This window comes from Achromobacter sp. UBA4530, from assembly GCF_002388205.1.
Classification (GTDB): Bacteria; Pseudomonadota; Gammaproteobacteria; order Burkholderiales; family Burkholderiaceae_B; genus Achromobacter; species Achromobacter animicus.
In genome coordinates, this window is record NZ_DGMA01000013.1 from 1 (window position 1) to 98766 (window position 98766).

94 protein-coding genes and 1 riboswitch are annotated in these 98766 nt (G+C 65.6%); of the genes, 58 read left to right on the forward strand and 36 right to left on the reverse strand.

All coding sequences use genetic code 11. The features are described from left to right. Positions 1-411: contractile injection system protein, VgrG/Pvc8 family (locus B2W22_RS12845; protein WP_286937994.1), on the reverse strand; the 411-nt coding region annotated here is incomplete at its 3' end. A 179-nt stretch (positions 412-590) separates the two neighbouring features. Beyond that, entirely contained in the window at positions 591-1943 is a 1353-nt protein-coding gene (gene mnmE, locus B2W22_RS12850; protein WP_175136949.1) for a tRNA uridine-5-carboxymethylaminomethyl(34) synthesis GTPase MnmE, read from the reverse strand. 115 nt (positions 1944-2058) lie between these two features. Here mnmE and B2W22_RS12855 point away from each other — a divergent pair, with 115 nt between their 5' ends. From B2W22_RS12855 to B2W22_RS12900, 10 genes are all read left to right on the forward strand, one after another. Then, on the forward strand, positions 2059-3645 hold the full coding sequence (locus B2W22_RS12855; RefSeq protein WP_286937997.1) for an ABC transporter substrate-binding protein: 1587 nt from the start codon (positions 2059-2061) through the stop codon (positions 3643-3645). A 19-nt stretch (positions 3646-3664) separates the two neighbouring features. Further along, complete coding sequence (locus B2W22_RS12860) at positions 3665-4639, forward strand: ABC transporter permease (protein ID WP_076518271.1); 975 nt, start codon at positions 3665-3667, stop codon at positions 4637-4639. Then, entirely contained in the window at positions 4636-5556 is a 921-nt protein-coding gene (locus tag B2W22_RS12865; protein ID WP_286937999.1) for an ABC transporter permease, read from the forward strand. The genes B2W22_RS12860 and B2W22_RS12865 overlap by 4 nt, the downstream gene beginning before the upstream one ends. Positions 5557-5567: 11 nt before the next feature. Next, positions 5568-6578, forward strand: coding sequence for an ABC transporter ATP-binding protein (locus B2W22_RS12870; RefSeq protein WP_286938001.1), 1011 nt, complete (start codon positions 5568-5570; stop codon positions 6576-6578). Then, positions 6575-7591, forward strand: coding sequence for an ABC transporter ATP-binding protein (locus B2W22_RS12875; RefSeq protein WP_286938002.1), 1017 nt, complete (start codon positions 6575-6577; stop codon positions 7589-7591). Before B2W22_RS12870 ends, B2W22_RS12875 begins: the two co-directional genes overlap by 4 nt. A gap of 111 nt (positions 7592-7702) precedes the next feature. Next, positions 7703-8902 carry a M20 aminoacylase family protein gene (locus tag B2W22_RS12880; RefSeq protein WP_175124826.1) on the forward strand — a complete coding sequence of 400 codons (1200 nt, stop codon included), beginning with the start codon at positions 7703-7705 and terminating at the stop codon, positions 8900-8902. A gap of 178 nt (positions 8903-9080) precedes the next feature. Further along, positions 9081-9983: a TauD/TfdA dioxygenase family protein gene (locus B2W22_RS12885; protein ID WP_175124827.1), complete on the forward strand. Its 903-nt coding sequence runs from the start codon at positions 9081-9083 to the stop codon at positions 9981-9983. 43 nt (positions 9984-10026) lie between these two features. Continuing rightward, a complete protein-coding gene (locus B2W22_RS12890; protein WP_056566039.1) occupies positions 10027-11070 on the forward strand; it encodes an ABC transporter substrate-binding protein in 1044 nt (347 codons plus the stop codon). A 1-nt stretch (position 11071) separates the two neighbouring features. Then, the gene (locus B2W22_RS12895) at positions 11072-11902 is read left to right on the forward strand and encodes an ABC transporter ATP-binding protein (RefSeq protein ID WP_175124828.1); all 831 of its coding nucleotides are present in this window, start codon (positions 11072-11074) and stop codon (positions 11900-11902) included. An 8-nt stretch (positions 11903-11910) separates the two neighbouring features. After that, on the forward strand, positions 11911-12789 hold the full coding sequence (locus B2W22_RS12900; protein ID WP_175124829.1) for an ABC transporter permease: 879 nt from the start codon (positions 11911-11913) through the stop codon (positions 12787-12789). A 138-nt stretch (positions 12790-12927) separates the two neighbouring features. On the opposite strand, the gene B2W22_RS12905 is transcribed toward B2W22_RS12900, so the two are convergent. The 5 genes from B2W22_RS12905 to rpmH form a co-directional block, all read right to left on the reverse strand. Next, positions 12928-14373, reverse strand: coding sequence for a catalase (locus B2W22_RS12905; RefSeq protein ID WP_175124830.1), 1446 nt, complete (start codon positions 14371-14373; stop codon positions 12928-12930). Between the two features lie 283 nt (positions 14374-14656). Then, positions 14657-16333 carry a membrane protein insertase YidC gene (gene yidC, locus B2W22_RS12910; RefSeq protein WP_175124831.1) on the reverse strand — a complete coding sequence of 559 codons (1677 nt, stop codon included), beginning with the start codon at positions 16331-16333 and terminating at the stop codon, positions 14657-14659. A gap of 48 nt (positions 16334-16381) precedes the next feature. Beyond that, on the reverse strand, positions 16382-16654 hold the full coding sequence (gene yidD, locus B2W22_RS12915) for a membrane protein insertion efficiency factor YidD (RefSeq protein ID WP_175124832.1): 273 nt from the start codon (positions 16652-16654) through the stop codon (positions 16382-16384). Next, positions 16651-17022, reverse strand: a complete 372-nt coding sequence (locus B2W22_RS12920; protein WP_175124833.1) for a ribonuclease P protein component — start codon at positions 17020-17022, stop codon at positions 16651-16653. The genes yidD and B2W22_RS12920 overlap by 4 nt, the downstream gene beginning before the upstream one ends. A 107-nt stretch (positions 17023-17129) precedes the next feature. Beyond that, positions 17130-17264 (reverse strand): 50S ribosomal protein L34, encoded by a 135-nt coding sequence (gene rpmH / locus B2W22_RS12925; protein WP_006228069.1) that lies wholly within the window; start codon positions 17262-17264, stop codon positions 17130-17132. Positions 17265-17701: 437 nt separating this feature from the next. Between rpmH and dnaA the strand changes: the two genes are divergently transcribed. From dnaA to B2W22_RS12970, 9 genes are all read left to right on the forward strand, one after another. Further along, positions 17702-19162, forward strand: coding sequence for a chromosomal replication initiator protein DnaA (gene dnaA / locus B2W22_RS12930; protein ID WP_175124834.1), 1461 nt, complete (start codon positions 17702-17704; stop codon positions 19160-19162). 2 nt (positions 19163-19164) lie between these two features. Next, the gene (gene dnaN / locus B2W22_RS12935; RefSeq protein ID WP_175124835.1) at positions 19165-20274 is read left to right on the forward strand and encodes a DNA polymerase III subunit beta; all 1110 of its coding nucleotides are present in this window, start codon (positions 19165-19167) and stop codon (positions 20272-20274) included. 96 nt (positions 20275-20370) lie between these two features. After that, entirely contained in the window at positions 20371-22818 is a 2448-nt protein-coding gene (gene gyrB, locus B2W22_RS12940) for a DNA topoisomerase (ATP-hydrolyzing) subunit B (RefSeq protein WP_175136957.1), read from the forward strand. Positions 22819-23214: 396 nt separating this feature from the next. Next, positions 23215-23964 carry an SDR family NAD(P)-dependent oxidoreductase gene (locus tag B2W22_RS12945; protein WP_175124837.1) on the forward strand — a complete coding sequence of 250 codons (750 nt, stop codon included), beginning with the start codon at positions 23215-23217 and terminating at the stop codon, positions 23962-23964. A 32-nt stretch (positions 23965-23996) separates the two neighbouring features. Next, complete coding sequence (locus tag B2W22_RS12950; protein ID WP_286938006.1) at positions 23997-24452, forward strand: nuclear transport factor 2 family protein; 456 nt, start codon at positions 23997-23999, stop codon at positions 24450-24452. 14 nt (positions 24453-24466) lie between these two features. Then, positions 24467-25054: a VOC family protein gene (locus B2W22_RS12955; RefSeq protein ID WP_175136958.1), complete on the forward strand. Its 588-nt coding sequence runs from the start codon at positions 24467-24469 to the stop codon at positions 25052-25054. A gap of 30 nt (positions 25055-25084) precedes the next feature. After that, positions 25085-25504 (forward strand): putative quinol monooxygenase, encoded by a 420-nt coding sequence (locus B2W22_RS12960; RefSeq protein ID WP_286938010.1) that lies wholly within the window; start codon positions 25085-25087, stop codon positions 25502-25504. 204 nt (positions 25505-25708) lie between these two features. Next, positions 25709-26098: a hypothetical protein gene (locus B2W22_RS12965; protein WP_175124841.1), complete on the forward strand. Its 390-nt coding sequence runs from the start codon at positions 25709-25711 to the stop codon at positions 26096-26098. A gap of 199 nt (positions 26099-26297) precedes the next feature. Next, on the forward strand, positions 26298-28250 hold the full coding sequence (locus tag B2W22_RS12970; protein ID WP_286938013.1) for a WG repeat-containing protein: 1953 nt from the start codon (positions 26298-26300) through the stop codon (positions 28248-28250). 108 nt (positions 28251-28358) lie between these two features. Here the strand turns inward: B2W22_RS12970 and B2W22_RS12975 are convergent, their stop codons facing one another. Further along, the gene (locus tag B2W22_RS12975; protein WP_175136960.1) at positions 28359-29291 is read right to left on the reverse strand and encodes a LysR substrate-binding domain-containing protein; all 933 of its coding nucleotides are present in this window, start codon (positions 29289-29291) and stop codon (positions 28359-28361) included. Between the two features lie 171 nt (positions 29292-29462). Here B2W22_RS12975 and B2W22_RS12980 point away from each other — a divergent pair, with 171 nt between their 5' ends. From B2W22_RS12980 to B2W22_RS13005, 6 genes are all read left to right on the forward strand, one after another. Beyond that, positions 29463-30374, forward strand: coding sequence for an amino acid ABC transporter substrate-binding protein (locus B2W22_RS12980; RefSeq protein ID WP_175124844.1), 912 nt, complete (start codon positions 29463-29465; stop codon positions 30372-30374). Between the two features lie 87 nt (positions 30375-30461). After that, positions 30462-31226, forward strand: a complete 765-nt coding sequence (locus tag B2W22_RS12985; RefSeq protein ID WP_175124845.1) for an amino acid ABC transporter permease — start codon at positions 30462-30464, stop codon at positions 31224-31226. A gap of 1 nt (position 31227) precedes the next feature. After that, positions 31228-31917: an amino acid ABC transporter permease gene (locus B2W22_RS12990; RefSeq protein WP_056565990.1), complete on the forward strand. Its 690-nt coding sequence runs from the start codon at positions 31228-31230 to the stop codon at positions 31915-31917. 64 nt (positions 31918-31981) lie between these two features. Further along, on the forward strand, positions 31982-32716 hold the full coding sequence (locus tag B2W22_RS12995) for an amino acid ABC transporter ATP-binding protein (protein ID WP_056565987.1): 735 nt from the start codon (positions 31982-31984) through the stop codon (positions 32714-32716). A 5-nt stretch (positions 32717-32721) separates the two neighbouring features. Further along, positions 32722-33780 carry a threonine aldolase family protein gene (locus B2W22_RS13000; protein WP_175136961.1) on the forward strand — a complete coding sequence of 353 codons (1059 nt, stop codon included), beginning with the start codon at positions 32722-32724 and terminating at the stop codon, positions 33778-33780. A 40-nt stretch (positions 33781-33820) separates the two neighbouring features. Then, positions 33821-34729 (forward strand): EamA family transporter, encoded by a 909-nt coding sequence (locus B2W22_RS13005; protein WP_175136962.1) that lies wholly within the window; start codon positions 33821-33823, stop codon positions 34727-34729. A 72-nt stretch (positions 34730-34801) separates the two neighbouring features. Here the strand turns inward: B2W22_RS13005 and B2W22_RS13010 are convergent, their stop codons facing one another. Continuing rightward, positions 34802-35098: an acylphosphatase gene (locus tag B2W22_RS13010; RefSeq protein WP_056565981.1), complete on the reverse strand. Its 297-nt coding sequence runs from the start codon at positions 35096-35098 to the stop codon at positions 34802-34804. Between the two features lie 164 nt (positions 35099-35262). On the opposite strand from B2W22_RS13010, the gene B2W22_RS13015 reads away from it, so the two are divergent. Both B2W22_RS13015 and B2W22_RS13020 read left to right on the forward strand, forming a co-directional pair. Beyond that, positions 35263-36159, forward strand: a complete 897-nt coding sequence (locus B2W22_RS13015) for a phytanoyl-CoA dioxygenase family protein (protein WP_175124848.1) — start codon at positions 35263-35265, stop codon at positions 36157-36159. A gap of 206 nt (positions 36160-36365) precedes the next feature. Then, positions 36366-37529, forward strand: coding sequence for an alpha-hydroxy acid oxidase (locus tag B2W22_RS13020; protein ID WP_105236807.1), 1164 nt, complete (start codon positions 36366-36368; stop codon positions 37527-37529). An 80-nt stretch (positions 37530-37609) separates the two neighbouring features. Here the strand turns inward: B2W22_RS13020 and B2W22_RS13025 are convergent, their stop codons facing one another. Continuing rightward, a complete protein-coding gene (locus B2W22_RS13025; RefSeq protein ID WP_175136963.1) occupies positions 37610-38452 on the reverse strand; it encodes an IclR family transcriptional regulator in 843 nt (280 codons plus the stop codon). Between the two features lie 210 nt (positions 38453-38662). Between B2W22_RS13025 and B2W22_RS13030 the strand changes: the two genes are divergently transcribed. The 9 genes from B2W22_RS13030 (at position 38663) to B2W22_RS13070 (ending at position 47794) form a co-directional block, all read left to right on the forward strand. Further along, on the forward strand, positions 38663-39733 hold the full coding sequence (locus B2W22_RS13030) for an ABC transporter ATP-binding protein (protein ID WP_105236809.1): 1071 nt from the start codon (positions 38663-38665) through the stop codon (positions 39731-39733). Position 39734: 1 nt separating this feature from the next. Then, complete coding sequence (locus tag B2W22_RS13035; RefSeq protein WP_175136964.1) at positions 39735-40625, forward strand: ABC transporter permease; 891 nt, start codon at positions 39735-39737, stop codon at positions 40623-40625. Between the two features lie 19 nt (positions 40626-40644). Further along, a complete protein-coding gene (locus B2W22_RS13040) occupies positions 40645-41439 on the forward strand; it encodes an ABC transporter permease (RefSeq protein WP_062839314.1) in 795 nt (264 codons plus the stop codon). A gap of 37 nt (positions 41440-41476) precedes the next feature. Then, the gene (locus B2W22_RS13045; RefSeq protein WP_175136965.1) at positions 41477-41845 is read left to right on the forward strand and encodes a (2Fe-2S)-binding protein; all 369 of its coding nucleotides are present in this window, start codon (positions 41477-41479) and stop codon (positions 41843-41845) included. Beyond that, complete coding sequence (locus B2W22_RS13050) at positions 41842-43227, forward strand: NAD(P)/FAD-dependent oxidoreductase (RefSeq protein ID WP_175124853.1); 1386 nt, start codon at positions 41842-41844, stop codon at positions 43225-43227. Before B2W22_RS13045 ends, B2W22_RS13050 begins: the two co-directional genes overlap by 4 nt. Beyond that, positions 43224-44396 (forward strand): NAD(P)/FAD-dependent oxidoreductase, encoded by a 1173-nt coding sequence (locus B2W22_RS13055; RefSeq protein WP_175185913.1) that lies wholly within the window; start codon positions 43224-43226, stop codon positions 44394-44396. Before B2W22_RS13050 ends, B2W22_RS13055 begins: the two co-directional genes overlap by 4 nt. After that, positions 44393-45463, forward strand: a complete 1071-nt coding sequence (locus B2W22_RS13060) for an ABC transporter substrate-binding protein (protein ID WP_175136967.1) — start codon at positions 44393-44395, stop codon at positions 45461-45463. Before B2W22_RS13055 ends, B2W22_RS13060 begins: the two co-directional genes overlap by 4 nt. A 121-nt stretch (positions 45464-45584) precedes the next feature. Next, entirely contained in the window at positions 45585-46520 is a 936-nt protein-coding gene (locus B2W22_RS13065; RefSeq protein WP_286938020.1) for a 2-hydroxyacid dehydrogenase, read from the forward strand. Between the two features lie 440 nt (positions 46521-46960). Continuing rightward, positions 46961-47794 carry an AraC family transcriptional regulator gene (locus tag B2W22_RS13070; RefSeq protein WP_286938022.1) on the forward strand — a complete coding sequence of 278 codons (834 nt, stop codon included), beginning with the start codon at positions 46961-46963 and terminating at the stop codon, positions 47792-47794. 10 nt (positions 47795-47804) lie between these two features. On the opposite strand, the gene B2W22_RS13075 is transcribed toward B2W22_RS13070, so the two are convergent. Beyond that, positions 47805-48701, reverse strand: a complete 897-nt coding sequence (locus B2W22_RS13075; protein WP_175125851.1) for a LysR family transcriptional regulator — start codon at positions 48699-48701, stop codon at positions 47805-47807. Positions 48702-48860: 159 nt separating this feature from the next. On the opposite strand from B2W22_RS13075, the gene B2W22_RS13080 reads away from it, so the two are divergent. From B2W22_RS13080 to B2W22_RS13090, 3 genes are read left to right on the forward strand one after another with little or no spacing between them, the layout of a single operon-like run. Next, complete coding sequence (locus B2W22_RS13080) at positions 48861-49841, forward strand: Bug family tripartite tricarboxylate transporter substrate binding protein (RefSeq protein WP_286938024.1); 981 nt, start codon at positions 48861-48863, stop codon at positions 49839-49841. Positions 49842-49865: 24 nt separating this feature from the next. Beyond that, on the forward strand, positions 49866-51929 hold the full coding sequence (locus B2W22_RS13085; RefSeq protein ID WP_286938027.1) for a hydantoinase/oxoprolinase family protein: 2064 nt from the start codon (positions 49866-49868) through the stop codon (positions 51927-51929). Further along, complete coding sequence (locus tag B2W22_RS13090) at positions 51916-53640, forward strand: hydantoinase B/oxoprolinase family protein (RefSeq protein ID WP_286938028.1); 1725 nt, start codon at positions 51916-51918, stop codon at positions 53638-53640. The genes B2W22_RS13085 and B2W22_RS13090 overlap by 14 nt, the downstream gene beginning before the upstream one ends. Positions 53641-53653: 13 nt before the next feature. On the opposite strand, the gene B2W22_RS13095 is transcribed toward B2W22_RS13090, so the two are convergent. After that, a complete protein-coding gene (locus B2W22_RS13095; protein WP_175125847.1) occupies positions 53654-54457 on the reverse strand; it encodes a GntR family transcriptional regulator in 804 nt (267 codons plus the stop codon). 185 nt (positions 54458-54642) lie between these two features. Between B2W22_RS13095 and B2W22_RS13100 the strand changes: the two genes are divergently transcribed. The 9 genes from B2W22_RS13100 to B2W22_RS13140 are packed head-to-tail and all read left to right on the forward strand — an operon-like array spanning position 54643 to position 62901. Next, complete coding sequence (locus B2W22_RS13100; RefSeq protein ID WP_286938029.1) at positions 54643-55674, forward strand: ABC transporter substrate-binding protein; 1032 nt, start codon at positions 54643-54645, stop codon at positions 55672-55674. Between the two features lie 47 nt (positions 55675-55721). Continuing rightward, on the forward strand, positions 55722-56789 hold the full coding sequence (locus tag B2W22_RS13105; RefSeq protein ID WP_175125846.1) for an ABC transporter ATP-binding protein: 1068 nt from the start codon (positions 55722-55724) through the stop codon (positions 56787-56789). Beyond that, the gene (locus B2W22_RS13110) at positions 56786-57652 is read left to right on the forward strand and encodes an ABC transporter permease (RefSeq protein WP_175125845.1); all 867 of its coding nucleotides are present in this window, start codon (positions 56786-56788) and stop codon (positions 57650-57652) included. The genes B2W22_RS13105 and B2W22_RS13110 overlap by 4 nt, the downstream gene beginning before the upstream one ends. Before the next feature lies 1 nt (position 57653). After that, entirely contained in the window at positions 57654-58454 is an 801-nt protein-coding gene (locus tag B2W22_RS13115; RefSeq protein ID WP_105236818.1) for an ABC transporter permease, read from the forward strand. Continuing rightward, positions 58454-59611: an NAD(P)/FAD-dependent oxidoreductase gene (locus tag B2W22_RS13120; RefSeq protein WP_218342445.1), complete on the forward strand. Its 1158-nt coding sequence runs from the start codon at positions 58454-58456 to the stop codon at positions 59609-59611. The genes B2W22_RS13115 and B2W22_RS13120 overlap by 1 nt, the downstream gene beginning before the upstream one ends. Next, positions 59595-59903, forward strand: coding sequence for a (2Fe-2S)-binding protein (locus tag B2W22_RS13125; protein ID WP_056327675.1), 309 nt, complete (start codon positions 59595-59597; stop codon positions 59901-59903). The genes B2W22_RS13120 and B2W22_RS13125 overlap by 17 nt, the downstream gene beginning before the upstream one ends. Further along, positions 59900-61342 (forward strand): NAD(P)/FAD-dependent oxidoreductase, encoded by a 1443-nt coding sequence (locus tag B2W22_RS13130; RefSeq protein ID WP_286938033.1) that lies wholly within the window; start codon positions 59900-59902, stop codon positions 61340-61342. The genes B2W22_RS13125 and B2W22_RS13130 overlap by 4 nt, the downstream gene beginning before the upstream one ends. A 12-nt stretch (positions 61343-61354) precedes the next feature. Beyond that, a complete protein-coding gene (locus tag B2W22_RS13135) occupies positions 61355-62518 on the forward strand; it encodes an NAD(P)/FAD-dependent oxidoreductase (protein WP_286938035.1) in 1164 nt (387 codons plus the stop codon). Further along, positions 62515-62901: a RidA family protein gene (locus B2W22_RS13140; RefSeq protein WP_056565915.1), complete on the forward strand. Its 387-nt coding sequence runs from the start codon at positions 62515-62517 to the stop codon at positions 62899-62901. The genes B2W22_RS13135 and B2W22_RS13140 overlap by 4 nt, the downstream gene beginning before the upstream one ends. Here the strand turns inward: B2W22_RS13140 and B2W22_RS13145 are convergent. The 5 genes from B2W22_RS13145 to B2W22_RS13165 form a co-directional block, all read right to left on the reverse strand. Next, positions 62876-64156 carry an amidohydrolase family protein gene (locus B2W22_RS13145; RefSeq protein WP_286938037.1) on the reverse strand — a complete coding sequence of 427 codons (1281 nt, stop codon included), beginning with the start codon at positions 64154-64156 and terminating at the stop codon, positions 62876-62878. The genes B2W22_RS13140 and B2W22_RS13145 overlap by 26 nt on opposite strands. Positions 64157-64217: 61 nt before the next feature. Further along, entirely contained in the window at positions 64218-65168 is a 951-nt protein-coding gene (locus tag B2W22_RS13150; protein WP_056565907.1) for an ABC transporter permease, read from the reverse strand. Between the two features lie 10 nt (positions 65169-65178). Further along, on the reverse strand, positions 65179-66252 hold the full coding sequence (locus tag B2W22_RS13155) for an ABC transporter permease (RefSeq protein ID WP_286938039.1): 1074 nt from the start codon (positions 66250-66252) through the stop codon (positions 65179-65181). A gap of 45 nt (positions 66253-66297) precedes the next feature. After that, on the reverse strand, positions 66298-67827 hold the full coding sequence (locus B2W22_RS13160) for an ABC transporter ATP-binding protein (protein ID WP_286938041.1): 1530 nt from the start codon (positions 67825-67827) through the stop codon (positions 66298-66300). Further along, a complete protein-coding gene (locus tag B2W22_RS13165) occupies positions 67824-68855 on the reverse strand; it encodes a BMP family protein (RefSeq protein ID WP_175125838.1) in 1032 nt (343 codons plus the stop codon). The genes B2W22_RS13160 and B2W22_RS13165 overlap by 4 nt, the downstream gene beginning before the upstream one ends. Positions 68856-69317: 462 nt before the next feature. On the opposite strand from B2W22_RS13165, the gene B2W22_RS13170 reads away from it, so the two are divergent. The 6 genes from B2W22_RS13170 (at position 69318) to B2W22_RS13195 (ending at position 73807) form a co-directional block, all read left to right on the forward strand. Then, positions 69318-70232 carry a DedA family protein/thiosulfate sulfurtransferase GlpE gene (locus B2W22_RS13170; protein WP_286938043.1) on the forward strand — a complete coding sequence of 305 codons (915 nt, stop codon included), beginning with the start codon at positions 69318-69320 and terminating at the stop codon, positions 70230-70232. 174 nt (positions 70233-70406) lie between these two features. Beyond that, a complete protein-coding gene (gene panE / locus B2W22_RS13175; RefSeq protein WP_175136980.1) occupies positions 70407-71333 on the forward strand; it encodes a 2-dehydropantoate 2-reductase in 927 nt (308 codons plus the stop codon). Between the two features lie 261 nt (positions 71334-71594). Continuing rightward, entirely contained in the window at positions 71595-72206 is a 612-nt protein-coding gene (locus tag B2W22_RS13180) for an NAD(P)-dependent oxidoreductase (RefSeq protein WP_286938044.1), read from the forward strand. A gap of 63 nt (positions 72207-72269) precedes the next feature. Continuing rightward, positions 72270-72728: a nuclear transport factor 2 family protein gene (locus B2W22_RS13185; RefSeq protein ID WP_286938047.1), complete on the forward strand. Its 459-nt coding sequence runs from the start codon at positions 72270-72272 to the stop codon at positions 72726-72728. Continuing rightward, a complete protein-coding gene (locus tag B2W22_RS13190; protein WP_175125833.1) occupies positions 72729-73298 on the forward strand; it encodes a flavin reductase family protein in 570 nt (189 codons plus the stop codon). A 5-nt stretch (positions 73299-73303) separates the two neighbouring features. Beyond that, positions 73304-73807, forward strand: a complete 504-nt coding sequence (locus B2W22_RS13195) for a nucleoside 2-deoxyribosyltransferase (protein ID WP_175125832.1) — start codon at positions 73304-73306, stop codon at positions 73805-73807. A 22-nt stretch (positions 73808-73829) separates the two neighbouring features. Here the strand turns inward: B2W22_RS13195 and B2W22_RS13200 are convergent, their stop codons facing one another. From B2W22_RS13200 to B2W22_RS13210, 3 genes are all read right to left on the reverse strand, one after another. Further along, on the reverse strand, positions 73830-74579 hold the full coding sequence (locus B2W22_RS13200) for a TetR/AcrR family transcriptional regulator (RefSeq protein ID WP_414631960.1): 750 nt from the start codon (positions 74577-74579) through the stop codon (positions 73830-73832). Between the two features lie 256 nt (positions 74580-74835). Beyond that, positions 74836-75555: a 3,4-dihydroxy-2-butanone-4-phosphate synthase gene (ribB, locus tag B2W22_RS13205; protein ID WP_056565879.1), complete on the reverse strand. Its 720-nt coding sequence runs from the start codon at positions 75553-75555 to the stop codon at positions 74836-74838. Positions 75556-75668: 113 nt separating this feature from the next. Next, positions 75669-75819: riboswitch (FMN riboswitch) on the reverse strand. A gap of 110 nt (positions 75820-75929) precedes the next feature. Continuing rightward, complete coding sequence (locus B2W22_RS13210) at positions 75930-76520, reverse strand: SET domain-containing protein (RefSeq protein ID WP_286938050.1); 591 nt, start codon at positions 76518-76520, stop codon at positions 75930-75932. Between the two features lie 107 nt (positions 76521-76627). On the opposite strand from B2W22_RS13210, the gene B2W22_RS13215 reads away from it, so the two are divergent. Further along, a complete protein-coding gene (locus B2W22_RS13215; protein WP_286938053.1) occupies positions 76628-77548 on the forward strand; it encodes a bestrophin family protein in 921 nt (306 codons plus the stop codon). A 113-nt stretch (positions 77549-77661) separates the two neighbouring features. Here B2W22_RS13215 and B2W22_RS13220 read toward each other — a convergent pair whose 3' ends face one another. Next, positions 77662-78144 (reverse strand): Lrp/AsnC family transcriptional regulator, encoded by a 483-nt coding sequence (locus tag B2W22_RS13220; protein WP_175125828.1) that lies wholly within the window; start codon positions 78142-78144, stop codon positions 77662-77664. Between the two features lie 93 nt (positions 78145-78237). On the opposite strand from B2W22_RS13220, the gene ilvB reads away from it, so the two are divergent. After that, a complete protein-coding gene (gene ilvB / locus B2W22_RS13225; protein WP_286938056.1) occupies positions 78238-80070 on the forward strand; it encodes a biosynthetic-type acetolactate synthase large subunit in 1833 nt (610 codons plus the stop codon). 55 nt (positions 80071-80125) lie between these two features. On the opposite strand, the gene B2W22_RS13230 is transcribed toward ilvB, so the two are convergent. The 5 genes from B2W22_RS13230 to B2W22_RS13250 form a co-directional block, all read right to left on the reverse strand. Continuing rightward, complete coding sequence (locus B2W22_RS13230) at positions 80126-80905, reverse strand: SDR family oxidoreductase (RefSeq protein WP_175136986.1); 780 nt, start codon at positions 80903-80905, stop codon at positions 80126-80128. Positions 80906-80919: 14 nt separating this feature from the next. Then, complete coding sequence (locus B2W22_RS13235; protein ID WP_105236835.1) at positions 80920-81774, reverse strand: ABC transporter permease; 855 nt, start codon at positions 81772-81774, stop codon at positions 80920-80922. 13 nt (positions 81775-81787) lie between these two features. Beyond that, positions 81788-82558, reverse strand: a complete 771-nt coding sequence (locus tag B2W22_RS13240; protein WP_175185505.1) for an ABC transporter ATP-binding protein — start codon at positions 82556-82558, stop codon at positions 81788-81790. Beyond that, entirely contained in the window at positions 82558-83616 is a 1059-nt protein-coding gene (locus tag B2W22_RS13245) for an ABC transporter substrate-binding protein (protein ID WP_056565859.1), read from the reverse strand. Before B2W22_RS13245 ends, B2W22_RS13240 begins: the two co-directional genes overlap by 1 nt. 118 nt (positions 83617-83734) lie before the next feature. After that, a complete protein-coding gene (locus B2W22_RS13250) occupies positions 83735-86374 on the reverse strand; it encodes a DNA topoisomerase III (protein WP_286938063.1) in 2640 nt (879 codons plus the stop codon). Between the two features lie 62 nt (positions 86375-86436). Between B2W22_RS13250 and B2W22_RS13255 the strand changes: the two genes are divergently transcribed. After that, positions 86437-89061, forward strand: coding sequence for a GDYXXLXY domain-containing protein (locus B2W22_RS13255; RefSeq protein ID WP_286938065.1), 2625 nt, complete (start codon positions 86437-86439; stop codon positions 89059-89061). A gap of 92 nt (positions 89062-89153) precedes the next feature. Here B2W22_RS13255 and gluQRS read toward each other — a convergent pair whose 3' ends face one another. The 4 genes from gluQRS to B2W22_RS13275 form a co-directional block, all read right to left on the reverse strand. Continuing rightward, positions 89154-90032 carry a tRNA glutamyl-Q(34) synthetase GluQRS gene (gene gluQRS / locus B2W22_RS13260; protein ID WP_286938067.1) on the reverse strand — a complete coding sequence of 293 codons (879 nt, stop codon included), beginning with the start codon at positions 90030-90032 and terminating at the stop codon, positions 89154-89156. Between the two features lie 76 nt (positions 90033-90108). Next, positions 90109-90567: a DUF494 family protein gene (locus B2W22_RS13265; RefSeq protein WP_056565848.1), complete on the reverse strand. Its 459-nt coding sequence runs from the start codon at positions 90565-90567 to the stop codon at positions 90109-90111. Between the two features lie 238 nt (positions 90568-90805). Then, positions 90806-92830 carry a TRAP transporter permease gene (locus tag B2W22_RS13270; protein WP_286938069.1) on the reverse strand — a complete coding sequence of 675 codons (2025 nt, stop codon included), beginning with the start codon at positions 92828-92830 and terminating at the stop codon, positions 90806-90808. Positions 92831-93064: 234 nt separating this feature from the next. Next, positions 93065-94024: a TAXI family TRAP transporter solute-binding subunit gene (locus B2W22_RS13275; RefSeq protein WP_175125813.1), complete on the reverse strand. Its 960-nt coding sequence runs from the start codon at positions 94022-94024 to the stop codon at positions 93065-93067. A gap of 265 nt (positions 94025-94289) precedes the next feature. On the opposite strand from B2W22_RS13275, the gene B2W22_RS13280 reads away from it, so the two are divergent. Further along, positions 94290-95429, forward strand: a complete 1140-nt coding sequence (locus tag B2W22_RS13280; protein WP_286938071.1) for a DSD1 family PLP-dependent enzyme — start codon at positions 94290-94292, stop codon at positions 95427-95429. Positions 95430-95486: 57 nt separating this feature from the next. Here B2W22_RS13280 and B2W22_RS13285 read toward each other — a convergent pair whose 3' ends face one another. From B2W22_RS13285 to B2W22_RS13310, 6 genes are all read right to left on the reverse strand, one after another. Next, a complete protein-coding gene (locus tag B2W22_RS13285; protein ID WP_056565839.1) occupies positions 95487-95615 on the reverse strand; it encodes an entericidin A/B family lipoprotein in 129 nt (42 codons plus the stop codon). Between the two features lie 59 nt (positions 95616-95674). Next, complete coding sequence (locus B2W22_RS13290; protein ID WP_056565837.1) at positions 95675-95857, reverse strand: CsbD family protein; 183 nt, start codon at positions 95855-95857, stop codon at positions 95675-95677. Positions 95858-95992: 135 nt separating this feature from the next. Next, the gene (locus tag B2W22_RS13295) at positions 95993-96736 is read right to left on the reverse strand and encodes an amino acid ABC transporter ATP-binding protein (protein ID WP_286938073.1); all 744 of its coding nucleotides are present in this window, start codon (positions 96734-96736) and stop codon (positions 95993-95995) included. Further along, on the reverse strand, positions 96717-97373 hold the full coding sequence (locus B2W22_RS13300) for an amino acid ABC transporter permease (RefSeq protein WP_286938075.1): 657 nt from the start codon (positions 97371-97373) through the stop codon (positions 96717-96719). The genes B2W22_RS13295 and B2W22_RS13300 overlap by 20 nt, the downstream gene beginning before the upstream one ends. Further along, entirely contained in the window at positions 97370-98038 is a 669-nt protein-coding gene (locus tag B2W22_RS13305; RefSeq protein ID WP_286938077.1) for an amino acid ABC transporter permease, read from the reverse strand. The genes B2W22_RS13300 and B2W22_RS13305 overlap by 4 nt, the downstream gene beginning before the upstream one ends. A 17-nt stretch (positions 98039-98055) precedes the next feature. Next, the coding region (locus B2W22_RS13310) for a transporter substrate-binding domain-containing protein (protein WP_286938079.1) at positions 98056-98766 on the reverse strand (711 nt) is incomplete at its 5' end.

A 98766-nucleotide genomic window follows, 5' to 3' on the forward strand; every position in this document is an offset into this window, starting at 1 on the left:
GGTGGTGCCGCGCAGCTCGTAGTCCTGCGTAAGACCATGCGCCTTGAGCACCGCCTCGGTGATTTGCGGCACGCTCTGGCGTTGGAAGATACGCCAGTCGGAGCTGAGCTTTAGCCGCGCCAGGCGCGGCTCGACAATCGCCGAGTAGCGCGTACGCCGAAAGCCCGTGTCGCCCTGAACGAACGACGAGACTGCGCCGTGCACGTAGCGCACGGGCGTGACGCCGTGCCAGATCGTAAGCAACGCGGCGCGGTCCAGGACTACGCCGAAATCGATGGCGGGGTTGCCGCTGGTTAGGTCCACCTCCAGCAGAAAGGTCTCGGACAACCCTTCTTGCAGTGTAAATTTGATGACCTCAAACGATTCGTCGCCGACAGCGAACGTGAAACGCAGATCGGATTGGGTGGGCATGGCGAGCTTCCGGTTGCGACAGACCGCACGGGTCGTCCTTGGTGCCAAAGGGCACCACCGGTTTTAAAAGCCGCCGATATTTCGTGTAAATCAGAGGAGTCTTATTAATAAAGAAAACTGATCTGTTCACGCATGTTGAAGCAGTTCCGCAATGCCGGACTGCGGGCTGAAATGCCCCCTCACTTACCGATGCAGAAACTCGAAAAAATCTCCCCCAGCAGATCATCGCTGGTGAACTTGCCGGTGATGCTCGATAAGCTGTCATGCGCCAACCGCAGTTCCTCGGCAAACAAGTCCAACACCCGATCATCCTGGCTGGCATGCGCGGCAGCCAGTTCCAGATGCTCTGCCGCCTCCTGCAACGCATGCAAATGACGTTCGCGCGCCAACCAAGGCGATTCCGCACCCGGATTCCAGCCCGCAATTTGCAGCAGCTCCGCGCGAAGCAAATCCAGCCCCGCGCCGCGTTTGGCCGAGATGCCCAGTTCGCCGGGGCCGGCGACGAAAGGCTCGGGCAACAGATCCACCTTGTTGAACACCTTCAGCACCGGCGTGTGCGGCGGCAGCCGTGCGGTGATCTGCGCGTCCAGCTCGTCGCCTGGCTGGGTGGCATCCTGCAAATGGAGGATGACGTCGGCGCGCTCGATCTCTTGCCAGGTGCGAGCAATGCCGATGCTTTCCACCGTGTCTTCGGTTTCCCGCAGGCCGGCCGTGTCGACAATGTGCAGCGGCACGCCATCAATATGGATTTCCTGCACCACTTTGTCGCGCGTGGTGCCGGCGATGGGCGTGACGATGGCGATGTCGTCGCCGGCCAGCGCGTTGAGCAGGCTCGACTTGCCTACGTTGGGCTGGCCGGCCAACACCACATGCAGGCCTTCGCGCAGGATGACGCCCTGCCGCGCTTGGGCAATCAATGCGGAAAGATCGCCCGCCAGCGCGTCCAACGTCGGACGGGCTTGATACTTTTCCAGGAAGTCGATTTCTTCTTCGGGAAAATCCAGGGTCGCCTCGACCAGCATGCGCAGATGGATGATGCGATCGGACAGGTCGTTCACACGCGCCGAGAATTCGCCTGACAGCGACGCCATGGCGCCGCGCGCGGCCGCCACGGACGAGGCTTCGATCAGGTCGGCAACCGCCTCGGCCTGCGCCAGATCCATGCGGTCGTTCAGAAACGCGCGGCGCGTGAATTCGCCGGGTTCGGCCAATCGCACGCCCAGATCTCGGCCGGCGACCAGACAGCTATCCAGCACACGTCGCAGCACGGCCGGGCCGCCGTGGCCCTGCAGTTCCAGCACGTCTTCGCCGGTGTAGGAATGCGGCCCACGAAAGTAGATGGCAATGCCCTCGTCCAGCAGTTCGCCGTCTACCGTTTTGAAGGGAAGATAGTGCGCATGGCGCGGTGTGAGATCGCGCTGGAACAGGCGCCGCACCAATCCGGACAGGTCCGCACCAGAAATGCGCACGACGCCGATGCCGCCTCTTCCGGGGGCGGTGGCGATGGCGGCGATGGGGGCGTAGGCGGACATATCAGGGTAGAAGGCAGGGCTAAACAATAGGGGAATATAACTGTTGCGCGGCGCGTTGTTTGCTGGTTACTGTGGCCCCGAGGTTCAAAACCCGAAACAACTCTGGGAGATCACGATGGCATCTCGGTTTTCGCGTGTCTTGGCCTGCGGCGCTGCCGCGGTGGTGATGGCCTGTGGCACATACAGTTCGGCCATGGCTCGCGACCTGGTGATCGGGTTGAAGACCGAGCCCTCGTCGATGGATCCGCAATACCACGCGTTGACCCCGAACACGCAGATCTCCCAAACCATTTTCGATACGCTCGTTGCCACGGACGCGCAACTCAAGCCGCAGCCTTCGCTGGCGGAATCGTGGACCGTGGATGGCAAGGTCTGGACTTTCAAGCTGCGGCCGAACGTGAAATTCTCGGATGGCACGCCGTTCACCGCCGAGGATGTCGTGTTCACGTATGACCGCGTCCCGAAGGTGCCGAACAGCCCGTCGCCGTTCACGCTGTATCTGGGGTCCGTCGCCAAGACCGAAGCGGTGGATCCGATGACGATCCGCATCACCACCAAGGAAGTCGCGCCTAACCTGCTGGTCAATCTGGCGCAGTTGCCGATCATGTCGAAGAAGGCCGCATCAGGGCCGGCTGCGGAAGGCAAGACGACAACCGAACTGAATAGCGGCGATGGCCTGATCGGCACCGGTCCCTACAAGTTCGTGTCCTGGAAGCGCGGCGCTGAATTCGTGCTGGCGCGCAACGACAACTACTGGGGCAAGAAACCCGAGTGGGATCGCGTGGTCTACCGCCCCATCAGCAACGCGGCAGCGCGCGTGGCCGCATTGCTGGCCGGCGACGTGGACATGATTGAAGATCCCCCCACTGACGACCTGCCGAAGCTGAAATCCGACAAGAAGCTCTTTGTCGAGGAAACGCCGTCGGTGCGCGTGGTGTACGTGGCGCTGGACCAGTATGCGGAGCCGTCGCCCGGCGTGCAGGGCACCGAAAAGAATCCGATGAAGGACAAGCGCGTGCGCGAGGCCTTGTCGCTGGCGATCAACCGCGATGCGCTGGTCGAACGCGTGATGGGCGGCGTCGCCCTGCCCGCGGGCAACCTGCTGCCGTATCCGATGTTTGGCGCCAGCAAGGAACACTCGAAGGCGCCCAAGGCCGATGTGGAAAAGGCCAAGGCGCTACTCAAGGAAGCGGGCTATCCGAACGGGTTTTCGATCACGCTGGGCTCGCCGTCCGGCCGGTATGTCAACGATTCGAAGGTGGCGCAGGCCATTGCATCGATGTGGACGCGCATCGGCGTGAAGACCAGCGTGGACGCGATGGCGCCCCCGGTGTTCTTCAAGAACCGCGACAGCTATTCGTTCTCGGCGTACCTCGCGGGATGGTCGGTGACGAGCGGTGAAATGTCCAACGCGCTGACGTCGCTGCTGATGACGCGCAATCCGGAAGCCGGCCAGGGCACGACGAACCGCAGCCGCTATTCCAATCCCAAGATGGACGAGCTGGTGAAGCAGGCCTCGTCCACGATGGACGACGCCAAGCGGGCGGAACTGCTGTCGACGGCCAGCAATATCGCGATGGATGACTTCGCCATGCTGCCCGTGCATTTCGAGCTGTCGGTCTGGGCCATGAAGAACGACATACGCTACCAGGGCCGTCCGGACCAGGTCACGCTGGCGCAGAACGCAACGCTGAAAAAGTAAGCGCGCCGGGCGATCTCTCGTGCTTGCAACCATTGTCAGAAGGCTGCTGCAGACCATCGTCGTCATGCTCGTCATGTCGGCGTTGGTCTTTGCCGGCATTTACATGGTCGGCGATCCCGTCTCGATGCTGGCCAGTCCCGAAGCGACCGAGGCGCAACGCGCCGCGATCAGCGCGTCGCTGGGACTGGACCAGCCGTTGTGGCGGCAGTACCTGATCTTCATGAGCCAGGCCGTGCGCGGCGATTTCGGGAACAGTTTCCTGACCGGCGAGCCGGCCATGCACCTGATCCTGGAGCGCATGCCCGCCACGGTGGAATTGGCCTGTGTGGCGATGCTGCTGTCGGTGCTGATCGGCGTGCCGCTCGGCATTCTGGCTGGCTTGAAGCCTGCGGCGGTGGGTTCGCGAGCGATCATGACGGGCTCGGTGCTGGGATTTTCGCTGCCGAATTTCTGGGTGGGCCTGATGCTCATCATGGTGTTCGCCGTAATGCTGGGCTGGGTGCCGGCCGGCGGCCGTGGCGACACGGTCAGCATCGGCTCGCTGCAGTTGAGTGTGCTGACGTTCGATGGCTGGCTCAGCTTGGCATTGCCCGCGGCGACGATCGCCTTTGCCAAGTGCGCGATGATCATTCGCGTGACGCGGGCCGCCACGCGAGAGGCGCTGCCGATGGACTACATCAAGTTCGCGCGCGCCAAGGGCTTGTCGGAAAAGCGCGTGCTGGGCGTGCATCTGCTCAAGAACATCCTGATTCCGGTGGTGACGGTGGCGGGCCTGGAGTTCGGCCAGGTGATGGCGTTTGCCGTCGTGACCGAGACCGTGTTTTCGTGGCCGGGCATGGGCAAGCTGCTGATCGATTCCATCATCAACCTGGATCGTCCGGTGGTGGTCGCGTATCTGCTGCTGATCGTGTTCTTCCTGGTCATGTTGAATCTGGTGGTGGACATCATCTACACGGTGCTGGACCCCCGCGTACGCCTGGATAGCCGCCGATGAACACGCCCGCCACCGTTGCCTCGCCCCCGACTCCGACGAAGGAGCAGACGCCCTGGCGCCGCTTCGTGTCGGATTTCTTCGCCAGCAAGCTCGCCACGCTGGGGCTGGTGATGTTGATCGTGATCGTGGGGGCGGCGTTGCTGGCGCCCTGGATCGCGCCGCAGAATCCGTACGATCTGGCCAGCCTGGACATCATGGATTCAAAGCTCAAGCCTGGCAGCGAAAGTGGGGATGGTTCGATGCGCCATTTGCTAGGCACCGACGGCCAGGCGCGCGATCTCTTTTCCGCCATTCTGTACGGCATGCGCACCAGTCTGATGGTGGCCACGGTGTCGGTGCTGGCCGCCTTTGGCATTGGCGCGACGGTCGGGCTGATTGCCGCCTATTTCGGCGGACGCATCGATGCCCTGCTGATGCGGGTTGTGGATATCCAGTTGTCGTTCCCGGCGATCCTGGTGGCGCTGATGTTGCTGGCGATTCTGGGCAAGGGTGTGGATAAGGTGATCATCGCGCTCATCGTCGTGCAGTGGGCGTATTTTGCGCGGGCGGCGCGCGGCGCGGCGCTGGTCGAGCGCGGCAAGGAATATGTGGAGGCGGCGCGCTGCATGTCGCTGTCGTGGTCGCGCGTGCTGTTCCGGCACGTGCTGCCGAACTGCATGCCGCCGCTCATCGTGATCGCCACGATCGACCTGGCGCACGCGATCGCGCTGGAAGCCACGCTGTCGTTCCTGGGTGTCGGCGTGCCGGTGACGGAACCGTCGCTGGGCATGCTGATCTACAACGGCTTTGAATACCTGCTGTCGGGCCAATATTGGATTTCATTCTTTCCCGGCATTGCGCTGGCGCTGGCCATCATCGCGATCAATCTGGTGGGCGACCACCTGCGCGATGTGCTCAACCCGCGGCATGCGAATTGAGGACAGGAGCGATGCAGATACTTGCGGCGCAACGCCCCCTGCCTGACCGTTCCCCGGTGCTTGATGTGCATGGGCTGAAGACGCATTTCTTCACGCGCAACGGCGTGGTCAAGGCCGTGGACGGCGTGGACCTGACGCTGGCCGAGGGCGAAATCCTGGGCCTAGTCGGCGAGTCCGGATCGGGCAAGAGCATCACGGGTTTTTCCTTGATGGGCCTGTTAGATGAACCCGGCCGCATCGTCGAAGGCCAGGTGCTGCTCAACGGTGAAGACCTGCGCGCGGCCACGCCCGCGCGGTGGCGGCAGTTGCGGGGACAGGAGATCGCGATGATCTTCCAGGACCCGATGATGACGCTTAACCCGGTGCTGCGCGTAGATACGCAGATGATCGAAGCGGTGCAAGCGCACGCCAAAGTGTCTCGCGAGGCGGCGCGCCAGCGCGCGCTGCAGACGCTTGCCATGGTGGGCATTCCGTCGCCGGAAGAGCGCCTTCGAACCTATCCGCATCAGTTGTCGGGCGGCATGCGCCAACGCGTGGCCATCGCCATTGCGCTGTTGAATTCTCCGCGCCTCATCATTGCGGACGAGCCCACGACGGCGCTGGATGTCACGATTCAAGGCCAGATCCTGTTCGAGGTGCAGAAACTCTGCCGCGAAACGGGGACCGGTCTCATCTGGATCACGCATGACCTGGCCGTGGTGGCGGGTCTGGCCGATCGCGTGTCGGTGATGTATGCGGGGCGCGTCGTGGAAACCGGCAGCACCGAGGCGGTCATCCGCCACCCGATGCATCCCTACACGCACGGGTTGATCGCGTCCATTCCGACGCCGCAGTCGCGCGGCAAGCCACTGGTGCCGATTCCCGGGATGACGCCGTCGCTGCTCAACCTGCCGCAGGGCTGTGCATTCCGAGGGCGGTGTCCGCGCGCGACGGACGCCTGTCTGGTCGAACCGCCGCCTGTTGAAGTCCGCCCGGCGCAATGGGTGCGCTGCTGGCATGCTGGAGCGCCGGCCGCGATATGAACGACGCCCTGAACAATCCCACGCCGATCCTCGCCCTGCGCGACGTCGAACTACGCTTCGTGCAGCCGGTGGACCTGGCCGGCCGCATCGCCAACCTGCTGGGCGCGGGACTGAAGACGCAGGTGGTGCATGCCGTGGCCGGCGTGGACTTGGCGGTCCGGCCGGGCGAAGTGATCGGCATCGTCGGTGAATCAGGCTGTGGAAAATCCACGCTGGGCCGCATCGTGTCGGGCATCCTGCCGCCGACCGCCGGGCAGGTGGATTATCAGGGCAAGCCCGTGCAAGCCATGAAGGGCCCGGAGCGGCGCGCTTACGAGCTGGGCGTGCAGATGATCTTCCAGGATCCGTACGCGTCCCTGAATCCGCGCATGCGTGTGCGCGAGATCATCGGCGAGGCGCCCGCGGCGCATGGCCTGATCCGGTCGCGGGACAAGCAGGAGTACGTGGCCGGTTTGATGCGCCAGGTGGGGCTTGATCCGAGCTTTGCACAGCGTTATCCCCATCAGTTTTCGGGCGGCCAGCGTCAGCGCATCGGCATTGCGCGGGCATTGGCGCTGAAGCCTTCGGTCATCGTCTGCGACGAGGCCGTGGCCGCGCTGGACGTGTCGATCCAGGCGCAGGTGCTGAATCTGTTCGAACGGCTGCGCGATGAGCTGGACCTGACGTATCTGTTCATCAGCCATAACCTCAGCGTGGTCAGCCATATCTCGGACCGCGTGGCGATCATGTATCTGGGACGCATCGTCGAGCTGGCCGATACCGATACGGTGTTCGCGCGCGCCAATCATCCGTACACGCAGGCGCTGCTCAAGGAGCTGCCGACGCTGACGCCGGGGCGGCGTGCGTATCAGCCCATCCGGGGCGAGCTGCCCTCGCCCCTGGATCCGCCCACGGGGTGCGCGTTTCACCCGCGGTGTCCCCATGCGATGCCGCGCTGCAAGGCCGAGCGCCCGCTCCTGCGCGAAATCGCGCCAGGCCAGTTCAGCGCCTGCCATTTGAACGATGCCGCCTGACCTGCGCCGAGAAAGGGCTGGACGCGGCACGCGGGGCGGCGCGAGAATTCCCCGACCAGCAGGCCATTTGCGCGTGCGCCCTCCTTCAATCCAGACAGCTTATCCACAGCCATGAAAACCATTGCCGAAATCGAACGCGTACACGGGGATCTGACGGCCCTGCGACGCGACATCCATGCGCATCCGGAACTGGCGTTCCAGGAAACGCGCACATCCAACCTGGTGGCCGAACGCCTGCGCGGCTGGGGACTCGAAGTTCACACGGGGCTGGGGAAAACCGGTGTGGTGGGCATTTTGCGCGCCGGCAGCGGCGGCAAGACCATCGGCCTGCGCGCCGATATGGATGCTTTGCCGATGCCGGAACACAACCGGTTTTCCCACAAGTCCACGATCAGCGGGCGCATGCACGGCTGCGGCCATGACGGGCACACGACGATGCTGCTGGGCGCCGCGCAGTATCTGTCCACGCATCGCAATTTCGACGGCACAGTCGTGTTCATCTTCCAGCCGGCCGAGGAAGGCGGCAATGCCGGCGCGCGCGCCATGATGCAGGACGGGCTGTTCGACAAGTTTCCCTGCGATGCGGTGTTCGGCATCCACAACATGCCGGGCATGCCGGTCAATCAGTTCGGCTTCCGGTCGGGGCCGACGATGGCGTCAAGTAATCGCTGGGACATCGTGATCAAGGGTGTCGGCGGGCATGCGGCGCAGCCGCATTCGTCTGTTGACCCCATCATCGTGGCCGCCGACATGGTGCACGCGCTGCAGACGGTCATCTCGCGAAGCAAGAATCCGCTGGATCAGGCGGTGCTGTCGATCACGCAGATTCACGCGGGCGATGCCTACAACGTGATTCCCGGCGAGGCCGTGCTGCGCGGCACGGTGCGCACGTATTCCGTGGAGACGCTGGACAAGATCGAAGCCGACATGCGCCGCATCGCCACCACCCTGCCGCAGGTCTATGGCGGCACGGGCGAGCTGGATTTTGTGCGCGCGTATCCGCCGCTGGTGAACTGGGAAAACGAAACCGCGTTTGCGGCCAAGGTTGCCGAAGACACCTTTGGCGCGGAAAACGTGCTGCGCGACATGCCGCCCTTCATGGGCGCGGAGGATTTTTCGTTCTTCCTGGAATCCGTGCCGGGCTCGTATCTGTTCCTGGGCAACGGCGACGGCGATCACCGCATGGAGTCGTATCACGGCATGGGTCCGTGCCAGCTGCACAACCCCAACTACGACTTCAATGACGCGCTGCTGCCGGTGGGCGCGACGTACTGGGTGAAGCTGGTCGAGGCCTTCATGCCGGCCAGGTAAGGACCAATACGCTATTTGCTTATATGCGGATGGCCATGAAGCCGCGGGGGCGCCCCGCGGCTTTTTGCTATATGACGTAAAGCTTTGATCAAACGCCGATATCTTCGTTTGAGATACATGGCGCGGTTTCCATAATCGGTCGTTCCAGCCATGCCGCAAGGCGAATACGGAGCGATCGATGTCCCAGAGCAATGCCTTGCGGCGCGAAGCGCACGCCGCCCCCCAGCCGCAGTCCTTTGACGTGCGCCCCCTGCCCGGTCCCCTGGGCGCGGAAATCATCGGCCTGGACCTGTCGCAGGAACTGGCGACCGCCGATTTTGCGCGCGTGCACAAGGCGCATCTGGACCACCACCTGCTCGTGTTCCGCGACCAGCGCATCACGCCCCAGCAGCACATCGATTTCAGCCGCCGCTTCGGCCGCCTGATGATCCACGTGCTGCACCAATTCCACCTGCCGGGCCATCCCGAGATTCTGACCGTCTCGAACATTCTGGAAGACGGCAAGCCTATCGGGCTGGGCGACGCGGGCAAGTACTGGCACTCGGACATCTCGTACAAGGAACTGCCCAGCCTGGGGTCGCTGCTGCATGCGCAGGAATTGCCTGCCGAAGGCGGCGACACCCTGTTCGCGAACATGCACCTGGCCTACGACACCTTGCCGCAGGCACTGAAGGACGCGATCGACGGCAAGCGCGGCGTGCATTCCTACCTGGCCCAATACGGGCAACTGCAGAAGGAAGGCAACTGGCGCCCGAATCTGAGCGCGCAACAGATTGCGCAGGTGCAGGAGGTGGTGCATCCGGTGGTGCGCACGCATCCGGAGAACGGCCGCCGCGCGCTGTTCGTGAGCGAAGGCTTCACGACTCGCATCGAAGGATTGCCCGAAGACGAGAGCCGCGCGCTCCTCGCCGAGCTGTTCGCCCACAGCGTGCGGCCGGAACACATCTACCGTCACAAATGGCAGCCGCATGACCTGGTGTTCTGGGACAACCGCTCGCTGATCCACCTGGCGGGCGGCACGCCGGATCACCTGCGCCGCAAGCTCTACCGCACCACGATCGAAGGCGATGTGCCGTTCTGACGCGCGCATGTCGGCCTTAAACCACTTATCCACAAGGAACGCCATGCGTTTGACCTCCACGCTACGGGATCGACTGGTCCAGACCGCCACGGGCGCGGGCCTCGCGCTGATACTTGCCGTGCTGGCGCTGGCTTCGCCGACGCCGGCCATGGCCGAAGGGCGCATCCGCATTGCCGAACAGTACGGCATCGTCTATCTGCTGCTGAACGTGGCGCGAGACCAGCAGCTCATCGAAAAGCACGGCAAGGCCGAAGGTGTGGATATCTCGGTCGAGTGGGCCAAGCTGTCCGGGGGCTCGGCGGTGAATGACGCGCTGCTGTCGGGGGCTGTGGACATCGCGGGGGCGGGCGTGGGACCGCTCTTGACGATCTGGGATCGCACGCACGGCAAGCAGAACGTGAAGGGCGTGGCGTCGCTGGGCAACTTTCCGTACTACCTGGTCACCAACAACCCGAACGTGAAGACGATCGCCGACTTTACGGACAAGGACCGCATCGCCGTGCCCGCCGTGGGCGTGTCTGTGCAATCGCGCGTGCTGCAACTGGCGTCGGCCAAGCTGTGGGGCGACGCGCAGTACAACAAGCTGGACAAGATCTCGGTGGCGCTGCCGCACCCGGACGCCGCGGCGGCCATCATTGCCGGCGGCACGGAAATCACCGGCCACTTCGGCAACCCGCCTTTCCAGGAGCAGGAGCTGGCCGAGAACCCCAAGGCGCGCATCGTGCTCAATTCGTATGACGTGCTGGGCGGCCCCAGTTCGTCGACGGTGCTGTTCGCTACCGAGAAATTCCGCCGCGACAATCCCAAGACCTACAAGGCCTTCCAGGAAGCGTTGAAGGAAGCCGCGAGTTTTGCCGCCGCCAATCCGGAGAAGGCCGCGGACATCTATCTGCGCGTCACCGGCGCCAAGCAGGATCGCGACTTCCTCATCAAGGTCATCAAGAATCCCGACGTGCAGTTCAAACTGCAGCCGCAAAACACGTTCGCGCTGGCGCAGTTCATGCACAAGGTCGGCGCGATCAAGAACGCACCGGCAAGCTGGCGCGACTATTTCTTCGACGATCCCGTCACGGCGCAGGGCAGCTGACATGGCTGTGAGCCCCGCCGCCCCTGTGGATAACGTTCAACGGCCCACGCCTTTGCTGGCTGTGGATAAGGTGTCGATCGAATATAAGACGCGCGAACGGCGTGTGCGCGCGACGCATCAGGTCAGTTTTGACGTGCACGGCGCCGAGCGTTTCATTCTGCTCGGGCCGTCCGGGTGCGGGAAATCGACGCTGCTCAAGGCGGTTGCGGGCTTCATCGAACCCACTGAGGGACGGATCGCGATCGACGGCAAGACCGTGCAAGGGCCTGGCCCGGACCGCATCGTGGTGTTCCAGGAATTCGACCAGTTGCCGCCCTGGAAGACGCTGCGCCAGAACGTGGCGTTTCCGCTGCTGGCCTCGCGCAAGCTCAACCGGCGCGAGGCCGATGAACGGGCGATGCATTACTTGGACAAGGTGGGGCTGGCGGCCTTTGCCGATGCCTATCCGCATACGCTGTCGGGCGGCATGAAGCAGCGCGTGGCCATTGCGCGCGCGTTGGCCATGCAGCCGCGCGTGTTGCTGATGGACGAGCCGTTCGCGGCGCTGGATGCGCTGACGCGCCGTCGCATGCAGGAAGAGCTGATGGCGCTGTGGGACGACGTGCGGTTTACGCTGCTGTTCGTCACACACTCGATCGAAGAGGCGCTGGTGCTGGGCAGCCGCATTCTGTTGCTGTCCCCGCATCCGGGCCGCGTGCGCGCCGAACTGAATGCGCACGGCTTTGACCTGCACAGCCAGGGATCAGCGGCGTTTCAGGCGGCGTCGCGCCGCATTCACGACCTGTTGTTCGAAACCGCCCCGCTGGCTCAGGCCGAGCGCGCGGCGGCCTGAGAGCGCGCATGAGCATCAGCCATGCCGGATCGGCGTTCATTCGCCCCGAGGTGGAATACGACCTGCCGCCCCTGCCCCCGCAGGCCGCCGAGGCGCCGCTGCCGTGGCACGAGCGGCTGTGGCAGCACGCCGCCCTGCGCAAGGGCGTGATCCTTGTCCTGTTGGCGGCGGTGTGGGAGCTGGCGGCGCGTTATACCGACAATGATCTGCTGTTGCCCGGCGCATGGCAGACCGCGCAGGCCTTTGTCGACGGCGTGACCAGCGGCGAGCTGCTGGCGCGCGCCGGACAGTCGATGCGCGTGCTGGTGCAGGGCTACTTGGCGGGTGTCGTGCTCGCCTTTGTGCTGACGACGCTGGCGGTGTCCACGCGGTTCGGCCGTGATCTGCTGTCCACCCTGACGGCGATGTTCAATCCGCTGCCGGCGATTGCCCTGCTGCCGCTGGCGCTGCTGTGGTTCGGGCTGGGCGAAGGCAGCCTGGTGTTCGTGCTGATCCACTCGGTACTGTGGGCGCTGGCGCTGAACATGTATGCGGGCTTTCTGGGGGTGTCTGACACCCTGCGGATGGCGGGGCGCAATTACGGGCTGACCGGGTTGCGCTACGTCCTGCAGATTCTGGTGCCGGCCGCGCTGCCCGCCATCCTGGCCGGATTGAAGATCGGCTGGGCGTTCGCGTGGCGCACGCTGATTGCCGCCGAACTGGTGTTTGGCGCGTCCAGCGGCAAGGGCGGGCTGGGCTGGTACATCTTTCAGAACCGCAACGAGTTATACACAGACCGGGTGTTCGCGGGCCTGGCCGCGGTGGTCATCATCGGCCTGCTTGTGGAAAACCTGGCGTTCGATACGCTGGAGCGGCTGACGGTGCGGCGTTGGGGAATGCAGCGGTGATTGGTGTGCGGTTTGCGGCGGATGCCGCGGGATGATTCCGGTGATTGCTGCGGCGATTGTTGCAGCGATCGTGCGATCAGAATGAAAAAGGGGGGCGGCCATGATGCCGCCCCCCTTCTCATGGATGGTGCGTAGCGTTTACAGCTTCAGCCCCAACGCCTTGGCGACGCCTTCGGCATAGGCCGGATCGGCCTTCCGGAAGTGATCCAGCTGGCGGCGCTGGATGACTTCCGGCACGCTGGCCATGTGGCGGCCGATGTTGCCGAACAGCAATTCCTGCTGCGCGGGCGTCATCAGGCGGAACAAGGCGCCCGGTTGCGAGTAATAGTCGTCATCGACGCGATGGTTCCAGCGGGCCGCGGCCTGGCCGTCCAGCGCCAGCGGCGGTTCGGCCGCCGAGGGCGTTTCCTTCCATTCGCCCGCGCTGTTGGGCTCGTAGTTGATCGTGGCGCCGGCATTGCCGTCCACCCGGCCGGCCCCGTCGCGATGGAAGCTGTGGAACGGGCACTTGGGCGCATTCACCGGGATCTGGTGATGGTTGATGCCCAGGCGATAGCGGTGCGTGTCGCCATACGAGAACAGGCGGCCCTGCAGCATCTTGTCCGGCGAGAAGCCGATGCCCGGGACCACGTTGGCCGGCGTGAAGGCGGCCTGCTCGACCTCGGCGAAGTAGTTCTCGGGGTTGCGGTTCAGCTCCAGCACGCCGACTTCGATCAGGGGGTAGTCGCCATGCGGCCAGACCTTGGTCAGGTCGAACGGGTTGATGTGATACGTCGCCGCTTCGGCCTCGGGCATGATCTGCACCTTCAACGTCCACTTCGGGAAGTTGCCCTCCTCGATGTTCTGGAACAGGTCGCGCTGCGAGCTTTCGCGGTCGTGGGCGACGACCTGCGCGGCCTCTTCATCGGTCAGACAGGCGATGCCCTGCTGCGACTTGAAGTGGAACTTCACATAGAAGCGTTCGTTGTTGGCGTTGATGAAGCTGAACGTGTGCGAGCCAAAGCCGTGCTGCTGGCGCAGGTTGGCGGGGATGCCGCGATCGCTCATCAGCGTGGTGACCTGGTGCAGCGATTCGGGGTTGAGCGACCAGAAATCCCACGCCGCGGTGGCGTTGCGCAGGTTGGTCTTGGGATCGCGCTTCTGGGTGTGGATAAAGTCGGGGAACTTCAGCGGGTCGCGGATGAAGAAGACGGGCGTGTTGTTGCCGACCAGATCCCAGTTGCCTTCGTCGGTGTAGAACTTGATGGCAAAGCCGCGCACGTCGCGCTCGGCATCGGCCGCGCCGCGTTCGCCGGCGACGGTCGAAAAGCGCAGGAAGAGTGGCGTCTCTTTGCCGACTTTGGAAAAGATGTTGGCGCGGGTGTAGCGGGTGATGTCGTGGGTGACGGTGAACTTGCCGTAGGCGCCGGAGCCCTTGGCGTGGACGACGCGCTCGGGGATGCGTTCGCGGTCGAAGTGGGCAAGTTTTTCAATCAGCCAGAAATCTTCCAGCAGGGCCGGGCCGCGGGGGCCGGCGGTCAGGGTGTTGTTGTTGTCCGGTACTGGGGCGCCCGAGGCGGTAGTCAGAGGCTTCTTGTCGGTCATGGCACACTCCCTAGATCATTTCTGGATGACGCGGATCCGCTTGGCGGGCCGCGCGCGTTGCAGCAAAAACTCCGGCGGGCGGGACGCCGGAGGGCAAATTCAGAGCCATCATAGGTGTCATGGTTGACGGTGTGAAGTTGATTGATCCTGCTTTGTCGATAAGTAATACCTATGTATATGCCTCATGGGCATAGAAAATGCTGAGTGTGCCTTCCGCGTTTCATCGGCAACGGGCGTAAAAAAACCGGCCTCGAAAGGCCGGTTTCTTGTTTCGGGAGGGCGATCAGCGATTGGCCGCCGCTTCCGACTTCTTCTGGATGGCGCGGGTGATGGACCACTGCTGCGCAATCGACAGGATGTTGTTGACGCACCAGTACAGCACCAGGCCGGCCGGGAAGAAGAACATCATCCCGCCGAACACCAGCGGCATGATCATCATGACCTTGGCCTGGATGGGATCCGGAGGCGTCGGGTTCAGTTTGATCTGCAGGAACATGGTGGCCATCATGATGGCGGGCAGAATGAAGAACGGATCGCGGACCGACAGGTCGTGCACCCACAGGATCCACGGCGCGCCGCGCATTTCCACGCTGGCCAGCAGCACCCAGTACAGCGAGATGAACACCGGAATCTGAACCAGCATCGGCAGGCAGCCGCCCAGCGGGTTGATCTTCTCGGTGCGGTACATCTCCATCATGGCCGCATTGAGCTTCTGCTTGTCGTCGCCGTACTTTTCCTTCAGGGCCTGCAGGCGCGGAGCGACCTGCTTCATGCGGGCCATGGAGCGGTAGCTGGCGGCGGCCAGGGGGTAGAACACGGCCTTGATCAGCACGGTCAGCGCCACGATCGTCCAGCCCCAGTTGCCCAGGATGGAATGCAGCCAGGTCATCAGGGTGAACAGCGGCTTGGCGATGATGGTCAGCCAGCCGTAGTCGACCACCAGTTCCAGGCCAGGCGCCAGCGCGGCCATGGCCTTCTGGTCTTGCGGACCGACCCACAGGTGCGAATCGACGCGGGCGGCGGCGCCCGGGGCGATGTCGCCGACGGCTTCGATGCTGCGGCCGGCGTACAGGTTCGGCTGGACTTCAAGCAGTTCGTTGGTGCGCGGCTTGCCTTGCGGGGGCACCCATGCCGTGGCGAAGTAGTGCTGGACGACGGCGATCCAGCCGTTGTCCGCCTGCTTGATGTAGCTGGCCTTCTTCTTCTGGATGTCGCTGAACGTGCTCTTCTGGAACTTGTCCTGGTCCGAGTAGACGGCAAAGCCCGTGAACGTGTGATAGAAGCTGGACGTGTCGGCCGGGTCGTTGCCGTCGCGCTCGATCTGCAGGTACAGCGAGGGCGTGACGGGGGCGGTGCCGACGTTGGCCAGGTCATGGCGCACGTCGATGTCGTAGCGGCCACGGTGCAGGGTGAACGTCTTGGTGACCTTCACGCCGCCGGATTCGCCTTCGAACGTGACGACCAGGTTGTCGCCGGTCAGTTCGCGTTCTTGCGAGACCAGGCGGAAAGGCGTCTGGTGCGTCGGGAAGCTTTGGCCGCTGGGGGCGCCGACCACACCGGTCTGCACCACGTAGTTCAGGCCCGCCGAGCGGTCCAGCAGAACCGTGGGCTTGTCGGCCTGGCCGGTGGCCGGGTACTTCAGCAGTTCGGCGCGCACCAGCTGGGCGCCCATCGTGTCGAAGGTCAGGCGCAGCACGTCGGTGGTGATGACGACTTCTTCGGAGCGCGTGGGAACGGGCGTGGCGGCGCCAGGCACCGTGGAGGCCGGGGCCGCGGTGGCAGCCGGGGCGCTGGGCACGGACGGCGTCGCGTTGTTGGCCGCAGCCGGCGCTTCGCTCGTGCTGGCCGCGGGCGGGGCCCCGAACAGCGACGGCTTGCCGTTATGGATTTGCCAGTTGTTCCAAAGGAGCAACAGCGAAAAGGAAAAAATCATCCAGAGGACGGTTCGTCGGATATCCATGGTGCCTACTGAAGTGAATACGGGCCAGCAAAGCCCGCCAGTTTAGCGTCAATCGTGCTCGATGCGGTGGCTGTGGGAGCAGCAACGGGCGTCGTTGGTTCCCTTGGCCGGCGGAACCGGATCCAGGCCCCCGGGCGACCAGGGATGGCACCGGCCGATGCGCCGGACGCCCAGCCAGAATCCGCGCCATGCACCGTGGCGCTCGATCGCTTCGATCGCGTACGCCGAGCAGGTCGGAGTAAAACGGCACTGCCGTCCAATCCAGGGACTCAGGAAGAACCTGTAGAACCGGATCGGGGCAATGAGTAGTGCCTTGATCATCGTGCGATCCGCTCAAAGTGAGCGTCCACTTCGGCTCGGGCGGCGCGTTTCAGCGCAGTGAGCGTGGCGGGCGCGACCTTGCTATGCAGGCGCACGACGTAATCTTTTGCCGGCAGCGCCAGGCGCCGGTGGCGGAACGCTTCGCGGATGACCCGCTTCAAGGCGTTGCGCGTGGAGGCGTGGGCGGCAAACCGCTTGGCGATGATGAGCCCCAAACGAGCACAGGCGTCCTGGCCGGGAGGCAGATCATTGGGAGCGGCGCTCACAATGAAGAATGCCCCTCGGGCAAGACGCCGGCCTTTAAGGGCGGCGGCAAACTCGGAGGGGCGATGCAGCCGCGCCTCCGGGGGAAGCGTGGAGCGCGGCATGGACTGCGGATCAGGCGGTTGCGCGGAACCGGAACAGGATTGCGAGAGATCTTGCAATATGGTCGGTCCGTGCGAAAGTCAGTTTCCGGAAAACCGGAAAACTGGACTTAGACGGCCAGACGCTTGCGGCCCTTGGCGCGGCGGGCGCTCAGGATGGCGCGGCCAGCGCGGGTTTTCATGCGCACGCGAAAGCCATGGGTGCGCTTGCGACGGGTAACGGAAGGTTGGTAGGTGCGTTTCATGGACGATCCACAAAAAGAACAAAGTCAGAAGGGACCTGCCCGGAGGGTTCCACGTCGCGCTAAGCAGAAGCGGGTATCCAGAGAGCGTTTTTGCAACGGGTTTTGCATGGGTTTTGCAACCGGTGCAAAAAACAACTCTTAGACGGGGCTCTGTACCGAGAATTTCATCTCGGGCGACCTATTCAGCAAAGCTAAAAACCGGACAAATTGCTCTTGTAGGGGCAATTGCGCTTTTGGCAATTTGCCCTTGCGGGAGCGTGTCCGGCCAAGCTTTCTGCGAAACCTTCTGACAGACAGAATTCGGAAAAGCCCACCATTTCAGCAAGTTTTCCCTGTCTTGTCAAACAGTTAAGGGGTGATCATATAGACACTCATGCCCTTCCCTGTGGATAACCCCCGCCCGGGCAAGGTAGAATCGAGGTTTGAATAAGAGCGACATGAAAGAATTCTGGCAGACCTGCGTCAGTCGTCTTGAGCAGGAACTCCCCCCCCAACAAATCAGCGCGTGGATACGACCGCTGGTCCCGCTTGCGTACGACGAAACGCAGGCGGTGCTGCGCGTTGCCGCGCCCAACCGCTTCAAGCTGGATTGGGTGCGCAAAAACTTTTCCCACCAGATCGAAGCGTTGGCCGCGGAGTGGTTCAAGCGTCCGGTGCAGGTGCTGTTCGAGCTGCCTTCGCAAGGGACCGCGCCGCGTATGCCGGTCGCGCCCGTGCGTGCGCAGCAGCCAGCCCAGCAACCGCACCCGTCCGCTGCGCCCCCTTCCGGCGCCGCGCCACCCGTGACGGTCACCGTGACGACCGCCCCGCCCCCGCCCGCCACGACCGCCGCTGCGCAGGCCGTGAACGCGGACGCCGCCAACATCGTGTACGAGCGATCGCGCCTGAACACCGACCTCACGTTCGAGAACTTCGTGACCGGTAAGGCCAACCAGCTCGCGCGCGCGGCGGCGTTGCAGGTCGCGGAAAATCCCGGCACCTCGTACAACCCGTTGTTCCTGTATGGCGGCGTCGGCCTGGGCAAGACCCACCTGATCCACGCCATCGGCAACGCCATGGTGGCGGCGGGCACCGGGGTGCGCGTGCGCTATGTGCATGCCGACCAATACGTGTCCGACGTGGTCAAGGCGTACCAGCGCAAGGCATTCGACGATTTCAAGCGTTACTACCATTCGCTCGATCTTCTGCTGATCGACGACATCCAGTTCTTCTCCGGCAAGAACCGTACGCAGGAAGAATTCTTCTACGCGTTCGAGGCGATGGTCGCGCAGCGCAAGCAGATCATCATCACCAGCGATACGTACCCCAAGGAACTGTCGGGCATCGACAGCCGCCTGATCTCGCGTTTTGACTCGGGCCTCACGGTCGCCATCGAGCCGCCGGAACTTGAAATGCGCGTGGCGATTCTGCTGCGCAAGGCCGAGTCCGAAGGCGTGCCCATGCCCGAGGAAGTGGCCTTCTTCATCGCCAAGCACCTGCGCAGCAACGTGCGCGAACTGGAAGGCGCGCTGCGCAAGGTCCTGGCCTACGCGCGCTTCCACGGCCGCGACGTGCTGACGGTGGATGTCTGCAAGGAAGCGCTCAAGGACCTGCTGTCGGTGTCCAACGGCCAGATCACCGTGGAAAACATCCAGAAGACGGTGGCGGACTTCTACAAGATCAAGGTCGCCGACATGTACTCGAAACGCCGGCCGGCCAATATCGCGTTGCCGCGCCAGGTTGCGATGTACCTGGCCAAGGAGCTGACCCAGAAAAGCCTGCCGGAAATCGGCGATTTATTCGGCGGCCGTGATCACACCACGGTGCTGCACGCCGTTCGCAAGATTTCCGATGCCCGCGCCAAGCAAGCGGAGCTCAACCATACCCTGCACGTGTTGGAACAAACTCTAAAAGGATGAACATGCAACTCGTACAAACCACACGCGATGCATTGCTGAAACCGCTGTCGACTGTGGCGGGCATCGTCGAAAGACGCCATACCCTGCCCATTCTTGCGAACATCCTGATGCGCAAGGAAGGCAACAAGGTTGCCTTCATTGCGACCGACCTGGAAGTGCAGATCACGACGCACGCCGACTTTGGTGTCGGCCAGGACAACGAGTCCACCACGGTGGCCGCGCGCAAGCTGCTGGACATCCTGAAAGCCCTGCCCGATACCGGCGACGTGCGCCTGGCCCTGGCCAGCAACAAGCTGTCGGTGCAATCCGCCAAGAGCCGCTTTGCGCTGCAGACGCTGGCCGCCAGCGAGTTCCCCACCGTGGCTCAGCCCGAGCAGTGGGACGTCTCGCTCACCATGCCGCAGCGCACCTTGCGCCACCTGTTCAACATGGTGCACTTCGCCATGGCCCAGCAGGACATCCGCTACTACCTGAACGGCATGCTGCTGGTGTTTGAACCGGGCCGTGTGCGCGCGGTTGCCACCGACGGCCACCGTCTGGCGCACTGCTCGACCGAAGCCGACGGCATCGCCGAGCGCCACGAAGTCATCGTGCCGCGCAAGACCGTGCTGGAAATGCAGCGTCTGCTTGAAGACTCCGACGAAACCGTCTCCATCGACGTCGCGCCGGGCCAGATCCGTTTCCGTTTTGGCGACGTCGAGCTGGTCTCCAAGCTGGTCGAAGGCAAGTTCCCCGATTTCACGCGCGTGATTCCCACGAACTACTCGCGTCACTTCCTGGTCGGCCGCGAAGCGCTTCAGGGCAGTCTGCAGCGTGCCGCCATCCTGACCACGGACAAGTTCAAGGGCGTGCGCCTGCAACTGGCGCAGAACCAGATGAAGATCTCGTCCTCGAATGCCGAGCAGGAAGAGGCCCAGGAAGAAATCGACATCGACTACAGCCATGAAGCGCTGGACGTGGGCTTTAACGTGGGCTATCTGCTCGACGTGCTGTCCAACGTGAAGGTCGACAACATCCAGTGGTCGGTCATGCCCGATGCCAATGCGTCGGCGCTCATCACCCTGCCCGAAGACGACCAGTTCAAGTACGTCGTCATGCCCATGCGGATCTGATCCGCATTCCCCCCGTGGGTTTGTGCCGCTTGCGGACCGATGGTCCGCGGGCGGTCCGGCCGCCAGGCCGTTCTTTAAAGCGTTATCGATACAGACATGTCAGATCAGCAGAACACCACTCCCGAGACCAGCGGCTACGGCGCTGACTCGATCAAGATGCTCAAGGGGCTGGAGGCCGTGCGCAAGCGCCCCGGCATGTACATCGGCGACACGTCCGACGGCACCGGCCTGCACCACATGGTGTTTGAGGTCGTCGATAACGCCATCGACGAAGCCCTGGCCGGGTATTGCGACGACATCGTCGTCACGATCCACACCGACAACTCCATTTCCGTCACGGACAACGGCCGCGGCATCCCGACCGACATCCACAAGGACGACGAATTCCACCGCAGCGCGGCCGAAATCGTCATGACGGAACTGCACGCCGGCGGCAAGTTCGACCAGAACTCGTACAAGGTGTCCGGCGGCCTGCACGGCGTGGGCGTGTCGTGCGTGAACGCACTGTCCGAATGGCTGCGGCTCACCATCCGCCGCAACGGCGAAGTGCACCAGATGGAATTCCGCCAGGGCGAGCGCGTGGCGCCCCTGGCCGTGACCGGCACGACCGACAAGCGCGGCACCGAAGTGCGCTTTTTGGCCGACCCGATCATCTTCAACAACATCGAATACCACTACGAGATCCTCTCCAAGCGCCTGCGTGAGCTCTCGTTCCTGAACAACGGCGTCAAGATCCGCCTGATCGACCAGCGTCAGGGCAAGGAAGAGAACTTCGCGTTCTCTGGCGGCGTGAAGGGCTTTGTTGAATACATCAACCGCGCCAAGACCGTGCTGCACCCGAACGTGTTCTCGGTCAGCACCGAGTCCGCGGCCGGCGGCGTGTCCGTGGGCGTTGAAGTGGCGATGCAGTGGAACGACAGCTACAGCGAAAGCGTGCTGTGCTTCACCAACAACATCCCGCAGCGCGACGGCGGTTCGCACCTGACCGGCCTGCGCGCCGCGATGACGCGCATCATCAACAAGTACATCACCGACAACGAACTGGCCAAGAAGGCCAAGGTCGAGACGTCCGGCGACGACATGCGCGAAGGCCTGGCCTGCGTGCTGTCGGTGAAGGTGCCCGAGCCCAAGTTCAGCAGCCAGACCAAGGACAAGCTGGTGTCCAGCGAAGTGCGTCCGGCCGTTGAAGAAGCCGTGGCGCGCACGCTGGAAACCTGGCTGCTCGAACACCCGAACGACGCCAAGGCCCTGTGCAACAAGATCGTCGAAGCCGCCCGCGCCCGCGAAGCCGCACGCAAGGCACGCGAAATGACGCGCCGCAAGAGCGTGCTGGAAGGCGCCGGCCTGCCCGGCAAGCTGGCTGACTGCCAGGAAAAGGACCCCGCGCTGTGCGAGCTGTACATCGTCGAGGGTGACTCCGCAGGCGGCTCGGCCAAACAGGGCCGCGACCGCAAGTTCCAGGCCATCCTGCCGCTGCGCGGCAAGGTGCTGAACGTCGAGAAGGCGCGCTTTGACCGCCTGATCGCCAGCGAGCAGATCGCCACGCTGATCACGGCGCTGGGCACCAGCATCGGTCCCGATTTCAACGTGGACAAGCTGCGCTACCACCGCCTCATCATCATGACTGACGCGGACGTCGACGGCGCACACATCCGCACCCTGCTGCTCACGCTGCTGTACCGTCAGATGCCCGAGCTGGTGCAGCGCGGTTACGTGTACATTGCGCAGCCGCCGCTCTACAAGGTCAAGGTTGGCCGCGAAGAGCGCTATCTGAAGGATGACCAGGAAGAAGCGCAGTTCATGCTGACGCTCGCCCTGAAGGACGCCGAGATCATCTCGGGCGGCAATATCATCCGCGGCGAAGAACTGAACGACCTGGCCCGCCAATACGTGGCAGCCGACGGCGTCATCGCCCGCCTGTCGCGCGTGTTCGACGTGGGTGCGCTGTCGGCCATGGCCGAAGGCGTGGAAATCAACCTGGACACGGCCGAGTCCACCGCGGACTCCGCCAAGCGGCTGGCCGATGCCATGCGCGATCCCATCAACGGCAATGGCGTCGAGGTCGTTCCGCAATTCGACGAAGCCACCGAACGCCATCGCCTGTCCGTGCAGCGCATGCACCACGGCAACGTGCGCGTCAGCATCATCGACGCCGACTTCATCAATGGCTCGGATTACGCCATTCTGTCCAAGGCCGCCAAGAGCTTCCTGGGCAAGGTCGGCGCGCGTTCGATGGCCGCCCGCGGCGAAGGCGACAAGCGCAAGGAGCAGCCCGTGTCCGACTTCCGCGAAGCCATGCAGTGGCTGCGCAGCGAAGCCGATCGCAGCATCTCCAAGCAGCGCTACAAGGGTCTGGGCGAAATGAACCCCGAACAGCTGTGGGAAACCACGATGGACCCGAAGGTGCGCCGCCTGTTGCGCGTGCAGATCGAGGACGCCATCGCGGCGGACGAGGTCTTCACCACGCTGATGGGCGACGACGTCGAACCGCGCCGCAACTTCATCGAAACGCACGCGCTGTCGGCGGGCAACATCGACGCTTGATCGTATTGGATCCCGCGATTACCTAGATTTTTCCCGGGATATCCGGCGTTCGTACAAGGGGCTGCTTATGCAGCCCCTTTTTCTTTGGTTCTCGGCAGTTCAAGCCGAAATTCTCTTCCTGCCGGGCGGTTCCAGTTTTCCCCATCGACCAGGTGAAAAACCGCTCTGCCCTCAACCCCGCGGGCATCGCTGGAATCCCCATCGACGAGTTCATGCATGACAACCGCTGGCGTGCTGATTATCCATAAATATGGATAATCATTTCAATCTTGCAGGGTTTATCCATTATCCCTGCGCGCCTACAGTACCTCCATGCCCAGTCAACACGGCGTTTCAGGAGACTTCCTCCCCAGCCCGCTGACTGACAACTTCCTCATCGAATACATGGAGCTCATCATGAATCAGCAACTCAACGGCAAGATCGCACTCGTCACCGGCGGCACCACGGGTATCGGCCTGGCGACCGCCCAGGAACTGGCCGCGCAGGGTGCGCGCGTCTTCATCACCGGCCGCCGCCAGGCCGAACTGGACGCCGCCGTGGCCAGCATCGGCGTCGCGGCAACCGGCATCCGTGCCGACGCGTCGGTGCTGAGCGACCTGGACAACGTCTACGCCCAGATCGCCAAGAGCGCCGGCAAGCTCGACATCCTGTTCGCCAACGCGGGCGGCGGCGACATGATGCCGCTGGGCGCGATCACGGAAGAGCACTTCGATCGCATCTTCGGCACCAACGTGCGCGGCACCCTGTTCACCGTGCAAAAGGCCTTGCCATTGCTGGTCGATGGCGCCTCGGTGATCCTGACGGCGTCGACCGTATCGATCCAGGGCACGGAAAATTTCAGCGTGTATAGCGCCAGCAAGGCGGCGGTGCGCAACTTTGCGCGCTCGTGGGCGCTGGATCTGAAGCCGCGCGGCATCCGCGTGAACGTCGTGAGCCCCGGCCCGATCCGCACGCCGGGACTGGGCGGTCTGGTCCCCGACGAAGCGCGCCAGGGGTTGTTCGATCATCTGGCCGCGCAGGTGCCGCTGGGCCGTCTGGGCGAGCCGCAAGAGATCGGCAAGGCCGTGGCGTTTCTGGCTTCCGACGCGGCGAGCTTCGTCAATGGCATCGAGCTGTTTGTCGACGGCGGGATGGCGCAGGTCTGAGCGCATCGCGCTTCTGATCGCGACTTCTCAACATGAAATTCTTGACTCATTGCGTACTGGCGCTGGCTGCGATGTGCAGCGCGCCTTATGCGCACGCACAGGAAACATCACAAATGAAACCCGCCACGCAAGACCCTGCCGATTTGGCGCAACGCCTGATCGACATCCATTTTTCGATTTGGAACGACGCCAACGCCCAATCCCGCGAGTCGAAGTTTGACCAGGTGTACACGCAAGATTTCTTCGTGGCCGATCAAAGCGGCGTCGCTACCGGATACGCGCAGGTAAACCGCCTGATCGAGCAGTTGCAAGGCACCCATGCGGGATTCCGTTTCACGCCAGCGCCAATCACCTGGAATCATGGTCTCGGCCGCGTGGTCTGGAGCTATGGTCCCCGCGGCAATCCAGATCAGGTGCACGGCGAAGATATCTTCACCATCAAAGACGGCAAGCTTGCGAGCGCCCACGTCTTTCTCGATCGTCAGTAATGGGGATGCGCATCATGAAACGACTGGCTTCTTGCTTCATGGCGATTGGCGTTCTGGCAGGTGCTGCAGCGCAGGCGGCTGGCATCCACGTCGCGGGTGTGGATCACGTGGGTGTCAACGTGCCCGATCTGAAGCAGGCGGAGGCATTCTTCAAGAGTGCTTTCGGATGCGAACCCGTGACACGAATCGGACCATTTCAGCTGGACCCAACCGCGTCGCCCGATGCTGCGGGTTTCGCGCCCCGCGCCGATAGCGTCACGATTGCCATGCTGCGTTGCGGAGAGGGCTCGAACATCGAGTTGTTCGAGTATGTGAATTCGCGTGGCAGCAAGGTCATGCCTCGCGCCGAGGATATCGGCGCCTCGCATATCGCGTTCTACACCGACGATATCGAGGGCGCGGTGTCTTATCTGAAGGCCCAGGGCATCACCGTGCTGGGAAAACCCGTGACGATGACATCGGGCGATACCGAAGGCGAGACATGGGTGCACTTTCGCTCGCCTTGGGGTTCGGACATGGAACTCGTCAGCTACCCGAATGGCAAGGGATATGAACACCGCAGCAGCCTCAGGCTGTGGAATCCCAAGCACCCCGGTCAGTGAACCGTCAAACGAACCATCGACAGGATTGATATGAACCTTCCCCATCAACCCGGCGCGTACGGCGCCCAATTCCCCGACCACGGCCGGTCTGCCGCCGACCATGACAAAGACCTGCCGACAGCGGTTGTGGTTGCGGCCTATTACCGCGTGCACCCTGAAGACCGGCAGTCATTTGTCGATGCCGTCATCCCCGACGTGCTGGCCGCCAGAAAGATGCCCGGCTGCATCTACTACGCCTTTGCCGCGGATCTGACAGACGCCAATCTGTTTCATCTGGTGGAGGGCTGGGCAGATGAGGCGGCTTACGAGAGTCACGAACAAGCGCCTTCGTTTCTCGCGGCGCTGGCGCATGTCGTCAAGCATGTGCGAATTCTGGATCGGCAGGGGATCCGATATGAAGTCGCGCGGCAGATCATCGATGACCCCAGGAGCAAAGTGGCGCCGGCTTAAGGCGTCCAGCGGGCACGCGATGCCGGGATCGCCCGTGCGATTTGCGTGCCGATGCTTGCAGGACGGCATTCGCGCGCGTTCGGCCCAACCGTTTTCCGAGCCGCTTTTGCAGAGAGACCAAAAATGATAGTAGATATCGGCAATGCCAGTTCGACGCCAGTCGCTTCGCGGTACGAACCACCGTCCCCCCCTCCCGCTTCTCAAGTGAATGAAGTCAGCGCCACGGAGCCGGAGTCGCAGACAAATGCTGACGCGTCGTCGGCCGACACGTCGGCGGCGCAGCAGAGCAAGGAGTCGGATCCCGCCAAGAATGGAGGCGAATCGCTTGAGTCGCTCAGGGAGCAGATCGCGCAATTGGAGAAGCAGCTTGCGCAAGCGCTGGAGGAGTTGCGCGATGTTCAGTCAGCCACCATGGATGAAAAGCAGAAGGCTGCGTTGACGGCCGCCCTGCAGGTGAAAGTGGCGGTGTTGAATTCGTCTTTGATGTCCATGATGATGAAGCTGGCAGAGGCCATTGCCAATGAGAACGGCAAGAATTTTGAGAGTGCGGTTGCGCTGGCGGCGTCTCAAGGGGGTGGCGGCAGCGCGGGTTGAATGGATGCCAGCGGATCCGCCCGCGGGGGATTCGCGAATACACTGCGGTCAGGAAGACCTGACGAAAGGCCGTGCGGATTGAAGGTGATTGCACATCGAAGGCCAGCCCGATCCGGGCTGGCCTTCGGCTTTTCCGGATCCGGGTATCGGGTGTCACCAATCAAGCGCCCCGGGCGCCTCTGCAATAAAGGAAGTGAAGATGGGAAATCGGGCCTGGCTGTATCTGTGCTCGGACGAGGATGAAGGCGCGCCGCCCGCGGAGATCGCCAGCGCGAACGGCAACCTGCCGACGTTGTGGCAGGTGCTGCTGGCGGAGGGCGAGTCCCGTGCGGCGCCCGATGACCAGGACCTCCTTGGCGATGGCAATGGTGCGGGCATGGCCGCCGATGCGCGCGTTGCCCATCAGCGGCTGGGCGAACTGGCGGCATTCATGGGGGCGCACTCGGATCGCGACGATGCGCTGCCCGTGCTGCAGTTCGATGCCGCCTTTCAGTATCTGGGCGAGCTGATCGATGAACACGACGACGACGGCGACTTGTGGATAAGCGCAAATCTCAATGAGTTGTCGTGGCTGCACGCGGACGGCGCGGCGGCTTATGTTCACCAAACGCGCACCCTGTGCGAAGAACGCTGGCTAGCCGTGCGGCAAGGCATGCAGGCCGGTGACCTGGCCGCTGTGTGCAGACTGCTGGACGTGCAAGATGCCGGTGACGCCTCCGGCTGGGCGTGGCGCTTTGGTTTTGGCGGGCTGTCGCATTCCTATTTCCACGAACAGGATCCGGCCCGCACGGTCAGCTTCGAAGACTACGTTGCCGAGGGGGGCGACGATGAAGACGCGTGGCTTGGCAGCGCGCTGTACCGCTACCGTGTGGACAAGTTGTGGGGGCTGCGGGCGGTCGATCCGGAGGCCGAGTCCGACGACGACAACGACGGCGACAACGACGGCGATTGCTGGCTGCCGGTGATGGCGCCGCAGTGGGATGCGATCTGGCGCAGCGGCGCGTCCGATGTGGGCGTGCTGTGGATAAGCCGCGAGGGCCGCACGGGGCTGCTGCAGGTTACGGAGAACGTCGCGCGGGTGCTGGTGCCGCCGCGCTTTGACGCGGTGTGGGATTTTGAAGAAGACGTTGCAAGCGTCCAGATTGGCGACAAGGTGGGGCTGATCGCCGCGGATGGCAGTGAAATCCTGCAGCCGTCGCTGGACGAGGCCTGGAACTGCGCGCAAGGCCTGGTGGTGGCGCGCGTCGGGGATCAGTTGGGCTTTGTGGACAAGTCGGGTGGCTGGGCGATCACGCCGCGCTTCGAGGACGCGGGGTCGTTCTGCCCTGGAGGCTTGGCGCCCGCGTTCGAGGCGCAGGCGTGGGGTCTGGTCGACCGGCGTGGCGATTGGGTAGCGGCGCGCGAGTGGGACGACGTTTATTGGGACGAGGACCTTCACGCGTTCATCACCGAGCGCGATGGGATGCAGGGGCTGATCGACGCGTCGGGGCGGCCGGTGATGGCTGCGTGCTTTGCTGCGCTGGCGCCGCTGGATACTGCGGCCGACTCAGCCGAGCTGTGGAAAAGCGGTCTGATGCGGATCAGCGTCCTGACGCAAGATGCGCGGCGCGGTGTGGTGGATGGCCAAGGCGCCGTGCGGGTGCCGATCGTTTACAGCGATCTCGGCGAGGTGAGCTGGCTGCCGTCGGAACGGCCTGGCATCCCGGAGCCCGCGCCTGAAGGCCAGGCGGGGCGCTATGCGCGGATCCTGGCGAACGTGGGGCGGAATGACGATGGCGACGAGGCGTGGGCCGAAGGCGTCTATGACATGGCCGAGGGGCGTGAAGTGCTTGCTTGCCGGCATGTGCTGACGTTCGGGTTGGCGTGGAACGGCGCGTATGGCTGGCTGGTGATGCAAGCGGGCCAGGCGCCCTGCCCTCACAACGTGGACGGGCTTTTCGTGGGCGTGGCGCGCGCTGGTGGCGACTGGCTGCATGAACCTGTGTACGCCTGGATCGGTTCGCCGGAATCCTTGCAGACTGCGGCGGGCGTTTACAACGGCCCGCCGGCGATTGTCTCGCAGTGGAACGAGGGCGAGCCGGTGCGGGCCATGCGGGGCGATACGGGTGTGCTGGTGATGCTGCACCGTGACGGGCGGGAGACGCCGGCCTAGGCAATTGCGGCAACGGTGTCTGACACCCTGGGGAAATGGTCGCCAGTTTGAGGCGGTGTCTCACAGGGTGTCAGACACCGTCTCCACACACATCGCCGCAGCGATCGGCTACCGCGGCGGCCGCGCTTTCAGATCCCCCATCTCTTCCTGCATCAGCTGATGCGCATAGCGCGAGAACACCGTGACCAGGCGCGTGCGCGTGTGATACGGCGGGTATAGCAGCGCCACCGTGACCGGCACCGCCGGGCTGAACGGACGGACCTCCACGCCGTTCGCTTCGTATTCCTCGCGCGCGGCCAGGGGGTTGATCAGCGCCACGCCCAGCCCCGCGCCCACCAGCGCGCACACCGACGACCCCAATCCCGCTTCGGCCACCGTATGACGCTCGACCTTGGCGGACTTGAACACGGCGTCGATCTTCTCGCGCAGCGGAGTGCCGCTGGGAAATGCGATGAAGGGCTCGCCCGCAAAATCGGCGGGCTTGAGCTTCTTCAGTTTGGTCAGGCGGTGTCCGCGCGGCAGCACCGCCACGCAGCTCATCGTAAGCACCGGTTCGACCTGGATGCCGGGCGCTTCGCCGGACAGCATCGCCAGCCCGGTGTCGCAGAACCCCGAACTGATCCAGTTGTGGACCGCGCTGGCGTTGCCCGAGTGGATGGACACCATGACGTCCGGGTACTCGGTCTTGAAGGCCGCGACGATGCGCGCCAGGAGCCCGCCCGCCAGGCGTGGCATGGCCGCCACACTCAGTCGGCTGGCGCTGAACGAGCGGATGCTGGCCGCCGCCGACTCCAGGCCGGCGAGGCCGATGAAGGTCTTTTCGACCTCCTGAAAAAAGCGCGACCCGTCCTGGGTCGGGCTCAGCCGGCTGCCATTGCGGTCGAACAATGGAAACTGGGTGATGGCTTCCAATTGCGCAATTAAGCGGCTAACGTGCGGCTGCGAGGTATGCACGCGGCGCGCCGCAGCGGTCATGGATCCGGTCATCATGACGGCGCGGAACGCCTCAATGTGCCGCAAGCCCATGCGAGTAATGGCCATGTCAAATCCGTATAGAGGAATACCTGATTGGAACTGGATAAAACCATACTGCTAGTTGATACTTTTTGCCAGCCGCGGGGCTCATCGCGGGACGCGGCGGTCGCCAGCCAGACTGGAACTGCCGATCGTGAACATAAACACGCGCCGCACGTACGGCGCCAAGGGAATCAGATGAAAGCACTTGCCGCGATCTCCGTCGCCGCCGCCCTGCTGGGCACCACCGCGACGGCTCATGCCGAAGGTCCCAGCCGCCTGGACAAGATCCGGGAAACCGGCGTCATCACGATCGGCCACCCCGAGACCTCGGTGCCGTTTGCGTATCTGGACGGCAATCAGAAGCCGATCGGCTACACGGTCGAGATCTGCCAGGAAGTCGCCAAGTACGTGCAGGAAGCGCTGAAGCTGCCCAAGCTGGAAGTCCGCTACAACCCGACGACGTCGGCCACGCGCATTCCGCTGCTGGCCAACGGCACGATCGACCTGGAGTGCGGCAACACCACCAATAACGAGGCCCGCCACAAGCTGGTGTCCTTCGCGCCCACGACCTTCGTGGCGCAGGTGGTGCTGGTGGCGCGCAAGGACGGCGGCGTGGACCCCAATGACCTGTCCTCGTTCCGCGGCAAGACCATCGCGGCGCAGGCCGGCGGCCAGACGTTCAAGCTGATCTCGCAACTGAATGCGCAGGGCAACCTGGGCATCTCGATGGCGCCCACCAAGGACACCGCCGAGACCATCCTGATGGTGGAATCGGGCCGCGCCGCGGGTTCGGCTAACGACGACGGCATCGCCTACGGCGCCGTGGCCTCGTCCAAGAACCCGGACGCCTTCGTGATCGGCAAGAAGGGCCTGGAAATGGCGCCCTACGGCATCATGCAGCCCAAGGACGATCCCAAGTTCAAGAAGGTGGTTGATGACGCGGTGCTGGATCTGATGAAGACCGGCAAGGTTGCGGCGCTGTACGACAAGTATTTCAACTCGCCGATTCCGCCCAAGCAGATCAACCTGAAGTACCCCATGAGCGACGCCCTGAAGCGCGCCCTGGCCAACCCCACCGACTCGGGCGATCCCAAGGCCTACGAGTAAGCCGCATGCCGCGGGGCGCAACGCGTCCCCGCGGCGCATGAAGCAAGGACGCCGGCCGGGGCCGGCGTTGCAATCAAGGGCGAGGGCATGAATTACAACTGGAGTTGGAGCGTCTTCCTGGAGATGTCGCCGGACGGCGTGCACACCTTCCTGGAAACGATCCTGATCGGTGTGGGCTGGACGCTCGCGCTGGCATTGACGGCCTGGGTTTTCTCGTTGCTGCTGGGATCCTGGCTGGGCGTGATGCGCACGGTGCAGTCGCGCCTGATGAACGCCATCGGCGCGACCTATGTAGAGCTGTTCCGCAACATCCCGCTGCTGGTGCAGATGTTCCTGTGGTATTTCGTGCTGCCCGAATTGCTGCCGCATGCCTGGGGCCTGGCGATGAAGCAGATGCCGCAGCCGTGGGGGCAGTTCGTGCCCGCGGTGCTGTGCCTGGGCTTTTACGGATCGGCGCGTGTGGCCGAGCAATTGCGCGCGGGCATCCAGTCGCTGCCGCGCGGGCAGTTTCAGGCGGGGACCGCGCTGGGACTGACCGAGGGGCAGGTCTACCGCTACATCATCCTGCCCGAGGCCTATCGCATCGTGCTGCCGCCGCTGACCTCGGAGTTCATGGGCACGATCAAGTATTCGTCGGTGGCGCTGACCATTGGCCTGTTGGAATTGACGGGCCAGGCGCGATCCATGGCGGAGTTCAGCTTTCACATCTTCGAGGCGTTTTCGGCCGCGACGGTGATCTACCTGATTCTGAACGGCATCGTCGTGCTGGGGATGCGCACACTTGAGCGCCGAGTCGCGGTGCCCGGCCTGATCGGCACGGCCGCGAAGTCGCCTGCGGGATTGGGGCGCTGACATGGGCAAATTCGATTTCGATGTGATCTGGGGCTCGCTGCCGTACCTGTTCCAGACCGGCATGACCTTCACGCTGACGCTGACGGTGCTGGCGGCGGTGATGGGCCTGGCGTTGGGCACGATCCTGGCGATGATGCGGTTGTCGCGCTACAAGATCCTGTCGGTGCCGGCGGGCATCTACGTGAACGTCATGCGTTCGATCCCGCTGCTGCTCGTGATCTTCTGGTTCTACTTTCTGATGCCGTACATCGCCGCGTGGGTGGTGGGTTCGCCCACGCCGCTGCGCGTGGGGGCGTTCAACTCGGCGGTGATCACGTTCACGCTGTTCGAGGCCGCGTACTTCTGCGAAATCATGCGTGCCGGCATCCAGTCCATCGCGCGCGGCCAGGTATCGGCCAGCATGGCGCTGGGCCTGAATCACTGGCAAGGCATGCGGTACGTCGTGCTGCCGCAGGCGCTGCGCAACATGGTGCCGGCGCTGCTGACGCGCGTCATCATCCTGTTCCAGGACACGTCGCTGGTGTACGTGCTGTCGCTCACCGACTTCCTGGGCGCCGCGTCCAAGATCGGCCAGCGCGACGGCCGGCTGGTCGAACTCTATCTCTTCGTGGCGGTGGTGTATTTCGTGATTTGCTTCACGGCATCGCGTCTGGTCAAGCAGCTTGAAAAGCGTACGCGGGTGCTGCGCTGAGCCGCTTGCCCCAGCAACCACGTTATCCACAGGTTCAACGATGCAATCCTCTTCCAATCCTCCGATGATCGAGATCCGGCAGGTCAGCAAATGGTACGGCGACTTCCAGGTGCTGGACGACTGCTCCACCACCGTGCGCCGCGGCGAAGTCGTGGTGGTGTGCGGCCCGTCCGGGTCGGGCAAGTCCACGCTGATCAAGACCGTCAATGCGCTCGAGCCCTTTCAAAAAGGCGAGATCGTGGTCAACGGCGTGTCCGTGGGCGATCCGCGCACCAACCTGCCCAAGCTGCGCGCAGTCGCCGGCATGGTGTTCCAGCACTTCGAGCTGTTCCCGCACCTGTCCGTGACCGAGAACCTGTGCCTGGGGCAGATCAAGGTGCTCAAGCGCGGCAAGGACGAAGCGCGGCAGCGCGCGCTTGCGCTGCTTGAGCGCGTGGGTCTGTCGGCGCACAAGGACAAGCATCCCGGCGAACTGTCGGGCGGCCAGCAGCAGCGCGTGGCGATCGCCCGGGCGCTGTCGATGGACCCGGTCGTGATGCTGTTCGATGAGCCCACGTCGGCGCTGGACCCGGAGATGGTCAACGAGGTGCTGGACGTGATGACCGACCTGGCGGGCGAAGGCATGACCATGATGGTGGTGACCCACGAGATGGGATTCGCGCGCCGCGTCGCCGACCGTGTGATCTTCATGGACGGCGGCAAGATTGTCGAGGACTGCCAGAAGGAGCAGTTCTTCGGCAATGTCGAGGAGCGTGCCCCGCGCACGCGCCAGTTTCTTTCCAAAATTTTGCAGCACTGAAAGCCATGACCCAGCGGACCCCCGCCGAACCTCCCCCACTCCGCGTCGACCTGCGCAGCGATACGGTCACGCACCCGACCGCGGCCATGTACGAGCGCATGCGCACCGCGCCGATCGGCGATGACGGCCTGGACGGCGATCCCACCGTGCGTGAGCTGGAAGCGACTGTCGCGGCCAGCCTGGGCAAGGAGGCGGGCCTCTTCGTGCCGAGCTGCACGATGGCCAACTTGCTGGCCGTGCTGGCGCAAACGCAGCGCAGCGAACAGGTGGCGCTGGAAGCGACTGCCCACATGTACACGTCGGAACGCGGCGCGGCCACGTTCACGGGTTTGTTCTACCAAGGCCTGCCCGGCGCCGAAGGCGCGATGGACCTGAACCGGCTCGAAGACGCGCTGATGGCAGGCGGACACCGCCTCAAGACCGCGCTGGTGGCGATGGAGACGTCGCACAACAACGCGGGCGGCGCAGTGCTGCCGCTGGACCATATGCAGGCCGTGCACGGCATGGCGCGCGCCGCCGGGGTGCCGGTGCACCTGGATGGTGCGCGGCTGTTCAACGCGGCGGTGGCGCTGGGCGTGCCGGCCATGGACATCACGCAATACACGGATACGGTGTCGCTGTGCCTGTCCAAGGGCTTGAGCGCGCCGGTGGGCGCGGTGCTGGCGGGCAGCCAGGCCGTGATCGCCAAGTCGCGCACGCTGCGCCGCATGCTGGGCGGCACGCAGCGCCAATCCGGCATCATGGCCGCCGCGGGCCTGGAAGGCGTGCAGCACATGAGCGCGCGGCTGGGCGAGGACCACGTGCGGGCGCGCCGGTTGAGCGACGGCATCAACACGCTGGCGCCCACGCTGACCGCGACCGTGCCGCAAACCAACATCGTGCAGGTTGAGACCGCCGACACCGGCATGACCAATGCAGAGTGGGTCGCGGCGCTGCAAATGCAAGGCGTGCTGACGCGTCCGTGGGGCCGTACGCGGCTGCGCTGCGTCACGCATCGGCACATCAGCGACGACGATATCGACATGGCCGTCAAGGCGTTTTCTGCGGTGCTGAACGCGCGCTGATTCAGCCGAATTTGGGGTGGGCGATGCGATAATGCCCGCCATGTCCACCCCCACTCATCTTTCCCGGAAAGACTATTTCTGCGCCCTCGCGGTGGTGGTCATCTGGGGCCTGAATTTTGTCGTCATGAAGGTCGGCATGCGGGGCTTGTCTCCGATGATGCTCGGCGCGTTGCGATTCGCGCTGGCGGCCTTCCCGCTCATTCTCTTTGTGCGCATGCCGCGGCTGCCGTGGCACTGGGTCGCGGCCTACGGGCTGGTCCAGGGGCTGGGCCAGTTCGGCCTGCTGTTCACGGCGCTCAAGTTCGGCATGCCGGCCGGCATGGCATCGCTTGTCATCCAGACCCAGGCCTTCTTTACGCTGCTGCTCGCCGCGCCGGTGCTGCATGAGCGTGCGCGGCGGCATCACTGGATCGGACTGGGCGTCGCCGCGATGGGCCTTGCGGTCATCGCGGGGGCGCGTGGCGACGGGCCGGGGCAGATGACGATGCTGGGCTTTGTCCTGACGCTGGGGGCGGCATTCATGTGGGCGGTGTCCAACATGATCGTGCGGTTGGCCAGCCGCAAGGCGCCCGGCTACGACCCTTTCGCGTTCATTGCCTGGAGCAGCGCCGCCCCGGTGCTGCCCTTCCTGGCGCTGGCCGTGTTGATCGACGGTTGGGAACCGGTCGTGGGCATGATCACCGGCATGGGCTGGGGCGAGGCATTGTCGGTGCTGTATCTGGCGGTGCTGGCGACCCTGGTTGCCTACACGCTCTGGACGCAGTTGCTGTCGCGCCATCCCGCGGCCAAGGTCGCGCCGTTCTCGCTGCTGGTGCCGGTGGTGGGGCTGTGGGCGGCGTCGATGGCGTTCGGCGAGCGGCTGCAGCCGCTGCAATGGGCGGGCGCCGGGTGCGTGCTGGCCGGGCTGGTCATCAACCAGGTCGGCGCGCGCTGGTTGCGCACGCGCTGACGCCAGTCAGCCTTTACGCTACCGGGCCCTCATCCGCCCGACCTACCGCGTGCCGGCGAGGGCCCACTGCCCTCAAAGTTGCTCGAAGCGGATGTAACGCTTATCGGTGTACTCCCGGCGCGTGATGATTTCCTGCACCGACGCGCCCGGCGGTCCGCGGCGCAGCCATTCCAGCATGTGATCGACCTGGTCGGGCGTGCCCTGCACCAGCGCTTCGACCGTGCCGTCCAGCATGTTCTGCACCCAGCCCTTCGCGCCAAGCATGTGCGCGCGCCGCACTGTGGCGTGCCGGTAGCCCACGCCTTGCACCGTGCCGCTGACGGTGACGTGGACGGTTTCGATCTGGGTATCGGCCTTAGGGTCTTGCATGGGTTTTTCCTTCGGATGATGCGCCGCCACGCGCGACTGGCGTAGGCGGAACCGGCTACAGCGGATGGTCTATAGGCCCGGCAGGCTTCGAAGCGATACGTTAGAGCCCATGTCAAAACGTGCCAGCTTAGAAATACCCATTACCAGAGCTTGGAGAAGCCATTATGGAAGAGACCAGTTTGTTGTCGGAAGCCGAGACAGCGCGCTACAGGGATCAGGGTTACCTGGCCTTGAAGGACATGTGCCCTCAGGACGAGGTCGGCTACATCCGCAGGACGCTGCTGGACTTGTTCTCGAATAAGACGGGTTACAACGAGGGCGCGCAATATGACTTTGTCAGCCGCGACGACCCGAGCAAGCCCGCGAAGTTTCCGAGTCTGCACGATCCGCGACATTATGCCCCGGGCCTGCTGAAGACGGTGTACCACGAACGCACGCTGGAACTGGCGCGGCAGCTGCTGGGCCCGCAGGCCGCGCTGTATGGCGAGCACGCGTTGCTCAAGCCCGGCCCGCACGGTCCGGAAACGCCGTGGCACCAGGACGAAGCTTTCCGGTCGCCGGACTTTGTCTACAACGAACTGAGCATCTGGCTGGCGCTGCAGCCGGCCACCGTCGAGAACGGCTGCATGCAGTTCCTGCCGGGGTCGAACAAGTGGGACGTGCTGGAGCACCGTTCCCCGGGCGGCGACAAGACGCTGCATCCGCTGGAATGCTGCGGCGATTTCCCGCGCGAACAGGCGGTGGCCGAACCCCTTGATCCGGGCGGCATCACTGTCCACGATGCGCGCACGCTGCACTTCACGGGACCGAACACGTCGCAGACGCCGCGGCTGGCGTACATCCTGATCTACAACACGCCGCCGGTGTACAAGCCGGGCCGCCGGGAATTCCCGTGGCTGGAAGGCCGCTGGACCGACAGCCAGACCCGCAAGAAGCAATGGCACAAGCGCGGCGGGCTGGCGGTGGACGTGATGCGCCGGCTGCCGGGCGCGCGGCTGACCAGCCCGCGCTGGGTGGCGTGGGCAACGATACGCGCGGTCAGCAAGGTGTGGCCGCGCTAGGGCTGGGCGTGCAGGGGCCATAGAGCCTTTGCGCAGGGGGGCGAACGGGGCCGGCAAGCGACGCTTGCCGGCCTCGGCGCGTATACTGGGCGGCGCCGCGCGGGTCATCAAGCCTGGCGCGGCGGCAAGGCTGCCCCACGGCTGGCGGCCCGAAAGCACAAGAAAATGTCGCAGCTGGCGCACCCCTATCACTCCACAGACACTCCATGACCGCTAACCTTTCTACGATCACCTGCATCGAAGATTTGCGCGTTGTCGCGCAGAAGCGCGTGCCGCGCATGTTCTACGACTACGCCGATTCCGGCGCCTGGACCGAAGGCACCTATCGCGCGAATGAAAGCGACTTTCATCGGATCAAGCTGCGCCAGCGCGTGGCGGTCAACATGGAAGGCCGGTCGCTGCGCACCACCATGGTGGGCCAGGACGTGGTCATGCCGCTGGCGATTTCGCCCACGGGCCTGACCGGCATGCAGCATGCCGACGGCGAGATCCTGGCCGCCAAGGCCGCCGCCGATTTCGGCGTGCCGTTCACGCTGTCCACGATGAGCATCTGCTCGCTGGAAGACGTGGCGCAGGCCACAGGCAAGCCCTTCTGGTTCCAGCTCTACGTGATGCGCGACCGCGAGTTCGTGGGCAACCTGATCGACCGCGCCAAGGCCGCCGGCTGCTCGGCGCTGGTGCTGACGCTGGACCTGCAGATCCTGGGCCAGCGCCACAAGGACATCAAGAACGGCCTGTCGACGCCGCCCAAGCCCACGCTGCGCAACCTCATCAACCTGGCGACCAAGCCCCGCTGGTGCATGGGCATGCTGGGCACCAAGCGCCGCACCTTCGGCAACATTGTCGGCCACGCCAAGGGCGTGAGCGACCTGTCGTCGCTGTCGTCGTGGACGGCCGAGCAGTTCGATCCCCGCCTGAGCTGGGACGACGTGGAATGGATCAAGCAGCGCTGGGGCGGCAAGCTCATCATCAAGGGCATTCTGGATGTCGAAGACGCGCAGCTCGCCGCCAACAGCGGCGCCGACGCGCTCATCGTCAGCAACCACGGCGGCCGCCAGCTTGACGGCGCCATGTCGTCCATCGCGGCCCTGCCGGGAATTGCCGATGCCGTGGGTTCGAAAATCGAGGTGTGGATGGACGGCGGCATCCGCTCCGGCCAGGACATCCTGAAGGCCGTGGCGCTGGGCGCGCGCGGCACGATGATCGGCCGCGCCTTCCTGTACGGGCTGGGCGCGTATGGCCAGGCCGGCGTCACCCGCACGCTGGAGATCCTGTACAAGGAAATGGACACGACGATGGCGCTGTGCGGCCGCCGCACGATCGAGCCGGGCGACCGCAGCATCCTGCTGCCGGGCACGTATCCGACCTGATCGCTGACGCTTGTTGAAAAAGCCCGGGCCCATACGTGTCCGGGTTTTTTTATGCGCGGACGCCGCGCACTGTGCGTGGGCTATGCGCCGTTGCCCGTGCCCAAAAACTGGCTGGGCCTGCGCAGCGCGGGGTCGAAGGGATTGATCTGCGCGCCCACCGCGTCGGCCTCGCGGCGCAGCATTTCCACGATCAGCGGCAGGCGTTCATCGCTGATGCGTTCGATGGGCGCCGCCACGCTCAGCGCCGCCACCGTGACGCCGTTGGGATCGTAGACCGGCACCGCCAGCCCCGCGATGTTGGGGAACACGCCCTGCCCCTGGCTGCGCGCGTAGCGCAGTTCCAGGCATTCCTTGATGCGCACGCGCATCGAGATCTCGTCCACGAAGCCCAGGTGATGCAGGCGCGGAATGTTGAAGCGCATGACCTCTTCGCGCTCGGCTTCCGGCAGGCTGGCCAGCAGCACCAGGCCACCTTGTCCCATGCCCAGCGGCACGCGGCCGCCGATGTCGCCGGTGTGCGAGCGCACCGGAAAGGCGCCGTCCACGCGGTCGACGCAGACCGCATCAAAGCCGCTGCGCACCAGCAGAAAAATGGTGTCGTTGAGCATGCCGGACAGACGCAGCATGGCGGGACGGTAGAGGGTGCGCAGGCTGGATTGATGGTTGCCCGCCGCGGCCGCCAGCGAAAAGAAGGCGACGCTGAGCTGATAGCCCTTGCTTTGGGCCGGCTGCTCCACCACCCCTTCCTGCATCAGGCCTTGCAGCACCCGGTGCACCGTGGCCTGCGCCTGGCCCGTGCGGGCGGCGATATCGGTCAGGCGCAGCTTGTCCCCTTTGGCGTCGGCCAGCACGCGCAGCACGGCAAAGGCCCGCTGCAATACGCCCTGGCCTGCGGAATCGTCCGGCGTTTCTGATTTCTTCATTCTTGGGTTCCGATAATCAAAATAGTCTGGCGTATTTTTATCAAGAAATTCAGTCTACCGGAAATAACGAATAAAAAATTCGATTCTTCGGAAAACCCTAATTGACCCTCCGTTTTGGCGGCTCCTAGACTGCGCCATCACTTAGGCAGCCTGGGCGGCACTTTTTCCACCCGGCGGCGCAGGGCCCGGACGGGCCACGGGGTTTGGAACATGGCATTTCTGCGGCTGGACAACGTCTCCAAGAACTACGGCGATCTGCGTGTCGTCTCGGACTTCTGCCTGTCGGTCGACAAGGGCGAGTTCGTCTCGCTGCTGGGCCCTTCCGGCTGCGGCAAGACCACCACGCTGCAGATGATTGCCGGCTTTGCCGACGTGACCTGCGGCACCATCACGCTGGACGGCCGCGACATCACGCACGCCAAGCCCAACACGCGCGGCCTGGGCATCGTGTTCCAGAGCTATGCGCTGTTCCCGCACCTGACCGTGGCCGACAACGTCGCCTTCGGCCTGAAGATGCGCAAGGTCGAACGCGCCGAACGGCAGGACCGTGTGCGCGAGGCGTTGGCCCTGGTGAAGCTGGACAAGCATGCCGACCGCTTCCCCCGCGAACTGTCGGGCGGCCAGCGGCAACGCGTGGCGCTGGCCCGTGCGCTGGTGATCCGGCCGCCGGTGCTGCTGCTGGACGAACCGCTGTCCAACCTGGACGCCAAGCTGCGCGAGGACATGCAGTTCGAACTGCGCAGCATCCAGCGCAAGATCGGCACCACCACCGTCATGGTCACGCACGATCAGGCCGAAGCCCTGTCCATCAGCGATCGCGTCGTCGTCATGCAGGACGGCCGGGCCACGCAGGTGGACGCGCCCTACCGCATGTATGAACACCCGCAGACCGAGTTCATCTCGCGCTTTGTCGGCAAGACCAATCTGCTGCCCGGCCGCGTGACGCGCTGCGGCGCGCAGGCTGAAGTGCAGACCGGCGCGTTGAGCCTGGTCGTGGACGGCGAAGGCCTGCGCCACGGCGATAGCGTGCAGCTGTCGCTGCGCCCGGAAAAGCTGGTGCCCGTGCCGTCTGGCCAGGGCAAGCTCGCCTGTGTCGTGAACACGCGCTACTTCCTGGGCAGCCAGTGGATGTACGACCTGGATTCGCCGGTGGGGGCGCTGACCATCCTCACGCCCAACGACGGCCGCCGCCCGCATGACGACGGCGAACAGATCGGGCTGGACTGGGCGGACGGCGTGCTACGCGTGCTGCGCGCGCCTGCTGCCGCGGCGGCGGACTGACATGGCGACGCTGACGCAACGCGGCGCCGCCGCCAACCCGCCCAAGCCGCGCAACGACGGGATGCTGGCCATCCTGGGATCCATTCCGCTGGCCCTCGTGTTTCTGACGCTGGTGCTCACGCCGCTGGCGTTGACCTTTGCCCTGTCGTTCCGGCCGTTCGACTACGCCACCGGCATCCAGCCCGGCCACACGTTCGAACACTATCTGGCCGTGGTGACGGACGGCTACTTCATCGAGATCTTCTGGCGCACCTTCTGGATCGCCGGCGTCACCACGCTGATCTGCGTGCTGATCGGCGCACCTGAGGCCTACATCCTGTCGCGCATGCGCAAGCCCTGGCGCTCGATCTTCCTGCTGGTGGTGCTGTCGCCGCTGCTGATCTCGCTGGTGGTGCGCGCGTTCGGCTGGAGCATGCTGCTGGGTCCAAGCGGGCCGCTAGGCAAGGCAGCCGCGGCACTGGGGCTGGGATCGCTGCTGTACACGCCCACCGCCGTCATCATCGGCCTCGTGCACGTCATGCTGCCCTTCATGGTGATTCCGGTCTGGACGTCGCTGCAGAAGCTGGATCCCACCGTCGAGCACGCCGCGCTGTCGCTGAACGCCTCGCGCTTTCAGACGCTGACGCGCATCGTGCTGCCGCAGGCCATGCCGGGCATCCTGTCCGGCAGCCTCATCGTGTTCGGCCTGTCGGCCAGCTCGTTTGCCATTCCCGCGCTGCTGGGCGGACGGCGGCTGAAGATGGTGGCCACTGTCGTGTACGACGAGTTCCTGACCGAGCTGAACTGGCCGCTGGGCGCGGCGATCGCCATCGTGCTGCTGATCGTGAACGTGATCGTCATGATGGCGTACAACCGCGTCGTCGAACGCTCTTACCGCCGCAGCCTGGGCTGACCCGCGCAAGGAATCGAACATGCAGAAGAACGGTCCTTTCGCGCTGGCGTTCAACTTTCTGGTGGTGGCGTTCGTGCTGGCGCCGCTGGTCATCGTGTGCCTGGTGGCGTTCACACCCGATTCGACGCTGACGGTGCCGACGACCAGCTTCTCGCTGCGCTGGTTCTACGCGGTCTTCGACCATCCCAACTTCATGCAGGCGTTCAAGAACAGCCTGTGGCTGGCGTTCCTGTCGGCCAGCATCGCCGTGTGCCTGGCGGTGCCGGCCGCCATCGCCATCACGCGCTACCGCTTTCCGGGGCGCGACGTGCTCAACGGCCTGTTCCTGTCGCCCTTGATGATTCCGCATCTGGTGCTGGGCGTGGCGCTCTTGCGCTTCTTTGCGCTGATGGGCATGGCCGGCAGCTTTCCGTGGCTGGTGGCCAGCCACGTCGTCGTCATCACGCCTTACGTGATGCGCCTGGTGATCGGCGCGCTGGTGGGTTTTGACCGGTCCATCGAACACGCGGCGCTGTCGCTGGGCGCCAGCCGTGCGACAGTGTTCTTCACGGTCACCTTGCCGCTCATCATTCCCGGCGTGTCCGGCGGCTGGCTGCTGGCGTTCATCAACAGCTTCGACGAACTGACGATGTCGGTGTTCATCACCGCGCCGTCGACCATCACGCTGCCGGTGCGCATGTACATGTACGCCACGGAATCCATCGACCCGATGATGGCCGCCGTGTCCGCGCTGGTGATCGCGCTGACCGCGGTGACGATGCTGCTGCTGGATCGCGTGTATGGCCTGGACCGCGTCCTGGTGGGCCAGAAATGAACTCGCTGCCGACAGCCGCAAAGGAGCCGCGCGCGCCATGGCAATCCTGAAACGCCTGGCCGAAACCGGCCGGCCCGCGTTGACCTTCACCTTCGACGGACAGACGTGCACCGCGCTCGCCGGCGACACCGTCCTGACCGCCGTGCTGACCCAGGCCGAGCGCCTGCGTACCTCGGAATTCGGCGGTGGTCCGCGCGCCGGCTTCTGCATGATGGGCGCGTGCCAGGACTGCTGGGTGCAGCTTGAAACCGGCGAGCGTGTGCGCGCCTGTTCCACGTACATCGAGCCCGGCATGCGGCTGCAGAGCGCCGCGCTGGCGCCGGCATCCACGCCGGGCACGTTGGCGGCCGCCTCTGCGCCAGGGACGCTGACGGCCGCCGCCTGGCCCGAGGACGACGCGTCATGAGCATCGTCATGCCCGTGATCGTTGGCGCCGGCCCCGCCGGTATCCGCGCGGCCCAGACGCTGGCCGCGCAGGGCCTGCGGCCCGTGATCCTGGACGAAGGGCTGCGCCCCGGCGGCCAGATCTACCGTCAGCCGCCGCCCGGCTTCTCGCGTCCCAAATCCGCGCTGTATGGTTTTGAACATCGCAAGGCTGACGCCGTACACCGCACCATGCAGGAATTGCAGGGCAACGTCGAATACCGCCCAGGGTGCCTGGTCTGGAACGCCGAGGGCAAGACGCTGGACGTGCTGCGCGACGGCGTCAGCACGGCGGTGCCCTACACGCATCTGATTCTTGCGACTGGGGCGACCGACCGCGTGCTGCCGTTTCCCGGCTGGCTGACGCCCGGTGTCTACACGCTGGGCGGATCGCAGGTCGCGTTGAAGCACCAGGGATGCGCCATCGGATCGCGCGTCGCATTTCTGGGCACCGGTCCCCTGCTTTATCTCGTGGCGTATCAATACGCGAAAGCAGGCGCACAGGTCGCCGCCGTGCTGGACACATCGCGATTTGCGGACCGCGTCGCCGCGCTACCCGGCATGTTGCGCGCCCCCGCGCTGCTGGCCAAAGGCCTCTATTACATGGCGTGGCTGCGCGCGCACGGCGTGCCGCTGCGCAGCGGCGTGCGCCCCGTCGCCGTGCAGGGCGGCGATCGCGTCACGGGCCTGTCGTACACCCAGAACGGGCAGACGCATGCACTGCACTGCGATGCCGTGGGCTTCGGCCTGTCGCTGCGCTCCGAAACCCAACTCGCCAGCCTGATCGGCTGCGACTTCGAATTCAACGAACGCGACCGCAACTGGATCCCGCGGCGCGACGCCGCTGGACGCAGTAGCGTGGCGGGTGTTTACGTTGCCGGCGACGGCGCAGGCATTGCCGGGGCCGATGCAGCGGAACTCGCGGGCGAACGCGCCGCGCTGGCGCTGCTTGAGGACACGGGACATCCGCACGACGCGCGCCGCGCGCGGATACTGGAATCGCAACTCGCGGCAAACAGCCGCGTGCGCGACGCGCTGGAACGCGCATTTCCGTTTCCCGAGGATTGGGCCGCCAGCATCGCCGACGACACTGTCGTCTGCCGTTGCGAGGAAGTCACCGCCGGCACCATCCGCCAGGCCGTGCGCGACAACGGCGTGCAAGAAATGAATCGCCTGAAGGCGCTGACCCGCGTCGGCATGGGACGCTGCCAGGGCCGCATGTGCGGCGTGGCCGGCGCCGAAGTCCTGGCCCATGCCGTCGGCTGCGCGCCGCAGGCGGTAGGACGGCTGCGCAACCAGCCGCCGGTCAAGCCTATTCCGGTCAGCGTCGTCTGCCTGGAACGGCCCGCGAAAAAGGCCGCCTGATGGAACGCATCGATACCGAAGTCGCGATCATCGGCGGTGGCATCGTCGGCGGCAGCGCCGCACTCTTCCTGCGCCGGCTAGGCGTGCCCGTCGTGCTGCTGGAAGCCGCGCTGTGCGGCGCCAAGGCCAGCGGCGTCAACTACGGCGGCGTGCGCCGGCAGGGACGCGGCATCGAACAACTGCCGCTCGCGCGGCGCGCGCACGAACTGTGGGGCCAATTGCCCGCGCTGATCGGCATCGACGGCGAATACGTGCGTTCCGGCCACCTCAAGCTGGCCACCTCCGACGCCGATCTGGCGCTGCTCGAAGCCTACCGCGACAACACGCGCGGCTTCGGCATGGACCTTGAAATCCTGGATCGCCGCGCGCTCGCCCAACGCTTCGGCTGGCTGGGCGAAAGCGTGGTCGGCGGCTCCTTTTGCCCGCAGGACGGCCACGCCAACCCTCGGCTCGTGTCCCCCGCCTTCGGACGTGCCGCCGCCGCGCTGGGCGCCGACGTGCGCGAAGGCGTGCGCGTCACCTCCGCCACGCACGACGGCACGCGCTTCATCGTGCGCGCCGGCGACACGCTTGAAGTGCGATCGCGCTACCTCTTGAACTGCGCCGGCGCCTGGGCCGGCCGCTTTGCCGAAGGCTTCGGCGAGCCGGTTCCCGAAACGTCCATCCACCCCTTGATGATGGTGACCGAGCCCCTGCCGCTGTTCATGAACGTCAGCCTCGGCATGCAGGGCGGCGGCATCTACGCACGGCAGGTCGCGCGCGGCAACTGCGTCATCGGCGGCGGACGCGGCGTTTCCGCCGACCCCGACTACGCACGCCCCGGCCGCGCCAACCTCGGCGCGCTCATGGCCAATGCCGTCAAGCTCCTGCCCGTGCTGCGCGGCGCCCAGGTCATCCGCTTCTGGACCGGCGTCGAAGGCAACATGCCCGACCACAATCCCGTGCTCAGCCCCAGCGCCACCGTGCCCGGCCTTTTTCACGCCTTCGGCCTGTCCGGCGCGGGCTTTCAGATTGGCCCCGCCATCGGCGAAGTCCTGGCCGACCTGGTCGTGCACGGCCGATCTTCCATCCCTATCGATGCCTTCCGCATTGAACGGTACGCGCCCGCCGCTCACGGCGCCGCGGCCCGGCCTGATCGTCTTCGTGAGCAAACGCTGGAGTCACCATGATGCACAAGAAACAGGGCGCGCAGCGCCTGACCAAGGGGAAACGGTTGCTGGGCGCGGCGATGCTGGCATTGCTGTCCGCCGGCGCCATCGCGCAGCAGAAAACGTTGTACGTCGGCATGAACGGCGGCGACATGGAACGCGCCTTCACCCAGCACGTCTTCCCCGATTTTGAAAAGGCCAACAACGTCAAGATCGTCGTCGTGCCCGGCACCTCGACCGACGTCCTCGCCAAGGCCCAGGCCTACAAAGACAAGCCCCAGATGCACGTCATGTTCCTGGACGACGGCATCATGGCCCGCGCCATTTCCATGGGCCTGTGCGAACAGCTCAACGACGACCCCGTCCTCAAAGAGCTGTATCCCACCGCCCTGATGAAAGACCGCATGGCCGCCGGCATCGACATCGGCATGACCGGCCTCGGCTACAACACCCGCCTCTTCCAGAAAAACGGCTGGACCCCGCCCACCTCGTGGCTGGATTTGGCCGACCCCAAGTACAAAGGCAAGGTCGTCTTCCAATCCGCGTCCGGCAGCACCTTCGGCCTGCACGGCTTCCTGATGTTCAACCGCATCGAAGGCGGCAACGACCAGAACTACGAGCCCGGCTTCAAGAAGTGGCCCTCCACCATCGGCCCCAACGTCCTCGAGTACATCCCCAACTCCGCCAAGCTCGCCGAGATGATCCAGTCCGACGAGGCCGCCATCTTCCCGCTGACGCCCACCGCCATCGCCCGCTTGAAGAAGCGCGACATCCCAGTGGAATACGCCCAGCCCAAGGAAGGCTCCGTCATCCTCATGGTCGGCGAATGCGTCATCGCCAAGAACAGCGAACCCGAACTCGCACAGAAGCTCGCGCTCTACCTCTTGTCCGCCAAGGCCCAGGCCAAGGCCCTGGAAATGGGCGGCCACTTCCCGTCCAACAAGAACGTCCAGGCCCCCGCCGACAACGCCGAGTCCCTCAAACGCTTCCAAGGCTACATGGCCAACGCTAAGATCCTGGACTGGGACCAGATCAACGCGGCCCGGCCCGCCTTCAACGCCCGCTGGAACCGCACGGTCGAACGTTGACGACACCGCGCGGCGCTCCTGTCGGCAACCCGCAGGCGCGCCGCGCCGGGCATTTGCCGCCGGACTATGCGCTTGAAACACGCGCCTGGCACACACGCCCGCAACACCAGCAAGGACACGCATGCGCCTCATCATCAACTCCGGCGGCCCTCAGGCGATCGACGCATGGCGCACGCAGTTCCGCACCTTCGCGCCGGACCTGGACGTCGTCGGCTGGCATGAAGACCCCGACCCCGCCACCATCGACTACGCCCTCGTCTGGGCCCCCGACGCCGGCCGCCTAGCCACCTTCCCCAACCTCAAACTCATCATCAGCGCCGGCGCCGGCGTCGACCACATCCTCGCCGACCCCGCCCTGCCGCGCCACCTGCCCATCGCCCGCATGGTCACCGCCCGCACGCAGACCGAGATGGCAGAATACGTGCTCACCAGCGCCCTGATGATCACGCGCAACGTCAAACGCATCACCGACAACCAGTCGCGGCGGCACTGGGAAATCTTTGACTCCTTACGGGTCGCCGCTGACGTACGCGTCGGCATCATGGGCCTGGGTCACCTCGGCGTCGCCGCCGCGCAACTCCTGTCCCGCGCGGGCTTCCCCGTCAGCGGCTGGTCCCGCGGCGCGACCACACTGCCCGGCCTGCCCTCCTACGCAGGGCAGGAACAGTTCACCCAATTCCTGGCAAACACCGACCTCCTGGTCTGCCTGCTTCCCGCAACCGACGCCACTCGCGGCATCCTCAACCGCGACACGCTGTCGCAACTACCCAAAGGCGCCAGCCTCATCAACGCGGGGCGCGGCACTCACATGGTCACGCAGGACATCCTGGATGCGTTGAACAGCGGCCATCTGGACCAGGCGATCCTTGACGTCTTCGAACAGGAACCCCTGCCAGAAGACTCGCCGCTGTGGACGCACCCAAGAATCACGATCACGCCCCACTGCGCAGCGATCCCCGACCGCAAGGAGCGGGCACGACACACCGCGCTGCTGATCGCCGCGAATGAACGCGGTGAAGCTCTGCCAAACATCTTCGATCCAAAGCGCGGCTATTGATAGCGGCAAATCACACAGCGAAGCGCGCAGCGCCAAACGCGCGCCTCAAGACACCGCGTAAGCTCCACCAGGCCGCCCGCGCGGCCGCCGTGGAGCGGGCTCCGCAAGTTCTTCCATCCCAAGCTCCGACCGAGCACAAAAACGCCAAGCACTCCGCCCGCCCGAGCGATGCAGATACCTGAACTAACGGAGCACGGTGCGGCGGCGGCCTTGGGGCGCGGGGCGTGTAGATGCGCCCGAGGGAATCTGAAGGGAGCCGAAGGCGGACGAAGATGACGACGGGGCAGTCCGGAGCGAAGGCTCCGGACCGCAATCGTAGCCCCGCGCCCCAAGGCCGCCGCCGCACCGTGCGCCTAAAGAACCCAACCCCAGCCCCACCAAAAAAACCGCAAAATCTGCAAACATCCAAAAGCTAAATTGCCCCTACCAAGGAGCAAGCATTGAAGCCCACAACGCGATCCCTCTACGCCCAACGCCTGGACCCCGTCCTACGCTGGCTAGCCGCCAACCCAGACGCCACGCCAGATCTGCACCAGCTCGCAGACCTGGCCTGCCTGTCTCCCTATCACTTCCACCGCGTCTACCGCGCCATGCTCGGAGAAACCGTCAACGCCACCGTGCAGCGCATCCGCATGCAACGCGCAGCCGCCGACCTCTCCAGCACCGATACGCCATTGAAAGACATCGCCCAACGCGCCGGCTATGAATCCGAAGCCGCCTTCAACCGCGCCTTCGGCGCTCTCTTCGGCATCCCGCCGGGCCGGTATCGCGCCGCCCGCTCCCAACCCATCACCCCTCAGGAGCTAGCCATGTACCCCATCGCCATCGAAGACTTCCCCGGCGTCACCCTAGCCGTCCTGCCCCATCGCGGCAATGAACAGGAAATCGGCCCCGTCTTCTCCCGCGCCTTCATGCTCGCCGTCAGCCGGGGCATCGCAACCCCCGACGCCATAGGATTCGGCGTCTACTTCGACGACCCCGAACAGGTGCCGGAGAGCCAGTTGCGATCGCTGGCCGGGATGGCCGTCGCGCCCGATGCCGATATCGGGCATGAGCTTGAGCGATTTGAAATCCCCGCCGGCCGCTGTGCCGTCCTCAAGTACACCGGCCCCTACAACGAAATGCGCAAGCCGTACGACTGGCTCTTCTCCGAATGGCTGCCCGCCAGCGGCATGTCGCCCGCCGACTTTCCCATGTTCGAGCAATACCTGAACGACCCCGTCAACACGCCCCCCGCCGAATTGCAGACACTGATCTGCCTGCCGCTCAGATAGCGCACGCCGCTTACCCGAGCACGCCGGCCAGATACTGCCGCAGCCAGGCGTGCGCCGGATCATCCTGATAGCGCTCGTGCCAGTAAAGCGACACCGCAATCGGCGGCAACGTCAACGGCACCTTCTGCGACACGATCCGCGCACTCCCCGCCATCGCCTTCGCAATGCTCACCGGCATCGTCGCAATCAGATCCGACCCCTCCACGATGAACGGACACACCAGATAACTCGACAGCGTCGCCACGATCTTGCGGCTCCGGTTCTGTCCCATCAGGATGCGATCGATCGCCGTGCTGAAGTAGCGCGTATGCGCCGCAAGATCCAGATGTCCATAGCTCAGGTAGGCGTCCAGATTCCAGCGCTTGCGCAAACACGGATGCCCTTCGCGCACGATGCACACCGCCGGCTCCTGGTACAGAAAGCGCGTGCGCAGATCCGGCGCCGGATCCGGGAAGTAACCCGCGATCAGCTCCACGTGATTCGTATCCAGCATGCTCAGCCCATGCTGCGGCCGCGCCGGCACGATCTGCAACTGGAAATGCGGCGCGTCCACCGCCAACCGCGGGATCAGCTTGGGCAGCAACGTGTACTGCACATAGTCGGTGGCATACAGCGACAGCGTGCGCGACGAATGCGCCGGATCGAACGCCTCGCGCGTACGCGTCGCGCGATGCCAGCCCTCCAGCAGCGGCTTGAAATTCTGGTGCAGCTCCAGCGCCCGCAACGTCGGCTGCCACGCCCCGCCCTCGCGCACCAGCAGCGGATCGCCGAACAACTGGCGCAGCCGGTTCATCGCCGCGCTCATGGCCGGCTGGCTGATGTTCATCGCCTCGGCCGCGCGCGACACATTGCGGCATGCCATCAACGCATCGAAATGCAGAAGCAGATTCAGGTCCGGGTTCTTCATCACCGCGCGTCCATAAATGGCATCTATACAAATATAAACCTGTAGGACTGCTGTCATTTCCGCGTGAGGCCTAGCATGACCTCGTTGTTGCAGCGAACCAAGGTTGGACACGCATGATCCGGCCATCACGAAGTTCTATCAACAAGGGGAAACCAAGCCATGAAAACAGGGCTACTACGCAGTTGCTGTCGCATTGCCGCGGGCATCACGCTCTTTGCGGCCGCCGGGGGCGCCAGCGCCGCCTGGCCGGACAAGGTCATCCGCATCGTCGTGCCCTTCGCGGCCGGCGGCTCCACCGACCTGGTGGCGCGCAAGATCGCGGAAAGCCTCGGTCAGCGCCTGAATGCCAACGTCATCGTTGAAAACCGCCCCGGTGCAGGGGGCACCGTCGGCACCGAATTCGTCGCGCGCCAGCCCGCCGACGGCTACACCATCCTGATGGGATCGGTCAGCACGCACGGCAGTGCGCCCTGCATCTACTCCAAGCTGCCGTACGACGCCGTCAAGGACTTCACGCCGCTGACGGTGGTCGCCACCATTCCCAACGTCTTGTCCGTGAACCAGTCGGTCCCCGCGAACACCCTTCAGGAGTTCGTAACCCTGCTGAAGAATGAGCCCGAGAAGTACTCCTTCGCCTCCAACGGCCAAGGCACCTCCAACCACCTGGCCGCCGAACTGTTCAAGTCCACCGCCGGCGTGTCGATGGTGCACGTGCCCTACCGCGGCTCCGGCCCCGCGCTCATCGATCTGGTCGGCGGACAGGTCAACATGATGATGGACGTGGTCATGACCTCGTACCCCTACATCAAGGACGGCAAGATCAAGGCGCTGGCCGTCACGTCGCCGCAGCGCTCGTCCATGTTGCCCGACGTGCCCACGGTGGCCGAAGCCGGTTACCCCGGCTACGAGGCCATGGTGTGGTTCGGCATGCTGGCGCCCGCCAACATGCCCGAACCGCTGCGCACCAAGCTCACCGACGGCCTCGTGCAGACCCTGCACGCGCCCGCCATGAAGACCTACCTGGAGCAACAAGGCGCGCAAGTATCGGACGTCGCGGGACCCGCGTTCGGCGCAATGATCAAGGACGAAATCAACAAGTGGTGCCAGGTCGTGAAAAAGGCCGGCATTCGGCTGGACTGATCTTCATTTTTTGGAACGAACGATATGTATCGCATAGGGATAGACGTCGGAGGCACGTTTACCGATTTCACGATGATCGACGAGGACGCCGGCGTGGTGCACTTTCACAAAGTGCCTTCCACGCCGCACGATCCCTCCGAGGCCATCGCCACGGGCATCGGCCAGATGCTCGCGGATCACGGGGTCGCGCCATCACAGGTCTCGCACGTCGGCCACGGCACCACGGTGGCCACCAACCTCATCATCGAACGCAAGGGCGCGCGCGTCGGGCTCATCACCACGCGCGGCTTTCGCGATGTGTTGGAGATCGGCCGCCAGACGCGTCCGCACCTGTACGACTACAGCGTCGGCAAGCCGCCCGTGGCGGTGCCGCGCGAGTTCCGCGCCGAAGTCGACGAGCGGGTGAACGCAGCGGGCGATGTGCTGACGGCGCTGGACGAAGCGCAGGTGCGCGATGCCGCGCGCCGTTTTTCCAAGGCCGGCATCGAGGCCGTCACGATCTGCTTCCTGCACGCCTACCGCAACCCCGCGCATGAGCGCCGCGCGGCGCAGATTGTCGCGGAGGAGATGCCCGATGCCTACATCAGCCAGTCGTCCGACGTGCTGCCCGAGTTCCGCGAATACGAGCGCCTGTCCACCACCGTGCTCAACGCCGCGGTCGGGCCCAAGATGGCGCGCTATCTGGAACGCTTCCTGAACCGCGTGCGGGAGCTGGACATCGGTCATCAGCCGCACACCATCCACTCCAACGGCGGCCTGATGTCGATCGCCACCGTGCGCCAATATCCGGTACGCACCTGCCTGTCGGGTCCGGCGGCGGGCGTCGTCGGCGCAGCCGCCGTGGGACGCGCCATCGGCAGCCTGAACCTGGTGACGTTCGACGTGGGCGGCACCAGCACGGACGTCTCGCTGGTATGCGAGGGCCGTCCGCTCTTCACGTCGCACCGCCACGTCGCCGGGTATCCGGTCAAGACACCCATGGTCGACATCCACGTCATCGGCGCGGGCGGCGGCAGCATCGCCTGGCTGGACGACGCTGGCGCGCTGAAGGTCGGGCCGCATAGCGCGGGCGCGGTGCCCGGTCCCGTGGGCTACGGCCGCGGCGGCCAGGAGCCGACCATCACGGACGCCGAAATCGCGCTGCAACGGCTCAATCCCGCCGCGCTTCTGAACGGCCGCATGCCGGTGTACGCAGATGCCGCGCGCGAGGTCATCCGCAGCCGCGTCGCCGAACCGCTGGGGCTGGACATGGAGGCGGCCGCCGAGGGCATCCTGCGCATTGCGGCGGCCAACATGAGCCGTGCGATCCGTGCGGTGTCCACCGAACGCGGCTACGATCTCTCGCGCTTCGCGTTGTATGCGTACGGCGGCGCCGGCCCGCTGCATGCGGTGGAAGTGGCCGAGGAATGCGGCATCCCCGTCGTCATCGTGCCGCAGGAGCCGGGCACGATGTGCGCCCGCGGCATCCTGCTCACGGATATCTCTTTCGACTTCGTGCAAAGCGAGATCTCGCTGGCCGATGCGGACAGCTGGCCCGCGATCTCCACGATCTTCGACGGTCTGCGCACGCAGGCCCAGGACTGGCTGGCATCCGAACGCGTCGATCCGTCGCTGCGCGTGTGCCACAGCGCCATCGACGCGCGCTACGAGGGCCAGAACTTTGAAGTGCAGGTCAGCCTGGACGACACCCGTGAGGGCGGCTACGCGGAATTCGCGCGCCGCTTCGCCGAGGCGCATGAGCGGGAATACGGCTACACCGTCGACGACCGCAAGGTGCAGATCATCAACTGCCGTATGCAGGCCGTGGGACAGGTGGTGAAGGCGCCCCTTTCGCCAAGACACGTGGGCGGCACGTTGGAGGACGCGGCGCGGGGCCAGCGCAAGGCTTACTTCGGCCCGGCGCATGGCTGGCGTGAAACGCCCGTCTATGACCGTGACCGCGTGCCGACCGGCGCGCGCTTCACGGGACCCGCGCTGCTCGAGGAAATGAGCTCGACCACGGTGGTGGGCGTGGGCCACGAGGCCAGCGTTGACGAGTACGGCAACCTGATCATCCGCCTGCAAGGAGACTCGCATGACCAAGCCTGATTCTGTTCAATCCCGCGCCGCGGACGCCACGCCCACGCTGGCGGATCCCATCGGCATGGAGGTCTTCTGCAACCGCCTGCTGTCCATCACCGAGGACATGAACAACACGTTGGTGCGCGCGTCGTTCTCGACCAACATCAAAGAGCGTAAGGATTGCTCGGTGGCGCTGTTCGACGCTGCCGGACGGCTGGTCGCGCAGGGCACGCAGATTCCGCTGCACCTGGGCTCGCTGGACGGCGCCATGCGCGCCATTCTGCGCACGTTCCCGGCTGACCAGATCCGCGACGGCGATGTGTATATCTGCAATGACCCGTATCTGGCGGACGGCAGCCACCTGCCCGACATCAACATCATCACGCCGGTGTTCTGGGACGGCGTGCTGCGCTTCTTCGCGGCCAACATTGCGCACCATTCCGACGTGGGCGGTGCGGTGCCCGGTTCGATCGCCGGGGGCCTGAAATCGATCTTCGAGGAAGGCATCCGCATCCCCGCCTGCCGCATCGCCCGCGCGGGCGAGACCGACGAAGACCTGCTGCGCCTCATCTGCGCCAACACTCGCGACCCGGAAGAGCGCGTGCTCGACCTGCGCGTGCAGATGGCCACCAACCGCCGAGGCGCGGCCGCCGTGCAGGGCCTGATCCGCCAGATGGGACTGGAGGCGGTGCTGCGGTCGGTGGACGATGTGATCGCCTACACGCGCAAACGCCTCTTGAACCGCACCGCGGAATTGCGCGCCGGCAGCTATACGTTCCGCAGCGATCTGGACGACGACGGCATGGGCGGTGACCCGGTACCCATCCAGGTGACGCTGACCGTCAGCGCGGACAACCTGCACTTCGACTTCGAAGGGTCGGGCAAGCAGGCGCGTGGCGCCATGAACCTGCCCTTCAACGCGTTGCGTGCCTGCGTGTACTACGCGGTCAAAGCGCTGCTGGATCCGGACCTGGCGCCCAATGCAGGGTTGTTCGACCCCATCACGTTGTCGGCGCCGGTGGGCACCATCACCAATCCCGAACACCCGGCCGCAGTGGGTGCGCGGTCCATCACCGCACAGAAGGTGGCCGGCGCCATCTTCGGCGCGTTCCGCGGCCTGCTGCCGCCCGAAAAGACCATGGCGTCCAGTAACGACTGCTGCCCCGCCATCGTGTTCTCGGGCCGCTGGCGCGAACGCGCGGGCCATTTCGTGTATCTGGAAACGCTGGGCGGCGGCGCGGGCGCGCGCTTCGATGCGGACGGCATGGACGCGGTGCACGTGCACATGACCAACACGTCGAATCTACCCGTGGAAGCGCTGGAGAACGAGTATCCGCTGCTGATGGACGAGTACGCGATGATCCAGGACTCGGGCGGTGCGGGCCGCACGCGCGGCGGCATGGCCATCGCCAAGCAGATCCGCGCCGTGGGACCGGGCATCGTGTTCTCGGCCCGGTCGGACAGCCACACCGTGGGCGTGGCGGCGGGCGTGGACGGCGGACGTGACGGACGACGCGCGCGGCTGATCCGCAATTTCGGCACGCCGCAACAAGAGGAGCTGTTCTCCAAGACCGCGAACATTGCGCTCGAAGCCGGTGAGAGCGTGCGCATCGAAACGCCTGGCGGCGGTGGCTATGGCGCGCCTTCGGCGCGGCCGCGGGCGCGCGTGGCGCAGGATCTGGCGGACGGCAAGATCAGCGCCGACGCGGCGCGCGCGGACTATGGCTTGTCCGCGTGAGCCGCGCTGCGCATCAACTGACGTTGAGCGTCATCGAGTACTTCATCTTGTCGTGCGGAAACGTGGTGATGGTGGCAAGCAGCAGCACGCCGCCATCGCCGTAGTAGCGGCGCGTGATGACGAAGCCCGGCGTGCCCGTGTCGACCTGGAGCTGCTTTGCGATCGCCGCGCCGATGGGCGTGGCGGAGAACTCCTGGTTGACCTCGGTGATGCGATCGCCAAAGTGGTCCTCGATCAGGCGCAACAGCGAGATCCGCGACTTCACGTCCACCCGCACGTCGGAATGCGCCGGGTCCGCGTAAATGAGCGTGCAGGCGGCGGCGACGTCGGGATCGTCCAGTGTCTTGATGGAGTTGATGTGCAGCCACTGCTGGCCGGCCTCGCAGCCCAGCGTTTCAGCCAGCCGCTTGGTGAGCTTGACGGTGCGCACGTCCTGCACCAGCAGCGCCGCGTTGCGGGCGTATTGCAGCAGGTCGGGGAACTGCGAGATGCGCTGCGTGAAGCGCGTGGTGGCGCGCGCCGTTTCCACGCGCGTGCCCACGCCCGGACGGCGCGACACCACGCCGGCAACGGTCAGCATGCGGATGGCTTCGCGGATCGTGTGACGGCTGGCGCCGAACTGTTCGCACAGCTCGTGTTCGGTCGGCAGCAGCGTCATCACGGGGTAGCGCCCCGAGCTGATGTCCTGCGACAGCGATTGATAAATGCTCTTGTAGCGCGGTCCGCCCGCCACGTCGGCCGGGAGCGCCGCGCCAGGCCGGCCGCGCGCTTCCCGCTCCCCGCCGGAACTGGCAGCGCGCTCGGAAGATCGGGTCATGAGGGGAGCCTCCTTCATTGGTTTTATAGGGTTTGTCCGGACAATAACCGATTGACAAGGCACTCTGCCGAGATCCATTATTTGTCCGGACATTCATGTACGGACAAATTGTACGGCGGACATGAAGTCGCCGGGCAACAAATCAGTCGGTTCTTGCAGTTCTCTTCCAATATTCGGGGGTTCTCATGAGCAAGGTACTTGCAGTGCTCGCGGCCGCGGCGGTAGCAGCCGGGCTGGGCGCAAACGCACAGGCGCAGCAGAAACTGGTGGTCGCCGGCTACGGCGGCTCGTTCGAAGACATCATGCGCAAGGACATCTTTCCGCCCTTCGCCAAACAGCACGGTGTCGAGCTGGATTACGTTGCCGGCAACTCCACCAACACCGTCGCGCGCCTGCAGGCGCAAAAGAGCAACCAGCAAATCGACGTCGCCATCATCGACGACGGCCCCATGTACCAGGCCATTGCGCTGGGCTTCTGCGAACCCATCAAGAACCTGCCCGCCGAAGACATCTACACCACGGCGCGCTACAAGGACGACAAGGCGGTTGCCATCGGCATCGTGGCCACCGGCATCATGTACAACAAGAAGGTCTTCGACGAGAAGAAATGGGCGCCGCCCACGTCGTGGAAGGACCTGAAGGATCCCAAGTACAAGAAGCAGCTCGTCATCCCGCCGCTCAACAACACCTACGGCCTGCACACGCTGGTGGAATATGCCCGCGAAGGCGGCGGCGGCGAAAAGAAGATCGACCCTGGTTTCACCACGTTTAAGAACGAAGTCGGTCCCAACGTGCTGGTCTATGAGCCCTCGCCCGGCAAGATGACCGAACTCTTCTCCAGCGGCCAGGCCACCATCGCGGTGTGGGGCAGCGGCCGCGTCAAGGCGTTTGCCGACACCGGCTTCCCCGTCGGCTTCGTCTACCCGCAGGAAGGCGCTTACGCACTGCTCTCGTCCGTGTGTCCGATCGCCAAGTCCAACGCCAATCCGAAGGCGCAGGCGTTCGTGGAGTACCTGGTGTCGCCTGAGGTTCAGGAGAAGCTCGCCTCGGCTTACGGCTACGGTCCGGTCAACAAGAAAGCCAAGGTGGCTGACGATCCCCGCGTGCCGCTGCCCATCGGCAAGCGCGCCGCCGATCTCATCGTGATCGACTGGGACACCGTCAACCAGAACCGGGACGACTGGAACAAGCGCTGGACGCGGGAAATCGAGCGCTGACTGCGTGTGCTTAAGGGCGGCGCTGGCGCCGCCCACCGGGAGCTTTCATGACCTATCTCGTGCTGGACCGCCTGAGCAAGCGCTACGGCGACACCACTGCCGTTGAAAACCTGAGCCTGTCCGTGAAGCAAGGCGAGTTCATCTCGTTGCTGGGGCCTTCCGGCTGCGGTAAGACCACCACGCTGCAGATGATCGCGGGCTTTGTCGAGCCGTCGGGCGGCAGCATCGTGCTGAACGGCAAGGACGTCAGCAAGGTCCCGGCCAACAAGCGCGGGCTGGGCATGGTGTTCCAGAACTACGCGCTCTTTCCGCACATGACCGCCGCCGAGAACGTCTCGTTCGGCCTGGAGATGCAGCGCGTCAAGAAGGACGAGCGGCTGGCTCGCGTGGCGGATGCGCTCAAGCTCGTGGGCCTGGCGCATCTGGCCGACCGGCATCCGGCGCAGATGTCGGGCGGCCAGCAGCAGCGCGTCGCGCTGGCGCGCGCGCTGGTCATCCGTCCCAGCGTGCTGCTGCTGGACGAACCGCTCTCCAACCTGGACGCCAAGCTGCGCGAAGAAATGCAGCTTGAACTGCGCAGCATCCAGCGCACCGTCGGCACCACCACCATCCTCGTTACGCACGACCAGTCCGAGGCGCTGGCGCTGTCGGACCGCATCGTCGTGATGAACCAGGGACGCGTCGAACAGGTGGCCGAACCGTTCGCCGCGTACGAAGGCCCCGCCAGCCATTTCGTCGGCGGCTTTCTCGGCAAGGCCAACGTCTTCACCCCGCAGGCCGAGCAGTACGAAGGCGAGATGCGCGCCCGCATCGGCGAGGCCCACATCGGCCTGGAAGGTGCGCCCGTGCCGCAAGGCGCCGTGATCGTGCGCCCCGAAAAGATCCTGTTTTCCGAACCCGCGGCCTGTGCGTTGCCCGGCCGCATGAAGACGCGCGTGTTCCAGGGAAATCACTGGCTGTGCCAGGTGGAAACGTCGGTCGGCGAAGTCATGGTGATCCGTCAGAACGACGGGGTGCCGGTGCCGGCCGAAGGCGAGCCCGTGCACCTGCGCTGGCGTGCTCAGGACATGTGCACCGTCGATCCGGCCGCTGCGCCGCAAGGTAAAGCGTCATGAGCACGCGCACCAATCCGTGGGTGCTCAGCGCGCCGGCGCTGGTGGTGTACGCCACGTTCCTCGTGGTGCCGATGGCGCTGGTGTTCCTGATCAGCTTCTTCGACTTCCAGTTCTATGGCGGCATGCAGGCCACCTTTACGTGGAAGAACTACATCGAGATCTTCTCGGACGGCTACTACTACGAGATTTACGCACGCACGTTCGGCGTTGCCGCGGCCGTGACGGTCGCGTGCCTGGTGCTGGGCACGGCTGAAGCCTACGTGCTCTCGCGCATGGCCAATCCGTGGAAGGGCCTGTTCCTGATGGTGGTGTTGGGGCCGTTGCTGATCTCGGTGGTGGTCCGCACGCTGGGCTGGGCTCTGCTGTTCGGCTCGACGGGTCTGATCAACAAGGCGCTGATGGGCATCGGGCTGATCTCAACGCCCATCGACCTCATGTACAGCAACCTGGGCGTGGGCATTGCCCTGACGCACGTGCTGGTGCCGTTTATGGTGATCGCGGTGTGGGCCTCCCTGCAGCGGATCAATCCGGCCACCGAGGCCGCCGCGCTGTCGCTGGGCGCCAGCCAGTTCACCGTGATCCGGCGCGTGATCGTGCCGCAGGTGATGCCCGGCATTCTGTCCGGCGCGATCATGGTGTTTGCGATGGCGGCCAGCTCCTTTGCCACGCCCGCCATCATCGGTGGACGCCGCTTAAAGAACGTGGCCACTGCCGCGTACGACGAATTCCTGAACACGCTGAATTGGCCGCTGGGCGCGGCGCTGGCCGTGGTGCTGCTGGTGGCGACGGTGGTGGTGCTGCTGTCCGCCAACCGCATCATCGAGCGTCGCTACGGCGCGGTGTTCAACCAGGCCGGAGGCTGACATGCAATTTCGCAACGGCCCCATTGGCCTCGTCTTCCACACGCTGTTCATCCTTTTCATCCTGGCGCCCATCGTCATGGTGTGCGCGGTGGCGTTCACGTCCGAAGGCTTCATCTCGCTGCCGTCCGGCGGGCTGTCGCTGCGCTGGTTCCGCGCCATCCTGGACAACCCGCGCTTTGTCGATGCGTTCTGGTTCAGCCTGGGCCTGGGCACGCTGTCGGCCACGCTTGCCATTGCACTGGCCGTGCCCAGCGCGCTGGCCATCGCGCGCAACCGCTTCCCCGGTCGCGAGGCGCTGGTGGCGTTCTTCCTGTCGCCGCTGATGATTCCGCACGTCGTGCTGGGCCTGGCGTTCCTGAAGTTCTTCACCACCGTGGACCTGGCCGGCACGTATTTCGGCCTGGTGGTGGCGCACGTGATCCTGGTCATGCCGTACGCGCTGCGGCTGGTGCTGGCGTCGGCGGCGGGCATCGACCCGGCGCTGGAGCGGGCGGCGCAATCGCTGGGCGCGTCCAACTGGACGGCCTTCCGGCGCGTGGTGCTGCCGCTGCTGTTGCCGGGCGTGGTGAGCGGCTGGGTGATCGCGTTCATCACCAGCTTCGATGAGCTGACGATGTCGATCTTCATCGCCTCGCCGTCCACCACCACGCTGCCGGTCCGGATCTTCCTGCATATCGAAGACACCATCGACCCGCTGGTGACAGCCGTGTCGGCGGTGCTGATCTACGTAACCATCATTGCCATATTCATCCTGGACCGCGCCGTCGGTCTGGAGAAGCTGTTTGTAGGAAAGGGACGCTGATGACGGACGAGAAAGAACTGGCGCCGCGCGCGCCCGTGCACCGCGGCATCTACGATGCGGTGGTGATCGGGGGCGGGTTGGTCGGGTCGGCCGTGGCCTACGGGCTGCGGCGCGAGCTGGACCACGTGGCCGTGCTGGACGAGGGTGACGTGGCCTACCGGGCCTCGCGCGGGAACTTCGGGCTGGTGTGGGTGCAGAGCAAGGGGATGGGGCTGCCGCGCTACGGCGTGTGGACCATGACCTCGGCCAAGGGTTGGCCGCAACTTGCTGCCCTGCTGCAGGAAGAGACCGGGGTCGACGTGCATCTGGAGCAGCGCGGCGGCCTGCATGCGCTCTTGAGCGACGAAGAGGTCGAGGCGCGCACGCGCTTCATGACCACGCTGCTCGCGCAGCCGGGCATGGCGCAGTACGACTGGAAGATGCTGGACCGCGCCGAAGTCGCGGATCTGGTGCCGGGCATCGGCCCGGAAGTGCGCGGCGCGACGTGGACGCCGGTGGACGGCATTGCGAATCCGCTGAAGCTCCTGCGCGCGTTGCACATGAGTTTTGCACAGCGGGTTGTGGATTACCTGCCGCAGCGTCCGGCGCAGAGCATCCGGCTGCGTGACGGCGTGTTTGATATCGCCACGCCCAGCGGCACGGTGCGCGCGCACAAGGTGGTGCTGGCCTCGGGGCTGTCCAACAAGCAGCTGGGCGAACAGGTGGGACTGGACGTGCCGGTGCGCCCGCAGCGCGGCCAGATCGTCGTGCTGGAGCGCACGCGCCGCATGCTGGAAACCCCCTTGTCCACGCTGCGCCAGACGGACGAAGGCACCTGGCTGATCGGCGACTCGCAGGAAGAGGCCGGCTATGTGGATAACCTGGTGGGCCTGCCGATCCTCGGCACGCTGGCCGACCGCGCGGTCCGCACGCTGCCCGCGCTGCGCGACGTGCGCGTGGTGCGCAGCTGGGCGGCGCTGCGCGTCATGTCCAAGGACGGCTTTCCGATCTATCAGCAATCCGAAACGTGTCCGGGGGCGTTCGTCGCCACCTGTCACAGCGGCGTGACGCTTGCCGCCGCGCATGCGCTCAATCTGGCGCCCATGATCGCCGCCGGCAGCCTGGCCGACGACATGGCGCCCTTCTCGACCCGGAGGTTTCATGTTCAAGCGGCTTGACGAGGCGCAGCGGCAGGCGCAGGGCGCGCCGGTGCGGGTAACGGTCAATGGGGCCGAGATGCTTTGCCGTCAGGGCGACAGCGTCGCTGCCGCCTTGTTTGCGGGCGGCGTGCAGGCCTGTCGCGATACGGCGGTCAACGAGGTGCCGCGCGGGCCGTACTGCATGATGGGCGTCTGCTACGACTGCCTGGTCACCATCGATGGGCAAGCGAACCAGCAGGGCTGCATGACGCCAGTGCGGGAAGGGATGAAGATCGAGCGCCAGTTGGGTGCGCGCAAGGTGCAGGCATGATCGACACGACGCAATGCGATTTGCTGGTGGTGGGCGCAGGCCCGGCGGGTCTGGCGGCGGCGACGCTGGCCGCCAACCTGGGCGTGGACACCGTGCTGCTGGATGAGCAGCCCGCGCCGGGCGGCCAGATCTACCGCGCCATCACCACCACGCCGGTCACCGACCGCGGCATCCTGGGCGAAGACTACTGGCACGGCGCCACGCTGGTGCCGCCGTTTCAGCAGTCGGGCGCGCGCTACGTGCCGGGCGCGACGGTGTGGGCCGTGGCGCAGCGCACGGCGCCCGAATCAGCGGAAGGCTTCGAGGTGGCGTATTCGGTCGCGGGCGAGGCGCGCATCGTGCACGCGCGCCGCCTGCTGCTGGCCACCGGCGCGCAGGAGCGGCCGTTTCCGATTCCGGGCTGGACGCTGCCTGGCGTCATCACGGCGGGCGCGGCGCAGATCCTCTTGAAGTCATCCGGCGTTGTGCCGTCCGATCGCACGGTGCTGGCCGGTTGCGGACCGCTGCTGTACCTGGTGGCCTGGCAATACCTGAATGCGGGCGTGAAGGTGGACGCGCTGCTGGAAACCACGCCGCCCGGCCGCATGGGCCAGGCGCTGCCCAAGGTCTGGGGATTTCTGCGCTCGCCGTACCTGGGCAAGGGGCTGAAGCTGCTGCGCGCAGTCAAGGCCGCCGTGCCCATCGTCAAGGGCGTGACGGCGCTGGAAGCGCTGGGCGACGGCAAGCTGCAAAGCGTGCGCTATACCGCAGGCGGCGTCACCAAGACGCTGCCCGCCGATCAGCTGATGCTGCATCAGGGCGTGGTGCCCAACGTGAACCTGTCGCGCGCCGTGGGCGTGCCGCATCGCTGGAACGACGCGCTGGACTGTTGGGAGCCGGAGGTTGACGGGTGGGGCACGACGGCGGTGGACGGCATCGGCATGGCTGGCGACGGCGCGGGTATCGCGGGCGCGGTGGCGGCCGAGCACCGTGGCCGGCTGGCCGCGTTGCAGGCCGCGCATCTGCTGGGCCGCATCGACGCGCGCAAGCGCGACAGCGAGGCCGCCGCGCCGCGCGAGGCGCTGGCACGGGCCGTGCGGGGCCGCGAGTTCTTCGACACGCTCTACAAGGCGCCCGAGGCGTTCCGCCGGCCCACCGGCGACACCATCGTGTGCCGCTGCGAGGAAGTCACCGCCGCGCAGGTGCGCGAGACCGTCAAGCTGGGATGCAGCGGTCCGAACCAGATGAAGGCCTTCCTGCGCTGTGGCATGGGACCCTGCCAGGGCCGATTCTGCGGCCTGACGGTGGCCGAGATCATTGCCGAGGAGCGCGGCGTGCCGACCGAGGAAGTGGGCTACTACCGGCTGCGTTTCCCGACCAAGCCGCTCACGCTGGGCGAACTGGCCTCCTTGCCGCAGACCGACGATTCGCGTCAGGCCGTCGTCCGCCTGAAGAAATGACGGGTGGACGCCATGACCGTTCAAACGCGGGCGGCTGAAGTCATCATCATCGGCGGCGGGCTGCACGGCAGCTCGGCCGCGCTGCATCTGGCGCGCGCCGGCGTGCGCGCGCTGGTCATCGAGAAGAACTATGTGGGGCGGCACGCCTCGGGCGTCAACGCAGGCGGTGTGCGCACGCTGTCGCGCCATCTGGCCGAGGTGCCGCTGGCGCTGGCCTCGCGCGAGCTCTGGTATCGCATCGGCGAGCTGGTGGACGACGACTGCGGCTTCGAGCAGCACGGGCAGGTGCGTGTGGCCGAGAACGAGGCTGACGCGGAAACGCTACGGGCTCGGCTCAAGACCATGACGGACCACGGCTACACCCACGAACAGTGGATAACGCGCGAAGACCTGCTGGACCTGATTCCTGCGATTGCGCCGACGGTGCAAGGCGGCCTGATCGCGCGCGAGGACGCGGCGGCCGATCCCTACCGCACCACCCTTGCCTTTCGCATGAGGGCCGCCAGTCTTGGCGCGCAGTTCCTGGAAGGCGTGCGCGTGCACAGCGTGACGAGGCACGATGGGCAGTGGCGCGTGGAGACGGACGCCGGCGTGTACACCGCGCCGCAGGTGCTGAACTGCGCAGGCGCGTGGGCCGACCGGATCGCCGCGCAATGGGGCGAGCCGGTGCCGCTGTTGCCTATCAGTCCCATGATGCTCGTCACGCTGCGCATGGACCACTTTCTGGATCCCGTGGTGCTGGGCACCGGCCGGGCGCTGTCGTTCAAGCAGCGCACCAACGGCACCGTGCTGATCGGCGGCGGCCGGCGCGCCTGGGTGGACCGCGACGCCGAGTGGACCGAACTGGATTTCCGCTCGCTGGCCGAGGGCGCGCGTACGGTGGTCGACCTGTTCCCGCACATGCGCGATGCGATCGTGAACCGCGGCTGGGCGGGCATCGAAGCGGCCATGCCCGACGAGATTCCCGTGATCGGGCGCAGCAGCCGGCACGAGACGGCCTTTCACGCCTTCGGGTTTTCGGCGCACGGCTTTGAGCTCGGGCCCATCGTCGGCCGCATCATGGCCGACCTGATCACGACTGGCGCGACAGACATGCCGATCACCCCATTCCGGATCGAACGATTCTCGGATGCCGGCCAGGCATCCGGCTCATCCACCAAGGAGCAAGACCAATGAACGATATCGTGCGCAAGGAAACGAATGAGCGCCTGTCGCGCATCGTGATTCACGGCGACACCGTGTACGTGGCGGGCGTGACCTCGAATGCGGAAGGCGGGATCGCCGCGCAGACGCGCGACGTGCTGGCCAAGATCGACGGCTATCTGAAGCAGGCGAACACCGACAAGTCGCGCCTGTTGACCGTGCAGATCTGGCTCAAGGACATCGAGCGCGACTTTGCCGGCATGAACGCGGTGTGGGCCGAGTGGGCGCTGCCCAGAGCGATGCCCACCCGCGCCACGTGCGAGGCCAAGCTGGCCTCGCCTGATCTGCTGGTGGAGATCATCGTGACGGCCGCCGCGCAGCCGGCGTACGTCAGCGGGCCGGTGTCTGAAAGCTGACGGCGCCGGGGCGGCCCGGCAGGTTCAGGGTGGCGGTGGCTGGCGGCGTGGTTGCCACCACCTTGCCGGCGCGCAGCACCATCAGGCGCGTGGCGCGCAGGCGCAAGGCCTCGACCGCGTCGCGCGCCTGCAGCAGCACCAGGTCGGCGCGCTTGCCGACCGCCAGGCCCGTTTCGTCCAGGCCAAGAATCTTGGCAGGCGTGGTGGTGACCGCTTCGAAACAGGCGCGCATCGCGTCCTGGCCCGTCATCTGGCCGACGTGCAGGCCCATGTGCGCGACCTCCAGCATGTCGCCGGAACCCAGGCTGTACCACGGGTCCATCACGCAGTCGTGGCCGAAGGCGACCGGCACGCCCGCCGCCATCAGCTCGGGCACGCGCGTCATGCCGCGACGCTTGGGATATGTGTCGTGACGGCCCTGCAGCGTGATGTTGATGAGCGGATTCGCAATCGCGGACACGCCGGCTTCGCGGATCAGCGGGATCAGCTTGGACACGTAGTAGTTGTCCATCGAGTGCATGGACGTCAGGTGCGAACCCGTCACGCGGCCGTGCAGGCCCAGGCGCTGCGTGTGGTACGCCAGCGTCTCGATGTGGCGTGACAGCGGGTCATCGCTTTCGTCGCAGTGCATGTCCACGCGCAGGCCTCGCTCGGCCGCCAGTTCACACAGGATGCGCACGGATTCGGCGCCGTCCTGCATGGTGCGTTCGAAGTGCGGAATGCCGCCCACCACGTCCACGCCCATGTCCAACGCGCGCTTCAGGTTGTCCAGCGCACCGGGCGCGCGCAGTACGCCGTCCTGCGGGAAGGCGACGAGTTGCAGGTCCAGGTAGGGTTTGACCTTTTCGCGCACGTGCAGCAGCGCTTCGGTCGCCAGCAGGCGCGGATCACAGACATCCACGTGCGAGCGGATCGCCAGCAGCCCGCGCGCCACGGCCCAATCGCAGTAGGCCAGTGCGCGTTCCACCAGCGCTTCCTGCGTCAGCAGGGGTTTGAGCTCGCCCCACAGCGCGATGCCTTCGAGCAGCGTGCCCGACTGGTTCACGCGCGGCAGTCCGAAGGACAGCGTGGAATCCATGTGGAAGTGCGCGTCGACAAAGGGCGACGTCACCAGCTGGCCGGCGGCGTCCACGGTCTGCGCGGCCTCGGCCTTCAACGCCGGTTCCAGCGCGGTGATGCGGCCGTCGGCCACGCCGATGTCGATGTTCTTGCGGCCGTCGGGCAGCGTGCAGTTCTTGATGATCAGATCGAGCATGCGAATTCCTTGCGAAAACATTCAGTTGCTGCATCCCTGTCGCGCAGCGCCTCGGGGGGAATCACCTTTCACCCTTCCGGTAGGGCTTCATCAAGGCCTGCGGGTAGGCGGCGCGGCGCGCCATGAACACCAGGGCCAGGATGGACAGGATATAAGGCAGCATCAGGTACACCTGATACGGCAGTTCGGGCAGGCCCGGCAGCGCCGCGCCGCCCTGCTGCAGACGCAACTGCAGCGCATCGAAGAAGGCGAAGATCAGCGCGCCCAGCAGCGCCTTGCCCGGCCGCCACGACGCAAACACCACCAGCGCCACGCAGACCCAGCCGCGGCCGTTGACCATGTTGAAGAAGAACGCATTGAACGCGGCCAGCGTCAGGAAGCTGCCGGCCACGCCCATCAGCGCCGATCCGGCCACGATAGCGCCGATACGCAGGCGCGTCACGGACAGACCCTGGCCTTCGGCGGCGGCGGGGTTCTCGCCCACCATGCGCACGGCCAGTCCCACGGGCGTGCGGTTCAGCACCCACGCAAGAATCGGCACCGCGGCCAGCGCGATCAGCGTCATCGGCGTCTGCCCGGCCAGCACGGGGCCGATCAGCGGAATGCCGTCCAGGAACTTCATTTCGGCAAACGGCGTGATCGTTGGCGGCGTGGACACGCTGGGGAAAGTGACCCGGTACGCGAAATAACTGACGCTGGTGGCTAGCAGCGTCACGCCGAGGCCCGACACGTGCTGCGACAGGCCCAGCGGTACCGTCAGCACGGCGTGCAGCAGGCCGAACACGGCGCCGGCCAGCGCGGCCGCCAGCACGCCCACGTACAGCGGCGCGCCCAGGTAGACGACCAGCCAGCCGGTGAAGGCGCCGGCCACCATGATGCCTTCGATGCCCAGGTTCAGCACCCCGGCGCGCTCGCACAGCAGCACGCCCAGCGTGCCCAGTATCAGCGGCGTGGCCAGGCGCAGCACGGCCACCCAGAAGGCCGAGGAACTCATCAGATCCATCCATTCCATGGCGTGCTCCTCAAGCCTGGTTGCGGCGCAGGCGGTACTGCGCGAATAGCGTCGCGACCAGCATGGCGAGCAACGAGGTGGCGACGATGACGTCGGCGATGTAGTTGGGCACGGCGATGGCGCGGCTCATGCTGTCGGCGCCCACCAGCATGCCCGCCACGAAGATGCTGGCCAGGATCACGCCCAGCGGATGCAGGCCCGCCAGCATGGCGACGACGACACCCGTGTAGCCGTAGCCCGGCGACATATCCAGTGTGACGTAGCTGGTGCGGCCCGCCACTTCAATGGCGCCGGCCAGACCCGCCAGCGCGCCGGACAGCATGGCGGTGCCGAGCATCACGCGGTTCACCGGCAGGCCCAGAAAGCGCGAGGCGTGGGCGTTGGCGCCCACCGCGCGCATCTGAAAGCCGAAGACGGTGTAGCGGTTCAGCAGCCACAGCCCCAGCGCCAGGCCCGCGGCCCACAAGAGGCCCGTGTGCGCGCGCGTGCGCTCAATAAGCTTGCCCAGTTCCAGGTCGCCATTCAGCGCCACCGACTGCGGCCAGCCCATCGCCATCGGGTCCTTCATCGGACCGTCCAGCATCATTGACACGAACAGCAGCACGATGAAGTTGCCGAGCAGCGTGGTCACGACCTCGTCGACACCAAGGCGGGTTTTCATGATGGCCGGAATCAGCAGCAGCAAGGCGCCGGCCAGCGCGGCCGCCAGCATCATGCCGCCGAACAGCACCGGCACCGGCAGGTCAAAGCCCGTGCCGTCATGCAGGCCGCCGACGGCCACCGCCGCCAGCGCGCCCAGATAGAGCTGCCCTTCGGCGCCGATGTTGTAGAAGCGCGCGCGGAACGCCACGGCACAGGCCAGGCCGGTCAGCATCAGCGGCGTGGCGCGGGTCAGGGTTTCGGACAGCGCGAAGCGTGTGCCGAACGCGCCTTCTAACAGCAGCGCATAGGTGCGGCCGACGGGGGCGCCGGCCCAGGCTACCAACAGCGTGCAGACCGCCAGCGTGAAGAGGATGGCCGCAATCGGCGCCAGCGCCAGCGCAAGGCGGCTGGGCTCGGGGCGGCGTTCCAGGATCAGTTTCATGTGATGCTCAATAGTGAAGAAAGCCAGGCGTGACGGTGCTGACCGTCATGCCCGGGTTCCCGTCATGGCCAGGCCGACGGTGGCGGGTGTCCACTCGGCCACCGGCTTGATCGCGACCAGCTTGCCGCCGCACAGCACGGCGATGCGGTCGGCCAGCGCGAAGATCTCTTCCAGGTCTTCGGACACCAGCAGCACGCCGGCGCCGCGCGTGCGGGCGGCCAGCAGCTGCTCGCGCACGTAGGCCACGGCGCCGATGTCCAGGCCCCACGTCGGCTGGTCGGCCACGATGAAGCGCGGCTCGCGCGCCAGCGTGCGGCCCAGGATCAGTTTCTGCATGTTGCCGCCCGACAGGCTGCGCGTGCGCACGTCCAGCGAGGCGGCACGCACGTCGAACTGCTTGGCCAGCGAGGCCGCGTAGGCCTTGCCCGCGCGGGCGCGGATCAGGCCGTGGCGCGCAAAGCGCTTGTCCTTCAGATCTTCGACGATGGCGTTTTCCCACAAGGGGCTGTCGCCGATCATGCCTTCGCCGTGGCGGTCTTCCGGAATGCGGCCCACGCGCGCGGCCGTCCAGCCGGCGGGTGTCGTGGGCGCGGCGGCGTGTTCCGGACCCAGCCGGATCGTGCCGTCCGACGGTTGGCGCAGGCCGGTCAGCACCGACACCAGCGCCTGCTGGCCGTTGCCGGCCACACCGGCGATGGCCACGATTTCATGCGTGTGGACCACGAGGTCCAGGCTGTCCAGGCGCGGCGCGCCGTCGCGGCTGTCGCGCACGGTGACCTGCGACAGCGTCACCACGGGCGCAGCCTGCTCGGCGGCAGTCGCGGCCTCGGCGCGCGGCATGACCACCTTGCGGCCCACCATCAGTTCGGCCAGCTCCGCGGGGTTGGTGCCCGCGGTGTCGCGTTCCGCGACCAGCTTGCCCTGCCGCAGCACCGCCACCCGGCGCGACACGGCCATTACTTCGTCCAGCTTGTGCGAAATGAAGATGACCGCCAGGCCTTCGTCGACGAAGCCGCGCAGCGTCGCGAACAGATCCTGCACTTCCTGCGGCGTGAGGACCGCGGTCGGTTCGTCCAGAATCAGCACGCGGGCGCCGCGGTACAGCGCCTTCAGGATCTCGACGCGCTGCTTTTCACCGACCGACAGCGTGCCGACGCGCGCGTCCGGGTCCACGCCCAGGCCGAAGCGCTGGCCGAGTTCCACGAGGCGCTTGCGCGCCTGGCCGCGGCCCGAGGCCAGCTTCCAGAGCGATTCGGTGCCCACCATGATGTTGTCCAGCACGGTGAGGTTGTCGGCCAGCGTGAAGTGCTGATGCACCATGCCGACGCCCGCCGCCAGCGCGGCATCGGGCCGGCCGGCGGGCAAAGGTTTGCCGAAGACTTCGATACTGCCGGCATCGGCCACATAGTGGCCGAACAGGATCGACACCAGGGTCGATTTGCCGGCGCCGTTCTCGCCCAGCAAGGCCAACACTTCGCCCTGGCGGAGCGTAAGCGAGACATCGTCGTTGGCCGTGAGGCTGCCGAAGCGTTTGGTGATCCCCGTCAGTTGCAGGGCGAGAGGCGCTTGGTTCATCGTGCCGAGGACTTGGGTTCTTTGTCGTTGACCTTCACGGTGAAGCTGCCGTCCAGGATGGCTTTTTCCTTGGCCTGGACCTTGGCGATCAGGTCGGCGGGGATCTTCTGTTCGAACGTGCCCAGCGGCGCGAGCGACGAGCCCTTGTGCTTCATCAGCGAGTACTGGCCGAAGTCATCGGCCTTGAACGCGCCAGCCTTCACCTGCTTGAGGGCTTCTTCGATGGTCGGGATCATGCTCCACAGCGCCGAGGCCACCACCGTCTCCGGGTACTGCGGCTGCGTGTCGATCACGTTGCCGATGGCCAGTTTGCCGCGTTCCTTGGCGGCGTCCGACACGCCAAAGCGCTCGGCGTACAGCACGTCCGCGCCCTTGTCGATCATGGCGAAGGCGGCTTCCTTGGCCTTCGGGGGATCGAACCACGAGCCGATGAAGGTCACCGTGAATTCGGCCTTCGGGTTCACTTCCTTGACGCCTTCCATGAACGCGTTCATCAGGCGGTTCACTTCGGGGATGGGGTAGCCGCCCACCAGGCCGATCTTGCCGGTCTTGCTCATGCCGCCGGCGATCATGCCGGTCAGGTAGGCCGGTTCCTGGATGTAGTTGTCGAACACCGAGAAGTTGGGCTGCTGCGGCTTGCCCGACGAACCCATCAGGAAGGCGGTCTGCGGATAGTCCTTGGCGACCTTGCGGGCCGCGGCTTCAACCGCGAAGGCTTCGCCCACGATCAGCTTGTTGCCCTGCTCGGCGTACTGGCGCAGCACGCGCTCGTAGTCGGCGTTGGTGACGTTTTCCGAGAACGTGTAGTCGATCTCGCCGCGGTCGCGCGCGGCGGACAGCGCGATGTGGATGCGCGACACCCATTGCTGTTCGACCGGCACCGTGTAGACGGCGGCGACCTTGATCTTGGCGGGCGCCTGCGCCAGGGCCGCGCCCGAGAACAGCAGCGCGCCAGCAGCCGCTGCGGCCAGCTTGAGCAGGCCGCGGCGGGCGATGCCGCCGGCGGACGAAAGGGAAAGGGATTTCATGCAGGTGACTCCTACGCGGGGAAGGACAGGAAATGGAGGGATGGGGGGATGCCGCCCGCCGCACGGAGGCCGCTGCCGCCGGCAGTCGTGCCGGGCAGATCGTGCGTGAACGGGGGCGTGGGATCGGTCATCGGATGGGAGCGCCAGGCGGCGCACCCGGCCAAATGGTCGAGTTCTCAGCCTGTCCTGGCGAAGCAATATGTATGCCACGGGGCGTTCCCGCGACGAGGCGGGGAAACCTGATGGCCGGGCAGGATTATAGGCACCCTCGCGGGGAAGCGTGGCACCAGTTTGGTGCGTGGTGTCCCGATGGATGGACACCGGGGGGTCGTGCAACGCACTGCAATGGAACGCAGTGTTGCCGCGCGGACGGCAGGGTCTATGCCCCAAGCGCGAGGCCGCGCGCCTAAAATTGCGCGCATGAGCCGCGCCCGCGCCGCGCGCGGCAAGCTGGAAACCCCAATGCAAGATATTCAATTGCTGCTCGAACAGTACGGCGGGTGGCTCGTGTTCGCCAACGTCCTCATCGAGCAAGCCGGTCTGCCGGTGCCCGCCTACCCCATGATGATCGCCGCCGGCGCGCTGGCCGGCGCTGCCGGCTGGCTCGTGCCGCTGCTGGCCGCCACGGCCGCGTGTCTCATCGCCGACAGCCTGTGGTACTGGGCGGGAAGGCGCTACGGGTCGCGTCTGCTGGGCGTGGTCTGCAAGCTGTCGTTGTCGCAGGACTCGTGCATCCGCCAGACGCAGCGGCTGTACCTGCGCATCGGCGAGCGCGCGCTGCTGGTGTGCAAGTTCCTGCCGGGCGCGGGCGCGCTGTCCACCGTCATGGCCGGGCTGACCAACACGCCTTACCGCCGCTTCTTCCTCTATGACCTGGCTGGCGCGCTGATCTGGGTGGGCTCGGCGCTGCTGCTCGGCGGCCTCTTCCACAGCGTCATCAACGACGTGCTGGACATCCTGGGCACCTACGGCCCGATGGGGCTGGCGGTGCTGGCGGCCGTGCTGGCGCTCTATATCGTGGCGCGCTTTCTGCGGCGCAAGATCCTGCTGCGCAGCCTGCGCGTCATTCCGCGGCTGTCGGTCGATGAATTGATGCAATGGCGCCAGGACGGCCGCGAGGCGCTGGTCTTCGACGTGCGGCCCGAGGCGCAGCGCGATGCCGCGCGCATTCCGGGCGCCGTGGCCGTGGACCTGAAGCAGCCGTTGCCCGCGCTGGATCCCGGCGCGATCGATTCCGACATCGTGGTCTATTGCGCGTGCCCGAATGAGGTGTCGGCTGCCCTGCTCGCCTCGCGGCTGCGCGCGGCCGGCTACCGCAAGATCTGGGCGCTGCGCGGCGGCTACGAAGCCTGGCTGGAACGCGAACAGCAGGCGTGAGGCGTCCAGGACAGCAAGCCTGGTGCGTCTTGGGCAGGTCCGACGCGTGGAGCCGCAAGCCTGAAGCGTCCAGCGCATGATCCTTTGGCCGCAGCGGGTGCGCGGCGCCGTGGCCCGGGCGCATAATGCCCGCATCGGCCCGCGCCTGACGCGGGCAGCCAACAGGAGACAGGCATGCGGTTGTTGTTCTTGGGCGCCGGCGGCACCGGCGGATACTTTGGCGGACGGGCGGCGCAAGCCGGCGCGGACGTGACGTTCCTGGTGCGCGAGCCGCGTGCCGCGCGCATCCGCGAACACGGGCTGCGCATCCAGAGCCCGCTGGGTGACGCCACGCTGCACCCCAAGCTGGTCACGCAGCAGACGTTGCAAGAGAGCTATGACGTCGTCGTGCTGTCCTGCAAGGCCTATGACCTGGACAGCGCCATCGAGGCCATCCGCCCCGCCGTGGGACCGGACACCGCGGTGCTGCCCATCATGAACGGCGTGCTCCAGTACGACGTGCTGGACCGCGAGTTCGAGCCGCATCGCGTGCTGGGCGGCCTGTGCCAGATCAACGCCACGCTCGGCCCGGAAGGCGAAGTCGTCCACCTGGGCAAGCATGCCAACCTGGTGTTCGGCGAACGCGCCGGCCCCGCCCGCAGCGAGCGCTGCGTGGCGCTGGAGCAGGCGCTGGCGGGCGGCGAATACGTCAGCCGCCTCAGCGAAAACATCTACCAGGACATCTGGGAAAAGTACGTCATGCTGACGACGCTGGCCGCAGCCACCTGCCTGATGCGCGGCTCGGTCGGCGAGATCGCGTCCACCGACGACGGCGTCGACATCCTGCTCGGTCTGCTGCAGGAATCGCAGGCGGTGGCTGCAGCCTCCGGCCACACCGTGCGGCCCGAGGCGGACGCCGCCGTGCGCAAGCTGCTGTCGGACCGCACCCAGCCCATGACCGCCTCCATGTTCCGCGACCTGCGCCAGGGCCTACCCGTCGAGGCCGACCACATCGTTGGCGACATGGTCCGCCGTGCCCGCACGCTGGGCGTGGACGCGACTTACCTGCGCGTGGCCTATTCGCATCTGCAGGTCTACCAGGCGCAACGCGCCGCCCGCTGATCGCGGGGGGCGGCCCCTGTTCAAGCGGGGCCGCCGGGCGCACACTGATCGGGCGTGCCGCTGCTGCGTGCACGCCCGGTCAAACCCCAGCCGCCCGCCGCCATCCACCGCATTAGTGCATGGATTGCAAAGAACTCTTCCTGTTTGACGGGTTTTTCGTTCGGATTTGACCGAATAGTATGGCTTTGCCTTGAGCCGGAGCCTGTTCCGCCGCAATCGTGCGGCGCCTGTTCCCGGCCCATTCCTTCCAGGAGCAAGACCATGAAAATCGCATTGATCGGCATTACCGGGCGCGTGGGTTCGCGCGTGGCAGACGAATTGCTCAAGCGCGGCCATCAAGTGACGGGCATCGCCCGCACCCAAGGCGAAGTGAACGAGCAGCCGGGCCTGACCGTCCGCCAGGGCGACGCCACCGATCCCGAAGGTTTGACCCCCATCCTGGCCGGCCACGACGCCGTCATCAGCGCCACGCGCTTCGTGTCCGCCGACGCCAAGCCGCTGCTGGCCGCCGTCAAGAACGCCGGCGTGCCGCGTCTGCTGGTGGTGGGCGGCGCCGGCAGCCTGCTGGTCGCACCCGGCAAGATGCTGATCGACACCCCCGAATTCCCCGATGCCTACAAGCCCGAGGCCCGAGCAGGCGTCGTGTTCCTGGACACCCTGCGTCAGGAAAAGGTGCTGAACTGGACCTTCCTGTCGCCTTCGGCCATGTTCGAACCCGGCGAGCGCACCGGCACGTTCCGCGTGGGCGACGACCACCTGTTGGCTGACGACGACGGCAAGAGCTGGATTTCGATGGAAGACTACGCGATCGCCCTGGCAGACGAGGTCGAAACGCCCCGGCATTCGCGCCGCCGTTATACCGTCGGATACTGATCCTCGGCCGCAATTGTTTGTAAACTGGCAGGCCGCCAGCCGGCGTCATCTGAGTAGTCCTGTATGCGTATGAAGTGGAAATCCTTGGCCGTCTGTCTGCTGGTTGCCTCCAGTTGTGTGGCGGCTGCGCCGGCGCTTGCGGCCGCGGCGCAATCGAACAAGGAAATCGCCGTTGCGTTCTTCCGCATGATGTTCCAGGACCGCGATGTCGACGAGGCGGTGCGCCTGTATGTCGGCCCGAACTACACCCAGCACAATCCGTACATGCAGGACGGCGTCGGGCCGATGGTCGACTTTTTCCCGCGCTACTTCGAGCAGCATCCGCAGGCCATCGTCGAGATCAAGCGCGTCATCGCCGAGGGCGACCTCGTCATGATCCACAACCTGTGGCGCGATTCGCCGGAAGACCGCGGCCAGGCCGTGGTCGACATCTTCCGCGTCCAGGACGGCAAGATCGTCGAACACTGGGACGTCAGCCAGGAAATCCCCGAGAATCCCGCCAACAAGAACGGCATGTTCTAGGTGTCCATGATCGAACCCGTTGACCTGCCCCGCGCCTATCTCCTTCTGAACCACGGCCCGACCGTGCTGGTCACCAGCGCGCACGGCGATGCCCGCAACGTGATGGCCGCGGCGTGGGCCATGCCGCTGGACTTCAGCCCGCCCAAGATGCTGGTCGTGGTCGACAAGAACACCTGGACGCGCGAACTCATCGAAGCGTCGGGCGAGTTCGCGCTGTGCATTCCGTCGCGGGCGCAAGCGCGCGCCACGATGGTCGTGGGCTCGCAGTCCGGGCGCGACGACGACAAGTTCCAGGCCAGCGGCCTGACGACGTTTCCCGCCAGCAAGATCGGCGCACCGCTCATCGAGGGTTGCCTGGGCTGGCTGGAATGCAAGGTCATTTCCGAACCGCACAACCAGCAGGCCTACGATCTCTTCATCGGCGAGGTCGTGGCCGCGTGGGCGGCGCCGGACGTGTTTTCCGGCAACCGCTGGCACTTTCCGGACGACGAGCGCCGGTCGGTGCATTACCTGGCCGGCGGTTCCTTCTTCGCCACCGGCGAAGCCTTCAACGTCGCCGATCCGGAGTAAGGGCCATGCGCAGTGTGTACCTGGCGGGTTTCGATGTCTTTCTGCCCGATGCCGTGGCACACGGCGAACGGCTCAAGACCCTGTGCGCCACCTACGGTTTCGAGGGCCTGTTCCCGCTGGACAACGCCGCGCCGCCGGAACTTGCCGGGCAGGCGCTTGCAGAATGGATCTACCGCGCGAACGTCGCGCTGATCCGTCGCGCCGACATGGTGATGGCAAACCTGAATCCGTTTCGCGGCGCCGAGCCCGATTCGGGCACGGCTTTTGAAGTGGGCTACGCGATCGCCTGCGGCAAGCCCGTGTGGGGCTACACAAACCAGGCCGGCACGCTGATCGATCAGGTGGCGGTGGGGGCGGCGGCGGACGACGGCGCCTCGCGCATGGTCGACGCGCAAGGCCATACCGTCGAGGACTTCGGGCTGAATCTGAACCTGATGTTGGCGTGCAGCGCGCGCATTGTGACGGGCGGCCCGGCGGACTGCCTGGCCAGAATGGCGCGCGGCGCTTGAGTCCGGCGCCTGAGTCCGGCGGCTAGGCGCGCGCCGGCTTCGCCTTTTTGGCGGCGCTGGCTGTCTTGATGGCTTTGGCCGGCTTGTCTGCGCTGACCGTCCTGGCCGCCTTCGGGGCAGCTTTGACTGCCTTGCTCATCTTGCTCGGCGCGGCGTTTCCAGACGCGCCCAGGTATCCCATGACCGCATCGACCACCGCGCCTTCCAACTGCTTGGGCGTGAAGCCCGCGGGCGGCTCGAGCGCGGCCGCGTGCACCAGCGACTCCATGATCCGCAACACCACGTAGGTCGCCAGATCCCGGTCTTGCTGCGCGACTTCTGCGCGGTGCAACTCCAGCAGATGCCGCATGCGGCGGTGGATGTCCTGGTCCGCGCGGCTGTGCTCGTGCGGCTGGTCGAACAGCGGAAACTCCCTTTCCAGTACGCGGTGCAGCGCGGGCTCCAGCAGATGCGCGTGCAGCATCGCCTGCACGATCGCGCCCACGCGCTCGCGCAGCGTGGCTGCCGGGTTGCCGTTCAGCACGTCGTCGATCACGTCCAGCATCTGGTTGTCGTGCCGGTCATGCAGCGCGGCGATCAGCGCGTTCTTGTTCGGAAAGTATTGGTAGAGCGAGCCCACGCTCACGCCCGCCGTTTCCGCGATCAGATTCGTATTGGTGCCGGCATACCCGTGTGAGGCCAGAACCTGAGCCGTGGCCTGGAGAATGGTGTCGACGGTTTGCTGCGATCTGAGTTGGCGCGGTGATTTCCGGGGCTGGGGGATGGCGGTCATGAGTGAGGCAAAGGGGCGAGAATCAAACGTGAGCAATGGCTCATTGAATTGGCGGCACGCGATGACAGGCCGGCCAATCGTGGTCGGGCGCCGCGGCCGCCAGGCGGCCATGGACCTGCATCGCTTCGCGCGAATTATGCCATCCGCTCATGCCCGCGATCGGGGCGCGCGCACTCGTTCAAATGCTCGTTCAACAACTCACCCTGTCGACGCCGCCCGCGGCCAGCGCAGCCGCGGGTGCGTTCTACGAGTGCGTTCAGACCGTCGCCGCCATCTCCAGCACTTCGTCGTCGATCGCTTCGGCTTGGCCGTCCTTGAGCTTTTGCAGATGGTCGGCCAGTTCAGCGATCGTCAGCGCCACCAGCCCGTGCTCGGCGGCGTAGCGATCCAGCGCCGCGCCGCGCATCATCGTGCCGTCGGCATTCATCAGTTCGCACAGCACGCCCGCCGGGCGCATGCCGGCCAGCACGGCCAGGTCCACCGACCCTTCGGTGTGGCCGCGGCGCGTCAGCACGCCGCCCGGTTGGGCGCGCAGCGGAAACACGTGGCCGGGGCTGACGATGTCGTCTGGCTGCGCCGACGGCGAGATGGCGGCGCGGATGGTGGTGACGCGGTCGACGGCGGACACGCCAGTGCTCACGCCTTCGCGCGCCTCGATCGACACGGTGAAGGCTGTGGCAAAGCGGCTCTGGTTGCGCTGGACCATCGGCGGCAACTCCAGGCGATCCAGCGTGTCGCCGGGCAGGCACAGGCAGACGATGCCGCTGCCGTCGCGGATGAGTTGCGCCATGACGGGCACGGTCAGCTTGTCGGCCGCGACGATCAGGTCCGCTTCGTTCTCGCGGTCAAAGTCGTCCATGAGGATGACGGGACGGCCCAGGCGCAGGTGATGCAGCGCACGCGACAGGCGCACGGCGAAGGGCTGCGAAGCCAGGCTGGGGATGGGGGACTGCTGGGTGAAGGCAACGTTGGACATTGAAACGCTCTCGCAAAAGGATGGGGCGAAAAACGTTTCAGGGCTAATCGACAGCCGAACGCAATACGGCCAGGCAAGGCGCAAACGCGCCCGGCGCAGCCGAGTATGTGCCGGCACATCTTCTCTCATCCGGACTATGACCGTCGGCCCTGGCATCTCACCAGGTCTGCTGACCCCGGCCAAAGCATGGCCGGGCGCTCGCGGGCTCGCCACATTGCATGGCATACCGCCGGTGGGGAATTGCACCCCGCCCTGAAGACGTACTGCATGTCGTGTTAACGACCGGTCGATTGTACGCCTGTCCGCAGCGCGGGGCTGAATATGCTTATTGCGGTTGGGGTCTTGGGAAATGGGGCAATGGGCCCCTTTTTCCGTCAGGCGGCCTTGGCGGCCTCGGATGTTTCAGTTTTCGCGGTCTTGGCAGCGTTGGCTTTCTTGGACTTGCCGGCATCGGTCTTAGTGGCCTTGTCCGCATCGGCCTTCTTCGCCTTTTTCTTGGGCAGCGCCAGCATCGTGCCGCGGCAAGGCGGCGTGCCGCAGAGGCACTTGTAGCCTTCCTTCAGCGCCTTCGTGATGCGGCCGTCAAGGACCAGACCGTAGTCGTAAGACAGTTCCGTGCCGCGCGGAATGTCCTGCAGCGCCACGATGTAGACGCGCTTGCCGTGCTTGCCTTCCTGCGCCTCGCAGTTGGGCTGGCAGGAATGGTTGATCCAGCGCGCATCATTGCCTTCGTCGCCACCGTCGATCACGCGGCCGGAGCTGAGCGCAAAGAAGAACGTGTGGAAGGGATCGTCCGGATTCGTGGGATGGCGGCGGTCGGCTTCCTTGGCGCTGATGCGCGCGCCGCCGTACTCGATGATGCGCGTGCCCGCAGGGATCTTGCGGGCGGCGAAGACGCCGTTGCCGTGCAGCTTGGAGCGGCGGACGGCATACCAGGGCTTGATCGGAGTGTCTTCGGTGGTCATTGAGGCTCGAGGGTGGCGGTGAGACGAAACAGAATTATATCGGCGGCTTTATTGCGCGATGACAGGCGTATAGTTGGCGCCGCCTTGTCCCTTGCTTGATATTCATCATGATCGTCCGTCCGCGGCCCTCCGCGCTGGCTTTGTTCTTTGTACTGCGCGGTTCCATCATTCCGCGCATCCTCAGCAGGATCATCGTCATCACGGTGCTCTCCTGCGTGGTGGTGTGGATGTACCACCGCCAGTTCTTCTCGCCCGCGCACCTGACCGCGGTGCCCTTCTCGCTCTTCGGTCTGGCCCTGTCCGTCTTCATGGGCTTTCGCAACAACGTCTGTTATGACCGCTGGTGGGAAGCCCGCAAGCAATGGGGCGACCTCGTCGTGCAGGCGCGCAGCCTGGCGCGCGAAAGCGCCGTGCTGCTGGCGGCCAGCACCGCCAATCCGGTGCAGGAACGGCTGGTGCGGCGCTGCATCGGTTTCGGGTATGGGCTGGCGGCGCGGCTGCGCGGACAGGACATGGTCGAGGCCGTGCGTCCGTGGGTGCAGCAGGACGAGCTGGATTCCCTGGCTGGCTGCCGCAACGTGCCCGATGCGCTGCTCATGTCCATCAACCGGGATCTCGCGGCCTGCCTGCGGCGCGGGGAACTGACCGACATCCTGTATCAGGGGCTGACCCAGCGCGTCGCGCAGTGCGCCGCGATCCAGGCGGCCTGCGAACGCATCAAGTTCACGCCCTGTCCGTTCGCCTACTCGCTGCTGTTGCATCGCACCGCATGGCTGTTCTGCCTGCTGCTGCCTTTCGGTCTGGTGGGCACGCTGGAGTTCCTGACGCCGCTTGCGGTGACCATCGTCGCCTACACATTCTTCGGCCTGGACGCGTTGGGCGACGAGCTGGAAGATCCCTTCGGCGCGGACGAAAACGACCTGCCGCTGTCGGCGCTGGCCCGTGTGATCGAGATCGATCTGCTCGAAGGGCTGGGTGTGCGGCCGCTGCCGGAGCCGGCGGTGCCCGTGGACTACGTGCTGCGCTGAGGACGTTGGAATGCCGGCCGTGGCGATGGGGCCGCCCATCGCGACTGGCGCCGCCCCTACGCGACTGGCGCTGCCCTGTGCCAATGGCGCTGCCCTATGCCAATGGCGCTGCCCTATGACGCCGGCCCGGCCCCCGGCCCCGTCAGCGGCAGCTTGGTTTCCTTCAACCGGCGCAGCACGAAGCAGGACTTGCTGTGCCGGATCCCGGGGATGCGGTAGAGCTGTTCGCGCAGCAGGCGCTCGTAGTCCCGCGTGTCGCGCACGGCGATGCGGATGTAATAGTCGTAGTCGCCCGACACCAGAAACGCCTCCAGCACCTCCGGTATCTGGGCCAGCGCGCGCCCGAATTCGTACAGCGTCTCTTCGCTGTGGCTTTCCAGCGTCACGTGGACGATGACCGTGTCCATGAAGCCCAGGCTGGCCGGATCGATGTCCACCGTGTAACCGCGAATCACCCCGGCGCTTTCCATGCGCTTGATGCGGTTCCAGCACGGCGTGGACGACAATCCGACCGCCGCGCCGATGTCGTTCAGGCTGGCGCGCGCGTTGTCCTGCAGCACCTTCAAAATGGCCAAGTCGAACTTGTCGAGGTTCATTTTCTTTGATTCCTCCAAATCAGAGATGAATTTACTCCGTTCGCCTGTTATCCGTGGAAAAGAAGATAAAAATTCTTCGGATCTACCAATAAGATGGATAGCATGAACGATCGCCTGCACCCCACCGCCGCCGCGGCGCTTGCCGCCACCGAAACTGCCACCGAAGCCGCCCCTGAAAACGGGGCGAAAATTCTGCTCGACACGCTGATTGCGCACGGTGTCGACACGGTCTTCGGGTATCCGGGCGGGGCGGTCCTGCCCCTGTACGACGCCCTGTACGCCGAGCCGCGGCTGCGCCACGTGCTGGTGCGCCACGAGCAGGCCGCCGTCCATGCTGCCGAGGGCTATGCCCGCACCACCGGCCGCACGGGCGTGGTGTTCGTGACGTCCGGCCCCGGCATGGCGAACACGACGTCCGGCCTGCTGGACGCCATGTGCGATTCGATCCCGGTGCTGTGCATCAGCGGCCAGGTGGCCACGGCGGCCATCGGCACCGACGCCTTCCAGGAATGCGACGCCATCGGCATCTCGCGTTCCGTCACCAAGTGGAACACCCAGATCCGCGCCGTGGACGACGTGGCCAGCGTGACGGCCCGTGCTTTTGAACTGACGCGCCAAGGCCGCCCCGGCCCGGTGCTGGTGGATTTTCCCAAGGACGTGCAGCTTGCCGTCCCGCGCGACAGCGATGGCCTGGACGCGCCGTCGCAGCACAAGCTGGCCGCGCTGCGCGCGCGCCGCCAGTCCGGCAAGCTGGCGGCCAAGCTGCCGCAGTCGGCCGTGCGTCGCGCCGCAGCGCTGATCGCGCAAGCCAAGCGGCCCATCTTCTACGGCGGCGGCGGCCTGGTGAATGCCGGCCCCGAGGCCTGCGAGGCGTTCACGGATCTGGTGCGCCACACCGGCGCGCCCTGCACGCTGACGCTGATGGGCCTGGGCGCCTTCCCCGCGTCCGACCCGCAATTCGTGGGCATGCTGGGCATGCACGGCACGGTCGAGGCCAATCTGGCCATGCACAATTCGGATCTCGTCGTCTGCATCGGCGCGCGCTTCGACGACCGCATCACCGGCAAGCTGTCGGAATTCTGCCCGCACGCCCGCAAGATCCATATCGACATCGACCCCGCCTCGATCAACAAGGTGGTCCGTGTGGACGTGGCGCTGGTCGGCGATTGCCTGCCGCTGGTGCGCGCGCTGCGCGCCGAGCTGGGCGACACGCCGCTCGAGCCCGCGCGCCTGGCGCCCTGGTTCAAGCGCATCGACGCCTGGCGCGCGCAGGACTGCCTGGGCTTCACGCCCGCGCCCGACGCCATCCTGCCCCAGCACCTGATGTCGCGCCTGAACGCCGCGCTGGCCGACCGTGATGCCATCGTCTCCACGGACGTGGGCCAGCATCAGATGTGGGCGGCGCAATACCTGCGCTTTGACCGGCCAAACCGCTGGTTGACGTCCGGCGGCGCCGGCACCATGGGCTACGGCGTGCCCGCCGCCATCGGCGCGCAGGTCGCGCACCCGGACAAGACCGTGGTCTGCGTCAGCGGCGACGCGTCGGTGCTGATGAACATCCAGGAACTGTCCACCGCCATGCAGCACGAGACGCCCGTCAAGGTCGTGCTGTGCAACAACGGCTACATGGGCATGGTGCGCCAATGGCAGGAACTGATCCACGGCGGCCGCTACAGCCACAGCTACAACGCGTCACTGCCGGATTTCGTGGCGCTGGCCCGGGCGTTCGGCTGGGGCGCGGCACGGGTGGATGATCCTGCCAAGCTGGATGCGGCGCTGGCTGAGTGCCTGGCGCATGACGGTCCGTACTTCCTGGACGTGGCGGTCACGGCGCAGGAAAACTGCTTCCCGATGATGCCGGCGGGGCATGGCCACCAGAAGATGATGCTGGCCGAAGGCGTCTGGTATCAGGACGAGACGACCTGAGACGTTGCCGGAGTGGGTGTCAGACGCCTTGCAGCCGCTGACACCCGCGCCGTCTTCAAAACTGAATCGACAGCCCGCCGTCCACCACCAGCACGTGGCCGTTCACATACGACGCCGCAGGCGAAGCCAGGAACACGGCGGCCCCCGCAATTTCCTCCGGCTCTCCCCACCGCCCCGTCGGATTGCGTGCCGCCACGCGCGGGCCGAACTGAGGGTCCGCGACCATCTCCGCATTGGTTTCCGTGGCAAACGTCCCCGGCGCGATGGCGTTGCTGGTGATGTGGTGCGGGCCGAACTCCGCCGCCAGCGCGCGCACCATGCCGGTCAGCCCTTGCTTGGCTGCGGGATACACCGCGTCGCCCGCGCGCGCCAGTTCTCCCACCACTGAGGTAATCGCGATCAGCCGCCCGCCGCCCTGACGCATCATGCGTTCGGCCGCGAACTTGGCCAGCAGCATGCCGGCCACCAGATCGGTGTCGATCAGCTCGCGGATTTCGGCTGGGCTGGTGTCGCGCAGCGTCTTGCGATTGCGCGCGCCCACGTTGTTCACCAGGATGTCCAGGCGCTCGTGCTCGCTGTCGATGCGTTCGAACGCCTCTGCCATCGCCGCGTCGTTGCTCACGTCAAACGGCAGCGGATGCGCGTCCAGCCCCGCGCCGGTCAGCTCACCCACCGCCGCGTTGACCGCTTCAACATTGCGGCCGTTGATCAGCACGCGCGCACCACAGCCGGCCAGGGCCCGCGCGATGCAAAAGCCCAGCCCACGGGCCGAGCCGGTCACCAGCGCCACCTGTCCCGTCAGGTCGAAATTGCGCAGATACGGAAGTGTCTTCATCAATCGGGCCTCGCTCATTCCCGGAATTCCGGCGCCCAGTGCAAGAGCCGCCGTTCAATCCACGTCACACAATAAACCAGCGCAATGCCGACGATGGACAGCAGCGTCACTGCCGCGAACATGTCGGTGGCGTTCAGCGTCGCCAGCGCGGTGATCATCAGATAGCCCATGCCCGTGGTCGAGCCCACGAATTCCGCCAGCACCACGCCGATCAGCGCAAAGCTGATGGCGTTGGGCAGCGCGGCAAACGTCCAGGCCGCCGCCGTGGGAATGCGCACGCGCCACAGGATCTGGCGCGGCGAACCGCCCAGCGTGCGGCAGAAGTCGACAAGCTCTCGCTCCACGCTGCGTCCGCCCTTGTAGGTGTTGAAGAACACCAGAAAGAACACGACGAACCACGACGTGACCACCTTGGATGCCAGCCCCAGCCCGAAGAACATGGTGATGAGCGGCACGAACGCGATCCGCGGCATGGAGTTGAACGCCACGATGAACGGGTTGAACACGTCGGCCAGAAAGCGGCTGCGGCTGAGCGTCATGCCCACCACGAAGCCGCTGCCCACGCCCACCACCAGGCCAACGAGCGTGGCCTGCAGCGTCAGCCACAGATGCGGCCAGACCGAGCGCGGCCCGGGCTGCAGCCATTCCCACAACCGCACGGCCACGCGCGAAGGCTGGCTGATGAAAAACGGATCGAACAGCGTGTTCTGCGCAAACCACGGGATGCGCGTCAGCGTCTCCCACGAGCCCAGGATGACGGCAAGGATCAGGACCTGCCACAAGGTGATGCGCACGCGGCGCGCGACGGCGGCGCGGCGGTCCAGGCGTAGCTGGTCCTGCAGGGAGTCGGCGGTATCAATCGAGGTCATGACGCGTATCGGTTCAAGCGGCGGCGCGGAACTGCTGGCCCAGCACGCTCCAGAGGCTTTGCACGTGGGAGACGAACTGCGGCGTTTCGCGCAGGGTGAAGACGTCGCGCGGATGCTGAATCTGGATGCGCTCGTCCAGCAGCACGCGGCTGGGCGGGCCGGACAGCACCACCACGCGATCGGACAGCAGGATGGCTTCGTCCAGGTCGTGCGTGACCATCACGATGGTCTGGCCCAGCTTGCGCCAGATCTCCATCAGCTCGCGATGCAGGTGCGTTTTGGTATGCGTGTCCAGCGCGCCGAAGGGCTCGTCCAGCAGCAGGATGCGCGGCTCGACCGCCAGGCTCATCAGCAGCGCCACGCGCCGCCGCATGCCGCCGGACAACTGATGCGGAAAGGCGTCGGCGAAGGCGCTCAGGTGGCCGAGTTCCAGCAGTTCGGCGACACGCTTTGCGATGCGGTCGGCCGGCACGCCCTGAAACTTCAACCCCAGCGCCACGTTCTTCCTGACGCTGAACCACGGCAGCAGCGTGTCCTTCTGGAAGATGTAGCCCAGCGCCGGCGGCACCTGCCCATCCACCACGCGCCCGTCCACCTTGATGGTGCCGGTGGTGGGACGCAGAAAGCCCGCCATCATGTTCAGCAGCGTGCTCTTGCCGCAGCCGGACGGCCCGACGATGGACACGAATTCGCCTTCGTTGATGGTCAGGCTGACCTCGCCGACGGCGTGCGTCGTGCCCTGGCGCGACTGGTACGCCTTGCCTACCTTGTCCAGCGTAATCATCAAAGGCCCCGGGCCTTTCGCACGAAGCTCATGTTCACGCACTTGGCGTAGGGCACGGTCTTGATTTCTTCATTCGAGAACTGGCGGCCGTCGCCCATGATGGCCGTCATGCGGTTGTACGCGTCCTCGGTGATGATGTTGTCCTTCAGGAACACCGTCTCTTTGTAGACGCCCAGCGTCTTCTCGATGGCGGCGCGCGGGAAGGCGCTCAGGTAATCGTCGTAGATCACGTCCGTGATGGCGGCCGCGCTGTTCGCCGTGATGAAGTCCTGCGCCTTGACCATGGCGGTCACAAAGGCCTGCACGACCTCGGGACGTTTCTGGATGGTGTCCTGCAGCGTCAACGCCGCGATGCCGGGCACGTCGCCGCCCATGAACTCGTTCCACGACGCTTCCGTCGTGGCGTCGAAAATAGGCACGCCCCAACCTTCCTGGCGCGCCTGTTCCATCATCGACATGGTGGCCATGCTGGCGGCGACCGACCCGGTCTTGAGCGCGCCCAGCATGGTCGCCAGATCGCCCAGCGGGCGGATATCGACCTTGTCAGCCACGCCGGCCTTCTGCATCAGGTACAGCGCCATCAGCCACGTGCTGGACTGCGGCTGCGTCGCGCCGACGCGCTTGCCCGCCAGGTCCTTCATCGACTTGATCTTGCCGCTTTCAAAGTCTTCGCGGCGCACGATGACGTTGGCGTACGTCAGCTTGCGGTCAAAGCCGAACACCAGCGCGGCGGGCTTGCCCGCGATGGTCAGCGCGGGCGCGGCGGTGGCGGCCGTGGCGCCGAACACGATCTGGCCGGCGGCCAGCAGCTGGTTGGTGCGCGGGCCGCTCTGCGAATTCAGGTACTCGACCTCCAGCCCGCCTTCTCCGAAGAAACCCTTTTTCAGCGCCACATAGCCGGCCGCGAAAAAGGGGTCGATGCTGCCCTGGCCGTACACGACCTTGCCCAGCTTGGGCTGTGCGAAAACGACGCGCCCGTTGAGCAGGCTGATGCCCGCGAAGGCGGACGCGGCAGCCAGCACGCGGCGGCGGGTGGTGAAGTCGGAGCTACGGGTCATGTCGTCCTCGAAGTGTCTGGGTTGCAGCTGTTTGGCGTCAACAATACCCCAGCGATTGCTGCCCAACAATGGAAAACGCCCGGTTTCCCGGGCGTTCGGTCGTGCGACGCGGCGCGGATTACGCCGCGGTCTTCTTCGGTGCAGCCTTTTTCACGGCCTTCTTGGCGGCGGTTTTGGTTGCCGTTTTGGTTGCGGTCTTGGTCGCTGCCTTCTTGGCCGGTGCCTTCTTTGCAGCCGTCTTGGCCGCCGTCTTCGTGGCGGTCTTCGTCGCTGTCTTGGCCGGCGCACGCGCGCGGCCCGGCTTCTCGGGACGGGGCTCGAACTCGAATCCTACCTTGCCGTCGGGCTGACGCACCAGGAACGCCTTGAACTTGCGATTCGTGCGGCTGGACACAAAGCCGTCCAGCAGATCGGTGCGGCCGTTGGTCAGCAGTTTTTCCATCTGCTCGCGCGAGATCTCCTGCTGCAGGATGACCTTGCCCGACCGGAAATCGCACGACTTCTCAGGGCCGACGGACTTTTCGCAGACGTAGCTCATGCCGTGCTCGAACACGCGCGACTGGCATTTCGGGCACGGACCCACCGGCGTGTGGCCGGAGAAATCCACGGCTTCGTTGTCGTCCTCGTCGTTCTGGCCGAAGTCGAATTCCAGCTTGTACTCATCGCTGATGCGCAGGATGGCGGCAAACGGCCGGCCCATCTTGCTGATGAAGCCTTGCAGCGGACCGATTTCGCGCTTGGCCAGCAGTTCTTCGACTTCCGGCAGTTCGAACGTGCGGCCGCCCGGGTGCTTGCCGATGGAAAAGTCGCAGGCCGTGCAGGCGTAGCGGCGGTAGTTTTCCTTGACCACCGCGCCGCATTTGGGGCACGGCGTGGTCAGCGTGGCGTAGTCGCCCGGCACCGTGTCGCGCTCGTATTCCTTGGCGCGCTTGACGATGACCTGCGTCATCTGCGCGATCTCGCGCATGAAGGCCTCGCGGCCCAGCCCGCCCTGCTCGATCTGCTTGAGCTTGTGCTCCCATTCGCCGGTGAGTTCGGGCGAGGTCAGTTCGGCCACGTCCAGGCCCGACAGCAGCGTCATAAGCTGGCGCGCCTTGGCGGTGGGCACCAGGTCGCGGCCTTCGCGGCGCAGGTAGCTTTCGTTGAGCAGGCCTTCGATGATGGCCGCGCGCGTGGCCGGGGTGCCCAGGCCGCGCTCGGACATGGCCTCGCGCAGTTCCTCGTCGTCCACCAGCTTGCCCGCGCCTTCCATGGCCGACAGCAGCGTGCCTTCGTTAAAGCGCGCGGGCGGCTTGGTCGACAGGCCGACGGCTTCGATTTCTTCCGTGCGCACGGTCTCGCCGTCCGCCACGGGCACCAGATTGGCGTCCTCGCCCTGGGCTTCCTTGCCGTAGACGGTCAGCCAGCCCGGATTGACCAGCACCTTGCCGTCCGTGCGGAAGCGATGCCCCTGCACTTCGGTCAGGCGCGTCGTGACGCGGTATTCCGCGGCGGGGAAGAACACCGCCAGGAAGCGCTTGAGCACCAGGTCGTACAGCTTGGCTTCGGCTTCGCTCAGATCGTGCGGGATCTGCAGCGTGGGGATGATGGCAAAGTGATCCGACACCTTCTTGTTGTCGAAGATGCGGCGGTTCGGCTTGACCCACTGCTGGCTGACGACGGTGTCGGCATGGCGCGCCAGGCCGCCCACGGCGTTGGAACCGCCCTTGGCCAGCGCGCGCATGGTTTCCTGCACCGTGCTGATGTAGTCCTCGGGCAGGTAGCGCGAATCGGTACGCGGGTAGGTCAGCGCCTTGTGGCGTTCGTACAGTGTCTGCGCCAGCGCCAGCGTGGTCTTGGCCGAGAAGCCGAAGCGGCCGTTGGCCTCGCGCTGCAGCGACGTCAGGTCGTACAGGGCCGGCGACATCTGGCTGGACGGCTTGGATTCTTCGGTCACGCTGCCCGGCTTCTCGCGGCAGGCGGCGACCACGCTTTGCGCGGCGGCGGCCGACCACAGGCGCGATTCGCGCTTTTCGGGATCTTTTTCGTCTTTCTTGAACTGCGGGTCGATCCAGCGGCCTTCGTACAGGCCAGCGGCCGCGACGAAGGTGGCGCGCACTTCCCAGTAGTCGCGCGGCACGAAGCGGCGGATACGTTCTTCGCGTTCGGCCACGATGGCCAGCGTGGGCGTCTGCACCCGTCCGACCGGCGTCTTGAAGAAACCGCCGTCCTTGCTGTTGAAGGCAGTCATGGCGCGCGTGCCGTTGATGCCAACCAGCCAGTCGGCTTCGGCACGCGAGCGCGCCGCGGCTTCCAGCGGCTTCATCTGCGTATCGTCGCGCAGGTTGGCGAAGGCCTCGCGGATGGCGGCCTGGGTCATCGACTGCAGCCACAGGCGCTGAATCGGCTTCTTCACGCCCGCATATTGAACGATGTAGCGGAAGATCAGTTCGCCTTCCCGTCCCGCGTCACAGGCGTTGATGATGGCGTCCACGTCCTTGCGCTTGGCCAGGCGGACAAGCAGCTTAAGGCGTTCGGCGGACTTCTTGTCGGTCGGGCCCAATTCGAAGGCAGGCGGAATCACGGGCAGGTGCGTGAAGCTCCACTTTCCCTTGACCGGATCGTTGGGCGCGACCAAGCTGAGCAAATGGCCGATGCTGGAAGCGAGAACGTAACGTTCGCTTTCAAAATAGTCGCCCTCGCGCGCAAAGCCTCCCAAGGCGCGTGATATATCAAGGGCCACCGAGGGCTTCTCGGCAATAATCAGCGTTTTATTCATGTGTATCCAGTGGCGGTAGTCCCGCCGTATCAGCGCGGATAATAAGATCGGAGATTCGCCAGATGCAAGTCGGCACTGAAAGCAAAGCGGGATCCGAACTGCACGCTTGGCGTCAATTTTTGTCGCGAAGCACCTTGTGGCTAGGGGTTTTGCTGCTGGGCAGCGCTGCCGTTTGCTGGGTTGCCGCCAACTGGCAGGACATGACAAAAATGCAGCGCTTTGCCGGCGTGCAGGGTCTTCTGGCCGTGTGCGCGCTGGCCGCCGCGTGGTCCGGATTGCGCTTGCGCGCCCGGCCCGGCGTGCGGCGCAGCATCCCCGGCGCGCTGCTTGCACTGGCCGGCATTCTGCTCGGCGCGCTGCTCGCGCTGCTGGGCCAAACATATCAGACGGGTGCCGATACCTGGGAACTGTTCGCGTGGTGGGCAGTGCTGCTGCTGCCGTGGGCGCTTGCCGCGGGCAGTCAGGCGGTGTGGCTGCTGTGGGCGTTGGTGCTCAATCTTGCGGCCGCGCTGTGGCTGGGTGAACGCGTCTTCACCTGGATGATGATCTTTGGCGGTCCGGGTCTGCCCAGTCTGCTCATGGCCGTCCTGAACCTGCTGATGCTCTTTGGCTGGGAAATGGCCGCGCGCCGCTGGCGCGCCAGCACGGTGTTCGGACCACGCATTCTTGCCGCCATCGCGATCAGCGTGCTGGTCCTTGCCCTGATGTTCGGCGATTCCATCGTCGGCGGGCTGGGCACCTACAACGGCATTGCGTGGGTCGTCGTCACGCTGGGCCTGGGTCTTTACTATCAGCGCGGCCGGCGCGATCTCGTCATCCTGGCCATGCTGGCCGCCGGCGTCATCTGCGTGTCGCTGCGCGTCGTCGGCGAATGGCTGTGGCGGCTGGAGCCCGGCGTGTGGGCGGCGCTGCCGCTGGCCGCCCTGCTCATGGCCGAGGCCGTCGTCGCCGCCCGCTGGCTGCGTGGCCTCAGCAACGAAGCGCCGGTCCCCGTGCCCGCCGCGGACGCCGAACCCGCCGGCGCGTCAGCCGGCAATGCCGTGGACCCCGCCGATTCGAACGCGCCCGTCGCACAGCTGGCCCCCGCCGCCGTGCCGCGCGCCGAGCCGCCCTGGTACGTGCAGTGTCTGCTGGGTTTGTCCGCCTGGCTGGCCACCCTGCTTCTGCTGCTGTTCGTCGCGTTTTCCAATCTGATCACCACCGAAGGCGGCGCGCTGGTCGCCGGGCTGGTGCTGTGCGCCGCGGGTGTGGCGGTGCTGCGCAGCGATGCCGGTCCGTTCTGGCGGCAATGCGGCACGGCCATGGCCTTCACGGGGCAGATCCTCATCATCTTCGGGCTGTCCAGCTCGACCTCGTTCGCCAGCGCCAGCTTCTTCGTGCTGCTGATGGCGGCCGCCGTGTATGCGCTGGGTCCCGACGTGATCCTGCGCTTCCTCAGCGGCCTCTTGATCGCCCTGGCCAGCGCCGCCCTGATCTGGCGCGGCCTGTCGCCCGACCTCATGCAGGAAGACCTGATGGACGCGTGGATCCGCTTCGACGCGACCCGTGCCACCTTCCTCTGGTTGCCCATCGGCGTGATCGGCGCGTGGGCCACCGCCGTCATCCTTACCGTCAGCCACCGCGTGGGCGCGCGGCGCGGCCATGCGCTGCAGCCGCTGGCGTGGGCCTTCCTGCTTTCCGTGCAGGGCATGGTCTGGCTGGCGAGCGGCATCTCCGTCATTGAATTGCCCGCCATCTGGCAGTTGGCGCCGCGAACCGCTGTGCTGATCGTCGCGGGCGCGCTGCTGCCCGTGGCCGCCGCGCTGGCCGTCCTGTGGCCGCGCCGCCGCCTGCTGACCGGCGGCGTCACCTGGGGCGTGCCGATCGGTCTGCTGCTGCTGGCGCTGTTCTGGCTGCCCAGTCCGGGCGTCGGATTCGCCCTGACGTGGCTGTTGCTGGGGTTCGGCCTGAACCAGTCGCGCGTCATGATCTTCGGCGCGGCCAGCCTGCTGGCGTACCTTGGGGTCTATTACTACCAGTTGGAACTGCCGCTGCTGCAAAAGGCGCTCTGGCTGAGTGGCGCGGCGCTCCTGCTGTTCGTCCTGCGCGCCGCGGTGTGGCTGGTGCCGCGCCTGATGCGCACGCAGGCGCCCGTGCAGGCACGCCCGATGCCGCCGGTGTCCCCAGCCCTGCGCTGGCGCACCGCGGCCATTCTGGGCGGTCTGGCGCTGGTGCTGGCGGCGGCCAACTTTGGCATCTGGGAGCGCGAAAAGCTGCTGGCGTCGGGCAAGGTGGTCATTCTTGAGCTTGCCCCGGTCGATCCGCGTTCGCTCATGCAGGGCGACTACATGGCCCTGAATTTCGCGGCCGGGCGCGAAGTGACGCGCTTGCGGCTGGGCGGCGACCGCACCGACGTCGACGGCGTCATGGGGTACGAGCCCGACGGCTACGTGATGCTGACACCGGACGCGCGCGGCGTGGCGCAGCCCGTGCGCATCCAGCCTGATGTTCACCCGCACGCCGAAACCGAAGTGCCGCTGCGCTATCGCGTGCGCGGCAATGGCGTGCGCATCGTGACCAACGCGTGGTTCTTCCCGGAAGGCGAAGCGGCGCGGTATGAAGTCGCGCGTTTTGGCGAGCTGCGCGTGGCCGACGACGGCGAAGCGTTGCTGGTGCGGATGCTGGGGGCGGATCTGCAGCCGTTGTGAACGGAGGCAGCGCTAAGTGTGCCGGGCGTTTCCGGTGGACGCCGGTCTGACCCGGACTCGTGCGGATGCAATCTCTCGCGCAAAGCCGCCGCTCAGCCGGGAAACCGCTCGGCCCAGCGCGCGGTGGCGTCCTGCAGGAATGACGCGACATCCGCAGCGGGCAGCGGCGTAAATCCCAATGCCGCCCACGCGGCTTGCAGGGCCGGCAGCGGTGCGCTGGTGTCGATGGCCGGTGCGCCATTCTGCTTCGACAGTTTCAAACCGCTGGCGGGGTCCAGAATCAACGGCACGTGCAGGTAGCGCAGTGGCGGCAAGCCCAACAGGCGCCCCAGCACGCGCTGGCGCGCCGTGGAACTGAGCAGATCGGCGCCTCGCACCACGTCAGTCACACCCTGCGCGGCATCGTCCACCACCACGGCTAATTGATACGCCCACAGCCCGTCGGCCCGCCGCAGCGCAAAATCCCCGACTGCCTGCGCTACGTCTTGCTCCTGCGCGCCGAGCCAGCGATCCTCGAAGCGCTCCAGCCCTTCAGGCACGCGCAACCGCCACGCCCGCGCCTCGCGCCCGGCCGGCAGTCCGTGACGGCAGGTGCCGGGATACGGTCTTTCGCCGTCGGCGCCCGGCGCGGTCTGACCGCGCAGCGCCGAATCGGCAATTTCGCGCCGCGTGCAGCCGCAGCCATAGATCAGGCCCCGCGTGGCAAGTGCATCAAACGCTGCCTGGTAGGCCTCGTTGCGTTGAGACTGCCAGACGATCTCGCCGTCCCAGACAAGCCCCAGCGCCTGCAACTGCCCCATGATGACGTCCGCTGCGCCCGCCACCGTGCGGGGCGTGTCCACGTCTTCAATGCGCAGCAGCCAGCGCCCACGTTGCGCGCGCGCGTCCAGCCAGCTTGCCAGCGCGGTCGCCAGCGAGCCCGCATGCAGCGGTCCGCTGGGGCTGGGTGCGAAGCGGCCAACGTAATTCAAGGGGACGTGGACAAGACTTCAGCCCGCACAAGTGCGCGGGCTGAGGGGTTGGAAAGTGTGGCGCGGGAACGCGTGCTCAATGCAGCAGGCGCCCGCCTTCTTCGTCGAGCAGCTCTTCGAGGACCAGATTGTCGATCTCGGCTTCCTGGCTCCAGAGAACCATGAGGGCAATGATCTTGATCTTGGAGAGCGGCACGGGCGTTTCCGGCGAGGCCAGGCCCCGGTCGATGACGATCTCGCGCAGGGGCGCGGGCAGCACGCCGGCCGATTCCAGGAAGGCGATGAAGCCGATGGACTCGGTGCCGAGCTGTTGGTATTCGTTATCGGTGTAGATCCGGGTTCCGGACGTGGGCGCCTGGGCCAGGTCAACGCACCGTTCGGTGGTCTCGGCAAGGCCATACAGCCAACCGAGCGCGTCGTCGATGTCCTCGTGCTCGAAACCGGCAGCGGCGAGCCGCTTGGCGAGCACATCGGCAGCAGGACAGGCCTGAGGCGTGTAGTAATTCTCGAACAGATAGACCAGGATATCGAACATATGGCGCAGTTTGTGCCTGTTTGCACAGTCGGCCCGCATATCGGCAGACCAGCAAACATGAATTTTACTTTACGCCGATTTATTTTGCCGGGCAACCGGGGAAAAGGCGGATGTTGTACTACGTCACCTTGCACGCAAGGACGCCTATTTTGCACCCAAATGCTGACAAAATGGCTGTTTCAGCAAAAAGGGGCGGTCCCGCGTGGGTCCGCCCCTTTTTTGATCTGCGCGTCCTGCGTTACGCCACCTTGGGCGCGTTCTCCAGTTTCAGGCCCGCCAGCTGGCGGATGAAAACGGGGATGCAGATCGCCAACCCGATGATGCCGCTGGTCAGTCCCGGAATGATGGTCAGCAGCGCGCCAATCGTGCACAGCCACCGCTCCCAGCTCTTCATGCCAACCAGCATGAAACGCGACAAGGCCGCCGACAGCAACACCAGGCCGACCATGCAGCCAAACAGGGTCACGAAGAACTCGTACCAGGTGAAGCCCTGCACCGAAATCAGCAGCGACGGCGAGAACACAAAGACAAACGGCACGATCAGCTTGGTGATGCCCAGCCGGAACGCCGTGTTCCCGGTCTTGAAGGGATCGCTGCCCGCCATGCCCGCCGCCGCGTACGCGGCCAGCGCCACCGGGGGCGTGATGTCCGCCAGGATGCCGAAATAGAACACGAAGAAGTGCGCCGCGATGGGCTGCACCCCCAGCTGCACCAGCGTCGGCGCCGCGACGGCCACCATGATGAGGTAGTTGGCGGTCGTGGGCACGCCGCAGCCCATCAGGATGCAGACGATGCCGGTCATCACCAAGGCCGCGATCAGCGTCAGCGACTGCATGTCCGTCAACGCCTCGGGCAGGAAGAACGCCGCACCCGACGCCAGCGCCTGCGACGCCGCGATCACGATGTACGAGATTTTGAAGCCCACACCCGTCAACGTCACCACGCCGATCACGATGCCCACCGTGCCGGCGGCCGCGCCGACCGCCAGCGCGTACTTCGCGCCGGTTTCGAAGGCTTCGTACAGGTCGCGCAACCGCAGCCGCGTGTACGGATTGAGGATGCCCACCACGATGCAGCCCGTGATGCCCGCGAAGGCTGCCAGATATGGCGTGCGGCCGCTGGCCAGCATGCCGATCAGCATCGCCAGCGGAATCAGCGTGGGCCAGCGCATCTTGAACGACTGCTTGAGCTTGGGCATTTCCTCGGCGGTCAGGCCGCGCAGGCCTTCGCGCTTGGCCTCGAAGTGCACCTGCATGAACATGCCGAAGAAGTACAGGAACGCCGGAAAAATGCCCGCGATCGCGATCTGCTGGTACGGAATGCCCAGGAACTCGATCATCAGAAACGCGGCCGCGCCCATGATGGGCGGCGTGATCTGCCCGCCCGTGCTGCTGGCGGCTTCCACGCCCGCGGCGAAGTGCCGCGGATAGCCCACGCGAATCATCGCCGGAATGGTCAGCGACCCCACCGTCACGGCGTTCGCCACCGACGACCCCGAAATCATGCCGAACATCGCCGAGCCGAACACCGATACCTTGGCCGGCCCGCCCGCATAGCGCCCCGCCACGGTCGAGGCCACATCCAGGAACAACTGGCCCAGCCCGATGCGGGTGGCCAGCACGCCGAACAGCACGAAGTGGAACACGTAGGTCGCCACCACGCCCACCGCCACGCCGTACACGCCCTGGCTGGTCAGATACATATGGTTGACGACCTGCGACCACGTATTGCCCGCGTGCTTGAGCAGACCAGGGAAGTACGGTCCGAACATCGCGTAAGCCATGAACACGATCGCGATGATCGGCAGCGGCCAGCCCATCGCGCGCCGCGTGGCTTCCAGAAGGCCGATCAGCAGAATCGAGCCCATCAGCACGTCCTGCGGCAGCGGATTGCCCACGCGGAACGCCAGGTCCTCGAAGATGTACGGGATGTACAGCACCGACAGGGCCAGCGCGATCGCGATGATCCAGTCGTAAAGCGGAATGCCGCCCGGCGCATACCAGGTCGACTTGGGTTCGCGCTGGTAATGCGACTTGGAAAAGCCGAAGACCAAAAAGATCAGGCTCAGCACGAAGGCCAGGTGCACGCCGCGGTGCGTCGCCTCGCGCAGCAGGCCGAAGCCGGCGGTGTAGTAGTGAAAGATCGAGAGGCTGACCAGCAGGCCCGAGACGATCCACGTGGCAGTCTTGTCCAGCGGCCGGAAGCGGATTTCCGAATCGTACTTTTCCGCCAGCTTCTGGGTTTTCTCGTGATCGATTTCCATCGCGGTGATTCTCAAGATGATTCAACAAGCAGGGCCGCACAACGGCGGCCCTGCTCAGATGCGGCGCGAAAGCAATCGCCGCCGACATAAAGCACTACGACAGTTCGCCTACCCCTTCAAAGGCAAGCAATCCGAATTAAGAACCCGATCCGTCCGAGCGGGGCCGCGCGGATCCGGCTCTGCCGGTCCGCCACCGGCGCCCCTGGGGGAAGCGCCGCAGGCGCACGGGGGGGCTTATTTCAGCAAACCGATTTCTTTGTAGAACTTCTCGGCACCGGGATGGAACGGAATGCCCGCACCCTTCGTCGCGTTTTCACGCGTGATCAGCTTGCCCTTGGCGTGGCCGGCGTCCAGCGTCTTGCGCGTGGCGTCGCTGTACAGCGCCTTGGTCACTTCATACACGGTCTGCTCGGGGATCTTGGCCGACGTCACCATCTGCGCGTTCACCGAAATCGTCTTGACCTCGGGGATGTTCTGGTAGGTGTTGGCGGTGATGACGTCCGGCGTGAAGAACTCCTGCTTGGCGCGCAGTGCGTCGATTTCCGGACCCACCAGCGACACCAGTTCGATGTTGCCCGTGGAGGCCAGTTCGGCGATGGCGCCGGCCGGCGCGCCGCCCACGAAGAAGAACGCGTCCAGGCCGCCGTCCTTGAGCTTGTCGCCCGCCTGATTGGGTTTCAGGTATTCGGCCTTCACGTCCTTGTCGGTCATGCCGTACGCGCCCAGGATCAGGCGCACGTCGACCAGCGTGCCGGAACCCGGCTCGTCCATCGACACGCGCTTGCCCTTCAGGTCGGCCACGCCCTTGATGCCGGAACCCTTGCGCGTCACCAGATGGATGCTTTCCGGATACAGCGTGGAGATCAGGCGCAGGTCTTGCGCCTTGGGCTTGCCTTCGAACGTGCCGGTGCCGCTGTAGGCCCAGAACGCCACGTCCGACTGCGTGAAGCCGGCTTCAAACGAGCCGCCCATGATGCCGTTGATGTTGGCGACCGACCCGTTGGAGGCGACCGCGGTGGCGATCAGCTTGCCGGGTTGCGACACGGCGTTGCCGATGATGCCGCCGATCGGGTAGTACGTGCCCGCCGTGCCGCCCGTGCCGATGCGGAAAAACTGCTGGGCTTGTGCCGAACTGGTGGCGCCGACGGCGGCGACCGCGACGGTCAGGGCGGTGATCCAGTGCTTGAGTTTCATGCGAGCTTCTCCGGTACTTGTTGACAGGTCTGTCGGGTGACGTGGGTCGTCTTGTCATCGCCGGCGCAGCAGCATTGCCACGCCGGAAATGGGCCTCCCCTTGGGGGCCGTTTTCATGATGAAATTCTGTCATGCCGCCCACTGGTAGCCAATGGTTACGGGGCTATCGTTTACCTGGGGGTGCCTCGCCCGTTTGGTTATGGGTGGTCCCGCTTTGGTTATGCGCGTGTTACCTCTCATGCAGTCAGACTACGGAGTCAACAGGATGTCCCAGGAAGTCATACGCGGCATTGCGCTGCCCCCGCCCGCGCAACCGGGCGATCCCTTGGCCCGCGTCGATACGCCCAGCCTGGTGCTGGACCTGACGCCCTTCGAGGCCAACCTGCGCGCGATGCAGGCCTGGGCCGACCGCCACGACGTCGCGCTGCGGCCGCACGCCAAGGCGCACAAGTGTCCGCAGATCGCCCTGCGCCAGCTTGAACTGGGCGCGCGCGGCATCTGCTGCCAAAAGGTCAGCGAAGCCCTGCCCTTTGTGGCTGCCGGCATCCAGGACATCCACATCAGCAACGAAGTCGTCGGCCCCGCCAAGCTGGCGCTGCTGGGGCAGTTGGCGCGCGTGGCGAAGGTCAGCGTGTGCGTGGACAACGCGCACAACCTGGCGCAGGTGTCGCAAGCCATGGTGCAGGCGGGCGCGCAGATCGACGTGCTGGTGGAAGTGGACGTCGGCCAGGGCCGGTGCGGCGTGTCGGACGACGCCCTCGTGCTGGCGCTGGCGCAGCAGGCGCGCGACCTGCCCGGCGTGAACTTCGCCGGTTTGCAGGCTTATCACGGGTCGGTGCAGCACTGCCGCACACGCGAAGAGCGCGCCGAGGTCTGCCGCCAGGCGGCGCGCATTGCGGCGTCTTACGCGCAGTTGCTGCGCGAAAGCGGCATCGCCTGCGACACGATTACCGGTGGCGGCACGGGCAGCGCCGAATTCGATGCGGCCAGCGGCGTCTACACCGAATTGCAGGCCGGTTCCTATGCCTTCATGGATGGGGATTACGGCGCGAACGAATGGGACGGCCCGCTAGCGTTTGAAAACAGCCTGTTCGTGCTGGCCACCGTCATGAGCAAGCCGGCGCCCGACCGGGTGATCCTCGATGCGGGTCTGAAGTCCACCACCGCCGAATGCGGCCCGCCCGCCATCTTCGGCGAACCGGGGTTGACCTACACCGCCATCAACGACGAACACGGCGTGGTCCGCGTGGAGCCGGGGGCGCAGGCGCCTGATCTGGGCGCGGTGCTGCGACTGGTGCCGTCGCATGTCGATCCCACGTTCAACCTGCATGACGGGCTGGTGGTCGTGCGCGATGGCGTGGTGGAAGATATCTGGGAAATCGCGGCGCGCGGGTTTTCGCGCTAACGAAAAAAGGCCGGCGCGCCGTCAACGCGCCGACCCTTCGATGCAGGCAGCCAGCCCCTACTTGGCCTGGTTCTGGATCTTCTCCCCGCCACGTTCGATGTCCTTACCGGCACCTTCCATCGTGTTGCAGCCGGCGGTCACGGCGGAGATCGCAAGCAGCATCGCAAGCCAAATACGGTGGGTCATTTTCTTCTCCTTCGGGCGTTTCGTTGGACGTTGCGGGTCATGCCAATTGGCAGCCGCGATTACTTGTCCAGCAAGTCCCGTGCCTGATCCTTGGCCTCGCCCACATTGCGCTGCACTTTGCCCTCGGTTTTCTCGATTTTCCCTTCTGCCTCGGTCTTGGTGCTGCCGGTCACCTTGCCGGCCGTTTCCTTCACGGCGCCCTTCACTTCCTTGACGGCGCCCTTGATGCGGTCCTTATCCATGTCATCGCTCCTTATCGCTCAGGTTGCGTGAAACCGCGCCGGAGAAAAACTACAAATCGGCTGCGGACAACCCCAATATAGGAACCGCGCCCAACCCGCGATAGAGGCGCATGCACCGGGTCAGGTGGTGCATTTTTACCGGTCGGCCGCCAGATCTGTCATCCCTAAAAATTGCCGCAGCTCTGGCGTGGCCGGCGCGGTAAAGAGCTCGTCCGGCGGTCCGATCTCGTGGACCCGGCCCTGGTGCATGAACACCACCCGGTCGCAGACCTCCCGCGCAAAACGCATCTCATGCGTCACCATCAACAGCGTCATCCCGTCGGCGGCCAATTCCCGCACCACCGCCAGCACTTCGTTGACCAGCTCCGGATCCAGCGCCGACGTGATCTCGTCGCACAGGAGCGCCAGCGCCTGCATCGCCAGCGCGCGCGCAATCGCCACCCGCTGCTGCTGTCCGCCCGATAATTCGTCCGGCCACGCGTCGAACTTGTGCGCCAGTCCCACCCGGGTCAGCATGGCGCGCGCCATGTCCTCGGCGTCGCGCTCGCGCACACGCTTGGCCACCATGGGCGATAGCATCACGTTGCGCCCCACGGTCAGGTGCGGAAACAGGTTGAACTGCTGAAAGATCATGCCCACCTTCAGCCGCAGCGCCCGCAGCCGCAGCTCGTCATCGCCCAGCTGCGCGTCGGCTACCATGATCGCGCCGCCGTCGATCTGCTCCAGCCCGTTGATGCATCGCAGCAGCGTGCTCTTGCCCGAACCGCTCTTGCCGATGATGGCAATCACCTCGCCAGGATCGACGCGCAGCGTCACGCCTTTCAGCACTTCGTTGTCGCCGAACCGCTTGCGGACGTCTTCAAGGGCGATGAGGGGCATGCAACTTCCTTTCCAGCCGGAGGCTGAGGCGCGACAGGGGCCAGCACAGCGCGAAGTAGATCAGCGCCGCGCAGGCATAGACGGTGAAGGGGCTGAAGGTGGCGTTGGTGATCACCGTGGCCGCCTTCGACAGTTCCGTGAAGCCGATGATGGACGTCAGCGCCGTGCTCTTGACGATCTGCACCGCAAAGCCCACGGTCGGCGCCACCGCAATGCGTAGCGCCTGCGGCAGCACGACATAGCGCATCTGCTGCACGTAGCCCAGCGCCAGGCTGGCCGACGCTTCCCACTGTCCCTTCGGTATGGCCTCCACGCAGCCACGCCAGATCTCGGCCAGAAAAGCGCCCGACCACAACGTCAGCGCCGCGCCTGCGGCCAGCCACGGCGGCACCTCCACGCCGATCAGCGACAGGCCGAAGAACGCCAGGAACAGCTGCATCAGCAGCGGCGTGCCCTGAAAAAGTTCGATGTACGCCCAACTGATGCGCCGCATCGCGGCCACGCGCGACGTGCGCATCATGAGCGCCAGCACGCCCATCAACGCCCCGCCCGCAAAGGCTGCAAGAGACAGGATGATCGTCCAGCGCGTCGCCAGCAGCAGGTTGCGCACGATGTCCCAGGTGGAAAATTCGATCATCGTGCCGCCTTGCGGAACAGCCGCCGCCCGGTCATGCGCAGGATCTGCCGCAGCAGCACCGCCAGCGCCAGATAGATGCCGGTCGTCACGAGATACACCTCGAACGCCCGGAAGTTGCGCGACTGAATAAAGTTCGCGGCAAACGTCAGGTCCTCGGCCGCGATCTGCGAGCACACCGCCGACCCCAGCATCACGATCACGATCTGCGACGACAGCGCCGGCCAGATCCGCATCAGCGCAGGCATCAGCACGATGTGCCGGAACACCTGTAGCCGCGACAGCGCAAGGCTCGCGCCCGCTTCATACTGCCCGCGCGGCGTGGCGTCGATGCCGGCGCGGATGATCTCGGTGCTGTAGGCGCCCAGGTTCAATGCCATCGCCAGGCACGCCGCCTGCATCTCGCCAAGCTGGATGCCCAGCGACGGCAGGCCAAAGAACACAAAAAACAGCTGGATCAGAAACGGCGTGTTCCGGATCAGCTCGACATACGCGGTGACCGGCGCGCGCAGCCACGCCGGCCCCTGCGTGCGCACCCACGCGCACGCGATGCCGATCGCCACGCCCGCCACCGCGCCGAACGCAATCAGTTCGATCGTCACGCCGATGCCCTTGAGCAGCACCGGCGTGTACTCGAACACCGAGGCGAAGTCGTACTGGTAAGCCATGACGGCCGCCGCTCAGGCTACAGATCCTTGGGCAATGCGGCGCCCAGCCATTTCTGCGAAATCGCCGACAGCGAGCCGTCCTGCTTGGCGGCCGCCAGAATGTCGTTCACGCGGGCGCGCAGCTTCGGTTCGTCCTTGTTCAGGCCGATGTAGCACGGCGAGTTCTTGATCAGGAATTTCGTTTCGGGCTTCTTGGGCGGGTTGCGCGCCAGGATCGCCGCGGCCACCACGTTGCCCGTCGCAATCATCGGCACCTGTCCCGACAGAAAGGCGGTGATCGTGCCGTTGTTGTCCTCATACCGCTTGACCGTGGCGGACTCGGGCGCAATCTTGGTCAGCTCGATGTCCTCCACCGCGCCGCGCGTCACGCCGATGGTCTTGCCGGCCAAATCCGCGGCGGACGACACCTTCAGGTCCGCCGGGCCGAACACGCCGTTGAAGAACGGCGCGTAGGCGTCAGAGAAGTCGATAGCCTTCTCGCGCTCGGCATTCTTGCCCATGCTGGAGATCACCAGATCCACCTTCTTGGTCTGCAGATATGGCACGCGGTTGGCGCTGGTGACCGGCACCAGTTCCAGCTTCACGCCCAACTGTTTGGCGATGAGCTGGGCCGTGTCGATGTCATAGCCCAGCGGCTTCATGTCCGAGCCCACCGATCCGAACGGCGGAAAGTCCTGCGGCACGGCGATCTTGATGACGCCCGCCTTGACGATATCGTCCAGCGCGTC

Bases quoted from the DNA above. Each gene is read 5' to 3' on its own strand.
- B2W22_RS13295 (WP_286938073.1), bottom strand. From the start codon at position 96,736: ATGCCCCTCATCGCCCTTGAAGACGTCCGCAAGCGGTTCGGCGACAAC.
- B2W22_RS13085 (WP_286938027.1), top strand. From the start codon at position 49,866: ATGTATCGCATAGGGATAGACGTCGGAGGCACGTTTACCGATTTCACG.
- B2W22_RS13200 (WP_414631960.1), bottom strand. From the start codon at position 74,579: ATGACCGCCATCCCCCAGCCCCGGAAATCACCGCGCCAACTCAGATCG.
- B2W22_RS12945 (WP_175124837.1), top strand. From the start codon at position 23,215: ATGAATCAGCAACTCAACGGCAAGATCGCACTCGTCACCGGCGGCACC.
- dnaA (WP_175124834.1), top strand. From the start codon at position 17,702: ATGAAAGAATTCTGGCAGACCTGCGTCAGTCGTCTTGAGCAGGAACTC.
- B2W22_RS12975 (WP_175136960.1), bottom strand. From the start codon at position 29,291: ATGGCCATTACTCGCATGGGCTTGCGGCACATTGAGGCGTTCCGCGCC.
- B2W22_RS13045 (WP_175136965.1), top strand. From the start codon at position 41,477: ATGGCAATCCTGAAACGCCTGGCCGAAACCGGCCGGCCCGCGTTGACC.
- panE (WP_175136980.1), top strand. From the start codon at position 70,407: ATGCGGTTGTTGTTCTTGGGCGCCGGCGGCACCGGCGGATACTTTGGC.
- B2W22_RS13265 (WP_056565848.1), bottom strand. From the start codon at position 90,567: ATGTTCGATATCCTGGTCTATCTGTTCGAGAATTACTACACGCCTCAG.
- mnmE (WP_175136949.1), bottom strand. From the start codon at position 1,943: ATGTCCGCCTACGCCCCCATCGCCGCCATCGCCACCGCCCCCGGAAGA.
- B2W22_RS12955 (WP_175136958.1), top strand. From the start codon at position 24,467: ATGAAACGACTGGCTTCTTGCTTCATGGCGATTGGCGTTCTGGCAGGT.
- B2W22_RS13030 (WP_105236809.1), top strand. From the start codon at position 38,663: ATGGCATTTCTGCGGCTGGACAACGTCTCCAAGAACTACGGCGATCTG.
- B2W22_RS13015 (WP_175124848.1), top strand. From the start codon at position 35,263: ATGGAAGAGACCAGTTTGTTGTCGGAAGCCGAGACAGCGCGCTACAGG.
- B2W22_RS13245 (WP_056565859.1), bottom strand. From the start codon at position 83,616: ATGACCCGTAGCTCCGACTTCACCACCCGCCGCCGCGTGCTGGCTGCC.
- gyrB (WP_175136957.1), top strand. From the start codon at position 20,371: ATGTCAGATCAGCAGAACACCACTCCCGAGACCAGCGGCTACGGCGCT.
- B2W22_RS13220 (WP_175125828.1), bottom strand. From the start codon at position 78,144: ATGAACCTCGACAAGTTCGACTTGGCCATTTTGAAGGTGCTGCAGGAC.
- B2W22_RS13005 (WP_175136962.1), top strand. From the start codon at position 33,821: ATGTCCACCCCCACTCATCTTTCCCGGAAAGACTATTTCTGCGCCCTC.
- ilvB (WP_286938056.1), top strand. From the start codon at position 78,238: ATGGATAGCATGAACGATCGCCTGCACCCCACCGCCGCCGCGGCGCTT.
- B2W22_RS13165 (WP_175125838.1), bottom strand. From the start codon at position 68,855: ATGAAATCCCTTTCCCTTTCGTCCGCCGGCGGCATCGCCCGCCGCGGC.
- B2W22_RS13235 (WP_105236835.1), bottom strand. From the start codon at position 81,774: ATGACCTCGATTGATACCGCCGACTCCCTGCAGGACCAGCTACGCCTG.
- B2W22_RS13100 (WP_286938029.1), top strand. From the start codon at position 54,643: ATGAGCAAGGTACTTGCAGTGCTCGCGGCCGCGGCGGTAGCAGCCGGG.
- B2W22_RS12865 (WP_286937999.1), top strand. From the start codon at position 4,636: ATGAACACGCCCGCCACCGTTGCCTCGCCCCCGACTCCGACGAAGGAG.
- yidC (WP_175124831.1), bottom strand. From the start codon at position 16,333: ATGGATATCCGACGAACCGTCCTCTGGATGATTTTTTCCTTTTCGCTG.
- B2W22_RS13195 (WP_175125832.1), top strand. From the start codon at position 73,304: ATGCGCAGTGTGTACCTGGCGGGTTTCGATGTCTTTCTGCCCGATGCC.
- B2W22_RS13025 (WP_175136963.1), bottom strand. From the start codon at position 38,452: ATGAAGAAATCAGAAACGCCGGACGATTCCGCAGGCCAGGGCGTATTG.
- B2W22_RS13150 (WP_056565907.1), bottom strand. From the start codon at position 65,168: ATGGAATGGATGGATCTGATGAGTTCCTCGGCCTTCTGGGTGGCCGTG.
- B2W22_RS13090 (WP_286938028.1), top strand. From the start codon at position 51,916: ATGACCAAGCCTGATTCTGTTCAATCCCGCGCCGCGGACGCCACGCCC.
- B2W22_RS13040 (WP_062839314.1), top strand. From the start codon at position 40,645: ATGCAGAAGAACGGTCCTTTCGCGCTGGCGTTCAACTTTCTGGTGGTG.
- B2W22_RS13155 (WP_286938039.1), bottom strand. From the start codon at position 66,252: ATGAAACTGATCCTGGAACGCCGCCCCGAGCCCAGCCGCCTTGCGCTG.
- B2W22_RS13010 (WP_056565981.1), bottom strand. From the start codon at position 35,098: ATGCAAGACCCTAAGGCCGATACCCAGATCGAAACCGTCCACGTCACC.
- B2W22_RS12875 (WP_286938002.1), top strand. From the start codon at position 6,575: ATGAACGACGCCCTGAACAATCCCACGCCGATCCTCGCCCTGCGCGAC.
- B2W22_RS13290 (WP_056565837.1), bottom strand. From the start codon at position 95,857: ATGGATAAGGACCGCATCAAGGGCGCCGTCAAGGAAGTGAAGGGCGCC.
- B2W22_RS13210 (WP_286938050.1), bottom strand. From the start codon at position 76,520: ATGACCACCGAAGACACTCCGATCAAGCCCTGGTATGCCGTCCGCCGC.
- B2W22_RS13170 (WP_286938043.1), top strand. From the start codon at position 69,318: ATGCAAGATATTCAATTGCTGCTCGAACAGTACGGCGGGTGGCTCGTG.
- B2W22_RS12895 (WP_175124828.1), top strand. From the start codon at position 11,072: ATGGCTGTGAGCCCCGCCGCCCCTGTGGATAACGTTCAACGGCCCACG.
- B2W22_RS13135 (WP_286938035.1), top strand. From the start codon at position 61,355: ATGACCGTTCAAACGCGGGCGGCTGAAGTCATCATCATCGGCGGCGGG.
- B2W22_RS13250 (WP_286938063.1), bottom strand. From the start codon at position 86,374: ATGAATAAAACGCTGATTATTGCCGAGAAGCCCTCGGTGGCCCTTGAT.
- B2W22_RS13035 (WP_175136964.1), top strand. From the start codon at position 39,735: ATGGCGACGCTGACGCAACGCGGCGCCGCCGCCAACCCGCCCAAGCCG.
- B2W22_RS12960 (WP_286938010.1), top strand. From the start codon at position 25,085: ATGAACCTTCCCCATCAACCCGGCGCGTACGGCGCCCAATTCCCCGAC.
- B2W22_RS13280 (WP_286938071.1), top strand. From the start codon at position 94,290: ATGTCCCAGGAAGTCATACGCGGCATTGCGCTGCCCCCGCCCGCGCAA.
- B2W22_RS12920 (WP_175124833.1), bottom strand. From the start codon at position 17,022: ATGCCGCGCTCCACGCTTCCCCCGGAGGCGCGGCTGCATCGCCCCTCC.
- B2W22_RS13080 (WP_286938024.1), top strand. From the start codon at position 48,861: ATGAAAACAGGGCTACTACGCAGTTGCTGTCGCATTGCCGCGGGCATC.
- B2W22_RS13230 (WP_175136986.1), bottom strand. From the start codon at position 80,905: ATGAAGACACTTCCGTATCTGCGCAATTTCGACCTGACGGGACAGGTG.
- B2W22_RS13000 (WP_175136961.1), top strand. From the start codon at position 32,722: ATGACCCAGCGGACCCCCGCCGAACCTCCCCCACTCCGCGTCGACCTG.
- B2W22_RS13255 (WP_286938065.1), top strand. From the start codon at position 86,437: ATGCAAGTCGGCACTGAAAGCAAAGCGGGATCCGAACTGCACGCTTGG.
- B2W22_RS13145 (WP_286938037.1), bottom strand. From the start codon at position 64,156: ATGCTCGATCTGATCATCAAGAACTGCACGCTGCCCGACGGCCGCAAG.
- B2W22_RS13115 (WP_105236818.1), top strand. From the start codon at position 57,654: ATGCAATTTCGCAACGGCCCCATTGGCCTCGTCTTCCACACGCTGTTC.
- rpmH (WP_006228069.1), bottom strand. From the start codon at position 17,264: ATGAAACGCACCTACCAACCTTCCGTTACCCGTCGCAAGCGCACCCAT.
- B2W22_RS12970 (WP_286938013.1), top strand. From the start codon at position 26,298: ATGGGAAATCGGGCCTGGCTGTATCTGTGCTCGGACGAGGATGAAGGC.
- B2W22_RS12900 (WP_175124829.1), top strand. From the start codon at position 11,911: ATGAGCATCAGCCATGCCGGATCGGCGTTCATTCGCCCCGAGGTGGAA.
- B2W22_RS12950 (WP_286938006.1), top strand. From the start codon at position 23,997: ATGAAATTCTTGACTCATTGCGTACTGGCGCTGGCTGCGATGTGCAGC.
- B2W22_RS13075 (WP_175125851.1), bottom strand. From the start codon at position 48,701: ATGAAGAACCCGGACCTGAATCTGCTTCTGCATTTCGATGCGTTGATG.
- B2W22_RS13060 (WP_175136967.1), top strand. From the start codon at position 44,393: ATGATGCACAAGAAACAGGGCGCGCAGCGCCTGACCAAGGGGAAACGG.
- yidD (WP_175124832.1), bottom strand. From the start codon at position 16,654: ATGATCAAGGCACTACTCATTGCCCCGATCCGGTTCTACAGGTTCTTC.
- B2W22_RS13270 (WP_286938069.1), bottom strand. From the start codon at position 92,830: ATGGAAATCGATCACGAGAAAACCCAGAAGCTGGCGGAAAAGTACGAT.
- B2W22_RS12995 (WP_056565987.1), top strand. From the start codon at position 31,982: ATGATCGAGATCCGGCAGGTCAGCAAATGGTACGGCGACTTCCAGGTG.
- B2W22_RS13125 (WP_056327675.1), top strand. From the start codon at position 59,595: ATGTTCAAGCGGCTTGACGAGGCGCAGCGGCAGGCGCAGGGCGCGCCG.
- B2W22_RS12890 (WP_056566039.1), top strand. From the start codon at position 10,027: ATGCGTTTGACCTCCACGCTACGGGATCGACTGGTCCAGACCGCCACG.
- B2W22_RS12855 (WP_286937997.1), top strand. From the start codon at position 2,059: ATGGCATCTCGGTTTTCGCGTGTCTTGGCCTGCGGCGCTGCCGCGGTG.
- B2W22_RS13095 (WP_175125847.1), bottom strand. From the start codon at position 54,457: ATGACCCGATCTTCCGAGCGCGCTGCCAGTTCCGGCGGGGAGCGGGAA.
- B2W22_RS13180 (WP_286938044.1), top strand. From the start codon at position 71,595: ATGAAAATCGCATTGATCGGCATTACCGGGCGCGTGGGTTCGCGCGTG.
- B2W22_RS13110 (WP_175125845.1), top strand. From the start codon at position 56,786: ATGAGCACGCGCACCAATCCGTGGGTGCTCAGCGCGCCGGCGCTGGTG.
- B2W22_RS12980 (WP_175124844.1), top strand. From the start codon at position 29,463: ATGAAAGCACTTGCCGCGATCTCCGTCGCCGCCGCCCTGCTGGGCACC.
- B2W22_RS13275 (WP_175125813.1), bottom strand. From the start codon at position 94,024: ATGAAACTCAAGCACTGGATCACCGCCCTGACCGTCGCGGTCGCCGCC.
- B2W22_RS13130 (WP_286938033.1), top strand. From the start codon at position 59,900: ATGATCGACACGACGCAATGCGATTTGCTGGTGGTGGGCGCAGGCCCG.
- B2W22_RS12905 (WP_175124830.1), bottom strand. From the start codon at position 14,373: ATGACCGACAAGAAGCCTCTGACTACCGCCTCGGGCGCCCCAGTACCG.
- B2W22_RS13065 (WP_286938020.1), top strand. From the start codon at position 45,585: ATGCGCCTCATCATCAACTCCGGCGGCCCTCAGGCGATCGACGCATGG.
- B2W22_RS13185 (WP_286938047.1), top strand. From the start codon at position 72,270: ATGCGTATGAAGTGGAAATCCTTGGCCGTCTGTCTGCTGGTTGCCTCC.
- B2W22_RS13105 (WP_175125846.1), top strand. From the start codon at position 55,722: ATGACCTATCTCGTGCTGGACCGCCTGAGCAAGCGCTACGGCGACACC.
- B2W22_RS13240 (WP_175185505.1), bottom strand. From the start codon at position 82,558: ATGATTACGCTGGACAAGGTAGGCAAGGCGTACCAGTCGCGCCAGGGC.
- B2W22_RS12880 (WP_175124826.1), top strand. From the start codon at position 7,703: ATGAAAACCATTGCCGAAATCGAACGCGTACACGGGGATCTGACGGCC.
- B2W22_RS13300 (WP_286938075.1), bottom strand. From the start codon at position 97,373: ATGATCGAATTTTCCACCTGGGACATCGTGCGCAACCTGCTGCTGGCG.
- B2W22_RS12985 (WP_175124845.1), top strand. From the start codon at position 30,462: ATGAATTACAACTGGAGTTGGAGCGTCTTCCTGGAGATGTCGCCGGAC.
- B2W22_RS12990 (WP_056565990.1), top strand. From the start codon at position 31,228: ATGGGCAAATTCGATTTCGATGTGATCTGGGGCTCGCTGCCGTACCTG.
- B2W22_RS12885 (WP_175124827.1), top strand. From the start codon at position 9,081: ATGTCCCAGAGCAATGCCTTGCGGCGCGAAGCGCACGCCGCCCCCCAG.
- B2W22_RS13050 (WP_175124853.1), top strand. From the start codon at position 41,842: ATGAGCATCGTCATGCCCGTGATCGTTGGCGCCGGCCCCGCCGGTATC.
- B2W22_RS13215 (WP_286938053.1), top strand. From the start codon at position 76,628: ATGATCGTCCGTCCGCGGCCCTCCGCGCTGGCTTTGTTCTTTGTACTG.
- dnaN (WP_175124835.1), top strand. From the start codon at position 19,165: ATGCAACTCGTACAAACCACACGCGATGCATTGCTGAAACCGCTGTCG.
- B2W22_RS13305 (WP_286938077.1), bottom strand. From the start codon at position 98,038: ATGGCTTACCAGTACGACTTCGCCTCGGTGTTCGAGTACACGCCGGTG.
- B2W22_RS13020 (WP_105236807.1), top strand. From the start codon at position 36,366: ATGACCGCTAACCTTTCTACGATCACCTGCATCGAAGATTTGCGCGTT.
- B2W22_RS13120 (WP_218342445.1), top strand. From the start codon at position 58,454: ATGACGGACGAGAAAGAACTGGCGCCGCGCGCGCCCGTGCACCGCGGC.
- B2W22_RS13160 (WP_286938041.1), bottom strand. From the start codon at position 67,827: ATGAACCAAGCGCCTCTCGCCCTGCAACTGACGGGGATCACCAAACGC.
- ribB (WP_056565879.1), bottom strand. From the start codon at position 75,555: ATGTCCAACGTTGCCTTCACCCAGCAGTCCCCCATCCCCAGCCTGGCT.
- B2W22_RS13140 (WP_056565915.1), top strand. From the start codon at position 62,515: ATGAACGATATCGTGCGCAAGGAAACGAATGAGCGCCTGTCGCGCATC.
- B2W22_RS13285 (WP_056565839.1), bottom strand. From the start codon at position 95,615: ATGACCCACCGTATTTGGCTTGCGATGCTGCTTGCGATCTCCGCCGTG.
- B2W22_RS12870 (WP_286938001.1), top strand. From the start codon at position 5,568: ATGCAGATACTTGCGGCGCAACGCCCCCTGCCTGACCGTTCCCCGGTG.